The sequence below is a fragment of the Kribbella sp. CA-294648 genome, from assembly GCF_050943845.1.
Classification (GTDB): Bacteria; Actinomycetota; Actinomycetes; order Propionibacteriales; family Kribbellaceae; genus Kribbella.
This window is the reverse complement of record NZ_CP191981.1, coordinates 57672-170409: the sequence shown is the minus strand read 5'-3', so window position 1 is coordinate 170409 and position 112738 is coordinate 57672. Positions and strand designations below refer to the sequence as shown.

Annotated in this window: 105 protein-coding genes and 1 tRNA gene (2 of these 106 only partly in view); 45 read left to right on the top strand and 61 right to left on the bottom strand. The window is 68.1% G+C overall.

The features are described from left to right. Positions 1-908: the 5' portion of a gamma-aminobutyraldehyde dehydrogenase gene (locus ACQPYM_RS00825; protein ID WP_433013178.1), read on the bottom strand. The gene continues 517 nt to the left of window position 1, outside the view; 908 of the gene's 1425 nt are visible here — the first part of the coding sequence; it begins with the start codon at positions 906-908; its stop codon lies beyond the left edge, outside the window. A gap of 62 nt (positions 909-970) precedes the next feature. After that, the gene (locus ACQPYM_RS00820; protein WP_433013176.1) at positions 971-2599 is read right to left on the bottom strand and encodes an amidohydrolase; all 1629 of its coding nucleotides are present in this window, start codon (positions 2597-2599) and stop codon (positions 971-973) included. 143 nt (positions 2600-2742) lie between these two features. Here ACQPYM_RS00820 and ACQPYM_RS00815 point away from each other — a divergent pair, with 143 nt between their 5' ends. Next, the gene (locus ACQPYM_RS00815) at positions 2743-4146 is read left to right on the top strand and encodes an aspartate aminotransferase family protein (RefSeq protein WP_433013174.1); all 1404 of its coding nucleotides are present in this window, start codon (positions 2743-2745) and stop codon (positions 4144-4146) included. A 66-nt stretch (positions 4147-4212) separates the two neighbouring features. Here ACQPYM_RS00815 and ACQPYM_RS00810 read toward each other — a convergent pair whose 3' ends face one another. Genes ACQPYM_RS00810 through ACQPYM_RS00790 form a run of 5 tightly spaced genes read right to left on the bottom strand, consistent with a single transcriptional unit; the run spans position 4213 to position 9614 of the window. Next, the gene (locus tag ACQPYM_RS00810) at positions 4213-5580 is read right to left on the bottom strand and encodes an NAD(P)/FAD-dependent oxidoreductase (protein WP_433013172.1); all 1368 of its coding nucleotides are present in this window, start codon (positions 5578-5580) and stop codon (positions 4213-4215) included. After that, positions 5570-6379 carry an ABC transporter permease gene (locus tag ACQPYM_RS00805; RefSeq protein WP_433013170.1) on the bottom strand — a complete coding sequence of 270 codons (810 nt, stop codon included), beginning with the start codon at positions 6377-6379 and terminating at the stop codon, positions 5570-5572. Before ACQPYM_RS00805 ends, ACQPYM_RS00810 begins: the two co-directional genes overlap by 11 nt. Beyond that, positions 6376-7296, bottom strand: coding sequence for an ABC transporter permease (locus ACQPYM_RS00800; RefSeq protein WP_433013168.1), 921 nt, complete (start codon positions 7294-7296; stop codon positions 6376-6378). The genes ACQPYM_RS00805 and ACQPYM_RS00800 overlap by 4 nt, the downstream gene beginning before the upstream one ends. Beyond that, positions 7293-8420, bottom strand: a complete 1128-nt coding sequence (locus ACQPYM_RS00795; protein ID WP_433013166.1) for an ABC transporter ATP-binding protein — start codon at positions 8418-8420, stop codon at positions 7293-7295. Before ACQPYM_RS00795 ends, ACQPYM_RS00800 begins: the two co-directional genes overlap by 4 nt. A 6-nt stretch (positions 8421-8426) precedes the next feature. Then, positions 8427-9614, bottom strand: coding sequence for a polyamine ABC transporter substrate-binding protein (locus tag ACQPYM_RS00790; protein ID WP_433013164.1), 1188 nt, complete (start codon positions 9612-9614; stop codon positions 8427-8429). Between the two features lie 157 nt (positions 9615-9771). Between ACQPYM_RS00790 and ACQPYM_RS00785 the strand changes: the two genes are divergently transcribed. The 3 genes from ACQPYM_RS00785 to ACQPYM_RS00775 are packed head-to-tail and all read left to right on the top strand — an operon-like array spanning position 9772 to position 12159. Further along, positions 9772-10257, top strand: a complete 486-nt coding sequence (locus ACQPYM_RS00785) for an Lrp/AsnC family transcriptional regulator (protein ID WP_433013162.1) — start codon at positions 9772-9774, stop codon at positions 10255-10257. Continuing rightward, positions 10242-11717, top strand: coding sequence for an NAD(P)/FAD-dependent oxidoreductase (locus ACQPYM_RS00780; RefSeq protein WP_433013160.1), 1476 nt, complete (start codon positions 10242-10244; stop codon positions 11715-11717). The genes ACQPYM_RS00785 and ACQPYM_RS00780 overlap by 16 nt, the downstream gene beginning before the upstream one ends. 1 nt (position 11718) lies before the next feature. Further along, positions 11719-12159, top strand: a complete 441-nt coding sequence (locus tag ACQPYM_RS00775) for an SRPBCC family protein (RefSeq protein ID WP_433013158.1) — start codon at positions 11719-11721, stop codon at positions 12157-12159. A 108-nt stretch (positions 12160-12267) separates the two neighbouring features. Here ACQPYM_RS00775 and ACQPYM_RS00770 read toward each other — a convergent pair whose 3' ends face one another. Further along, complete coding sequence (locus ACQPYM_RS00770; protein WP_433013156.1) at positions 12268-12972, bottom strand: hypothetical protein; 705 nt, start codon at positions 12970-12972, stop codon at positions 12268-12270. A 79-nt stretch (positions 12973-13051) separates the two neighbouring features. Next, positions 13052-13792 (bottom strand): GntR family transcriptional regulator, encoded by a 741-nt coding sequence (locus ACQPYM_RS00765; RefSeq protein ID WP_433013154.1) that lies wholly within the window; start codon positions 13790-13792, stop codon positions 13052-13054. Between the two features lie 265 nt (positions 13793-14057). Here ACQPYM_RS00765 and ACQPYM_RS00760 point away from each other — a divergent pair, with 265 nt between their 5' ends. From ACQPYM_RS00760 to ACQPYM_RS00725, 8 genes are read left to right on the top strand one after another with little or no spacing between them, the layout of a single operon-like run. After that, on the top strand, positions 14058-14843 hold the full coding sequence (locus ACQPYM_RS00760) for a TIGR03084 family metal-binding protein (protein ID WP_433013152.1): 786 nt from the start codon (positions 14058-14060) through the stop codon (positions 14841-14843). A gap of 34 nt (positions 14844-14877) precedes the next feature. After that, a complete protein-coding gene (locus ACQPYM_RS00755) occupies positions 14878-16605 on the top strand; it encodes an acyclic terpene utilization AtuA family protein (protein ID WP_433013150.1) in 1728 nt (575 codons plus the stop codon). Next, the gene (locus ACQPYM_RS00750; protein ID WP_433013148.1) at positions 16602-17723 is read left to right on the top strand and encodes an acyl-CoA dehydrogenase family protein; all 1122 of its coding nucleotides are present in this window, start codon (positions 16602-16604) and stop codon (positions 17721-17723) included. The genes ACQPYM_RS00755 and ACQPYM_RS00750 overlap by 4 nt, the downstream gene beginning before the upstream one ends. Next, the gene (locus ACQPYM_RS00745; protein WP_433013146.1) at positions 17720-19285 is read left to right on the top strand and encodes an acyl-CoA carboxylase subunit beta; all 1566 of its coding nucleotides are present in this window, start codon (positions 17720-17722) and stop codon (positions 19283-19285) included. Before ACQPYM_RS00750 ends, ACQPYM_RS00745 begins: the two co-directional genes overlap by 4 nt. Positions 19286-19290: 5 nt before the next feature. Continuing rightward, positions 19291-21237 (top strand): biotin carboxylase N-terminal domain-containing protein, encoded by a 1947-nt coding sequence (locus tag ACQPYM_RS00740; RefSeq protein ID WP_433013144.1) that lies wholly within the window; start codon positions 19291-19293, stop codon positions 21235-21237. Further along, complete coding sequence (locus tag ACQPYM_RS00735; protein ID WP_433013142.1) at positions 21234-22391, top strand: acyl-CoA dehydrogenase family protein; 1158 nt, start codon at positions 21234-21236, stop codon at positions 22389-22391. The genes ACQPYM_RS00740 and ACQPYM_RS00735 overlap by 4 nt, the downstream gene beginning before the upstream one ends. A gap of 51 nt (positions 22392-22442) precedes the next feature. Further along, the gene (locus ACQPYM_RS00730; RefSeq protein WP_433013140.1) at positions 22443-24008 is read left to right on the top strand and encodes an AMP-binding protein; all 1566 of its coding nucleotides are present in this window, start codon (positions 22443-22445) and stop codon (positions 24006-24008) included. 15 nt (positions 24009-24023) lie between these two features. Next, complete coding sequence (locus ACQPYM_RS00725) at positions 24024-24632, top strand: TetR family transcriptional regulator (protein WP_433013138.1); 609 nt, start codon at positions 24024-24026, stop codon at positions 24630-24632. 52 nt (positions 24633-24684) lie between these two features. Here the strand turns inward: ACQPYM_RS00725 and ACQPYM_RS00720 are convergent, their stop codons facing one another. Continuing rightward, on the bottom strand, positions 24685-26958 hold the full coding sequence (locus ACQPYM_RS00720; protein WP_433023511.1) for an NACHT domain-containing protein: 2274 nt from the start codon (positions 26956-26958) through the stop codon (positions 24685-24687). Positions 26959-27131: 173 nt separating this feature from the next. On the opposite strand from ACQPYM_RS00720, the gene ACQPYM_RS00715 reads away from it, so the two are divergent. Next, the gene (locus ACQPYM_RS00715; RefSeq protein ID WP_433013136.1) at positions 27132-27632 is read left to right on the top strand and encodes a hypothetical protein; all 501 of its coding nucleotides are present in this window, start codon (positions 27132-27134) and stop codon (positions 27630-27632) included. 170 nt (positions 27633-27802) lie between these two features. Continuing rightward, a complete protein-coding gene (locus ACQPYM_RS00710) occupies positions 27803-29251 on the top strand; it encodes an MDR family MFS transporter (RefSeq protein ID WP_433013134.1) in 1449 nt (482 codons plus the stop codon). On the opposite strand, the gene ACQPYM_RS00705 is transcribed toward ACQPYM_RS00710, so the two are convergent. Continuing rightward, a complete protein-coding gene (locus ACQPYM_RS00705) occupies positions 29248-30123 on the bottom strand; it encodes a proline dehydrogenase family protein (RefSeq protein ID WP_433013132.1) in 876 nt (291 codons plus the stop codon). The genes ACQPYM_RS00710 and ACQPYM_RS00705 overlap by 4 nt on opposite strands. A 22-nt stretch (positions 30124-30145) precedes the next feature. Next, positions 30146-30709, bottom strand: a complete 564-nt coding sequence (locus ACQPYM_RS00700) for a hypothetical protein (RefSeq protein WP_433013130.1) — start codon at positions 30707-30709, stop codon at positions 30146-30148. A gap of 52 nt (positions 30710-30761) precedes the next feature. On the opposite strand from ACQPYM_RS00700, the gene ACQPYM_RS00695 reads away from it, so the two are divergent. After that, positions 30762-31790 (top strand): GNAT family N-acetyltransferase, encoded by a 1029-nt coding sequence (locus ACQPYM_RS00695; RefSeq protein ID WP_433013128.1) that lies wholly within the window; start codon positions 30762-30764, stop codon positions 31788-31790. Here the strand turns inward: ACQPYM_RS00695 and ACQPYM_RS00690 are convergent. Then, the gene (locus ACQPYM_RS00690) at positions 31768-32199 is read right to left on the bottom strand and encodes a MarR family winged helix-turn-helix transcriptional regulator (protein WP_433013126.1); all 432 of its coding nucleotides are present in this window, start codon (positions 32197-32199) and stop codon (positions 31768-31770) included. The two genes, ACQPYM_RS00695 and ACQPYM_RS00690, sit on opposite strands and share 23 nt — an antisense overlap. 28 nt (positions 32200-32227) lie before the next feature. Between ACQPYM_RS00690 and ACQPYM_RS00685 the strand changes: the two genes are divergently transcribed. Beyond that, complete coding sequence (locus ACQPYM_RS00685; protein ID WP_433013124.1) at positions 32228-32647, top strand: MarR family winged helix-turn-helix transcriptional regulator; 420 nt, start codon at positions 32228-32230, stop codon at positions 32645-32647. Between the two features lie 320 nt (positions 32648-32967). On the opposite strand, the gene ACQPYM_RS00680 is transcribed toward ACQPYM_RS00685, so the two are convergent. Continuing rightward, entirely contained in the window at positions 32968-33144 is a 177-nt protein-coding gene (locus ACQPYM_RS00680; RefSeq protein ID WP_360276567.1) for a hypothetical protein, read from the bottom strand. Positions 33145-33373: 229 nt separating this feature from the next. On the opposite strand from ACQPYM_RS00680, the gene ACQPYM_RS00675 reads away from it, so the two are divergent. Then, positions 33374-34669 carry an XRE family transcriptional regulator gene (locus tag ACQPYM_RS00675; RefSeq protein WP_433013122.1) on the top strand — a complete coding sequence of 432 codons (1296 nt, stop codon included), beginning with the start codon at positions 33374-33376 and terminating at the stop codon, positions 34667-34669. An 8-nt stretch (positions 34670-34677) separates the two neighbouring features. Next, entirely contained in the window at positions 34678-35217 is a 540-nt protein-coding gene (locus ACQPYM_RS00670; RefSeq protein ID WP_433013120.1) for a GNAT family N-acetyltransferase, read from the top strand. On the opposite strand, the gene ACQPYM_RS00665 is transcribed toward ACQPYM_RS00670, so the two are convergent. Both ACQPYM_RS00665 and ACQPYM_RS00660 read right to left on the bottom strand, forming a co-directional pair. Continuing rightward, complete coding sequence (locus tag ACQPYM_RS00665; RefSeq protein ID WP_433013118.1) at positions 35178-36149, bottom strand: hypothetical protein; 972 nt, start codon at positions 36147-36149, stop codon at positions 35178-35180. The genes ACQPYM_RS00670 and ACQPYM_RS00665 overlap by 40 nt on opposite strands. After that, a complete protein-coding gene (locus tag ACQPYM_RS00660) occupies positions 36146-36487 on the bottom strand; it encodes a PadR family transcriptional regulator (protein WP_433013116.1) in 342 nt (113 codons plus the stop codon). The genes ACQPYM_RS00665 and ACQPYM_RS00660 overlap by 4 nt, the downstream gene beginning before the upstream one ends. A gap of 140 nt (positions 36488-36627) precedes the next feature. On the opposite strand from ACQPYM_RS00660, the gene ACQPYM_RS00655 reads away from it, so the two are divergent. The 3 genes from ACQPYM_RS00655 to ACQPYM_RS00645 are packed head-to-tail and all read left to right on the top strand — an operon-like array spanning position 36628 to position 40478. Continuing rightward, a complete protein-coding gene (locus ACQPYM_RS00655) occupies positions 36628-38280 on the top strand; it encodes a PHP domain-containing protein (protein WP_433013114.1) in 1653 nt (550 codons plus the stop codon). 33 nt (positions 38281-38313) lie between these two features. Next, positions 38314-39204 (top strand): oxygenase MpaB family protein, encoded by an 891-nt coding sequence (locus ACQPYM_RS00650; RefSeq protein ID WP_433013112.1) that lies wholly within the window; start codon positions 38314-38316, stop codon positions 39202-39204. A 56-nt stretch (positions 39205-39260) separates the two neighbouring features. After that, the gene (locus tag ACQPYM_RS00645; protein WP_433013110.1) at positions 39261-40478 is read left to right on the top strand and encodes an ROK family transcriptional regulator; all 1218 of its coding nucleotides are present in this window, start codon (positions 39261-39263) and stop codon (positions 40476-40478) included. A gap of 58 nt (positions 40479-40536) precedes the next feature. On the opposite strand, the gene ACQPYM_RS00640 is transcribed toward ACQPYM_RS00645, so the two are convergent. Both ACQPYM_RS00640 and ACQPYM_RS00635 read right to left on the bottom strand, forming a co-directional pair. Further along, positions 40537-41133: a ParA family protein gene (locus ACQPYM_RS00640; protein WP_433013108.1), complete on the bottom strand. Its 597-nt coding sequence runs from the start codon at positions 41131-41133 to the stop codon at positions 40537-40539. Between the two features lie 138 nt (positions 41134-41271). After that, positions 41272-42159: an NAD(P)-dependent oxidoreductase gene (locus ACQPYM_RS00635; RefSeq protein WP_433013106.1), complete on the bottom strand. Its 888-nt coding sequence runs from the start codon at positions 42157-42159 to the stop codon at positions 41272-41274. A gap of 71 nt (positions 42160-42230) precedes the next feature. Here ACQPYM_RS00635 and ACQPYM_RS00630 point away from each other — a divergent pair, with 71 nt between their 5' ends. Together ACQPYM_RS00630 and ACQPYM_RS00625 are read left to right on the top strand one after the other, a co-directional pair. Next, positions 42231-45416, top strand: coding sequence for a BTAD domain-containing putative transcriptional regulator (locus ACQPYM_RS00630; RefSeq protein ID WP_433013104.1), 3186 nt, complete (start codon positions 42231-42233; stop codon positions 45414-45416). A gap of 62 nt (positions 45417-45478) precedes the next feature. Then, positions 45479-46777 carry an FAD-binding protein gene (locus tag ACQPYM_RS00625; RefSeq protein ID WP_433013102.1) on the top strand — a complete coding sequence of 433 codons (1299 nt, stop codon included), beginning with the start codon at positions 45479-45481 and terminating at the stop codon, positions 46775-46777. 20 nt (positions 46778-46797) lie between these two features. Here ACQPYM_RS00625 and ACQPYM_RS00620 read toward each other — a convergent pair whose 3' ends face one another. The 5 genes from ACQPYM_RS00620 to ACQPYM_RS00600 form a co-directional block, all read right to left on the bottom strand. Continuing rightward, complete coding sequence (locus ACQPYM_RS00620; RefSeq protein WP_433013100.1) at positions 46798-47763, bottom strand: ABC transporter substrate-binding protein; 966 nt, start codon at positions 47761-47763, stop codon at positions 46798-46800. Next, on the bottom strand, positions 47760-49721 hold the full coding sequence (locus ACQPYM_RS00615) for an ABC transporter permease subunit (RefSeq protein ID WP_433013098.1): 1962 nt from the start codon (positions 49719-49721) through the stop codon (positions 47760-47762). Before ACQPYM_RS00615 ends, ACQPYM_RS00620 begins: the two co-directional genes overlap by 4 nt. Beyond that, positions 49721-50812, bottom strand: a complete 1092-nt coding sequence (locus ACQPYM_RS00610; protein WP_433013096.1) for a quaternary amine ABC transporter ATP-binding protein — start codon at positions 50810-50812, stop codon at positions 49721-49723. The genes ACQPYM_RS00615 and ACQPYM_RS00610 overlap by 1 nt, the downstream gene beginning before the upstream one ends. Positions 50813-51111: 299 nt before the next feature. Further along, positions 51112-51570 carry a group II truncated hemoglobin gene (locus tag ACQPYM_RS00605; protein WP_433013094.1) on the bottom strand — a complete coding sequence of 153 codons (459 nt, stop codon included), beginning with the start codon at positions 51568-51570 and terminating at the stop codon, positions 51112-51114. A gap of 26 nt (positions 51571-51596) precedes the next feature. Further along, positions 51597-52505 (bottom strand): aminoglycoside phosphotransferase family protein, encoded by a 909-nt coding sequence (locus tag ACQPYM_RS00600; RefSeq protein ID WP_433023509.1) that lies wholly within the window; start codon positions 52503-52505, stop codon positions 51597-51599. Between the two features lie 36 nt (positions 52506-52541). Here ACQPYM_RS00600 and ACQPYM_RS00595 point away from each other — a divergent pair, with 36 nt between their 5' ends. Beyond that, a complete protein-coding gene (locus ACQPYM_RS00595; RefSeq protein ID WP_433013092.1) occupies positions 52542-53291 on the top strand; it encodes a hypothetical protein in 750 nt (249 codons plus the stop codon). Positions 53292-53406: 115 nt separating this feature from the next. Here ACQPYM_RS00595 and ACQPYM_RS00590 read toward each other — a convergent pair whose 3' ends face one another. The 5 genes from ACQPYM_RS00590 to ACQPYM_RS00570 form a co-directional block, all read right to left on the bottom strand. After that, positions 53407-54237: a siderophore-interacting protein gene (locus tag ACQPYM_RS00590; RefSeq protein ID WP_433013090.1), complete on the bottom strand. Its 831-nt coding sequence runs from the start codon at positions 54235-54237 to the stop codon at positions 53407-53409. Between the two features lie 84 nt (positions 54238-54321). Beyond that, the gene (locus ACQPYM_RS00585) at positions 54322-54870 is read right to left on the bottom strand and encodes a hypothetical protein (protein ID WP_433013088.1); all 549 of its coding nucleotides are present in this window, start codon (positions 54868-54870) and stop codon (positions 54322-54324) included. 135 nt (positions 54871-55005) lie between these two features. Beyond that, positions 55006-56040 carry a hypothetical protein gene (locus ACQPYM_RS00580; RefSeq protein WP_433013086.1) on the bottom strand — a complete coding sequence of 345 codons (1035 nt, stop codon included), beginning with the start codon at positions 56038-56040 and terminating at the stop codon, positions 55006-55008. A gap of 156 nt (positions 56041-56196) precedes the next feature. Then, on the bottom strand, positions 56197-56538 hold the full coding sequence (locus ACQPYM_RS00575) for a hypothetical protein (RefSeq protein WP_433013084.1): 342 nt from the start codon (positions 56536-56538) through the stop codon (positions 56197-56199). Positions 56539-56583: 45 nt separating this feature from the next. Next, positions 56584-57252 carry a hypothetical protein gene (locus tag ACQPYM_RS00570; RefSeq protein ID WP_433013082.1) on the bottom strand — a complete coding sequence of 223 codons (669 nt, stop codon included), beginning with the start codon at positions 57250-57252 and terminating at the stop codon, positions 56584-56586. Positions 57253-57510: 258 nt separating this feature from the next. Here ACQPYM_RS00570 and ACQPYM_RS00565 point away from each other — a divergent pair, with 258 nt between their 5' ends. Continuing rightward, complete coding sequence (locus ACQPYM_RS00565; protein ID WP_433013080.1) at positions 57511-58866, top strand: AAA family ATPase; 1356 nt, start codon at positions 57511-57513, stop codon at positions 58864-58866. Positions 58867-59005: 139 nt separating this feature from the next. Here the strand turns inward: ACQPYM_RS00565 and ACQPYM_RS00560 are convergent, their stop codons facing one another. From ACQPYM_RS00560 to ACQPYM_RS00525, 8 genes are all read right to left on the bottom strand, one after another. Further along, positions 59006-59335 carry an ArsR/SmtB family transcription factor gene (locus ACQPYM_RS00560; protein WP_433013078.1) on the bottom strand — a complete coding sequence of 110 codons (330 nt, stop codon included), beginning with the start codon at positions 59333-59335 and terminating at the stop codon, positions 59006-59008. Positions 59336-59376: 41 nt separating this feature from the next. After that, positions 59377-60618: an MFS transporter gene (locus ACQPYM_RS00555; protein WP_433013076.1), complete on the bottom strand. Its 1242-nt coding sequence runs from the start codon at positions 60616-60618 to the stop codon at positions 59377-59379. Between the two features lie 167 nt (positions 60619-60785). Further along, positions 60786-61226 (bottom strand): type II toxin-antitoxin system VapC family toxin, encoded by a 441-nt coding sequence (locus ACQPYM_RS00550; protein WP_433013074.1) that lies wholly within the window; start codon positions 61224-61226, stop codon positions 60786-60788. Beyond that, positions 61223-61495: a type II toxin-antitoxin system Phd/YefM family antitoxin gene (locus tag ACQPYM_RS00545; RefSeq protein ID WP_433013072.1), complete on the bottom strand. Its 273-nt coding sequence runs from the start codon at positions 61493-61495 to the stop codon at positions 61223-61225. Before ACQPYM_RS00545 ends, ACQPYM_RS00550 begins: the two co-directional genes overlap by 4 nt. Before the next feature lie 132 nt (positions 61496-61627). Further along, positions 61628-62764 (bottom strand): endonuclease, encoded by a 1137-nt coding sequence (locus ACQPYM_RS00540; RefSeq protein WP_433013070.1) that lies wholly within the window; start codon positions 62762-62764, stop codon positions 61628-61630. 152 nt (positions 62765-62916) lie between these two features. Beyond that, positions 62917-63651, bottom strand: a complete 735-nt coding sequence (locus tag ACQPYM_RS00535) for a hypothetical protein (RefSeq protein ID WP_433013068.1) — start codon at positions 63649-63651, stop codon at positions 62917-62919. Beyond that, positions 63648-64145, bottom strand: coding sequence for an RNA polymerase sigma factor (locus tag ACQPYM_RS00530; RefSeq protein ID WP_433013066.1), 498 nt, complete (start codon positions 64143-64145; stop codon positions 63648-63650). The genes ACQPYM_RS00535 and ACQPYM_RS00530 overlap by 4 nt, the downstream gene beginning before the upstream one ends. Positions 64146-64487: 342 nt before the next feature. Beyond that, positions 64488-65432, bottom strand: coding sequence for a glycoside hydrolase family 16 protein (locus ACQPYM_RS00525; protein ID WP_433013065.1), 945 nt, complete (start codon positions 65430-65432; stop codon positions 64488-64490). A 140-nt stretch (positions 65433-65572) separates the two neighbouring features. On the opposite strand from ACQPYM_RS00525, the gene ACQPYM_RS00520 reads away from it, so the two are divergent. Further along, on the top strand, positions 65573-66283 hold the full coding sequence (locus ACQPYM_RS00520) for a GntR family transcriptional regulator (RefSeq protein WP_433013064.1): 711 nt from the start codon (positions 65573-65575) through the stop codon (positions 66281-66283). On the opposite strand, the gene ACQPYM_RS00515 is transcribed toward ACQPYM_RS00520, so the two are convergent. The 5 genes from ACQPYM_RS00515 to ACQPYM_RS00495 form a co-directional block, all read right to left on the bottom strand. Then, entirely contained in the window at positions 66280-67113 is an 834-nt protein-coding gene (locus ACQPYM_RS00515; RefSeq protein ID WP_433013062.1) for a carbohydrate ABC transporter permease, read from the bottom strand. The two genes, ACQPYM_RS00520 and ACQPYM_RS00515, sit on opposite strands and share 4 nt — an antisense overlap. Then, positions 67110-68078 (bottom strand): carbohydrate ABC transporter permease, encoded by a 969-nt coding sequence (locus ACQPYM_RS00510; protein ID WP_433013060.1) that lies wholly within the window; start codon positions 68076-68078, stop codon positions 67110-67112. The genes ACQPYM_RS00515 and ACQPYM_RS00510 overlap by 4 nt, the downstream gene beginning before the upstream one ends. 4 nt (positions 68079-68082) lie before the next feature. After that, complete coding sequence (locus ACQPYM_RS00505; protein ID WP_433013058.1) at positions 68083-69345, bottom strand: extracellular solute-binding protein; 1263 nt, start codon at positions 69343-69345, stop codon at positions 68083-68085. Positions 69346-69580: 235 nt separating this feature from the next. Next, positions 69581-70726, bottom strand: coding sequence for an aminotransferase class I/II-fold pyridoxal phosphate-dependent enzyme (locus tag ACQPYM_RS00500; RefSeq protein ID WP_433013056.1), 1146 nt, complete (start codon positions 70724-70726; stop codon positions 69581-69583). Positions 70727-70746: 20 nt separating this feature from the next. Continuing rightward, a complete protein-coding gene (locus ACQPYM_RS00495; RefSeq protein WP_433013054.1) occupies positions 70747-71532 on the bottom strand; it encodes a PrsW family intramembrane metalloprotease in 786 nt (261 codons plus the stop codon). 119 nt (positions 71533-71651) lie between these two features. Here ACQPYM_RS00495 and ACQPYM_RS00490 point away from each other — a divergent pair, with 119 nt between their 5' ends. Then, a complete protein-coding gene (locus ACQPYM_RS00490; RefSeq protein ID WP_433013052.1) occupies positions 71652-72101 on the top strand; it encodes a PASTA domain-containing protein in 450 nt (149 codons plus the stop codon). Between the two features lie 150 nt (positions 72102-72251). Continuing rightward, entirely contained in the window at positions 72252-75944 is a 3693-nt protein-coding gene (locus tag ACQPYM_RS00485) for a S8 family peptidase (protein ID WP_433013050.1), read from the top strand. Positions 75945-75981: 37 nt separating this feature from the next. Here ACQPYM_RS00485 and ACQPYM_RS00480 read toward each other — a convergent pair whose 3' ends face one another. Further along, a complete protein-coding gene (locus tag ACQPYM_RS00480) occupies positions 75982-76983 on the bottom strand; it encodes a helix-turn-helix domain-containing protein (protein WP_433013048.1) in 1002 nt (333 codons plus the stop codon). A gap of 109 nt (positions 76984-77092) precedes the next feature. Here ACQPYM_RS00480 and ACQPYM_RS00475 point away from each other — a divergent pair, with 109 nt between their 5' ends. Continuing rightward, positions 77093-77293 (top strand): hypothetical protein, encoded by a 201-nt coding sequence (locus tag ACQPYM_RS00475; protein ID WP_433013046.1) that lies wholly within the window; start codon positions 77093-77095, stop codon positions 77291-77293. A 17-nt stretch (positions 77294-77310) separates the two neighbouring features. On the opposite strand, the gene ACQPYM_RS00470 is transcribed toward ACQPYM_RS00475, so the two are convergent. After that, a complete protein-coding gene (locus ACQPYM_RS00470) occupies positions 77311-77808 on the bottom strand; it encodes a YbaK/EbsC family protein (protein WP_433013044.1) in 498 nt (165 codons plus the stop codon). A 124-nt stretch (positions 77809-77932) separates the two neighbouring features. Between ACQPYM_RS00470 and ACQPYM_RS00465 the strand changes: the two genes are divergently transcribed. Continuing rightward, the gene (locus ACQPYM_RS00465; protein WP_433013042.1) at positions 77933-78538 is read left to right on the top strand and encodes an N-acetyltransferase family protein; all 606 of its coding nucleotides are present in this window, start codon (positions 77933-77935) and stop codon (positions 78536-78538) included. A 13-nt stretch (positions 78539-78551) separates the two neighbouring features. On the opposite strand, the gene ACQPYM_RS00460 is transcribed toward ACQPYM_RS00465, so the two are convergent. Continuing rightward, a complete protein-coding gene (locus tag ACQPYM_RS00460) occupies positions 78552-79070 on the bottom strand; it encodes a hypothetical protein (protein ID WP_433013040.1) in 519 nt (172 codons plus the stop codon). Between the two features lie 58 nt (positions 79071-79128). On the opposite strand from ACQPYM_RS00460, the gene ACQPYM_RS00455 reads away from it, so the two are divergent. After that, complete coding sequence (locus tag ACQPYM_RS00455) at positions 79129-79815, top strand: hypothetical protein (RefSeq protein ID WP_433013038.1); 687 nt, start codon at positions 79129-79131, stop codon at positions 79813-79815. 3 nt (positions 79816-79818) lie between these two features. On the opposite strand, the gene ACQPYM_RS00450 is transcribed toward ACQPYM_RS00455, so the two are convergent. The 3 genes from ACQPYM_RS00450 to ACQPYM_RS00440 form a co-directional block, all read right to left on the bottom strand. Then, on the bottom strand, positions 79819-80622 hold the full coding sequence (locus tag ACQPYM_RS00450) for a phosphotransferase enzyme family protein (protein WP_433023507.1): 804 nt from the start codon (positions 80620-80622) through the stop codon (positions 79819-79821). Between the two features lie 132 nt (positions 80623-80754). Continuing rightward, positions 80755-81588 (bottom strand): carbon-nitrogen hydrolase family protein, encoded by an 834-nt coding sequence (locus ACQPYM_RS00445; protein WP_433013036.1) that lies wholly within the window; start codon positions 81586-81588, stop codon positions 80755-80757. Between the two features lie 96 nt (positions 81589-81684). Beyond that, positions 81685-83085, bottom strand: coding sequence for a serine hydrolase domain-containing protein (locus ACQPYM_RS00440; protein WP_433013034.1), 1401 nt, complete (start codon positions 83083-83085; stop codon positions 81685-81687). 36 nt (positions 83086-83121) lie between these two features. Between ACQPYM_RS00440 and ACQPYM_RS00435 the strand changes: the two genes are divergently transcribed. Both ACQPYM_RS00435 and ACQPYM_RS00430 read left to right on the top strand, forming a co-directional pair. Continuing rightward, positions 83122-83745 (top strand): TetR/AcrR family transcriptional regulator, encoded by a 624-nt coding sequence (locus tag ACQPYM_RS00435; protein WP_433013032.1) that lies wholly within the window; start codon positions 83122-83124, stop codon positions 83743-83745. A gap of 43 nt (positions 83746-83788) precedes the next feature. Then, the gene (locus tag ACQPYM_RS00430; protein ID WP_433013030.1) at positions 83789-84283 is read left to right on the top strand and encodes a hypothetical protein; all 495 of its coding nucleotides are present in this window, start codon (positions 83789-83791) and stop codon (positions 84281-84283) included. A 95-nt stretch (positions 84284-84378) separates the two neighbouring features. Here ACQPYM_RS00430 and ACQPYM_RS00425 read toward each other — a convergent pair. Next, a tRNA-Leu gene (locus ACQPYM_RS00425) sits at positions 84379-84462 on the bottom strand. Positions 84463-84697: 235 nt separating this feature from the next. On the opposite strand from ACQPYM_RS00425, the gene ACQPYM_RS00420 reads away from it, so the two are divergent. From ACQPYM_RS00420 to pknB, 6 genes are all read left to right on the top strand, one after another. Beyond that, positions 84698-85525: an FhaA domain-containing protein gene (locus tag ACQPYM_RS00420; RefSeq protein WP_433013028.1), complete on the top strand. Its 828-nt coding sequence runs from the start codon at positions 84698-84700 to the stop codon at positions 85523-85525. Between the two features lie 10 nt (positions 85526-85535). Next, positions 85536-86024: an FHA domain-containing protein FhaB/FipA gene (locus tag ACQPYM_RS00415; RefSeq protein ID WP_433013026.1), complete on the top strand. Its 489-nt coding sequence runs from the start codon at positions 85536-85538 to the stop codon at positions 86022-86024. Between the two features lie 73 nt (positions 86025-86097). Continuing rightward, a complete protein-coding gene (locus tag ACQPYM_RS00410; RefSeq protein ID WP_433013024.1) occupies positions 86098-87483 on the top strand; it encodes a PP2C family protein-serine/threonine phosphatase in 1386 nt (461 codons plus the stop codon). Further along, complete coding sequence (locus tag ACQPYM_RS00405; protein ID WP_433013022.1) at positions 87480-88877, top strand: FtsW/RodA/SpoVE family cell cycle protein; 1398 nt, start codon at positions 87480-87482, stop codon at positions 88875-88877. Before ACQPYM_RS00410 ends, ACQPYM_RS00405 begins: the two co-directional genes overlap by 4 nt. Next, on the top strand, positions 88874-90325 hold the full coding sequence (locus ACQPYM_RS00400; protein WP_433013020.1) for a peptidoglycan D,D-transpeptidase FtsI family protein: 1452 nt from the start codon (positions 88874-88876) through the stop codon (positions 90323-90325). Before ACQPYM_RS00405 ends, ACQPYM_RS00400 begins: the two co-directional genes overlap by 4 nt. A gap of 127 nt (positions 90326-90452) precedes the next feature. After that, a complete protein-coding gene (pknB, locus tag ACQPYM_RS00395) occupies positions 90453-92321 on the top strand; it encodes a Stk1 family PASTA domain-containing Ser/Thr kinase (protein ID WP_433013018.1) in 1869 nt (622 codons plus the stop codon). 69 nt (positions 92322-92390) lie between these two features. Here the strand turns inward: pknB and ACQPYM_RS00390 are convergent, their stop codons facing one another. Together ACQPYM_RS00390 and ACQPYM_RS00385 are read right to left on the bottom strand one after the other, a co-directional pair. Then, positions 92391-93008 (bottom strand): aminodeoxychorismate/anthranilate synthase component II, encoded by a 618-nt coding sequence (locus ACQPYM_RS00390; protein WP_433013016.1) that lies wholly within the window; start codon positions 93006-93008, stop codon positions 92391-92393. Positions 93009-93036: 28 nt separating this feature from the next. After that, positions 93037-93804: a DUF881 domain-containing protein gene (locus tag ACQPYM_RS00385; RefSeq protein WP_433013014.1), complete on the bottom strand. Its 768-nt coding sequence runs from the start codon at positions 93802-93804 to the stop codon at positions 93037-93039. Positions 93805-93892: 88 nt separating this feature from the next. On the opposite strand from ACQPYM_RS00385, the gene ACQPYM_RS00380 reads away from it, so the two are divergent. Then, positions 93893-94159 (top strand): cell division protein CrgA, encoded by a 267-nt coding sequence (locus ACQPYM_RS00380; RefSeq protein WP_360276720.1) that lies wholly within the window; start codon positions 93893-93895, stop codon positions 94157-94159. A 22-nt stretch (positions 94160-94181) separates the two neighbouring features. Here ACQPYM_RS00380 and ACQPYM_RS00375 read toward each other — a convergent pair whose 3' ends face one another. Both ACQPYM_RS00375 and ACQPYM_RS00370 read right to left on the bottom strand, forming a co-directional pair. Then, positions 94182-95201, bottom strand: a complete 1020-nt coding sequence (locus tag ACQPYM_RS00375) for an ABC transporter substrate-binding protein (RefSeq protein WP_433013012.1) — start codon at positions 95199-95201, stop codon at positions 94182-94184. 199 nt (positions 95202-95400) lie between these two features. Then, positions 95401-96369 (bottom strand): alpha/beta hydrolase, encoded by a 969-nt coding sequence (locus ACQPYM_RS00370; protein ID WP_433013010.1) that lies wholly within the window; start codon positions 96367-96369, stop codon positions 95401-95403. Positions 96370-96463: 94 nt separating this feature from the next. On the opposite strand from ACQPYM_RS00370, the gene ACQPYM_RS00365 reads away from it, so the two are divergent. From ACQPYM_RS00365 to ACQPYM_RS00355, 3 genes are all read left to right on the top strand, one after another. Continuing rightward, complete coding sequence (locus ACQPYM_RS00365) at positions 96464-96997, top strand: EXLDI protein (protein WP_433013008.1); 534 nt, start codon at positions 96464-96466, stop codon at positions 96995-96997. A 194-nt stretch (positions 96998-97191) separates the two neighbouring features. Beyond that, entirely contained in the window at positions 97192-98160 is a 969-nt protein-coding gene (locus ACQPYM_RS00360) for an ATP-binding cassette domain-containing protein (RefSeq protein ID WP_433013006.1), read from the top strand. Then, positions 98157-98951 (top strand): ABC transporter permease, encoded by a 795-nt coding sequence (locus ACQPYM_RS00355; RefSeq protein ID WP_433013004.1) that lies wholly within the window; start codon positions 98157-98159, stop codon positions 98949-98951. The genes ACQPYM_RS00360 and ACQPYM_RS00355 overlap by 4 nt, the downstream gene beginning before the upstream one ends. A 951-nt stretch (positions 98952-99902) precedes the next feature. Here ACQPYM_RS00355 and ACQPYM_RS00350 read toward each other — a convergent pair. Further along, complete coding sequence (locus ACQPYM_RS00350; RefSeq protein WP_433013002.1) at positions 99903-100595, bottom strand: pyridoxamine 5'-phosphate oxidase family protein; 693 nt, start codon at positions 100593-100595, stop codon at positions 99903-99905. 66 nt (positions 100596-100661) lie between these two features. Between ACQPYM_RS00350 and ACQPYM_RS00345 the strand changes: the two genes are divergently transcribed. Beyond that, a complete protein-coding gene (locus ACQPYM_RS00345; RefSeq protein ID WP_433013000.1) occupies positions 100662-102029 on the top strand; it encodes a PLP-dependent aminotransferase family protein in 1368 nt (455 codons plus the stop codon). Here the strand turns inward: ACQPYM_RS00345 and ACQPYM_RS00340 are convergent. The 7 genes from ACQPYM_RS00340 to ACQPYM_RS00310 all read right to left on the bottom strand — a co-directional run bounded on the left by ACQPYM_RS00340 (position 102016) and on the right by ACQPYM_RS00310 (position 110855). Continuing rightward, a complete protein-coding gene (locus ACQPYM_RS00340) occupies positions 102016-102957 on the bottom strand; it encodes a hypothetical protein (protein WP_433012998.1) in 942 nt (313 codons plus the stop codon). The two genes, ACQPYM_RS00345 and ACQPYM_RS00340, sit on opposite strands and share 14 nt — an antisense overlap. 31 nt (positions 102958-102988) lie before the next feature. Then, positions 102989-103888 (bottom strand): glycoside hydrolase family 43 protein, encoded by a 900-nt coding sequence (locus tag ACQPYM_RS00335; protein ID WP_433012996.1) that lies wholly within the window; start codon positions 103886-103888, stop codon positions 102989-102991. A 98-nt stretch (positions 103889-103986) separates the two neighbouring features. Next, positions 103987-106233, bottom strand: a complete 2247-nt coding sequence (locus ACQPYM_RS00330) for a family 43 glycosylhydrolase (RefSeq protein WP_433012994.1) — start codon at positions 106231-106233, stop codon at positions 103987-103989. A 25-nt stretch (positions 106234-106258) separates the two neighbouring features. Then, the gene (locus tag ACQPYM_RS00325) at positions 106259-107086 is read right to left on the bottom strand and encodes a carbohydrate ABC transporter permease (protein WP_433012992.1); all 828 of its coding nucleotides are present in this window, start codon (positions 107084-107086) and stop codon (positions 106259-106261) included. Further along, positions 107083-108024 (bottom strand): carbohydrate ABC transporter permease, encoded by a 942-nt coding sequence (locus ACQPYM_RS00320; protein WP_433012990.1) that lies wholly within the window; start codon positions 108022-108024, stop codon positions 107083-107085. Before ACQPYM_RS00320 ends, ACQPYM_RS00325 begins: the two co-directional genes overlap by 4 nt. Positions 108025-108027: 3 nt before the next feature. Next, on the bottom strand, positions 108028-109356 hold the full coding sequence (locus tag ACQPYM_RS00315; protein WP_433012988.1) for an ABC transporter substrate-binding protein: 1329 nt from the start codon (positions 109354-109356) through the stop codon (positions 108028-108030). Beyond that, complete coding sequence (locus tag ACQPYM_RS00310; protein WP_433012986.1) at positions 109353-110855, bottom strand: alpha-N-arabinofuranosidase; 1503 nt, start codon at positions 110853-110855, stop codon at positions 109353-109355. The genes ACQPYM_RS00315 and ACQPYM_RS00310 overlap by 4 nt, the downstream gene beginning before the upstream one ends. A gap of 170 nt (positions 110856-111025) precedes the next feature. Here ACQPYM_RS00310 and ACQPYM_RS00305 point away from each other — a divergent pair, with 170 nt between their 5' ends. Continuing rightward, positions 111026-112027 carry a LacI family DNA-binding transcriptional regulator gene (locus ACQPYM_RS00305; protein ID WP_433012984.1) on the top strand — a complete coding sequence of 334 codons (1002 nt, stop codon included), beginning with the start codon at positions 111026-111028 and terminating at the stop codon, positions 112025-112027. A gap of 6 nt (positions 112028-112033) precedes the next feature. On the opposite strand, the gene ACQPYM_RS00300 is transcribed toward ACQPYM_RS00305, so the two are convergent. After that, a protein-coding gene (locus ACQPYM_RS00300) for a M14 family metallopeptidase (RefSeq protein WP_433023505.1) crosses the window boundary here: on the bottom strand, positions 112034-112738 show its 3' portion. 906 nt of this gene lie beyond the right edge of the window; only the last 705 of its 1611 coding nucleotides appear in the window; its start codon lies off the right edge, out of view; the stop codon is at positions 112034-112036.

The window sequence follows — 112738 nt, the reverse complement described above, 5'->3', positions numbered from 1 at the left end:
TCGGTGAGGGCTGCGACGAAGTCGTCGTGGATGCGTGGACCCGCAAGCACTCGCGTTGCGGCTGTGCAGTCCTGGCCGGCGTTGAAGTAGCCTGCGCCGGCGATCGCTTCCGCCGCGGCCTCCAGGTCGGCGTCGTCGAAGACGACCACCGGAGCCTTGCCGCCCAGCTCGAGATGCGTGCGCTTCAACTGTCGCGCCGCGGCCGACGCGACCTCCATGCCTGCCCGAACCGATCCGGTGATCGCGACCAACTGCGGGATCTCGTGATCGACCAGCGCGCGACCGGTGTCGCGATCTCCGCACACCACGTTGAAGACACCCGGCGGCAGAAGCTCGTTGCACAGCTCGGCCAGCAGCACCGTCGACGCCGGTGTGGTGTCGCTCGGTTTCAGCACGACCGTGTTCCCGGCCGCGAGCGCAGGCGCGATCTTCCAGATCGCCATCATCAACGGGTAGTTCCACGGCGTCACCTGACCGACGACCCCGATCGGCTCGCGCCGGATCCAGGACGTGTGACCGGCCAGGTACTCGCCGGCCGACCGCCCCTCCAGGACCCGCGCGGCGCCGGCGAAGAAGCGCAACTGGTCCACACAGGGCGGCAACTCCTCGCTCGCGGTCAGCGCGAGCGGCTTGCCGGTGTTCTCGCTCTCCACCCGGGTGAACTCGTCCGACCGTGTCTCCAGCGCATCCGCGATCTTCAGCAGCATCCGCTGCCGGTCCGCCGGCGTCGTGTCCCGCCAGGTCTCGAACGCCCGGGCCGCTGCCCGCATCGCCTGGTCGACATCCTCCGTCCCGGACTTCGGCGCCTGCGCATAGACCTCACCGGTCGCCGGATCGATCACGTCGTACGTCGCACCGCCGAGCGCGCCGGCCGGCTTGCCGTCCACAACATTCGAGAGCGTCTGCATGGCCGCGAGCCTAATCGCAGTCGCAACGAATTCGGTAGGCCTTCCGGCGATCCGCAACGGATTCACGCGCCGAAGACACGTTCTCCTTCGACATAGGTCGCCACTACCCGCGCCGCACCGATCTCGTCGAGAGGTCGGGTGAACGGGTCGCGGTCGAGCACGGCCAGGTCCGCGAGCATGCCCGGCGCGATCCGCCCGGTCTCGTCGGCATGGTTCACCCATGCACTCCCAGACGTGTACGCCGCCAGCGCCGTCGCCAGGTCAAGCGCCTGCTCCGGCAGGAACGGCTCGTACTCGCCATCGCCGGTCTGCCGATTCACAGCAACCTGTACTGCGGCCAGCGGGTCCGGGCTCGACACCGGCCAGTCCGAGCCGGCCGCGAGCCGGGCACCCGAGCGGGCCAGATCGCCGAAGGGGTACTGCCATCCCGTTCGCTCCGGGCCGAGGAACGGGATCGTCAGCTCGTTCATCTGCGGCTCGTAGACCGCCCAGAGAGCCTGCATGTTCGCAGCGACGCCCAGCTCGGCGAAGCGGGCGATGTCGTCGGGATGGATGATCTGCAGGTGAGCGATGTGATGCCTTCGATCGCTCTCGCCATTTGCTGATCGCGCCTTTTCAAAGGCATCCAGCGCCTCACGGACCGCTCGGTCTCCGATCGCGTGCACGTGGACTTGGAAGCCCGCGGCGTCCAGCGCGGTGACATGGTCACGGAGGGCCTCAGGATCGACGAAGGAGAGGCCGGTGTTCGTGGTGCGGCAGCCGCAACCGTCGTAGTACGGGTCGAGCATGCCGGCGGTGAAGTTTTCGGCTACGCCGTCTTGCATGATCTTGACGCTGCGCGCTTGCAGGCGTGGGAATTGCAGCGCTGCCCGGCGCTCCAGCAAGGCAGGGATTTGCTCGGCGCCGAGGTCGCGGCGCCACCAGAAGGCGCCGTTGACGCGGGCGGTGAGGCGGCCGTCGCGGGCGAGTTCGACGTACGCCGGGGTCGAGTCGGAGAGGTTGGCGTAGTCGCCGAGGATCGCGTCTTGCCAGCCGGTGATGCCGAGGGAGTGGAGGTACGCCTGGGCGTCGAGGAGGGCGGCGACCTGCTCCTCGTGGGTGGTTGGTGGGACGAGGCGGCCGACCAGGTCCATCGCGCCCTCGTGGAGAGTGCCGGTTGGGGTGCCGTCGGGGGCGCGTTCGATCCGGCCGTCGGACGGGTCCGGCGTACGGGAGTCGATGCCGGCGAGGCTGAGGGCGCGCGAGTTGACCCAGGCGCCGTGGTGGTCGGCGTTGGCGAGGAAGGCTGGGCGGTCGGGGAGGACCGCGTCGAGGTCGGCCGCAGTGGGGGCGCCGCCGGGGTAGTCGGGTTGGTGCCAGCCGCCGCCGAGGATCCAGTCGAGCTCGGGGTGCGCTTCGGCGTACGCCGCGATGGTGCGGAGCGTGGCCTCGCGGCCGGAGATGTGGGAGAGGTCGCAGCGGGCGCGCTCGAGGCCGCCTTGCACCGGGTGCACGTGGGCGTCGACGAAGCCCGGCAGCAGTAATCCGCCATCCAGATCAACCACTTCGGTATCCGGACCGCGGAACGCGGCCCAGACATTGCTGACGGTGGGGCCCGCACTGAGGATGCGGCCCGAGCGGACGGCTATCGACCAGTCGGGGTGGTGGGCGTGGCCGTCGAAGACTGAGCCGTTGGTGAAGAAGGTGTCCACCAGAGCATCTAACCTCAGTGCGGAATCCGCACAAGATTTCCTCTGCCACAGCGGTTATCGATAGGAGATCGGGCACATCAGAACGGAATCACTTGCCAGGTTCGCGGTCAGGCGGGCAGGATGGCGGCAACGGCCAGCTCGAGATGAGGAAAAAGATGATGCCGTCCGATGCCCTAGACGACACCGACTTCGCCCGTCTGCAGCAGTCCGCGCGGGACCACCTGTGGATGCACTTCACCAGGATGGGGAGCTACCAGACCGCCGAGGTGCCCGTCATCGTGCGCGGTGACGGCGCGTACATCTACGACGCGCGCGGCAAGCGGTACCTGGATGGCTTGGCGGGGTTGTTCGTCAGCCAACTGGGGCACGGCCGCACCGAGTTGGCCGAGGCCGCCGCGAAGCAGGCTTCCGAGTTGGCGTTCTTCCCGCTCTGGTCGTACGCGCATCCGAAGTCCATCGAGCTCGCCGAGCGGGTGGCCGGCTACGCGCCAGGCGACCTCAACCGGGTCTTCTTCACCAGCGGTGGCGGCGAGGCCGTCGAGACCGCCTGGAAGCTGGCCAAGAACTACTTCAAACTGACCGGCAAGCCGATGAAGCACAAGGTGATCAGCCGGGCGATCGCGTACCACGGCACCACCCACGGCGCGCTCTCGATCACCGGCCTGCCGGACCTCAAGGCGCAGTTCGAGCCGCTGGTCCCGAGCACCTTCCGGGTGCCGAACACGAACCTGTACCGCGCCCCGATCCACGGTGACGACCCGGTCGCCTTCGGCCGCTGGGCCGCCGACCAGATCGCCGTCGCGATCGAGAACGAGGGCCCCGACACCGTCGCCGCCGTCTTCCTCGAGCCGGTCCAGAACGCGGGCGGCTGCTTCCCACCCCCACCCGGGTACTTCGAGCGCGTCCGCGAGATCTGCGACCAGTACGACGTATTGCTGGTCAGCGACGAGGTGATCTGCGCCTTCGGGCGGCTCGGCCACATGTTCGGTGCCGAGCGGTACGGCTATCACCCGGACATGATCACCTGTGCGAAGGGACTCACCTCCGGCTATGCCCCGTTGGGCGCGATGATCGCCACGGACCGGCTGATGGAGCCGTTCCTGCAGGGCAACGCGTCGTTCGCCCACGGCTACACCTTCGGGGGCCATCCGGTCTCCGCGGCCGTCGCACTCGCGAACCTCGACATCTTCGAGCGCGAGCGCATCAACGAGCATGTCCGGGACACCGAGGGGGAGTTCCGTGCGACGCTCGAGAAGCTGCTCGACCTGCCACTGGTCGGCGACGTCCGCGGTGACGGGTACTTCTACGGGATCGAACTGGTCAAGGACAAGGCGACCAAGGAGACCTTCGACGACGCCGAGTCCGAGCGGCTGCTCCGCGGCTTCCTGTCCAAGGCCCTCTTCGACGCCGGCCTCTACTGCCGCGCCGACGACCGCGGCGACCCCGTCATCCAGCTGTCCCCACCGCTGATCTGCGACCAGACCCACTTCGACGAGATCGAACAGATCCTCCGCGCGGTCCTCACCGAGGCCGAGACCAAGCTCTGAGGCCGACTTTGTGCACCGGCTGAGCGGTTCGGTCGCTCCGAAACGCTCAGGTCGTGCACAGAGTGGTCAGAAGTCGAAGCCGAGGCCGAGGCGGTCGAGGGTTCGGAGCCAGGGGTTGCGGTAGCCGGCCTGGGAGTCCGCGCGGGCCATCGACCAGCGGGTGAGGTGGATGCCTGCGGCACGCAACGGCTCCGGCGGAAACGGGAGGGGCCGCTCGCGGACCATCCGGAGTTCGGTGCGCTCAGTGGTCTCGCCGTACAGGAGGTCGAGCATGACGTCGGCGCCGAAGCGGGTCGCGGCGACTCCGAGGCCGGTGTAGCCGAGGGCGTACGCGATGCGGCCGGCGGACGCCGTACCGAAGAAGGCGCAGAAGCGGGTGCTGGTGTCGATCACGCCGCCCCAGCGGTGGGTGAAACGCAGGCCTTCGAGCTGCGGGAAGGTCGCGAAGAAGTGCTGGGCGAGCATCGAGTGGATGCTGTCGCGTTGCTCGTACGCCGGGTCGATGCGGCTGCCGAAATGGTAGAGCGGGGTGTAGCCGCCCCATACGATCCGGTTGTCGCGGGTGAGTCGGTAGTAGTGGAACAGGTTCGACGCGTCGCCGATGCCTTGGCGGTGACGCCAGCCGATCGCGGTCAGTTGCTCGGCCGACAACGGCTCGGTGACCAGCACGAGGTCGTAGACCGGCACGGTGTAGAGGCTCAGTCGACGAAGCAACGGTGGGAAAGCGTTGGTGGCAAGGGCAATCCGGTCGGCGCGCAGGCTTCCCGTTGCTGTGTGCAACAGATTGTTCTGCAGGCTGGTGACCGGTGAGTGCTCGTGGATTCGTACGCCGAGGTCGAGACAGGCCCGTCGGAGGCCCCACGCAAGTTTGGCCGGCTCGACCAGCGCAGTACCGGAGTCGTCGGCGAGCGCGCCCAGGTACGTCGGTGAGTCGATATCAGCTCGTACTTCGGCGGCGTCGAGCAGCCTGACCTTGTGGCCGAACGCCTGCCGAGCCGCCACCTCCTCGGCAAGCTCGCCCAGGTGATGCGGTGCCGTCGCAACCGTCAGCTCACCCGTCCGCTCCCACCCACAGTCGATCCCGTACTGCGCGATGGCGGCACCGATCGCGGCCAGGTTCTCCGCACCGAGCCGGTCGATCGTCGCCAACTCGTCCGGCCAGCGGGCCAGGCCGTTGCCGAAACCGTGCGTCAGACTCGCCGCGCAGAAACCGCCGTTGCGACCGCTCGCCGCACTCCCGCAAGTCGACGCCTCCAAGACGACGACATCGAGCGATGGATAGCGCTCCTTGGCTCGAAGCGCTGTCCACAGGCCGGTGTAACCGCCACCGACGATCGCAAGGTCGGCCGTCTGCTCCCCGATGAGTTGGTCGGTCGGTTCCGGCGCTGCCGGGTCGTCCAGCCAGAAGACCTTTCGTTCTGCGTCAGCGAGCACTGGGGTTCCGGCGGCGGCGGGCCAGTTCTCCGCCCAGTACTAGGACCAGGGCCAGCAGGAACATCGCAGTACCGATGACGTTGATCTGGGGTGGGATGTCACGTTGGGCCGAGCCCCAGACGAACATCGGGAAGGTGACCGTCGTCCCGGCGTTCAGGTTGGTGATGATGAAGTCGTCGAAGGACAGCGAGAAGCTGAGCAGCGCGGCCGCCAGGATGCCCGGGAAGACCAGCGGGAAGGTGATCCGCCAGAACGTCTGCCACTCATTGGCGTACAGGTCCATCGCCGCCTGTTCGAGCCGGGAGTCCATCCCGGTCAACCGCGCCTTCACCGTGACCACCACGAACGACAGGCAGAACATCACGTGCGCGATCAGGATCGTCCAGAAGCCGAGCCGGCCGCCGAAACCGGACGAGACGAACAGCGCCAGCAGGGACGAGCCGAGCACGATCTCCGGTGAGGCCATCGGCAGGAAGATGAACAGGTTCGTCGCCGACCGGCCGCGGAACCGTTGCCGCACCATCGCAAACGCCATCAACGTGCCGAGCGCGGTGGCGATGACGGTCGCGACCAGACCGATCCGCAAGCTGACGCTGACCGCCTCGCACAGCCCGGACGGCCGGCACGGATGCTGCCAGTTCTCCCAGGTGAAGCCGTCGAACGTGTAGGAGAGCTTGTTCGTCGGCGCGTTGAACGACATCAGCATCACGACGAAGATCGGCGCGAACAAGTAGAGCAGCACCAGCAACCCGATGAAGAGGATCAGATACCGCCCGATCCAGCGACCGACTCTGGTCATACCAGCTCCTCCGTCCCGGACCGGCGTACGTAGAGAAGCACCAGTACGACGATTGCCGCCATCAGCGTCACCGACAGGGCAGCCGCCGTCGGGTAGGAGCCGGCCGCGAACAGGCGCTGGATGTCGTTGCCGATCATCCGTTGCTTCGGCGTACCGAGCAGCTGGGCATTGATGTAGTCACCGGCCGCCGGGATGAAGGTCAGCAGCGTTCCCGCGACGACACCCGGCATCGACAGCGGCAACGTCACCGTGCGGAAGGTGGTGAACGGTCCGGCGAAGAGATCACCGCCGGCCTCGATCAGCCGATGGTCGATCTTCTCCAGGCTGGCGTAGAGCGGCAGCACCATGAACGGCAGGAAGTTGTAGGTCAGGCCGGTCACCACCGCCGCCGTCGTGGCGAGCAACCGGCCGTCCGAGCCGAGAATGTGCACGGCCTTCAAGGCATCCACGACGAACCCGTTGTCGCTGAGCAGCGTCTTCCAGGACAGCGTGCGGATCAGGAAACTGGTGAAGAACGGTGCGATCACCAGCGCCAGCATCACGTTCTTCCACCGGCCGGCCTTGAACGCGATCGCGTAGGCCAGCGGATAGCCGAGCAGCAGGCAGAAGGCCGTTGTCAGCAAGGCGTACCACAGCGACCGCCCGAACGGGCGCGCGTAGTCGGCCAGCGCATCCACGTAGTTGTGCCAGCTCCACGTCATCGAGAACCCGGCCTCGATCGACCCGTCCGGGTCGTAGAGGCTGGCCGCGAGCAGAGTCACGATCGGTACGACGAAGAACAACAGCAACCACAACCCACCGGGAAGCAGCAGCAGGTACGCCGTCAGCCGGCGCCCCGGTCGCTCCGCCTTCCCAGCAGCTCCAGGTCGCTCTGCCTTCCCAGCTGTCGGCGCGGGAAGCTGCCCGAGCGCGGTCATCCCGCGTCGCCCGTGACGTCCTCGACGCCGGCCAGGGCGTCCTGCGCCGCATCGAGCACGAACGTGTGCGACGGCTGCCACTGCAGATCGACCGCGTCGCCGACCTTCAGCGCTTCCCGCGCCCCAGTGTTCTGCTCGAACACCGTCAGCTCCTGTCCCCAGGGCAGTTTGGCCAGGTACTGCGTACTCACGCCGACGTAGCTGACATCGGTCACCACCGCGGAGCGCAGTACGTTGGAGCCGTTGTTGTGCTCGGTGTCCGCCGGGGCGAGGAACACCTTCTCCGGTCTGATCCCCATCCAGATGTCGCCCTCGGTGACCCGGCAGCGCGCCACGGGCACGAGCACCTTGCTGCCGTGTACGTCGATCACCAGGTTGCCGTCCGTCTGACCGGTGATGGTGGCGCGGACCAGGTTGGACTGGCCGAGGAAGTTCGCGACGAAGGTGGTCGCGGGCAGGTCGTAGAGGTCGGCCGGCGAACCGAGCTGCTCGATCACGCCCGCGTTCATCACCGCGATCGTGTCGGCCATTGTCATCGCTTCTTCTTGGTCGTGCGTGACGTGCACGAAGGTGATGCCGACCTCGGTCTGGATCCGCTTCAGCTCGAGCTGCATCTGCCGGCGCAGTTTGAGGTCGAGCGCGCCGAGCGGTTCGTCCAGCAGCAGCACCTGCGGCCGGTTGATCAGCGCACGAGCCAGCGCCACTCGTTGCTGTTGGCCACCGGACAATTGCGATGGCTTTCGTTTGCCATAGGCACCGAGCTCGACCAGGTCGAGCATCTCCCCGACCTTCTGCTTGACCTCCTTCACGCCGCGTCGCCGCAGCCCGAAGGCGACGTTCTCGAAGGTGTCGAGGTGCGGGAAGAGCGCGTAGTTCTGGAAGACGGTGTTGACCGGGCGTTTGTACGGCCGCAGCCCGGCGATGTCCTGACCGGCCAGACTGATCGTGCCGCTGGTCGGCGCCTCCAGCCCCGCGACCATCCTCAGCGTGGTCGTCTTGCCGCAGCCGGACGGACCGAGCAGCGCGAAGAACTCGCCCTGCGGCACGGTCAGGTCCAGCTCGTGCACGGCGCGGTGGCCTCCGAACTGCTTGCTGATGCCGCTGAGCACAAGATCACCGGTCATGGCGGGTCAGCCCCCGATCGCGAGGTTGAAGTCGGTTTCGTAGAGCTTCGCCTTGGCCGTGTCCAGCGGCATGAACGCGAAGGTCTTGTCCAGCACGGTCTTGTCCGGGAAGATCAGCGGGCTGTCGACCAGCTCGGGATCGACCTTCTCCATCGCCGCACGGGCGCCGTCGACCGGACAGATGTAGTTCACCCAGGCCGCCAGCGTGGCCGCGACCTCCGGGTCGTAGTAGTAGTTCATCAGCGCCTCGGCATTCGCCTTGTGGGCGGCCTTGTTCGGCACCAGCAGGTTGTCCGACCAGAGCGCGAGCCCCTCTTCGGGGACGACGAACTTGATGTCCGGGTTGTCCGCCTGCAGCGCGAGCACGTCGCCCGACCAGGCCTGACAGGCGACGATGTTGCCCGCGTTGAGGTCCTGCACGTAGTCGTTGCCGGTGAAGCGGCGGATCTGCCCGGAGGCGACGTACCGGCTGAGTCGTTCCAGGGCCTTGTTCCAGGCCGCGTCGTCGAACTTGTTCGGGTCGGCGCCTTCCAGCCGGAGCATGAACGACATCGTGTCGGGCATCTCGGACAGCATGGTGACCTTGCCCTTGAGATCGCCGCGGCTGAGCAGATCGGCGAAGCTGCCGACCTCCTTGGTGAACTTCGCGTTGTAGGCGATCCCGGTCAGGCCGGTCTGCCAGGGCACGCTGTGGTCGCGGTTCGGGTCCCAGCGCGGTGCCTTCAGCTGTTGGAGCAGGTTCTTGTCGACGTTCGGGAGGTTGGCGTGGTCGAGCTTCTGGATCCAGCCGAGGCCGACCGTGCGGGCGGCCATCCAGTCGGTCAGCACGAAGATGTCGCGGCCGCAGGGCTGGCAGGCGCCGAGCTGGTCGCGCACCTTGGCGTAGAACTCGGCGTTGTCGTTGACGTCCGCGGTATAGGTGACCTTGATGCCGGTCTGCTTCTCGAAGGCGGCCAGCGTCGGCAGCACGGTCTGGCCGTTGACCTTCTCCTTCGACTCGTCCATGTAGCTCGGCCAGTTGGAGAAGATCAGCGTCTTCTCGGTCGCCGACAGGTCGGTACTCAGGCAGCTGTCGGCGCTCTGTTTCGCGGCCGGGATGCCGCACGCACTGAGCAGCCCACCCGCCCCCAAACCGAGCGCAGCCCCACGGAGGACGGCCCGGCGCCCGATCACCGGCTGCGGACGAGAGCTCATCCGACCTCCTAGCAGAGTCATTCTGAGGGTCTTTCGCGGGCGATACTGTCAAACGAATTTCGCCAAGACAAGGGATTCCGTAGTTGAATCGTCATTTGGCAACGGATTCCGGTACTGCGGGTTGCCGGTGGCGCGGTGACGCTGAAAGGATCTGCTGGTGACCGGACGTACGGGGACTCCCGACAAGAACAGCGCGGTACTGCTCGACGACATCGCCAAGGCCATCATCCGCGAGCTCCAACTGGACGGCCGCAAGTCCTACGCCGCGATCGGCAAGGCAGTCGGGTTGTCCGAGGCCGCGGTCCGGCAACGGGTGCAGCGGCTCACCGACGCCGGCGTCATGCAGGTGGTCGCCGTCACCGATCCGCTGGAGATGGGCTTCGCCCGGCAGGCGATGATCGGGATCAAGGCCGAGGGCGCGCTCGAGCCGATCGCCGAGGAACTCGCGGCGATGGACGAGATCGAGTACGTCGTGATCACGGCCGGCTCCTTCGACCTGCTCGCCGAGGTGCTCTGCGAGAGTGACGAGCAGTTGCTCAAGGTGCTGTCCGAACGGGTCCGGTCGATCAAGGGCGTGAAGGTGACCGAGACGTTCGTCTACCTGAAGCTGGTCAAGCAGACCTACTCGTGGGGTGTCCGCTGATCCTCTGGGCCGAGACCGCGGATCCTGCGAAGCCGGAGCAGTCCGCAGACTCGGCCGGTTCGGCGGGGTCGGCGGGGTCGGCCGGGGTCGCGGGATCGGCCGGGGTCGCGGGGTCGGCCGGAGTCGCGGGGTCGGGGGCGGAGCGGTTGCCGCTCGCGGGTGAGCGGGATGCCGACGTGGCGATCGTCGGTGCCGGGTACACCGGGCTGTGGACGGCGTACTACCTGGCGAAGGCCGACCCGAGTCTGCGGATCGTGGTGCTCGAGGCGGAGACCGTCGGGTTCGGTGCCTCCGGGCGCAACGGTGGCTGGTGTTCCGCATTGTTCCCGGTCTCGTCGCGCCGGCTCGCCTCCCTGCCTGGCTCGAGTCGCGAGTCGGCGATCGCGATGCACCTGGCTATGCAGGGATCGGTAAACGAGGTCGGGCGGGTCAGTGCGCTCGAAGGCATCGACTGCGACTACCACAAGGGCGGCACGATCGTGCTCGCCCGAACCGCCGCCCAGCTCGCACGCGCACGAGCCGAGGTGGCCGAGGCCGCGGAGTGGGGCCCGGGCGATCTGCGTTTCCTGGAACCCGACGAGGTGGCTACTCGAGTGCGGGCGAGAAAGGTGCTGGGGGCAACATTCACGCCGCACTGCGCCGCGATCCATCCGGGCAAGCTGGTGCGTGGGCTGGCCGCCGTGGTCGAGCGGCTCGGCGTGACGATCCACGAGCACACGCGGGTGCTGGCGATCGAGGCCGGCCGGGCCGTCACGCAGTACGGCGTACTGCGGGCTGAGGTCGTCGTCCGGGCGACCGAGGGGTTCACGCCTTCGCTGGCCGGGGAGTCGCGGACGCTGGCACCGGTATACTCGTTGATGGTGGCAACGGAGCCGTTGTCCGCGGCAACGTGGGAGCGGATCGGGCTGGCGGATCGCCCGACGTTCAGCGATCACCGGCATCTGGTGATCTACGGGCAGCGGACGGCCGACGGGCGGCTGGCCTTCGGCGGGCGGGGTGCGCCGTACCACTTCGGCTCCCGGATCAAGTCATCGTTCGACACTGAGCCACGGGTCTTCGCCGCATTGCAGGCGACGTTGCGCGGGCTCTTCGACGGGTTGGACGATGTTGCGTTCACGCATGCGTGGGGTGGTGCGCTCGGCGTACCGCGGGACTGGTGCGCGTCGGTCGGGATCGACCACGGGACCGGCCTGGCCTGGGCCGGCGGTTACGTCGGCGACGGCGTCAGTACGACGAACCTGGCCGGCCGGACGTGGACCGACCTCATCCTTCGCCGGGACACTCGACTCATCCACCTCCCCTGGGTCGACCACCGCTCACCGCGCTGGGAACCCGAGCCGTTGCGCTGGCTCGGCATCAACGCCGGCCTCCGGGTGATGACCGCGGCCGATACCGAGGAGAGGCTGACGCGACGCGACAGTCGCATCGCGCGCTGGATGGCACCCCTGCTCGGAGGTTGAGATGGCCGTCGACGTACTGACCGAGATCGTGATCGAGCGGCCGGTGGCCGAGGTGGCGGCGTACGCCGGGGATCCGGGCAACGCGCCGGAATGGTACGCGAACATCGAGTCGGTCGAGTGGCTGACCGAGCCGCCGGTCGCGGTGGGGTCGCGGATGAACTTCGTCGCGCACTTCCTGGGGCGGCGTCTCGCGTACACGTACGAGGTGGTCGAGCTGGTGCCGCTCGAACGGTTGGTGATGCGGACGGCGCAGGGGCCGTTTCCGATGGAGACGAGCTACCAGTGGTCTGCCGAGGGTGACGCGACGCGGATGACGTTGCGCAATCGCGGCGAGCCCTCCGGGTTCGCCGGCGTCGCCGGCCCGCTGATGGCGGCGGCGATGCGTCGCGCGAACCGGAAGGACCTCGCCAAGGTGAAGGCGCTGCTGGAGTCTCGGGGGTGAGGGCGGACCGTCATCCCATCAAACCGTCGCCCGCACCTTGAGCGGACCCGCCGGGTGAGCGGGGAGCCTCGTGTTGCCCTCGGCCATTGATGGGCTGGGGCTCCGCGGTCACCCCAGCAAGGCCGGCAGCGCTGGGAAGTTCGCCAGATCCGGAAGCGACGGCAGGTCGGCGAGGGTTGGGCGTTCGACGCTGGCTCGGCCGGCCAGGAGGACCTGGAGTGGGGCGCCGTGCAGGATCGTGGGGTCGCGGAGCCACTCCTCGACGACGGGTACTGCGGCGCGCTGGTGGTTGGAGAGGTCTCGCAGGCACAGCTCGTCGACATCGACCGGGTTGCCGGTGAGCTCGACGATGTCGCTCATCAGGCCGCCGACCTGTTCCTCCCAGAGACGGTTGTCGGGGGCGACTTCGTCGGAGCGGATCAGCAGCAGCGTGACGTCGCTGGTGAGGTCACCCTCGCCACGGGCGGCAGCGCCGTACAGGCTGGCGTGGAGTGGTGGGATGCGCCAGGAGGCGATGTTGGCCGCGAGGGTGTCGGCGAAGGTCGCGCGGAGGTTGGCGAGCAGCTCGACGGCTTGGGCCGCGAGGTGGGAGCGGTTGAGCCGGTAGAGCAGCGAACTGCCCGCCTCGTCGACGTGGACCAGCCCGGTCGAGGCCAGTCGCTGGAGGACCAGCCGGACACCGGCCACGCTCCCGGTCCCTGCCTCGGCATGGACCTGCCGACCCGAGAGCATCCGGTCGGCTCGGGCGAGAACTTGCAGCACCGGACCGTCGAGCGAAGGGATGACGGTGCTGATCGGAGTACTGAAATCCACCGGCTACCGCGCCCACAATTCCGCACACGTGATCACTATTGTGATCATAGTGACCGCCTGCTCACGCTCAGTCAGTGGGCTAGAGGCCCTTGGCGTCGGCTCGCATCGTGGGGGTCATGCGGAGTTCGGCGGTGAAGGCGTAGCGGTCGCCGCGGTAGACAGCTGAGGTGTACTCGAAGACGCGCTCGCGGCGGTCGAAGCTGACGCCGTGCAGGGCCAGGCACGGCTGGGTGCCGGGGATGTTGAGCCACTCGGCCGTCTTGGCGTCGGGCATCACGGGCTCGAGCTTCGACGTACCGCTGACCAGTTCGATGCCGTACCGGTTGGTCAGCAACTCGTAGAGGGAGCCGCTCAGATCTTCGGCTTCCAGACCCGGGACGTAGCTGCCGGGGAGTGTGGTGCGCTCGACCACCATGGGCATATCGTCGGCGAGCCGGAGCCGGGTGAAGGTGAGCACCGGGTCGGCGACCGGGATGCGGAGCCGGCGCGCGGCCGCACGCTCGGCCTTCGCCCGCCGGAACTCCAGCATGTGGCTGCCCGGCTGCATGCCCCGGCGGCGGATGTCCTCGGAGAAGCCCATCATGCCGAGCCACTTCGCCACCTTCGGGCGGGCGGTATAGGTGCCGCTGCCGTGCCGGCGGACGAGCAACTCCTCGATCACCAGCTCGTCGACGGCGCGGCGCAACGTCATCCGCGCGACGTTCCAGCGCGCGGAGAGTTCGCGCTCAGGCGGCAGTGCGGCACCCTCAGGCAGGGTGTCGATCAGGTTGAGCAACAGCGCCCGGATCTCAGCGGCCTTACCGGGCAACGAACTGTGCATCTGCCCTGCCTAACACCCCGACGGTCTTCCCGGAAAGCCTTTCGAACCTCATCGAACAACACTCAACTAGACCAACCTCCCGGACCGCCCCCACTCACAAACCCCAGCCGGGCGGTCCCGGTCAGGCGTAACCGGAGACGCCAGGGCCTGCGGAGGGCAGGTTTGTGAGTGGGGGCGGTCCGGACGCCCAAAACAAGCACGTGTGCTTGATTCTTCCGGGTGGGGGTGGGAGGCTCGGGGGACTGGTCTAGGGCGGGAGTGGCGCGTGCTGGATGTGGTGCTGGACGATCTGAGTGCGGAGAGTGTCGAGCTCGACCTGCTGGTCGGCGGGCTGGCGGCCGACGGGTGGAGTACGCCGACGCCTGCCGAAGGGTGGACGATCGCGCATCAGATCGCGCACCTGGCCTGGACGGACGAGGCGGCGCGGTTGGCCGCGGTAGAGCCTGACGAGTTCCAGGCGGAGCTGCGGAAGGCCGCGGAGAACCCGACCGGATTCGTGGACGACGGCGCTGCCGAGGGTGCCGCGCTGACGCCGGGCGAGCTGCTGACGTACTGGCGGCAGACGCGAGGTGAGTTGCAGGAGGCGTTGCGGGCGGTGCCTGCCGGGCAGAAGATCGCCTGGTTCGGGCCGCCGATGAGTCCGGCCTCGATGGCGACGGCGCGGTTGATGGAGACGTGGGCGCACGGGCAGGACGTCGCGGACGCGCTCGGGATCACGCGGCAGCCGAGCAACCGGTTGAAGCACGTCGCGCACCTCGCAGTACGGACTCGGGACTTCGCTTATCTGCTGAACGATCGGCAGCCGCCGGCCGCGCCGTTCCACGTGGAGCTGACCGGGCCGGATGGCGACCGATGGACCTGGGGGCCTGAGGACGCCGAGCAACGGGTAAGCGGCAAGGCGTTGGACTTCTGCCTGCTGGCGACGCAGCGGCGGCATCGCGACGACCTCGATGTCCGGGCAGTCGGAGCGGAGGCTGACGAGTGGCTGGGCATCATCCAGGCGTTCGCCGGCTTGCCGGGCACTGGTCGCGAGCGCGGGCAGTTCGCATGAGCGCCCAGGCGGGCGCGATGAGCGGGTGGACGCGATGACCGAGCGGGCGCCGATTCGGATCGGGAATGCTTCGGGGTTCTACGGTGACCGGTTCAGCGCCTTCCAGGAGATGGTGACCGGCGGGCCGCTCGACGTGCTGACCGGCGACTATCTGGCTGAGCTGACCATGCTGATCCTCGGCCGGGACCGGTTGAAGGACCCGTCCCTCGGCTACGCGAAGACCTTCCTCAAGCAACTCGAGACCGGGCTCGGCGAAGCGCTGGACCGGGGCGTCAAGGTGGTCAGCAATGCCGGCGGGCTCAACCCCGCGGGTCTCGCGCAAGCCATCCAGGAGCTCGCGGACAAGCTCGGCCTGCACCCGAAGATCGCGTACGTCGAAGGTGACGACCTGCTCGCCCGGGCCAAGGATCTCGACCTCGGCCAGCCGCTGACCGCCAACGCGTACCTCGGCGCCTGGGGTATCGCCGAGGCGCTCAACGCCGGTGCCGATGTGGTCGTCACCGGCCGCGTCACCGACGCCTCGGTGATCGTCGGACCGGCCGCCGCGCACCACGGCTGGCGACGCGACCAGTACGACGCACTCGCGGGCGCCGTCGTCGCCGGGCACGTGATCGAGTGCGGCTGCCAGGCGACCGGCGGCAACTACGCGTTCTTCCACGAGCTCCGCAACTTCGGCCGGCCAGGTTTCCCGATCGCGGAGATCCACGCCGACGGCAGCAGCGTGATCACCAAACACGACGGCACCGGCGGCGCGGTCACCATCGACACGGTCAAGGCGCAACTGCTCTACGAGATCACCGGCGCCCGGTACGCCGGTCCGGACGTGACCGCGCGGCTGGACACGATCGAGCTGTCCGAGGACGGCCCGGACCGGATCCGGATCAGCGGCGTCGAAGGCGAGCCACCGCCCCCGACGTACAAGGTGTCGCTGAACAGCATCGGGGGCTTCCGCAACGAGGTCACGTTCGTGCTCACCGGGTTGGAGCTGGAGGCGAAAGCGGAACTGGTGCAGCGGCAGCTCGAGCAAGAGCTACAGACGAAGCCTGCCGAGCTCAAATGGCACCTGGTCTGGACAGAGCAGCCGAACGCGGAGTCCGAGGAAGAGGCGAGCGTCCTGCTCAAGTGCACGGTCAAGGACCCCGATCCGAAGGTGGTCGGTCGCGCCTTCTCCAACGCTGCGATCGAGCTGGCCTTGGCGAGCTACCCCGGCTTCCACGTGACGGCTCCGCCGGGTGACGCCTCGCCGTACGGCGTGTTCACGGCCGGGTATGTCGATGCGCGCAAGGTCGACCATGTTGTCGTCCTTCCCGACGGCAGTCGGGTGACCATCGAGCCGTCGGAACAGACCCAGGAGCTGGAGATCGCGGAAGGCGGCGCGTTGCCGATGCCGTTGCCGCAACTGGTTGCGGCGGGACGGCCGGCCCGGTCGCTCACCCGCGAGGTCCCGCTGGGCCGGATCGCCGGCGCGCGGAGTGGCGACAAGGGCGGCGACGCGAACGTCGGGGTGTGGGTGCGGAACGAGACGGCGTGGCGATGGTTCGCGCACACGTTGACGGTCGAGAAGTTCCGGGAGCTGTTGCCGGAGACCGAGAACCTGCCGGTGACCAGACATGTCCTCCCGAATCTGTGGGCGCTGAACTTCGTCGTCGGCGGGATGCTGGGCGAGGGAGTCGCCTCGCAAGCGCGCTTTGATCCTCAGGCGAAGGCGGTCGGGGAATGGCTGCGCTCGCGGTACGTCGATGTACCTGAGGTGTTGTTGTGACCACCTTCCGGGACAGCGTGCGGCGGTTCATGGCCGCGGAGGTGCTGCCGAATCTGGACCAGTGGGAGCGGGACGGGGAGCTGCCGCGCGAGCTGCACAAGAAGGCCGGACAGCTCGGGTTGCTCGGGGTCGCGTTTCCCGAGGCAGTCGGGGGTGGCGGCGGATCGCTCGCCGACGCGATCACGGTGGTCCAGGAGATGCACTACGCCGGCGGGTCCGGCGGACTGGTCGCATCCCTGCTCACCTGCGGAATCGCCCTTCCCCATATCGTTGCTGCGGGCAACCACGAGCAGATCGAGCGATGGGTCCGGCCGACGCTCGAAGGAGCACTGATCGGTTCGCTCGCGATCACCGAACCGGACGGCGGCTCCGACGTCGCCTCGCTCCGTACTACGGCCCGCCGCGACGGTGACCACTTCATCGTCAACGGCGCCAAGACCTACATCACCTCGGGCTGCCGCGCCGACTTCGTCACCACCGCGGTTCGCACCGGCGGTCAGGGTGCGCACGGCATCTCGCTGCTCGTGATCGAGCGCGGTACGCCGGGCTTCGAGGTCTCGCGCAAGCTGGAGAAGATGGGCTGGCTCTGCTCGGACACGGCCGAGTTGTCCTTCACCGACGTCCGGGTGCCGGCGGCCAACCTGGTCGGCGCGGTCGACACGGGTTTCGTCCAACTGGCGGTCAACTTCGTCGCCGAGCGGCTGACCCTCGCAGTACAGGCCTATGCGGGTGCGCAGCGCGCGCTCGACCTGACTGTGGCGTGGTGCCGGGACCGCGAGACCTTCGGGCGGCCGCTGATCTCGCGGCAGAGCGTGCAGCACACGCTGACCGAGATGGCACGACGGATCGACGTCGCCCGGGTCTACACCCACGAGGTGGTCCGCCGTGCCGAAGCAGGTGAGGACGTGATCGCCGAGACCTGCTTCGCCAAGAACACCGCGGTCGAGGCGGGTCAATGGGTGTGCGACCAGGCGCTGCAACTGCACGGCGGGTTCGGCTACATGCGCGAGGCAGAGGTCGAGCGGCAGTACCGCGACCAGAAGATCCTCGCCATCGGCGGCGGCACCACCGAGATCATGACCGGCCTGGCGGCCAAAAGACTGGGGTTCACCGGATGAGCAATCGCGAGGCGATGCTGGAGAAACTGACCGCGCTGGAGGCCGAGCATGCCAAAGCGCTGGCCGGCGGCGGTCCGAAGTACGTGGAAAGGCATCACCACCGCGGCAAGCTGCTCGCACGGGAGCGGATCGAGTTGCTGCTCGATCCGGACACCGCGTTCCTGGAGCTGTCGCCGCTCGCGGGATGGGGCAGTGACTTCACCGTCGGCGCGAGCCTGATCACCGGGATCGGGGTGGTGGAAGGCGTCGAGTGCCTGATCACCGCGAACGACCCGACGGTCAAGGGGGGCGCGAGCAACCCGTGGACGCTGCGGAAGGCACTGCGCTCGGACGAGATCGCCCGGGCGAACCGGTTGCCGGTGATCAGCCTGGTCGAGTCGGGCGGCGCTGACCTGCCGACGCAGAAGGAGATCTTCATCCCCGGCGGCGCGATGTTCCGCAACCTGACCCGGTTGTCGGCCGAGGGCATCCCGACGATCGCGCTGGTGTTCGGCAACTCGACCGCCGGTGGCGCGTACATCCCGGGCATGAGCGACTACGTGGTGATGGTCGACGGTGGCGCCAAGGTGTTCCTGGCCGGGCCGCCGCTGGTGAAGATGGCGACCGGTGAGGACGCCGACGACGAGTCGCTCGGCGGCGCCGCGATGCACGCCCGGGTCTCCGGGCTGGCCGACTACTTCGCCGTCGACGAGCGGGACGCGATCCGGCTCGGCCGGCAGATCGTTTCGCGGCTGAACTGGAAGAAGCTCGGCCCGCCACCGGCACCGGAGTACGAGGAGCCCTTGTACTCCGAGGACGAGCTGCTGGACATCGTGCCGGGTGACCTGAAGATTCCGTTCGACCCGCGCGACGTGATCGCCCGGGTGGTGGACGGGTCGGTGTTCGACGAGTTCAAGCCGCAGTACGGGTCGTCGCTGGCGACCGGGTGGGCGTCGGTGCACGGCTATCCGGTCGGAATCCTGGCCAATGCGCGCGGGGTGCTGTTCAGCGAGGAGGCGCAGAAGGCGGCGCAGTTCATCCAACTGGCGAACCGGGCCGACACGCCGTTGATCTTCCTGCACAACACGACCGGGTACATGGTCGGGCAGGAGTACGAGCAAGGCGGGATCATCAAGCACGGCGCGCAGATGATCAACGCGGTCTCCAACTCTCGTGTTCCGCATATCTCGATCCTGATGGGGGCGTCCTACGGGGCCGGGCACTACGGGATGTGCGGACGGGCCTTCGATCCGCGGTTCCTGTTCGCCTGGCCGTCGGCGAAGTCGGCGGTGATGGGACCGCAGCAACTCGCCGGGGTGCTGTCGATCGTCGCCCGCGCCGCCGCGGCCGCCAAGAACCAGCCGTACGACGAGGACGGGGACGCCGCGATGCGGGCTTATGTGGAAGGCCAGATCGAGGCGGAGTCACTCCCGATGTTCCTGTCGGGCCGGCTGTACGACGACGGCGTGATCGACCCGCGCGACACCCGGACCGTCCTGGGCATCTGCCTGTCGGCCATCCACTCGGCCTCGGTCGAGGGCACCCGCTTCGACGGCGCCAACTTCGGCGTCTTCCGGATGTGATGGCGATGATCACGTCGGTGCTGGTGGCGAATCGTGGGGAGATCGCGCGGCGGGTGTTCCGGACCGCGCGGGATCTGGGCGTGTCGACGGTCGCGGTGCACTCGACGGCTGACGCGTCGGCGCCGTACGTCGGGGAGGCGGATGCCGCGGTGCATCTGCCCGGTACTGCGCCTGGTGACACCTATCTGCGCGGGGAGTTGGTGATCGAGGCGGCGCTGAAGGCCGGCGCGGATGCGGTGCATCCTGGCTATGGGTTCCTGTCGGAGAACGCCGGGTTTGCGGCGGCCGTGATGGATGCGGGGCTGACCTGGATCGGGCCGCCGGTCGAGGCGATCTTGTCGATGGGGTCGAAGATCGAGGCGAAGAAGCTGATGGACGCGGCGGGGGTGCCGGTACTGCGGCAGCTCGCGGCTGGTGATGTCACCGATGCGGACCTGCCGGTCCTGGTGAAAGCCTCGGCGGGTGGCGGTGGCCGGGGTATGCGGGTAGTCGAGCGGCTGGCAGATCTCCAGGCGGAGATCGCGTCCGCCGAGGCCGAGGCGTTGTCCGCGTTCGGGGACGGGACGGTCTTCTGCGAGCCGTATCTGGCGACCGGGCGGCACATCGAAGTACAGGTGCTGGCGGATCAGCACGGGACGGTGTGGGCGGTCGGCGAGCGCGAGTGCTCGATCCAGCGGCGGCATCAGAAGGTCGTCGAGGAGGCGCCTTCGCCTTTGGTGGAACGGCTTCCGTGGATGCGGGAGCAGCTGTTCGAGGCGGCGCGGAAGGCGGCGCAGGCGATCGGGTACGTCGGCGCGGGGACGGTTGAGTTCCTGGCCGATGAGAAGGGCGGCTTCTACTTCCTGGAGATGAACACGCGGCTGCAGGTGGAGCACCCGGTCACCGAGTCGACGACCGGTTTGGATCTGGTGGCACTGCAGTTTGCCGTCGCGTCGGGCGAGGCGCTACCGGCCGAACCACCTGCTGCTGTTGGGCATTCCATCGAGGTGCGGTTGTATGCGGAGGACCCGGGGAACGATTGGCAGCCCCAGACCGGCACCCTCCACCGCTTCGAACTTCCTGGTTCTTCCTTTGGTCCAGGTGGTCCTCGGGAAGGCACGCCCTGGATCCGCGTGGACTCGGGCGTGGTGAGCGGGTCGGAGGTTTCGCCGTACTACGACGCGATGTTGGCGAAGGTGATCGTCTGGGGCGCGACGCGGGCGCAGGCGGCGGCTCGGTTGGCGGCGGAGCTGGAGCGCGCCGAGATCCACGGCGTCCGGACGAACCGTGAGCTACTGGTGTGGATTCTCCGGCATCCCGCCTTTCTGGCCGGCGATACCGATACGGCGTTCTTCGAGCAGCACGGGATTGGTGAGCCGGCGGATGCGGCTGCCGAGCGACTTGCTGCGGTGGCGGCGGCGCTGGCTGATGCTGCTTCGCGGCGGGAGCGGACTGCGGTCCAGCGCCGGGTGCCTTCCGGCTGGCGGAATCTCCCCTCGCAGGCTCAGCGGAAGAGCTATCGGGTCGGGGAGACGCAGTACGACGTCGACTATTGGGTGACTCGTGACGGGGTTGTTGTCGAAGGCGGTCCGACGGTGGTTGACGCCGCGCCTGAGCGAGTGGTGCTTGAGGTTGACGGGGTGCGGCGGGCGTTGACGGTGGCGGCGTACCCGGGGCTGGTGTGTGTGGGGTCGGTGGCGTTGGTGCCGGTTGAGCGGTTTCCTGATCCTTCGCAGCAGCTTGCGGAGGGGGCGTTGGTGGCGCCGATGCCGGGGAGTGTGGTGCGGGTCGGGGTTGCGGTGGGTGACAGGGTGACGCGTGGGCAGGGGCTGGTGTGGTTGGAGGCGATGAAGATGGAGCACACCATCTCCGCGCCGGCCGATGGGGTGGTGACCGAACTCGCCGTTGCCGCTGGGCAGCAGGTCGAGGTCGGGGTGGTCCTGGCCGTAGTACAAGTGGAGGAGGACGCATGAGCTTCGTCGAGTCCGAGGAACGTCGCGCGCTGCGGGCGGCGGTGAGCGAGCTGGGGAAGAAGTACGGTTACGCCTACTTCAACGAGCGAGCGCGCTCCGGCGGGCAGACCACCGAGCTCTGGCAGGAGGCCGGCAAGCTCGGCTACCTCGGCGTCAACCTCCCCGAGCAGTACGGCGGCGGTGGCGGCGGCATGGCCGACCTGTCGATCGTGCTGGAGGAGCTCGGCGCGGCTGGCTGCCCACTGCTGATGATGGTCGTGTCGCCGGCAATCTGCGGCACGGTGATCACCCGGTTCGGTACCGACGGGCAGAAGGAGCAGTGGCTGCCTTCGCTCGCCGACGGGACCACCACGATGGCCTTCGCGATCACCGAGCCCGACGCCGGCTCCAACTCCCATGGGATCATCACGACGGCCCGGCGTGCCGGTGACGGCTGGGCGTTGTCCGGGCGGAAGGTCTACATCTCCGGGCTCGACGTCGCCAAGGCCGTCCTGGTGGTCGGCCGGACCGAGGACGCGAAGACGGGCAAGCTCAAGCCGGCCCTGTTCATCGTGCCGACCGATGCGCCCGGCGTGGAATTCCGGCAGATCGAGATGGACCTGATCAGCCCGGACAAGCAGTTCTCGCTCTTCCTCGACGATGTCCAGCTGCCCGCCGACGCGCTGGTCGGCTCCGAGGACGCCGGCCTGATGCAGCTCTTCGCCGGCCTCAACCCCGAACGCATCATGGCCTCGGCGTTCGCGATCGGGATCGGCCGGCACGCGCTCGGCAAAGCCGTTGCCTACGTCAAGGAACGCCAGGTCTGGAAGACCCCGATCGGCGCCCACCAGGGGATCGCGCACCCGCTCGCGCAGAACAAGATCGAGCTCGAACTCGCCCGGCTGATGATGCAGAAGGCCGCCGCCCTGTACGACGCCGGCGACGACCTCGGCGCCGGCGAGGCGGCGAACATGGCCAAGTACGCCGCCGGCGAGGCGACCGTGCGCGCCACCGACCAGGCCGTCCAGTCCCTCGGCGGCAACGGCATGACCGTCGAGTACGGCGTGGCCTCGCTGGTCGCGGCCGCCCGGGCCAGCCGGATCGCGCCGGTCAGCCGGGAGATGATCCTCAACTTCGTCGCGCAGCACAGTTTGGGCCTACCGAAGTCGTACTGATTCCGCCATCGTCATCCTCCAAGGCCGTCGTCGTGAAGAGAGGACCCCGCCATGGTCATTCAGAGTGAGTACCCGCCCGTCGAGATCTTGGACGTGCCGATCCACGACGCCGTGCTCGGCCGTGCGCAGGAGTACGGCGACCGGCCGGCCATGATCGACGGCGTCACCGGGCAGCAGATCAGCTACGCGCAGCTCGACGGGATGAGCCGGCGGATGGCAGCCGGGTTCGCCGAGCTGGGCATCGTGCACGGTGACACGGTCGCGCTCTACAGCCCGAACACGATCATCTACCCGGCGGTCTTCTACGGCGCCACCCGCGCCGGCGCCACGGTGACGACGGTCAACGCGCTCTACACCGCGAACGAGCTGCACAAGCAACTGGTGGACTCGAAGGCGAAATTGCTGGTGACGATTTCGCTGTTCCTGCCGGTCGCGACCGCCGCCGTGGAAGGCACCGGCGTACAGGAGATCCTCGTTTGCGACACGGCCGAGGGCTATCGGTCGGTGATGGAGTTGCTCGCGTCGACTGCGCCCGAGCCGGTGGTCGACATCGATCCGGCCAACGACGTCGCGGTGCTGCCGTACTCGAGTGGGACCACCGGCGCGGCCAAGGGCGTGATGCTGACACATCGCAACATCGCCACGAACATCACCCAGGCCGAGCCGATGATCAACCTCGGGGACGGCGAGCGGCTGATCGCGATCCTGCCGTTCTTCCACATCTACGGGCTGACCGTGCTGATGAACCTGCCGCTGCGGCTCGGGGTGACCGTGGTGGTGCTGCCGAAGTTCGAGTTGCAGCAGTTCCTGACCGTGCTCGACGAGCAGAAGATCACTCGCGCGTTCGTCGCACCGCCGATCGTGCTGGCGCTGGCGAAGCACCCGGCGGTCGATGGGGTGGACCTGTCCTCGCTGAAGTACGTGACATCGGCGGCGGCACCGCTCGACGCTGACCTGGCCGAAGCGTGCGCCAAGCGGCTTGGGCTGCACGCAGTACTGCAGGCGTACGGGATGACCGAGTTGTCGCCGGGAACGCACTCTGTGCCGCAGGACGACATCGATCCGCCGCGCGGTGCCGTGGGCAAGCTCTTCCCGTCCACCGAGATGCGGCTGGTCGGTGCGGATGGCAACGACGTACCGGCGGGTGAGGTCGGCGAGGTCTGGATTCGCGGCCCGCAGGTGATGAAGGGGTACCTGGGCCGGCCCGAGGAGACGGCCGCGACCATCGATCCGGACGGCTGGCTGCACACCGGCGATCTCGGACATGTGGACGAACGCGGGTATCTGTACATCGTCGATCGGGTCAAGGAGCTGATCAAGTACCACGGGTACCAGGTGCCGCCGGCCGAGTTGGAGGCCGTGCTGCTGACGGACACCCGGATCGCGGATGCCGCTGTGATCGGGGTCGAGGTGGAGGGCAACGAGGTGCCGAAGGCGTTCGTCGTCCCGATGCCCGGAGTGGAGCTGACCGAGGCCGATGTGATCGAGTACGTCGCGGAGCGGGTCGCGCCGTACAAGAAGATCCGGCAGGTGGAGTTCATCGACGCCGTTCCGAAGGCTGCCTCGGGCAAGATCCTGCGGCGTGAGCTGCGAGCTCGGGAGGCTACGCGTGAGTGATTCCCTGGACTCGTTGTGAGTGAGGTGCTGCGGGAGCCGCAGCAGGACCGGAGCCGGGCGACTCGGCAGAAGCTGCTGGAGGCGTCGCTCGAGTCGCTGGCCGAGGTGGGCTACTCGGCGACCACTGTCGCGGTGGTGGCGGCTCGGGCGGGTGTGTCTCGGGGTGCGGCGCAGCACCACTTCCCGACGCGGGCTGATCTGTTTGCGGCGGCAGTGGAGTACATGACCGAGGTGCGGCTGGCGGAGATCCGGCAGCAGGCTGCGGGGCTGCCCAGCGGTAAAGGGCGGACCGAGGCGATCGTGGGGATGCTTGCTGACGTCTACACGGGTCCGCTGTTCCGTGCTGCGCTGCACCTGTGGGTTGCGGCGTCTACTGAGGAGCCGCTGCGCCAGCAGATCGTGCGGCTGGAGGCGCATGTCGGGCGGCAGGCGCACCGGGCTCTGCTGGAGGTGCTCGAGGTGGAGGAGCGCACGCCGGGGGTGCGGGAGACGGTCCAGGGAGTGCTCGACATGGCACGCGGTCTGGGGCTTGCCGACCTCCTGACCGACGACGCCGCCCGGCGCCGCGGGATCGTCCGGCAGTGGTCACTCATCCTTGACCAGGTGCTCGCGGCTGCACGCTAGCAAGCGCTGGGGCGTGGAGGGTGTGGGCAGCCGGGCAGCCGGTGCCTGCGGCTCAGCGGCTGCGGGCTAGGCCGCGGTGTGCGGTTCTGGCGGCTATGCGCTCGTCTACCTTGGCTGCCAGCGTGTCTGGGTCGCACTCGGCCAGGTGGTCGCGTACCAGGAGGTGGATGAAGGCGTATTCGCCTCGGCCAGTCCTGGACAGGACGTAGCGTTCGGCCGCGTAGCGCAGGAAGGCGCCGCGTCGCCAGGGCAGGTAGCCGCTCCACCGGAGCAGGAAGCCATGCAGTCCACGCGACAGAGCACCAGCGAAGAACGGGGCACGCCGCCGCCACGCCTTGGCGGCAACCGTGCCCGCCACGATGCCCATGACCGCCTCTGGCCCGTTGGTCCACCACAGGCTCGCGCCCAGCGCGGCAGCGACGAGCAGACCGGCCAGCGCGCCGGCACCGGTCCACTTGTCCATCCGCCACCGATCGCCGCCGTGCTCGTCCTCGCTGTGCGGGTAGACCAGATGATCCATTGGCAGCGCCTTCACGAAACGGATGCCTTGGGCAACCATCAGCGCGATCGCCGAGCCGGCCACGAAGTCGGTCGGGTCATCGACCCTGGTGAAGACCAGCCAGCTCGCGGTGGTGACGCCGAGCAGGCGGACGGTGAGCCAGAGGCGACGGCGGTTGTGGCCCGACAGGACGTACTCGAGGCCGTACGACACCCACACCACCGCGCCTTGCACTGCCAGGCCGAGCCAAGGAGGCAGACTCTCAACCAGAGCAGTGGCGATGAGGGCCGACGCCAGACCGGCGACGGCGCCCCCGCAGACCATGACCGCGATCAGTCGTCCGCGTGGTTGGTCACTGCCTTGGCGGAGCGTCCACCAAGTGCGCGGTCGCACATGGACCAGCACCAGTGCGATTGCGGCGACTGCGAGTCCGGACGATACGCCGTACAGGGCGGTGGCGGCTGCGGCGGATCCGGCGGCCAGGCCTGCGAAGAGGGCCGGCAGGCAGACCATGTGGGCCAGGTAGCCGACTGCGGGGAGGACCAGGCCGTACCAGCCGTTCGGCGTCAGGCGACGCGGTACTTCGATGCGGTCGCCGGCCCTGGTCCGTGTCCACCAGGCAAGGCACCAGAGCGAGCGGACGGCCGCGCGGGACTCGAAGTGCGGGCTGCTCGGGCGATAGCGAGCCAGCACCTCGGAGATGAACGTGTCGAACAGGTCTCTGCGATGATCGGCCAGCACTCCGGCGGCGACCTCGCGGGCGTCCCGGCCTTGGTAGGCGAGCGCCATGACATTGAGCATCAGTGGCGAGTTGACCAGGTCCCACAGGTCCTCGTCCCGCTCGATGGCAGCCAGCGCACCAGCTAGCTCTTCGCCGCCGGAGGCGAAGTAGTCGAGCACCTGGCGCCGGCTCAGCGGGCGGATGCGCACAGCGCCGTACAGCTTGAGGCGATGCTGCAGTTGCTCGTACTCCTGGATGCGGCAGGTGACGGCTATCTGGCCGACCAGGTAGCGCTGGCCCAGCTCGGCCAGTACAGGAGCGAGCTTCTCCTGGTGGGCAAGGGCTACTTCGTCCAAGCCGTCCAGCAGCAGGCCGAGACGGCCCTTGCTCAACCAGACCCGGCCGACTGCGGCGGGGATCTGGTACCGGTTGTTCAGCTCGGTCAGCAACCAGCGGATGAAGCCGGCGAGCAGCGGGCTGTCCGCCGGGTCGTCGTCCTCCTCGCGTGCAGTGGACGCGGTCCAGCTGGCCAGGTCGACAACGACCGGAATGGGGTTGTCGGGATTGCTGTGCGCCTGCGCGGCCAGGGAGCGGGCCAGCTCCAGCAGCAGCGTGGTCTTGCCGGCGCCGGGTGCTCCGAGGATCAGCATGGAGTCCTGGAGGTCGTCGAAGGCCGCGGCGATGTTGGCGTCCTCGCGGACCTCGGTGGTGTTGCCGTCGAGCGGCTGGACGAGCAGGTCGTACGGGCGGATCACCGCCTCGGGACTGACGTCGAGCGCCAGCGCGAGGTTGGTCTGCGAGGCGAGCGAACCGGCGAACCGGTCGGCCAGATAGCGATCGACCCGGGCCAGCGCATTCGGCCGGTTGCGCGGCTGGTCGGCCGAACGCGCCGAGAGCCCGACCGTCCGCCGACTCCGGTACTCCGCCAGCCCGGTGCCGATCGCGACCAGCCACAACACCCCGATCGCGGGCCACGTCCACCCGACGTACGGCGCCAGGAAGTCCGGCGCGGTCCCGCCGGTGCCGACGTTGATCGCGATCGGCAGCAACACCAACGTCAGCGAGATGGTCACCACGAGCACGACCACCCTGATCAGCCCGCGCATCCTCACCCACGGAGCGTACCCAGCCACCAGACCGCTCGCCGCCGATCCCGTGTCCCCGACCCCGCCGTCGTGGCCGCCGTCCGGATTCGTCCGGACTTCCCCCACGGCCGGCTGGGCGCCACCACAGTGGTCGCAGACCGAGTTGGACTCGCTACACCAGGGGAGAAACTTCGATGAACAAGATCCGGATCGGCCAGACAGCCGCCGCCGTACTGGCCGTCGCCGCCGGCAGCCTCACCCTAGGCGCCGCGGGCACCGCCACCGCCGTGCCCGCGGCAACCGACATCTGTACCGGCTACGGCACCAACCACCGCCTCGACGTGGCCGACATCAAGGCGTTGAAATACCCCCGGACCACCGTCGGCTACGTCGAGCTGTGCCAGCGCTGGGACGACAGCCGGTTGATCCGGTGGACCAACGTCCGGCTGGGCTACACGATGAACCCGGGCGAGCACGCCAACGGCCACGTCCGGAACCGGCATGTTGACAACCTGCCCGTCGAGGCCATCATGTCGACCTGCTACCACGGGACCGGCATCATCGTGGCCCCCGACCGGCTCTGCTCGACCGGCGGGGTCGAGTGGGTCGAGGGATGGCAGGACCGAGCCGACGCCTACATCTACAACGTCAACAACGTAGCCATCGCGGCGGGCGCGACGGACTGGACCAACTGACTTAGCCAGCCCGGGGCGGTGCCCCCAGCACAACCAGCTGGGCAGGCACCGCCACCGCAGTACCCGCTGCCCCAACTCACCTGCACTTTCCTTCACCCGCCGCAGGCGGGGTCCAGTGGGTGAAGGTGGGTCGGGAATCGTTGGTGCGGTGGCTTAAGTTGGACTTTGTCATGACTACTGAGCGGATCGATCGGGCCGGGGTGGGGCTGCGGTCGGAGCGTGGGCCGATTCTGCTCGCGGTGATGCTGAGTGTCGGGCTGGTGGCGATCGACGCGACCATTCTGGCGACCGCGGTGCCGTCGGTGGTCGAGGATCTCGGCGGGTTCACCCAGTTCCCGTGGCTGTTCTCCATCTACCTGCTCGCCCAGGCCGTCTCGGTACCGATCTACGGCAAGCTCGCCGACCTGCGCGGCCGCAAGCCGATGATGCTGCTCGGCGTGGTGCTGTTCGTGCTCGGCTCGGTGCTCTGCGGGTTCGCCTGGAGCATGCCCGCGCTGATCGCCTTCCGGCTGATCCAGGGCCTCGGCGCCGGTGCGATCCAGCCGATCGCGATGACGATCGTCGGCGACATCTACTCGGTCGCCGAGCGGGCCAAGGTGCAGGGCTACATCGCCAGCGTCTGGGGGATCGCGTCCTTCGTCGGCCCAACCCTCGGCGGCGTGTTCTCCGACTACGTCTCCTGGCGCTGGATCTTCTTCGTCAACGTCCCGCTCGGGCTGGCCGCAGGTCTCGTCTTCTACCGCCGGTTCAAGGAGAACGTAGTCCGGACGGCCAAGCCACAGATCGACTACGCCGGCACCATCCTGCTCGCGGTCGGCGGCTCGCTGCTGCTGCTCGGCCTGCTCGAGGGCGGCGTGATGTGGGCCTGGGACTCGGTCACCAGCATCGCGATCCTCGCCGTCGCCGCCTTGCTGCTCGTCGCCTTCGGGTTCGTGGAGCGACGCGCCGCCGAGCCCGTCCTGCCGCTGTGGGTGCTCGGACACCGCGTCCTCAATTCGGCCAACTCCTCGGCCCTACTCATCGGCGTCCTGATGATCGGCTTGTCGACGTACGTGCCGCTGTACGCCCAAGGCGTGCTCGGTACGTCGGCGCTGGTGGCCGGCTTCGCGCTTGCCGCGATGACGCTGGGCTGGCCGATCGCCGCCTCGCTCGCCGGCCGGCTGTACCTGCGCCTCGGGTTCCGGACCACGATGGTGATCGGCTCGGCCTTCGTGGTGGTCGGCGCGGGTCTGCTGCTGACGGTCAAGCCGTCGAGCTCGGTCGTCTACCTCGCGTTCGCCTGTTTTGTGATCGGGATCGGCCTCGGCTTCTCCGCGTCACCGGCGGTGGTGGCGGCGCAGTCGTCGGTCGACTGGAAGAGCCGCGGAGTCGTGACCGGCGCCAACATGTTCGCCCGCTCGGTCGGCAGCGCGGTCGGCGTGGCCATCTTCGGTGCGGTCGCGAACGGAGTGGTGGCCAGCCGGCTCGGTAACAGCCACGCCGACCTGGAGCATCTCCCCGGCGAGATCCTCGCCCCAGCCATCCACAACGTGTACTACGGCGCCGCCGCGGCCGCGGTACTCCTGGTCGTAGCAGTCATGTTCATGCCCAACCGAGTCACCGAGGCACCCCGAGACTAGGCGCCGCGGGACTCTGCGATGCGGCGGAGCCAGTAGCGGAACCAGTCGGGGCCGTAGGGGATGTAGACGCGAGTTGGGATGTCTCTGGCGTGCAGGTCATCCAGTACTTCGGGCCGGACGCCCAGTAGTTGCTCCACGGGGACTGGCCCGACAGCGAGCAGTACCGCCTCGCGTAGGCGGCCGTCGTGCGTGGCCAGGGACCAGTTGCCGCCGCTGGCTGCCAGTTGGTGAGCGAGGCGGAGATACGCGATGTCCGTCGGTTCGCCGTACGGGTGGGCGCCGACTGGTTCGACGTACGCGCCCTTGACGAGCCGGACGTGTACTCCGGCCTCTGTCAGCGCATCGATGTCTCCAGGGGAGCGCTGGAGGTTGGCCTGGACAGTGGCGCCGAGGTGGTCGGCCAGACCGCGACCGGCGACCTCCAGGACGCACTGCAGGATCTTGTCGGTCCGGGCGACATCCTCCGCGCCGATCTGCAGCCGTCGGCCCGGTGGGAGGGCTTCGGCGATCCGGGCGACCTGGTCGGCGGCACCGCCCGGGTCTGCGTCCAGTGCGAGGTGCGAGAGGTCCAGGGAGAGCCAGGCGTCAGCGGGCGGCTCGGGTAGGAGCTTGGCGAGCTCCAGGTATTCGTCGGCCACCCGCACCGCGTCTGCCGGGTCAGTGGACAGCTCACCGAACAGGTCGACGCTGATGCCGTGTCCCTTGGCGACCTGCGCCTCCGCTACCTGCAGTGCCTCGTCGCGGGTCCGGCCGGCGACGTACCGGGAGGCGGCCCGCCAGGCGTTCTCCTCGCCGCCTGGGATGCCCTTCACCAGTTGCTCGAGTCGCTCGTTGGTCGCCAGCTTGAACAGAATCGCCCGGTCCGCACGCATGCCGGCAAGTCTGCCAGCACCGTCAGGGCATTGGGGCGAGCAGAGCCGCTATCAGGCCGCCGACTGTGAACAGGACCAAGAAGATGGTGAAGCCCCGGTTGAGGGTGACCACTGACTGCTTGGTGACGGTGCCGGTGAGCTTGCGCCAGACAATGGCCAGGAGAGCGGTCGCCAGAAACGTGGCGAACAGTGCCATGAAGCCCGCGGCCCAGCCGAACCCGAGTGGCCGGGCGTCGAGATAGGCCTCGCCGAACCTCTCCTCCGCACTGCTGTGCCGACCGGGCATGAGGAGGGCGCCGCTGGCGGTCCAGGCCGTCACGGCGTAGGTGAGTCCTCGCTTGATGCGCTGCGACAGGCGGTGGCGCTGGGTGTACGCCAGGACCAGTACGACGAACGGCAGGCCTCCCCAGCACCAGCCGAGCACCCGCAGGGCGAACTCGTCGTGGTTGACGAGGCGTCCTAGTCCGCCGACCACGTCATCTGCCACGAAGGCGCCGCCCACTCCGCAGAGCAACGCAACGGCAAAGCCAACGCCGACTGCCCGGTTGATGTACCGGCGTACTGGAGGTGCGGTGGCTTTGGACATGAGAGGTGACTCTGCCACGGTCACAGAGCACTCACGCTACTAGGTTGGCGGTATGCGGCCAGTGGACTGTGTCGGGGCTTTGATCCGGGACGAGCGGCAGCGGGTGTATGTGCACCGGCGTACTGCGGAGCGGCGGTTGTTTCCGGGTATCTGGGACATCGTCGGCGGGCACCTGGAGGTCGGGGAGACGCCGGAGCAGGCGCTGGCGCGTGAGGTCGAAGAAGAGACCGGCTGGCGGGTCCGGAAGATCGTCGCGACTGTGGCCGACTGGGAGTGGGAGTGGCAGGGCCGGGTACGCCGGGAGCTCGACTACCTGATCACTGTCGACGGCGACCTGACCCGGCCCCGGCTGGAAGCGGGTAAGCACGACCAGAGCGCTTGGGTCGGACCGGACGACCTGGAGCTCCTCATGGTGAACCGGACCGACGGCGACCGGCGGCTCCGCGACATCGTGGCGCACACCGTCCGGACGCGATTCACCGAGCGCCTCCGGCTCGTGCCGATCACCGGACCGGGTGAGGTCCTCCCCGGACATGCAGCGGACCTGGAGCGGCTGCACGCCGACCCGTGGGTCGCCAAGTGGTACGCCGGAGCCTGGTCGACGCAGGAGTCGGTACGCCGGGCAGCGGAGTACCAGTCGCGCTGGGAAGCCAACGGGGTCAGCAAGTGGATGGCGTACGAACGCACGACCGGTGTACTCGTCGGACGCGGCGGGCTGGACCGCCTGGGACCTGACGACGATGCCACCCGCCAGATCGCGGACCTGCTCGCCGACGACGGCCGGTGGATGTCCGACCGGTTGGAGTTGGGCTGGGCGCTGGCGGGCTCGGCCCGCGGCAACGGCTACGCCACCGAGCTCGGCCGCTGCGCGCTCGACCACGCCTTCGACGCGTTGGCCGCTCGCTCCGTGATCGCGTTCACCGAGCGGCACAACCTGGCCTCCCGCGCGGTGATGGAACGGCTCGGGATGCAGTACGCCGGCGAGATCCTGACGGACGGGCTGATCGAAGGGCAGGAAGGAGTGCGTCCCGGCGCGCCGTTCGCGGTGTACGTCGCGGTCAGCGGTGGTCGAGGCCTTTGACGAAGCGGGTCAGCAGAGTCGCGAAGGCTTGACGGTCCGCGTCGGACCAGTCGTGCATCGCGGTGGCGAAGCGTTGCCGGCGGAAGCGATGGACGGCGGCCAGGCGTTCGTGGCCCGCTTCGGTGAGGACCAGATTGATGCGCCGGCCGTCGAGCTGGTCGGCTTCCCGCCGGACCAGGCCGGCGCCGACGGCGGCCGCGACAAGTTTGCTGGCCCGGGGCTGGTCGACGCCGAGCGCCTCGGCGATGCCGCTCACGCTGATCGGGGTGGCCCCGGCCGCCTCGATCGCGTCCACCACCTGCTGCGCCGAGTCCTCCGGTACGCCGGCCGCCTGGGCGAGGATCCGCCGGGTCTGACGGCGGCGGATCACCACCATCGCCGCCTCGACCTCGGCCACGGGGTCGACCATCTGCCCTCCCGAATATATGCTCATTGACATGTATATGTCAGATGACAACAAGCCTATCGGATGGTGGCTGAAGGAAGTGGACCGGCTGCTCGAGCAGTCCTTCGAGCAGGTGCTCTCCGCGGACGGGCTGAACCGGCGCCAGTGGCAGCTCCTCAACGCCGCCCGCGGGGACGTCCCGATCGCGACGGCACTCGCGCCGTTTCTGTCCGGCGGACCGGCCGAGCTGGAATCGTTCGCAGCTCCGCTCGCGGAGCGCGGCTGGCTCGACGGTGACCGGCTGACGCCGGAGGGAGCGGCCGCCCTGGAGCAACTGACCGGCAAGGTCGAGGCGCAGCGCCGGCGGGTCACGAACGGGATCGTCGACGCGGAGTACCTGCAGACGGTCGACGTCCTGCGCCGGATGGCGGCGAATCTCGGCCACGAGGCCGGAAATGGCTCCGCTGTGTGACCGCCCAGGCGCGGCGGTCACACAGCGGAGTCGGCCACCTCGGAGTGCGGCTTCTGGTGAGGTGTCAGAAGCCACTGCCCCGCCCGGCCCGAGGTGTCGGCCAGGAGGTGGTTTGGAACGGCTGGGCGGCGGCGATACAGGGACTCAGCCGCCGGCCCAGCCGGGCCGGTGGGCGGTGCGGTCCGGAGCTGAGGAGGCCCCGGACCGCACCTCGGGTTTCGTCCGGGACTGAGGAGTGCCCCGGACCTTCGAGCGCTGCTTCCTGGACGTGAGGAGTCCCCAGGAGCAGCTCCGGGTCTGAGGAGGACCCGGAAGCTTGGTCAGATATCGCTGTCCTGCTGTGGGCCGAGCAGGTCGTTGGTGACCCGGAGGCCGGCGAAACGGCGCCGCATCGCCTGCTCGTACCGCGCCGCCAGCGGTGCTTCCGCGACGTACTGCGCGATCACGTGCTCGCCGAACCAGACCCGCACTCTGCGCCGGTGCTGCCTCGACGTCATTTCTGCAACAGTCACTGCTTGCTCACCCCGTAACTCTCAGCCCTTGCAACCAGTTGGACTTACTGGTTGTCATGGCAGTAATGGTGCACAAGCCGACCGTGACCGCTCTAGGACCTGGACCGGACCTTTGCCGGACCTCTTCAGGACCTCTGGCGGACATCTGGAGGACTGCACCTTGTCGTGGGGCATGAGTCGAGACAACGTCTACTTGACGTGAACGGGAGGAACGATGGCGGGTAGGTATACGCCAAGAACGGTCCTGGCGCACTTGATCCAGCGCCGGAACCAGACCTACTCCGAGATCGTCGCCGAGTTCGTCGAGCTGGGTGGAACCATCACCGAGCGGCACCTGCGGCGCCTCGCATCGGGCGAGCGCGCAGGGACCACTCCACAGACCCGGCGCACCCTGCAACGCATGTTCGGCAAGCCGGTCGAGGAGCTCCTCGCCCCGTACGTCCCCGAGCAGGCCGCCCAGGTGGTGCCGGCGCCTGCATCGAGTGGACGGATCACGACAGGTAATGAGATGGAGGTACTCGACATGGCTGCCAGCCGTGCGCGGGCTTTTGCCCTCGCGGCCCAGACCGGTCTCGGAAGCGAGGCCATGGAACAGGTGTACGACGACGTGAGACACGTCGCGAAGGCCTATCCGCAGCGCCCGCTGCCGGAAATCCTCGGCCAGCTGGTCGAGACGCAGGACCTGGTCTTCGCGTTGCTGGAGAGCCGGCAGCGTCCGGAACACCTGCGGCAGCTGTACTTCCTCGGTGGCGTGACCGGCGGTCTGCTCGCCAAGGCATCGCACGACCTCGGTAACCCGCACGCCGCCCTGACCCAGGCCAGGACGGCCTTCCTGTGCGCCGACAACGCCGACCACCACGGCCTGCGCGCGTGGGTCCGCGGGCTGCAGTCGCTGGTCTCCTACTGGGCCGGCAACCCGCACGACTCGGTCCGGTACGCCCAGCTGGGCGCCGGCTACGCCGAGCAGGCCAACAGCACCACCGGGGTCTGGCTCCCGGTCAGCGAGGCCCGCGCCTGGGCCGCCCTGGGCAACGCCGACGCCGCCCGCGCCGCGCTGGTCCGCGCGGAGAACGCGTGGGGCTCGGTCCGGGACGACGACCTCGACGAGATGGGCGGCCTGTGCACCTTCGGCCGCAACCGCCAGCTGTACTACGCGGCCGACGCGCTCGCCTGGCTCCCGGGCGAAGTGGAGACCGCCGAGCAGTACTCCCGGCAGGCAGTGGACGCCTACACCGACCAATCGCACCCCGAGTGGGCCTTCGGCGACGCCGCCGGCAGCCACGCCGCCATGGCCATCACCCGGATCGCGAACGGTGAGCTGGACGGCGCCGCCGACGCGATCGCGCCGGTCCTGGGCCTGCCCGCCGAGCGCCGGATCAACGGCGTCGTGCACTCGGCCCGCCGGGTGCACCAGGCGCTGCGTCAGTCAGGCCGCGCGGACGACGCCCGCGAACTGCAGGAAGAGATCGAGATGTTCACCCGTACGCCGATGCAGACCTTCCCGCGGTAGCAGGCGGGATGGATCCGCTCACCGGCGATGGCATCAGGCTGCGCGAGTTGCGGCCGGAGGATCTGGAGGACTTCTTCGCCATCGTCGGTGACGATCGGGTGACCAGCTGGATGGCGTTCGACAGCCACACTCGTGAATCGGCGGAGAAGATGCTGACCGGGATCGTCACCCGGTCCGCTCAGGAGGACCGGCCCGATTACATGCTCGCCGTCACCCGCCTTGACGACGACCAGGTGATCGGCTTCGGACGCATCGCGCCGAGCGGCACGCAGGCCGGCAAGCTCGGCTATGCAATCGGCGCGGACCATTGGGGCCGCGGTTACGCGACCGACGCGGCCCGGACGCTGGTGAAGTTCGGGTTCGGGACGCTCGACCTGCACCGGATCAGCGCGGCGATCGGCCCGGAGAATCTGGCCTCCGTAGCCGTCGTCAAACGCCTCGGCTTCAGCTACGAAGGCCGTCTCCGCCACCACGTCTTCACCAACGGCGCCTGGCGGGACTCCCTGCTCTACTCACTCCTGGAGACCGAGGTCCGGGTCGGCAGCTGACGCCGGCCGATCGTCACCGCGGTGATCCCGGCCGCCAGCGCGGCCCCGATCACGGCGGCCAGCAGCCCAGCCCCGCCCACCAGAGCGTCGACGCCACCCAGGGTCGGCGTGTAGTAGGTGAGCAGCAACCACGGCACGGAGTTCACGGCGAGTGCCGTCGCCCAGACCCGGCTTCCACCGATCAGCAGCACGATGGCGATCACCAGCAGGCCGATACCCAGCAGGATTCCACCGCTGACCCGCACGGAGATCTGTTCGGGTGACCGGTAGTAGAACCACGGCTCGGTCTGGAGCGAGGACGCGCTCACGAGCACCACGCCGACGGTCGGGATCGCCCCCAGCAGGAGGACCGCACCGCGGTGACCATCAGGTCGTCGTGGCTCACCGGCGACCACGAGCACGCAGATCGCGGCCAGGAAGCCGAGGATCGCGCCGGGTGGCCGGGTGAAGCCGAAGGTTTCGGCGAACTGCTCGATCGGCGGCAGGATCATCGCCAAGGCGCTCAACCCGCTGAAGGCCGCGAGCCATCGCGCGGCCTGGGCACGGCCGACGGCCACCGCGATCGCGGCGAGCAGTCCTGCGACGTAGCAGATCAAGCCGGTGGTGAGATTGCCGATCGGCGACACCACCATGCTGGTTCCCGGGTCCCAGGGAGCCCACTCGCCGAAGATGAGGAAGTTGACGCTGATCGCCGCGACCAGAGTCACCGCGATCACCGAGACGCGGTTGCGGATCCCTTGCACCAGAGTCGGCGGACCTGACGAGTTGAGCCGCAGCCGGACCGCATGAGCGACCAGATTGAGCAGGTCCCCGAGGTCTGTCCGGCCTCGCGCATCGGCGGAGTCGAGCAGGACTCCGAGGACCTCGTCGCCGTGTTGGTCGCGCCACCAGCGTGGGTAGCACTTGAGCACTGCGCGGTAGACGGCGCTCACGCGACACCACCCCCGGCCGGGCGAAGGCGGAGCCGGCTGATGGCCTGGTCCGCGTTGGACTGGAGCCGGGCGGCCTCGGTGGCCAGCGCCTCCGCGCCGGAGTCGGTGAGTTCGTAGTACCGGCGGAGGCGTCCTTCGACGATCTCCTCGCCGGCCGGCCTGACGAGGCCTTCGGCGCGGAGGCGGTCGAGGGCGGCGTACAGGGTGCCGGGCCGCAGGGTGACCCGGCCGCTGGAGAGGCCTGCGACTTCGGTGATCACCGCGTAGCCGTGTTTGCGGCCGTCGGCCAGTGCGGCCAGGACGAGGAACGTCGGCTCGCGCATCTCGGAGGTGGACATGCCCGCCACCATAGTCAGTTCATCGGTATATGACAATGATCGACCGGTGAGGTGGTTCGTTCATGCTGCGCACATCTTTGCGTCATCAAGGACCTTGACAGTGACTTGACTTGGCATGTCAGCACAAGAAAGGTTCCGCCATGACCGCGCAGCAAGTTCCCGCCTGGGCCGATCCGGACGTTCCCGAAGAGTCGCTGGATCCGCAGGGGGTGTCGCGACGCGGGCTGATCCGGGGAGCCGGGCTGCTCGGTGCGGGTTTCGCGGTAGCCGGGATCGGTGCCGGTGAAGCGGCGGCCAGCCCCGGTACGCAGTACGGGGATCCTGAGCTGGTTTATCTGGTCGGCGATCACCATGTGCACACCCGGTACAGCCACGATGCGAAGTACGACTTCACGCAGCTCGCGCAGCGCGGGGCGCAGTTCGGGCTGGACTGGATGGCGTTCACCGAGCACAGCAACTTCGGGCACGCCGACAAGGGCGCGCAGGCGGAGCATGCGGAGGTGCTGAAGGCGCGGGCGGAGAACCCGCGGATGCTGATCTTCCAGGGACTCGAGTGGTACATCCCGGCCGCCGAGCACGGCACGGTGCTGGTCCCACCCGGGCCGAACGACGTCGCGCTGCTCCAGCAGTTCGAGCGCGAGTACGACGGCAAGCTGACCAACCGGGCCGACGACACCGCGGCGAACGAGCTGCACGCCGTCAAGGCGCTGCAGTGGCTGGCTGCGCAGAAGCAGAGCGGGTACGTCGACGACGTGCTCGTCCTGGCGAACCACCCGCTGCGGCTGGGGATCGACTCGCCCCACGAGATCCGGGGCTGGCGCGACACCGGGGTCTGCATCGGCATGGAGGGTGCGCCCGGTTCGCAGGGTGACGCCGACCCGGCCTGGGTTGCCTTCCGTGGCGCGACCAATGCGCAGCGCGGCGAGTACGTGAACAACCCTGGCACGGGCAGCTTCCCGGGGTACCCGAAGGACGCCTACCGCACGTACGGCGGCTTCGACTGGGCTACGGCGACAGTGGGTGGACTCTGGGATGCCATGCTCGCCGAGGGCAAGCTCTTCACGATCACGTCCAACAGCGACAACCACCGGACGATCTGGGACACCTGGAAGGACGGGGTGTTTCCGGCCGGGCAGAACTTCGACTCGCTCGGGTGGAAGCCGTCGCCGACCGACTCGGGTGTCCCGCAGCCTGGGAGTGACTTCTGGCCGGGTCAGTTCAGCAGGACGCACGTGGGCGTGACGAAGTACGGCTACCGGGAAGTGATGGCCGGTCTGCGTGCCGGACGGGTCTGGGTGGATCACGGGCAACTGGTGGACGGCATCGACGTACGGGTGGCTCCGGCCGGCTCTGCTCATCGTGGCGTCACACTGGGCGGGCGGCTGAAGGTACGCCGGAGTGAGCGGCTCGAGCTGCGAGTCACCGTGACCAGTGCGACCCGTCCGAACTTCCACGGAGTACTTCCTCGTCTGGCGCACTTGGACGTCATCCGGGGAGCAGTGACCGGTACTGCGGCCGACAGGGACAGCTGGCGCGCTCCGGACACTCGGGTGGTCGAGCAGATCGACGTACGGCGGAAGACGGGGACTTACACGCTTCGCATCCCGCTTGGGCGGGCTGACCGGTCGCACTACGTACGCCTGCGGGGCAGCGACGGCAGGCGGAACGGGCCCGGTTACCTGGGCAGTGCGATCGATCCGGCTGGGCCGATCCAGCATCCGACCAACGACGGTGACCCGTGGCTGGACACCTGGCTCTACACGAACCCGGTGTTCGTGGAGGTCAGCAGGTGACTGGCGGCTTGGAGTGGTGGGCAGACTGGACATATGTCCGCCACTGCCCAGGAGAGCCTGCTCGACCCGCTGAGGGACGGGCTGGCCCGGATGATCATGACGAAGGTGGCCGGCCCGGATCCGCGGGCTGCGCGAGCACAGGTTCACAACACAGTCGGCCCTAGGTGGTTCGCGCCGGACCGGCCGATCCGGCGCGTGCACGGGGACGCCTCGATGTTCGCCGGCGGGTTGCGGGCGCTGCTGCTGCAGTCGTTGCATCCACTCGCCATGGCGGCGGTGTCGGCGCACTCGGGCTACCGCGGCGACCCGTGGGGACGGCTGCAGCGGACCAGCTTCTTCCTGGCCATCACGACGTACGGCGCTGCTGCGGATGCCGAAGAGGCGGTCGCTCGCGTACGGGCGGTGCATGAGCGGGTGCGGGGTATCAGTCCTGACGGCGTTCACTACCGGGCTTCTGACCCGCATCTGTTGAAGTGGGTGCATCTGGCCGAAGTGGACAGCTTCCTGGCGGCGCACCAGCGGTACGGGGCCGCGCCTCTCGACGCACTGGAGTGCGACGGGTATGTCGAGGACACGGCTCGGGTGGCTCGGGCACTGGGTGTCGTGGACCCACCGACCACGCAACTGGAGCTGCGGCAGATGCTGGCGGAGTACAGGCCAGAACTACGCGGCACGACGGAGGCGAGGCAGGCGGCGCGGTTCATCCTCGTGCACCCGCCAGTACCACTGGCCGCCCGCCCCGCGTACGCCGTACTGACCGCTGCGGCAGTAGGACTGTTGCCCTGGTGGACCCGTTGGCCGCTGCGGCTCCCGCTGCTGCCACTGGCCGAGGGCACCGTGGTCCGAGCAGCCGGCGACGGCCTGACCCGAACCATCCGCTGGGCCCTGGCCTCGCCCACCCTGGGCGAAACCAACACCGAGTAACCCCGCCCCGAGCGGCGCGCGGTGGGAAGTGCACCTGGCGCCGGTAGTTTGGGGGTGTGCCGCTGCGCCCGAACCGCCCGCTGCCACTCGCTACTCCGGCGGGGGTCGAGGTGCTGACCCGCATCCTGACCCAGGGACCGATTCCGCGGGTGGAGATCGCGCGGCGGACCGGGTTGTCGCAGGCGGCCGTCACCAAGGCCGTCGCGCCGTTGATCGAGGCTGGGTTCGTGACCGACCAGCCGGTCGCAGTACCGGGTGATGACGTCGGCGAGAATCGCGCCGAGTTGGGGATCGGGCGGCCGGTGAGCCCGCTGACCGTGGTCCCGGACAGCATCTCGGTGATCGGGCTGAAGGTGACACCGACCGACCTGATCGGGGTGACGACCGACTTCCGGGCCGGGATTCGCGCGGTCCGGCACCAGCCGGTGACCGACACCTCCGCCGAGGCCGTACTCAAACGGCTGGTCGATCTCGCCAAGGAACTCATCGAGACGCTCGACGATCCGCTCGACCCGGCCGGGCCGCTGATCGGGATCGGTGTGGCGGTTTCCGGTGATGTCGACGCGCGCGGCGGCGTCGTACGGGACTCGCCGTTCATGGGCTGGCGGGACGTGCCGGTCGCTGCGCTGCTGACCGAGCAGTTGGACGTCCCGGTCGTGGTGACGAACGATGTCCGCGCGCTGACGGTGGCGGAGCACTGGTTCGGAGTCGGGGTCGACGCGGACTCGTTCGCGGTGGTGACGATCGGGTCCGGCGTCGGGTGCGGTCTCTACATCAACGGCGAGGTCGTGTCCGGCGCGTACGGGGTGTCGGGCGAGCTCGGGCATCTCCCGCTCGCGCCTGGCGATCTCGTCTGCACCTGCGGACGCCGGGGCTGTGTCGAGACGGTCGCTTCGTCGGACGCGATCCTGGCGCGGGTGCGCGAGACGACCGGCCGACGGGAGCTCGACCTGTCGGGTGCGATCGAGTTGGCGCACAGTGGCGACGAGCACGCGCGGGAGGCGTTCGACCGCGCGGGCGAGGTGATCGGCTCGGCGCTCGCCGCGATGGTCAACCTGGTCGGCCCGGACCTGGTGGTGATCGCCGGCGAGGGAGTCGCCGACTACGACCTGTACGACCAGCGGATGCGCCAAACCTTCAGCGAACACGCCTTCGGCGCCGCCGGCGACTGCCGCCTGATGCTCCGCTCCCACACCTTCGACGACTGGGCCCGAGGCGCAGCAGCCACCGTCATCCGCTCCTACGTAAGAGCCGAACCACCCCTCACCCGCTGACTCAGAAGGGCAGGAGCTGCGTGGGTGCTGTTGTGGTGCACCCACGCATGCTCTGGGGTCAACTGCGGGCGGCGGCGAGAATCTTTCGCCAGACCTTGCGGTAGGACTCCAGGCCGTCTTCGGCCAGAGGGCCGGTGGGGCCGGCAGTGATGGAGACTCGTTCGGGGATGGTGCCCCAGACCGGGATGTTCTCGTCGGCGTACTGCTTCATGGCTTCCTGGTAGCTGCGCGTGTAGGTGCGCGCCGAGCAGATCACCAGGCCGACCGGCACCTCCTTGGGTACCAGCTCCAGCACCGCCTTCACCCGTGGGGTTTCGACGCCGCCGACCCGGGTCGGGATGATGACGATGCGGGCCCGCTCGAGCGCCTTGTTCAGCAGGCGTTCGTGCGACGGGGGCATGTCCACCACCCCGATGCCCTCCGGTGGCACCTTGTCCAGTGCCTTGGTGAGGAGCCGCTCGGTCGGCGCCTCGGCGATCTCGATCCTGGCCAGGTGGTCGTCGTCGGAATCGGCGACCCAGTCTGCGGCGCTTCCCTGCGGATCGGCGTCGACGAGGGTGGCGGTGCGACGGTTGGAAGATGCCAGCGCGGCCAAGTACACCGACGTGGTTGTCTTGCCTACCCCGCCCTTCAGTGCAGCTGTCACGATGATCATGGAACCGACGCTACCCGGTTCCGTCCGATTTCCGGCGTGTCGTCGGCGTTGCTCGCGCGCCGCGTGATAGTTGCTCCGGGCTTCGACAAGCTCAACCACCCTTCAACCTGTACGCCGGGCCGCCGGCCGGGGTGACCGTCAGGCGGCGGGCTTCCGGATCGTCTCGATCATCGAGCTGAACCCTTCGAGGCCGTGCCCGTCGGCGTCCGACCGGGCGAACAGCGCGGCCACCGCGCCGGGCAGGGTGCCATCCAGACCCGCCTGGGTGAAGGCCTGTGCGATGTGTTCGCTGCCGACCGCCATCATGTGCAGGTTGTTCTCGGCACCGGGGTAGTTGGCTGCGTCGATCTCCTTGGCGAGGATCTTGAGGTAGCCCATCGGACCTTCGTCGGCGAGCTCGAGCATCATCTGCGCGGCGTACGGCCGGTACTGTTCGGCGCTGATCCCGACCGAGCCGAGCAGGGCCGTCGAGTACATGTAGCTGATCAGCGTCGTGCAGAACAGGTTGAGCATGGCCTGGTAGTAGACCATCGACAGCCCCGGGTCGGACCCGACGTAGTCGACCCGGCCCAGCGCCTCCAGCGTGGCCCGGTGGGTCTCCAGTACCTCCCGCTGGCCGCTGAAGAAGGAGTAGGCGCCGGGCTGGCCGATTCCTGGCGGCGGGACCATGATGCCGGCGGTGATGAGGGTGGCACCGCGCTCTGTCGCCCAGCGGGCAGCCTGGCGGAGCCGGTCGGGGCTGTCGGAGCTCAGGTTCACCAGTACTCGACCGGTGAGGTCGACACCCTGCAGGGAGTTGTCCATGGCCGCGTAGTCGACCTGGCTGATCACAACGAGGGTGCTGGCGGCGACGGCCTCTGCCGCCGTGCTTGCTTCAGTGGCCCCGGCTGCAACGAGCTGCGTGGCGCGGCCCGGCGTACGGTTCCAGACGGTGGTCGGGTGGCCGGCGGCGAGGAAGGTCTCGGCCATCTTGGAGCCCATGGCGCCGAGGCCGATGACTGTGACTGCTTCGTGGTTGTTGGTCATGCCTTGATCCTGCGGAAGCCCGCTACGGATTCTCTACGGGTGCTGTCCGTAGCGGTGGCTACTGTTGCAGCGTGTACTTCGGGGTGCTGGGGCCGCTGCTGGTGCGGACAGACGCGGGCGAGCCGGTCGTCGTGCCTGACACCAAAGTGCGGGCGTTGCTGCTGGACCTCCTGGTCAACCTCGGCAAGCCCGTCTCGGCCGACCGGCTGATCGATGACCTGTGGGGCGACCGACCGCCTCGCAACGCCTCCGGCACCCTGCAAGCCCGCGTGTCTCAGCTCCGTACTGCGCTCGCGCGGGCCGAGCCGGGCGGTCGGGCTCTTGTCACGCACGGGCCGGGCGGCTACACGCTGGAGGTGCCGCAGGAGGTTGTCGATAGCAACAACTTCGAGCGGTTGGTGAGCGGGGCGGCTGGGCGTGTCGAGGTGCTGCAGGAGGCACTCGGGTTGTGGCGGGGGGCGGCGTACGCGGAGGTCGCTGATCGCGAGTTCGCGCGGGCGGCGCGGGATCGGCTGGAGGAGTTGCGGCTGACCGCTACCGAGGATCTTCTCGAGGCTCGGTTGAAGGCTGATCTCTTGCGGGGGGATGAGGCCGGGCGGGGGACGCTGCTGGGTGAGGTCGCGCAGCTTGTGGTGGAGCATCCGTTGCGGGAGCGGGTGCGGGGGATTCAGTTGCGGGCGCTGTATCGGGCCGGGCGGCAGGACGAGGCGCTGAAGGCGTTCGCGGAGTACCGGGAGTTGCTGGCTGAGGAGCTGGGCGCTGACCCAGGGCCGGAGCTGGCCGCGTTGCATCAGGCGATCCTGCGGCACGATCCCGCGTTGACCGCGGGCGCTGCGGTGGCCGTGAGCCCGGGAAGTCGACTGCCGGCGCCGGTGAACGAGCTGATCGGGCGGGAGGATCTGCTGACGGAGGCTCGGGCACTGCTGGAGCAGACACGCCTGCTGACGCTCATCGGATCAGGTGGAGTGGGGAAGACCCGGCTGGCCTTGGAACTGGCCCGCGACACCGCAGCAACAGGCACTGGGGGCGGAGACGCAGCGCGGGCGGGGGCTGCGGCTGAGGCGGGCGGGGTTGCCGCTGGAGCGGCCCTGGCTGCAGCTGGAACGGGCCGGGCCGTCGGTGAAGCGGGCGGGGTTGCCACTGCGGCGGGCCGGGGTGTGGGGCAGGTGGTTTTGGTGGAGTTGGCTGCTGTTCGGGATGTGGATGTGCTGGACGCGGTGGCTGCTGCGGTGGGGTTGCGGGATGACGTGGTGGGGGTGCCGGCTCCGGCGGTAGGGGTGGCGCTGTGCCAGCGGTTGGTCGAGGCGTTGGAGGCTCGGCCGACTCTGCTGGTGCTGGACAACTGTGAGCACCTTGTCGATGCCGTAGCCGACTTCGTGGGGATTTTGCTGGCGGAGACGCCGGGACTGCGCGTGCTGACGACCAGCCGCGAGCCGCTGGGTCTTGCAGGCGAGCACCTGTTGGAGGTGAACCCGCTGGAACCTGAAGCTGCCGCCCGCCTGTTCCGCGACCGAGCGGCCGCCGCCGGCGCACCTCTCCAGCCACTCACCACAGACGGAGCTGCTGTTGGGGTTATCTGCCGACGGTTGGATGGGATTCCGTTGGCGTTGGAGTTGGCGGCTACTCGGGTCCGGGCGCTGGGGGTGCAGGGGCTGGCTACGAAGCTGGACGACCGGTTCCGGTTGCTGGCGGGTGGACGTGGAGTGCCGGAGCGGCAGCGGACTCTGCGGGCGACCATCGACTGGAGTTGGGAGCTGCTGAGCGAGGAGGAGCAGACGCTGCTCCGGCGGCTCGCAGTACACGCGGACAGCTTCAGCCTGGAGGCTGCGGAGGAGGTCGGCGAGCTGCCGGCCGAAGTACTGGCTCGGCTGGTCGACCGGTCGTTGGTTGTCTCCACGGGAGGCCGGTATCGACTGCTGGAGACTGTCGCCGCCTACAGCATCGAGCGGCTGGTCGAGTCCGGTGAGGAGCCACGGTTGCGGCGCCGCCATTCGGCGTACTACGTGTCGCTGGCTGAGCAGGCGGAGCCGCATCTGCGTGGCGCCAACCAGCGGCTGTGGTTGAGCCGGCTGGACCTGGAGAGTGCCAACCTGCGGCTGGCGCTCCAGCACGCGTCGCCGGCGACTGCGCTGCGGCTGGTGAACGCCATGGCCTGGTACTGGTACCTCCGCGGACGCCTGGGCGAGGGGAGGCGCGCCTTGGCCGCTGCGCTCGCAGTACCGGGTCCTGCGAGTGCTGCGCGCGCTGCGGCGACTGTGTGGAGTGTGGGGTTCTCTGCGACGGCAGCGGACGGGAACAACCTGACGGCGGCCAGTGAGGCGGCGCTGGCTCTGTTTGAGTCGGTCGATGATGCGCAGGGTCGGGCGCGAGCTGAGTGGTTCCTGACGGCGACGCAGTGGGCGTACGGCGATGGTCGTGAGCTGATGGAGCGGGTTGACCGGGCTATTGCGACCTTCGAGCGGCTCGGGGACCGGTGGGGGTTGGCTGCTGCGCTCAGCACTCGGGCGCAGTTGTCGTTGACGCACGCTGACCTGCCTGCGCTGATGAAGGACGGCCTGCGGAGTGCAGAGTTGTTCGAGGAGCTTGGCGACGGGTGGGGGTTGTTGCAGGCGAACTACTCGCTGATCGTGGCTGCGGAGATCTCTGGCGACTACCCCACGGCTACCCAGCGGCTGCAAGACGCACTGCGGCTGGCGGAGGAGCTGGGGATGTGGACGGAGGTGTCGTTCCGTACGTCGGGGCTGGGGCGGATCGCGATGCTCACCGGGGACTACGACCGGGCCGACGAGTTGCACGAGCGGGCGCGGCGACTGGCGATCGAACAGTCGAACAAGTCGGCGGAGGAGTATGCCGAGGTCGGCCTCGGGATGACGGCGCGCCGGCGGGGTGAGCTGGACAAGGCGGAGCAGCACCTGGCGAAGTGGCTCGGGTGGTTGCGGCAGATCGGCGGGACGGCGGGGGTGTCGTTCATCCTCACCCAACTCGGTTTCATCGCAGACCAACGGGGAGACCACGCCACAGCCCTCCAACTACAGGCCGAAGCCCACACCACAGCCCTGACCACAGGAGACGAACGAGCCATCGCCCTGGCACTGGAAGGTCTGGCGAGCGCGCACGCCTGTGCCGGTCAAACAGGAAAAGCAAGAGAACTTTTGAAAGAAGCGGAGGAGTTGCGGTTGCGGGTGGGGGTGCCTTTGGGGGTGGGGGAAGGGTTTGATGTGGAGCGGGTTCGGCGGCGGATTGGAGGGTGGGCTTGATGGTTGAGTGGGTTGGGTTGGGGTCTGGGTTGGATGGGGACTTGGTGGTTGATGAAGCCGGCGTGGGCGAGGTTTCTCGGGATGCTGGGCGGTATCTGAGGACGACGCCGCGGGCGGTCTTGCGGCCGGGGTCTGTGCGTGACATCCAGGTGATGGTGGAGTTCTGTGCGCGGCGTGGGGTTTCGGTGGCGGCTCGGGGGTTGGCTAACACGACGCACGGGCAGGGGCTGGTCGACGGGTTGTTGGTCGACATGCGGTCGCTGAACACGATCCATGAGATCCGGGACGATCGTGCGGTGGTTGATGCGGGAGTCGACTGGCTGACGCTGACCAACGCGGCGCATGAGCGTGGCCTGACGCCGCCCGCACTCACGGGATTCCTCGGCCTCAGCCTCGGCGGCACCCTGTCGCTCGGCGGGATTCCACCCGCGATCCAGTCCGGTGGTCAGGTGGACAGCGTGATCGAGCTCGAGGTGGTCACCGGTACCGGCGAGCTGCGCCAGTGCTCGGCAACGCAAGACCGCGAACTCTTCGAAGCCGTTCTCGCGGGACTAGGGCAGTACGGAATCATCACCAAGGCGACGGTCGGCCTCGGACCGGCGCCCGACCAGGTCCGCGGGCACGAACTCACCTACCCCTACATCAGCGACTTCTTCAAAGACTTCCGGACGCTGCTAGGACGCGCGGAGATCAGCGAGATCTACGGCGACTGGTGGCGGCCGGGTGAGCACGGCGAGATCCAGCACCTCAACGCCTTCACCTTCCACTCACGGGCCGAGCCGCCCGACGACGCCCACCTGCTCCGCGGTCTCACCCCGAGCGCCACGGAGGTCAGCCAGACCGACTTCCTCCCGCACGTGACCCGCATCGACGTCGCTGTCGAGCAACTGCGCGAGCTGCTCGACTGGGACAACCTGGCCAAGCCGTGGCTTACCGTTTGGTTGCCGGAAGCAACCGTCGAGCAGTACGTCACCGAGGTGGTCGGCAACCTGACCCCGCGGGACATCGGCACCGGCGGATTCGTCCTGCTCTACGCCCACCGCCGCTCCCGCCTGACCAGGCCGTCGCTCAGCCTGCCGCAGGACGACGGGGAATGGGTCTACCTCTTCACCGTGATGACGGCCGGCCAACCCAGCACGGAGTTCGCCCACGAGATGCTGGCCCGGAACCGCCGCCTGTACGACCGGGCCCGCGCGCTCGGCGGCACGCGGTACCCGATCGAGTCGGTCCCGTTCAGCCAGGACGACTGGGCGGACCACTACGGCGCCCGCTGGCCAGGACTTCAGGCACTGAAGCAAAAGCACGACCCGGCCGGCATCCTCACTCCCGGCCCGGGCATCTTCCACCAGCCAACCGGCTAGCTACTACCAAACCAAGCGGCTTACTTACCCAGCCAGGCGTCGACCTTCGCCTGGTTGTCCTTGACCCACTTCTCGGCGGCCGCGTCCGGCGTCAGCTTGTCCTCGGCGATGTACTTCGCCACCACGTTCTGGTCGTCGTTGGTCCAGTTGAACTTCTTCACCAGCTCGTACGCCGGGCTGCCCGAGTCGGCGAACTTCTTCGAGACGATCTTGTCCAGCTCGTACGCCGGGTAGTCGCAGGCCACCTTCGCCGGCACCGCGTCGCAACCGGCCGTGTAGGGCGGCAGGTCGACCTTGACCAGCTTCAGCTCGTTGAAGAACCACTGCGGCTCGTAGAAGTACCCGATCACCGGCTTCTTGTTCTTCTCCGCGTCCCGGAACGCCTGGATCAGTGCCGTCTCCGAGCCTGCGTAGACGACCTTGAAGTCCAGCTTGAGGTTCTTCACCAGCGCCTCGTCGTTGGTGACGAAGGACGGGTCACCGTCCAGCAGCTGCCCCTTGCCGCCCGACTCGGAGGTCTTGAACAGGGCCGCGTTCTTGTTGAGGTTCTTCCAGTCCTTCAGCTCCGGCTTCTCGGCCGCGAGCCACGGCGGCAGGTACCAGCCGATGACGCCCTTGTTGCCGGACAGCCCGGCCTCGACGGCGACCTTCTGCTCGGTGATGTACTTCTTCTTCAGGTCCTCGTGACCCCAGTTCTCCAGGATCGCGTCGACCTCGCCGGTGCTGAAACCCTGCCAGGAGATCTCCTCCTTGAGGTTCTTCTTCACCACCTTGCAGCCGAGCTCCTTGGTCGCCACGTACCCGACCACGGCCGCGTTCGCCTCGTACCCGACCCACGGGCTGACGGCCAGGTTGAAGGTGCCGCACTCCTTGCCACTGTTGCCGGCGGCCGGCTTGTCGGACTCCCCGACCTTCGCACCCCCACAGGCGGTCAGCGCCAGCGCCAGCGCGGTCAGCACTCCAGCAGTTCGGAGCTTCTTGGTCACCACAGGTTGTCTCCTCTAACTATTCCTTTGAACTTCCGGGTACGCCGGGCCGCGGCCTGGGTGATCCGGTCGAGCATCACGCCGAGCAGCACGATGGCCAGCCCGGCAGCGAGTCCCTTGCCGTACAGCTCGCTCTGCGCGAAGCCGGCGGCGACGTCGTACCCGAGGGCGCCGGCCCCGACCAGGCCGCCGACGACGACCATCGAGAGGACGTAGATCAGGCCCTGGTTGACCGCCAGCGTGATCGCCCGCCGGGCCACCGGGAGCTGCACCTTGCTGATCACCTGCCAGGTGCTGGAGCCGACCGAGTTCGCCGCCTCGACGGTCGCGACGGGTACCGCCCTGATGCCGTCGGCAACGATCTTGGTGGTCACCGGTACGGCGAAGACGACGGCGGCCGCGATCGCGGTGAACCGGCTGGTCCCGAACAGCGCCAGGAACGGTACGAGGTACACGAACGGCGGCATCGTCTGGCCGGCGTCGAGCACCGGCCGGAGCCAACTGTCGGCGCGATGGTTGCGACCGGTCCACACGCCGAGCACGATCCCGACGGCGACCACCACGACGGTGGCGAGCAGGGTCGAGGCGAGCGTGACCATGCTGTCGTGCCAGACCCCGGTCGCGACCAGGAGACCAAGACAAACAGCAGCCGGTACTGCGCCTCGCCAGCTGCCCAGCAACGCGGCCAGCGCCACGACCACCACGGAAACCAGCCACCACGGCGACTCTGTGAGCAGCGCTTCGAGCGGGTTGAGAACGCCGTTCGTCACCACGTCGCGGACGCCGAACGTGAAGCCGCCGAAGACGTCCTGCACCCAGGTCGTCACGTCAGCCGCCGCGACGGCGATCTTCGAGCCGATATTGGCACCGGTCGGGAACTCGGCCGCCCACAGATAGGTCCGCGAGAACCACACCGCCACGAGTGCGCCGATCGCCCCGACGCCGAGCAGCACCTTGCGCCGCAGGCTCGCAGTACGCCACGGGCGGTCGCCGGCCGCGGTGGTGACCCGGTCGAGCACGATGGCCAGGACGACGATCGCCAGGCCGGCGTTGAACGCGACCCCGACATCAAGCGTCTGCAGCGCCTTGAGCACGGTCTGGCCGAGGCCGGGCGCATCGATCAGGGCGGCGACGGTCACCATCGACAGCGCGGCCATGATCGTCTGGTTGATGCCGACGACGACCGTACTGCGCGACATCGGCAGCAGCACCTTGAACAGGGTCTGGCCACCCGACGAGCCCAGAGAACGCGCCGCCTCGACACTCTCCCGCGGCACCGAGCGGATCGCGTGCGCGGTCAGCCGGACCACCGGGGGCGCCGCGTAGATCAGGGTCGCGATCGTCGCCGCGGCCGGGCCGATCGCGAAGAACAAGGTGAGCGGCGCGAGGTACACGAAGGTCGGCAGCGTCTGCATCAGGTCGAGGATCAGCGTCGCGACCTTGAAGGCGCGATCCGACAACCCGGCCCAGATGCCGAGTGGCATGCCCACGAGCAGCGCCAGCAACACCGCCGCGATGGTCAGTGAGAGCGTATCCATGCTCTCCTGCCACAACCCCTGCAGCCCGAGGAAGGTCAGCCCCGCCGCGGTCAGCACCGCGACCTTCCAGTTCCCGAAGGCCCAGGCCAGGTACGCCGCGACCGCGACGACCCCGAGCCACCCGATCACCGGCACCGGCCGCCCGTACGACGGTTGCGCGATGACCGCCTGCAGCAGGATGACGAGCTGGTCCACGCCGGTCCGGATCGCGTCGAGGAACGCGTTGCCGCTGCCCAGGAAGTCGCGGTGGTCGGTCAGCCAGCGATGCAGCCCGGTGGTCTCCTGACCGCCGAGCGCGAGCGTGTTGACGCCCTTCAGCAGGAACCAGGCGGCGACCCAGGCGACCAGCAGGACGCCGACGATCACCCCACGGCGCGGCCGTCGGACCTCGAGCTCGAGCGAGTTGGTGATGGAAGCCATCAGGAGGAGTGCCGGGCGGCACGCTCGGGGGCAGTATCCCGGTCCGCGACGACGGCGAGGATCTCCTCGTCGCCGATCACGCCGAGCAGTTGCCCGTCGGCAACGACCTTCACCGGCCGGTCCGCCTCGAGGACCAGCCGGGTCGCCTCGCGGACCAGGACGTCGGGGCCGAGCTCGGGGCCGTCCAGCGGTTCACCGTCGCGCGGCGGGCGGACGATCCAGCGCAGGGTGAGGACGTCGGCCCGCGGTACGTCGCGGACGAAGTCGCGGACGTAGTCGTCGGCCGGAGCCCCGACGAGTTCGTCGCCGGTGCCGAGCTGGACCGCTTCGCCGTCGCGCATCAGCAGGATCCGGTCGCCGAGCTTGAGCGCCTCGGACAGGTCGTGGGTGATGAAGACCATCGTCTTGCCGACCTCCTGGTGCAGCCGGACGACCTCCGTCTGCATCTCCCGGCGGATCAGCGGATCGAGCGCGGAGAACGGCTCGTCGAACAGCAGTACGTCGGGGTCGCCCGCGAGCGCGCGAGCCAGGCCGACCCGCTGCTGCATGCCGCCCGAGAGCTGCTCGGGGTACAGGTTCTCGTTGCCGCTCAGGCCGACCAAGTCGATCACTTCCTGGGCGCGGCGGCGGCGATCCGGCTTGCTCTCGCCGCGCACCTCGAGGCCGTAGGAGACGTTGTCGATCACCTTGCGGTGCGGGAGCAGGCCGAAGTGCTGGAACACCATCGAGAACTTGCTCCGGCGCAGCGTCCGGAGCCGCTTCTCGTCGGCGGCGCGCAGGTCCTCGCCCTCGAAGATGATGCTGCCGGCGGTGGGCTCGATCAGCCGGGTCAGGCAGCGGACGAGCGTCGACTTACCGGATCCGGACAGGCCCATCACCACGAAGACCTCGCCGGGGGCGACGTCGAAACTGAGGTCGCGGACGGCCGCCGTACAGCCGGTCTGGTGGAGCAGCTGGGAGCGGGTCAGCCCCGCGAGCTCGGGCCGGCGGGGGACCCGGGCGGCCTTCGGTCCGAAGACCTTCCACAGGCCTTGGATCGACAGCAGCGCCTCGCTGTCGTCCAAGTCGGGGTACTCGAGCTGAGCGGTCACAATGGTTCACCCTCGCATCCCGGCCACCGGGTTCGTCGTGAACCGCCGACACTATCGAAACGATAGGTCCGGAGTTCCCCCGCGGGTATCTGACTCCACAAGCTTTACCCGCTCTTACCGCGCCTCACGCGGGCCGCCAGTGTCTTGAGCCGGGGGTTCCTGCAGCAGCTCCGGTGTCCAGGTGCGTGCATCGCAAGGCGGAGGAGCGTCCTCGATGCGGAGCATCGTGGACGTTTCTCCAACGCCGCGAGGTGCGTGCCTGGGCACCGGAGCTGCGCAGGAACCCCCGGCTCAAGACACTAGGGAGTGTACGGCGGAGCCTCGCCCCAGCCCCAATGCGGGACTGGCGCCTTCGGGGGTGGGGTGGCACCGGGCTGCGAGTTCGCCAGCGCGAGCCGGGTGCCCCATTCGACGTACGCGACGAAGGCCGAGCGGAACTCGGGGTCGTCGGGCAGGCCGGCCGGGCCGGCGCTGGCGGCGATCAGCGCGGCCCAGCGGGACCGCTGCTCCTCGGTCAGGCCGAGGTTCAGGTGATGCCCGAGCATCGCCGGGTAGCCGCCGAGCTCGTCGGTGTAGCGGCTCGGGCCGCCGAACACCTCGCCGAGCCAGAGCGCCACGTGCTCGCGGTGCTTGTCACTCATGTGCGCGAAGACCGGCGCGAGGATCGGATCCTCGAGCACCTTGTCGTAGAACACCTCGGTCAGCCGGAGAAACGCCTCCGCACCGCCCGCCCATTCGTACACCGTCGGCGTCGTCATGTAATCAGGTAATCAGATCGAGGGGTTCAGGCAAGCGCCCGCGCGATTTCGAGCTGGTTCGGCTCGATCTCGTCGTCTTCGCCGCCGTCGAGGTCCCAGAGCACGTTCTGCAGGATCCGGACCATCGTCCAGCCGATCGCCCGGTCGCGCTCCAGCCCGGTCACGGCGAGCATCAGGTCGAACCGACGCCGGATCGCACCGTGCAGGTTGCCCGTCGCGACCAGGTCGTCCCAGCGGTTGCCCAGCGCCGGGAGCAGCTCGAAACACGGGTCACCGGCCAGCGGCTTCGGGTCGATGACCAGCCACGGCTCGCGCTGCGCCGCCATCACGTTGCCGTAGTGCAGGTCCCAGTGCAGCAGGCGATCGCCGGGCTCCTGCGCCAATTCGGCTGCCTGCGCGACGTACCGGCGTACGAGGGACTGTTGAGCGGGGTCAGCCAGCAGCGGGATCAGCGCTGGGGCGTCAGCCAGCATCTCCGCCACCACATCGGCGAGCGTACGCAGGCCAGGAGGAGCCGGTACTACGGTGAGCCGGGCGAGCAACTCGGCCAGGATGCGGGTCGCCTCGGTGTCGTCGGGGACGTCGTTGAGCGTCCGGGGCTCCAGTCGCTCCAGCAGGAGGGTGGAGTTCGCCGGGTCGTCCTCGAACACCTCCACGACAGCGTCGGCCGGCCAGTTCCGCAAACCGAGCGCCTCACCCTCGCTCTCCTCGTTGAACGGCTGCAGCTTCAGCATCGCGGGAGTCCCGTCGGCCCGCTCGACCGGCAGGATGATCGAGGCCATGCCGTGCAGCGGCTTGCCGTCGAGCCGCAGCTTCCAGCGATCCAGGTACTCCGCGGCCAGTGCGGGCGCGGACTCGAGCCACGGCAACTCGTCGGAGAGCGTCTCGAAGAGCGGAGCCGGTACTTCGAACAGTGGGGTCATCGTCGGCAACATTAGAGCCTGGGGCACTAGGTGTGCTTGGGTTTTGCGGTGAGCTCACTGGAGGCAAGGCATCGGCAGGCCCAGCTGGTCGTGTCGATCGTCTATCTCGGCATCCCGCTGGTCTTCCTCGGACTGACGCTGTGGATCAGCGCGAAGGCCGACACCTTCAACTGGCAAGCCGCGCTGATCCCGCTTGCGCTGCTGGCCGCCGGTTGGTGGCGGCGCGGGAAGAGTCGCTACAAACCGGTCAGCTGGAGGTGGGCCGGTTACGCGATGGGTGGCGTGACGGCGATGTTCACCTCCTTCTACACCATCGTGCTCGACTCGTCCTCGCTGTCGATGTGGTTCCTGCCGATCGGACTTGGCGGCGCAATCATCGGTGGGGCGTTGGCGGGTTACGGCTTCCGCCAGCTGATGTCTCCCGCGATCCCGGAGCTGGCCGATTCGCCGTACGAGCTGAGCTTCCGGATGCGCGGCCTGACCCGGCTGCGGCTCTCGATCGGCGCCGACCAGGTCGCGCTGCACGAGCTGATGGTGGTGCAGTCGGCCGAGGGCGGTCAGACAACCGAGCGGGACAAGGCCTACCCGTTGACGGCTGTCACCGGGGTGCACGCCGTCGAGCTGTCGGGGCACGAGCGGCTCAAATACCCCGTGACCATGAAGCTTGCGCCAGCCAGCAGCCCCGGCCCGGGCCTCATCCTGCAGGCGCAGGGCCAGGACTGGGTCCTCCCAGTCAACGACGCACCGGTCATCGCGGAAATCCTCAACCGCCGCATCGCAGCCGCCCGCGTTCGGTAGGGCCGGACCGCCACCACTCACAAAGCTGCTCTCCGCAGCCCGAGTCATACCCGCTCACGCCTGAGCAGGACCGGCCAGGTGGGTTTTGTGAGTGGTGGCGGTCCGCCCGCTGCGGCTAGTTGCCGGCGGCGGCACGTTCCTTGCGGGCCGTGTCGGCCTTTTCGGCCTGCCAGCCGTCCTCGTTCTTGCCGAGTCGCCAGTAGCCGGACAGGGAGACCTGCTCGCGCGCGAGACCGCGGTCAGCGAAGAGGTGGCGGCGCAAGCGCAGTACGAAACCGGCCTCGCCGTGGACGAACGCCTGGACCTCGCCGGGTGGGAACTCCAGCGCCTCGACCGCCTCGACCAGGCCGTCACCGCGCTCGCCACCGCGACCGGCCCGGTGCAGCCAGGTCAGCTCGACGTCGCCGGAGCCGCTGAACTTCTGCTCCTCGGTCTCGTCCTCGACCTCGAGGAACACCTTGGCCAGCGCGCCCGGCGGCAGCGCCTCGATCGCGGCACCGATCGCCGGCAGCGCGCTCTCGTCCCCGACCAGCAGATGCCAGCCGGCGGACTCCTGCGGGGAGTAGGCGCCGCCGGGACCGTTGAACCAGAGCTTGTCGCCGGGCTGCGCCTTCGCGGCCCACGGACCGGCAATGCCCTCGTCGCCGTGGTGCACGAAGTCGATGGTCAGCTCCTTGGCGGCGTCGTCCCAGGAGCGGACGGTGTAGGTCCGCATCGTGGGCCAGTGTTCGGACGGGAGCTGCTCGCGGACGGCGCCCATGTCGAGCGGGTCCGGGTACTCGACGCCGGGCTGCAGGAACAGCAGCTTCACGTAGTGGTCAGTGGTGTCGTTGTCGACGAACTCGTCGCAACTCAGCACCACCCTGATCATGTGCGGGGTGACGCGCTCGGTGCGGCGGACAACCGCCAGCTTCGCGCGGCGGCTACGGGGTGCGGGCGTGCTCACGCGACCACGGTCCTCTCGACCTTCAGGCTTGGGCGGAATTTGGTTAGGCATACCTAACTAGCCTAACCCACCCCGCCCAACCGGTCAGACGCCTGCTGTGTCGGTGAGCCGCGACCCGGCGTCGTACTCGGCGCACAGGTTGTCGTTCACGACCTGCAGCGGGAGCCGGACGCCGTAAGGCTTTCCTGTCGCGGAGTCGTAGATCACCGCCTTCACCTGGTACGCCGAACCGAACGGAACCGCCCTCGGGATCACCTGGACGGCGAGCTTCGGCAGGTGCATACCGGTGACCGCGATGCTCGACCCGTCGACAGGTGTCTCGCTGATCATGTCTCCGCCCATGTCGAGGACGTAGCCCGGCAGGACGCCGTACACCTTGCAGGTGCCGTTCGCCGTCGAGGGAACCTCGGCCGTGCCCGTCCAGGTGCCGTTCTTCAACGTGCCGGCGGTCCGTCGCAAGTGGCCGCCGATCATCGACTGGATCGGACCAGTGCCACCGGTGCGCTTGAGGAGCACAGCGAGCGATGTGTCGTTGTCGTCCAGGTTGTCAGAGTTGTATCCCGCCTTGATCGTGACCCCCACCGCGACCCGCTTGAGACCCGAGACGAGCACCGTCGAACGGCCGAGCGTCACGCTCGTGACGGTCAGTTTCGGATCCGGCGACTGCGCCGTACCGGACGCCGCCACCGCGGACGGTGCCTGCCACCAGCAGCGCCGCCATTGCCACCAACGCCGACCCGATGGCGGCCGGCACGCGTCCGGTCTTCATCAGGTGCCCTGAATCGCGAACATCCGGCTGTAGCCGGCCTGGAAGCGGTTGCAGGTCGGGAAGTAGACGCGGTAACTGTTGTTGCCGAGGTTCGGCGGCTGGGCCACCACTGTGAAGCGGCCGCTCTGGCGGACGGTGCTTTGGTTGGCTAGGCGCCAAGCAGTCCTGCCGTGAAGGCGTTGCAGCAGCACCGGGCAGCGATAGGGCGCGCCCGCGACACTGCCGTTGACTGGAACGTACGTGCTGACCGGCGCGCTGGTCTTCGACGGGATCGCCGCGACGATGCCCGGCCGGAGCGGGAAAAAACCGTGGCTGATGGTGTCGAAGAAGCGACCGCGCACGCGGACGCAGTTGAGCCAATCAGCCGCAGCGGCCGGGAACGAGGTGTACAGGACGCCCGCTGTGTCGGTGAGCCGGGTCACGGCGTCGTGCTCGACGCACAGGTTGTCGAACGTGACCTGCAGCGGGAGCCGGACGCCGTACGGCTTGCCGGTCGCGGAGTCGTAGATGACCGCCTTCACCTGGTACGGCGAACCGAAGGGGACCACCCTGGGGATCACCTGAACGGCGAGCTTTGGCAGGTGCACACCGGTGACCGCGATGCTCGGCCCGTCGAACGGCGTCTCGGTCGTCATGTCTCCGGGCTGCAGGTAGCCCGGCAGGACGCCGTACACCTTGAAGGTGCCGTTGGCCGTCGAGGGGATGTCGACGGTGCCGGTCCAGGTGCCGTCTTTCAGCGTGCCGCCGGTTCGCTTCAACTGGCCGGCGATCATGTACTTCAGCGGGCCGACGCCGCCGGTGCGCTGGAAGAACACGTTAAGCGGCGTCTCGACAGTTGAGTTGTAGCCCGCCTTGACCGTCACTCCCACCACGAACCGGTTGAGCCCCGAGACGAGCACCGACGAACGGCCGAGTGTCACGCTGGTGACGGTCAGGTTCGGGTCCGGTGATTGCGCCGCAGTTGGCGCAGCCGCCGCCGAGGGTGCCGTCACCAGCGCCGCCGCCAAGGACACTGTCCCCACCAGTGCCGTCACCTTCGTCAGTTTCGCTCGTAAGCGCCCCACCCCTTTGTCCATTTTCGCAGGATGGCACGGTGCGGGGCGATTTCCTAGGGCTTCATTGCGAAAGTCCGTTACGCGGAAATTCTTCATTCTTATGACAACTTTTCCGCTCGCGCCCGCATCAAGTCTTCAGGTGCCCTGAATCGCGAAGGTCCGGCTGTAGCCGGCCTGGTAGCGGTTGCAGGTCGGGAAGTAGACCCGGTAGCTGTTGTTCCCGAGGTTCGGCGGCTGGGCCATGACGGTGAAGCGGCCGCTCGCCCGGACGGCACCCTTGTTGGCCAGGCGCCACGCCGTCCTGCCGTGAAGCCGTTGCAGCAGCACCGGGCACAGCTCAGGAGCACCCGCGACCGATCCATTGACCGGTACGACGGTGCTGACCGGCACCCTGGTCTTCGACGGCGTCACCCCGACGATGCCCGGCCGCAGCGGCAAGAAGAACCGGTTGATGGTGTCGAAGGCGGGACCCAGCACGCGGATGCAGTTGGAGGAATTCGCCGAGGCGGCCGGGAACGAGGTTTACAGGATGCCGGCCGTGGTGGTGCGCCCGGAGTGGATGGCGCTGAGGTGGCAGAGGATGTCGTCAGCCGCAAGCCCCACCGGGATCTTGGTGCCGTACGGCTTGCCGGTCGCAGTGTCGTAGATCGCCGTCTTCACCTGGTACGGCGAGCCGAACGGAACCACCCTGGGGATCACCTGAGCGACGAGCTTGGGCACGTGGACACCGGTGACCGCGATGCTCGGCCCGGCGAACAGCGCGTAGCTCTGGGGCATGTCGATGTGGAGGTTGCCCCGCATGACCCACTCCACCGTGAAGGTCCCGTTCGCCGTCGAGGGCACGGAGAGCGTTCCCGTGTAGGTGCCGTCCCGCACGGTGCCGGCCGTCAACTCCAGATACCTGGCGACCATGTACCCGAGCGGACCGACGCCGCCGGTGCGCTTCAGGTACACGTTGAGCTGCAATGGGTCCTGCGGACCGTCCACGCGGTACTCCGCCTTGACCGTGACCCCGACCGCGACCCGGTTGAGCCCTGAGACGAGGACCGTCGAACGGCCCAGCGTCACGCTCTTGATGATCAGGTCCGGGTCCGGCGTCTGTGCCGCACTCGGCGCTGCCACCGCCGACGGTGCCGTCAACAGCACCGCCGCCATCGACACTGTCCCCACCAATGCCGTCCATTTCGTCATTCTTGCTCGTAAGCGCCCCACCTTGGTCTCCATTCGCGCAGGATGACAGTCGGCGTGGGTATTTCCCAGGGCTGCCTCGGTATAGGCTGCGGAAAAGAGCGTTCCGGAGAATTCAGCACGATATCCAGGGGAGCTTTGCCTTTTTCGCAACTTTTACGGCCTCCTCCGCATCAGGTCTTCTGAGGGGTTCAGCGCCCGTTCATCTGCCGGTCAACTGGTTCCCGCGTCCCGGCCCGGCGGGGCGCCAAAGATTGCGGGATGAGTCAGGTTTTCGGCACGCCCCGGCGGCCGGCGTACGCGGTCACCCGGACGGATCAGCTGGGCCGGCCGATCTCGCTCGACCGGCGTGCGCCCGAGGGCAACTCGGTGCTGTTCACCGGTGGGCCGGGGATGGGCAAGAGCCTCGAGCTGGACCGGGCCCAGGAGCTGGCCCGGCAGAACGGCTGGACCGCCATCCGGGTCGACGCCTCACCCCGCGAGCCACTGGAGAACCGCTTCGTCCGGGCGGTCAGCGAGGACCTCGGCGGGTTACGCAAGCGGCACGGGTACTTCGCGCTGCGCAAGCTGAAGAAGACCTTGCGGGACCTGACCCAGAGCAGCCGCAACCAGCAGAACGGCGCGGAACTCCGCTTCGGCGTCATGCCGGTCCAGGCCGTGGTCAAGAAGCAGTGGGATGCGCCGGGCAAGGACGGCATCGGCAGCACGCTGAACCAGCTGGCCGACAACCTGGGCGAGCTGGCCGCCAAGAAGCGGCAGCCGGTGATGCTGATGGTCGACAATCTCGATGTCGCGTCCGAGCGGGATCTCGCCGCGTTGACCGAGCTTTCCGCGCATCTGGAGCGGCAGGGCCGGCCGGTGTACCTCGTCGGCGCGGGCGGCGAGCTGGCGGCGACGCGGCTGATGGCCGCGTCCGGCGGGATGTCCGGGATCGCGACCGGCGTGACGGCGCGGTTCGACGTACGGGAGTGTGGGCCGTTGAGTGCCGACGAGCTGCGGCCGACGGTGACCGAGCCGTTGCGGCAGGCGGGAATTCCGTACCAGCCCGAGGCCGTCGAGAGCCTGCTCAAATCGGCCAATGGCAACCCGAGCCGGTTGCGGGATCTGTCGGAGACGGCGCTGCAGGTCGCGCGGCCGCCGTACGGGATCACTGCCGATGTGGCGAAACAGGCGACGGCTCAGGTGAACGCTCGGGCTCGGGTGTTCTATCAGGCTGCCTGGAACAACTGCTCAGCTGCCGAGAAGGATTTGCTGGCGAAGGTCGCAGTACGCGGGCCGCGCGGGTTGGCGATGGCGAGTGAGACTCAGGCGGCTGGGCCGGGCAAGTGGCAGGAGGTGGATGCTGCCAGGCAGGGGTTGGTCGCGCGCGGGATGTTGCGCGAGAGCCCGAGCGGTCAGCGGGTGTCGCTTGCGGATCCTGGGCTGGAGGAGTGGGTTCAGACGCGAGTGGGTCAGTCTGCCGCTCATGCTGGGGTCGCACTACCCGGTACGCCGGCGCCGGCGATCACCCAGCCGGATCCGCGGAGTCCGGCGGTAGGTGCTGCAGGCAACCATCATCGCGGTCCGAACACCACCACCCGCCAGGTCGGCAACACCGCTTTCACCATCAACAGTTAGCAGCAGCCGTCGTTGCAGGCTGTTTCTGTAGCACCTGGTTTTAGAGCGAGGTACCGCGGCCCCTGCCCACCGTGCTCTGCAGAAGCACCATCTACCCGCCGGTCGGAGGCGAGCGGAAGCTCCTGACCCCTTGGCGTGCTCACTTGCACTCGACTGCGGTGTCTGGCGGGCAACAGGCTGGGTCTACCGCGAGGGCGATGGCGAGGAGTTGTTTGAGGGCTGTGCCGAGGGTGGGGTCGGTCAGTTCGTAGCGGGTTCGGCGGCCTTCTGGTTCTGCTACCACCAGGCCGCAGCCGCGGAGGCAGGCGAGGTGGTTGGACAGCGACTGGCGGCTGACGCCGATGCGATCCGCCAGGTCGGCCGGGTAGCTCGGGCCTTCGGTGAGGACGAGCATCACCTGGGTCCGGGTCGGGTCCGACAACGCATGCCCGAAACGGGCCAGCACTTCACTCCGGCTGATCGTGTCCACGCCACGCGGTACATCAAAAGCTGTATTCACCGAAAGCTGTATCAATCGGCGACCGCCGCCGGCGCCTCCCGTTGAGCCCGCTGCCACATCACCGCGAGCACGACCGCCGCCAGTACGCCGGCCGCGCCGAACCAGCCGACCGCCTCGACCGCGTCCGTCTTGTCCGCGAGCAGACCGGCAAAAAGCGGGCTGACGCCGGTCGCGGTGGTCAGCCCGGAGTTGGACATCCCGATTGCCTGGCCGCGCCGCGCGTCCGGCAGCATGAACGTCATCGTCGTCGTCACCTGCATCACCACGATCGTCCCGAACGCCCCGGCCAGCACGAAGAGCACGATCGACACCACCAGCCCGGGCCGGAGCAGGCAAAGCGCGACCGGCGCCGCCGCAAGGATCGCCAACGGCCCGAGCAGCTTCGGCCGGAACTCCTCCGGCACGAGTTTGCTGAACACGAACGCACCGACCACACTCCCGAACGGATCAGCCGCCAGGATCAACCCGACCACCACCGAGCTGCCACCGAACACCGCGGCGTACGGCGCAGCCATCCCCTCGTAGACGGCGACGAGCGCCATCAGCCAGAGCATCAGGACCAGCGCCCGCATCCCACGATCCGCGAAGAGCAGGCCGCACGACTCTCCCGCCGATCCCCGCCAGGACCGCCGTACGCCGGTGTCTCCTGCCGCGCCGGCGCGGTCGGCCGCGGGTCGCGCCTTCAGGCAGGTGCGGATGAGCAACGCGGAGCCGAAGAAGGTGAGCGCGTCGAGCAACAGGACGATGTACGGGTTGAACACGGCGATCAGCAGACCGCCGCCCGCGAAGCCGGCCATCTGCGCGGACTGGATGGTGATACTGCGAATCGCCATCCCGGTCGCGAAGCGCTCTTCGCCGAGCACATCCGGCAGCAACGCGAGCTGGGCCGACTTGAAGACCGGCTGCAGCAGCGACACGATCCCGACCAGCACACACAACGACCAGAACGGCATCGCCGGAATCGCCACCAGCAGGATCAGGCAGCCGCGCACCCCGTCGACCCACATGATCAGCTCACGCCGCGGGAACCGATCGGCCAGCCCGGTCAAGAAGATCCCACCGAGCAGGGACGGCACAAACGTCAACGCATAGGTCAGCCCAGTAAGCGCAGCCGACCCCGTATCGGCAAACACCAGAACCGACAACGCCACCCGAGCCAGCTGATCCCCAGCCACCGACTGAAGCTCAGCCCACCACATCGCCCGAAACTCCGGAACGCGAAACACTTCCTTGTAGCTCGTGCGACTCACCATGCGCCGGAGCGTAAAACGCCCCCGGCCCGCAACCCCCCACCATTCGACCCTACTGAAAACCCTTGACCGGATCAGTGAGGTTCAAACGCAAACTACTGGCCGGCGAACCCAGGAGGCAGAAAGTTGCCTAGAGCAACTTACCTACCGAGCCGCCGACTCAGTTCCCGTTACAACTCGTCAGGGTTGTTGATGTCGGCAGTAGGAACTCCCAGCTCACGCCATACCGCCAAGAGAGTCTTGTCGCCGGACGCGGCGACCAGATCTCCGTCGCCGAACAGCTGCTCGGCAGCCGCGCAGTGGACGGCGTCATACCCTCGAAGGGAGCTCTTCAGTGCCAGCTCAGCCGCTCGCCGGCTCAGCTCGCCGTCCAGTTCGACCACGTCGAACTCCTGCCAGAGCTCGGTCAGACCTTCCTGCGCCGTCCGGAGCTTTGCTGAACTGACCCGGCCTGACCTCTGGGCGCGGGCCAGCGCCGCCGAGGCTTCGACGTACAGGAGTCTCGTCGTCACCACGTCATGAGCGGTGTTCCACAGCTCCGAGCAGGAGGACGACGAGGACTCGTCGATCAGGATGGGGACGAACGCGGAGGTGTCGAAGTAGCAGATCACCGGCGCTGCTCATCAATGAGATCACTGACCGGCCCGTCCGTCTTGATCGGTACGGGTGCGGGCCGCTTACGTCGCTCGGCGGGCGTCACCTTGCCCTCGGCGATCAAACGCTCGAGCGTGGTCCGTTCGGTGACCGGCACGATGCGGGCGATCGGTTTGCCGTGGTCGGTGACGGTGATGGTTCGTCCGCCGCGTACTTCGGCGAGGTGGCGGCTGAGGCCGTCCCGGAGTTCTCGGATGCCGACGTCCATCAGTCCTCCTGTGGTCACTTTATCTCTCCCTATTGTAGCCACATCAATCATTCTTCGAGTGTTGTCGGCTACGACGCCGCTGCGAAGGGCTGATCGGGGGCAGATGGGAGGGCAGCGTGGGGCTTTCAGGTGCTGGGGACGGTGTGGGGGTTACGGCCAGATGGAGGCAATCCATTCGGGGTGGTCTATGAAGGGGTTGCGGTTGTGTTGCCAGGTTTCGTAGATGACCTGGTTGCGGCGTTTTTCGAAGGTGTCCGGTGGGTCGGCGGCGCTCCAGGCCTTCAGGACTGAGAGTTTGCCGATGTAGGGCGTGCTGCCGTTGTTGACCGCGTTGTTAGGTTCGAGGTTCGGCCAGCCGTCGTTGCCTTCGTAGCGGACCGCCATGTACAGGATCATTCGGGCGACATCACCCCGTACTGCGGCTCGCGGGGAGAACGAGTCGCTGTCCGCGGCGCAACCCGGGCACTCGGCCACGGTCGAGCCGCCGTTGTCGAAGTCGAGGTTGCCGCGGGCACCGTTCACCGAGACGTCCTCGGGGCGCAGGTGGTGCACATCCGTGCCGGGGCCGGTCGCCGTACCGAAGTCGCCGTGGGACTTGGCCCAGACGTGTTCGCGGTTCCAGTCGTTCACGCCGCCGCCGTTGGTGCTCTTGCTCTGCGAGCGGCCCGAGTACAGCAGGATCACGTTGTTGGTGTTGGCCGGGTCCTGGTCGGTGTCCTTGAGCGCGTTCCAGACCTGGTCGTAGCTCAGCTTGGTCTGGTTCGAGATGATCCTGTGCAGCGCGGCCTTCAGCGCTGCCCCCGTCTTGCCGGCGGCCGGTGCGTAGTAGTCACCCGGATCCGACGGACCTGGACCCGTCCCGCCGCCACCACTGAACGCGGTCGGATTCTTCAGCCCGGCATGGGGAGTGAAGTACGGCGTCAGCGTCCCGGTCACGCTGATCTTGGTGCCGATCAGCCCCGGATTCGACTGCAGCCCGTACTGCGCCCGGAAGCTGGTCGGGATCTGGACGTACAGCATCGCCGACGTGCTCGTCTGCGCGGCCGAGTCCGCCAGCGCCAGCGCGGTGTCACCGGTGAAGTTGCTCCGGATCACCGTGTTCGCGGCCGTCGGCTGGCCGACCACGTACCCCTCGACGGTGGCGACCGACCCGTTCTGTTGCTGGATCGCCGCACTCACGGTCAGGTTCGCCGTGGTCGCGGCGGTCGACGGATTGACGCCGAAGGCAAGTAATGCCAGCAGGACGCCGAAGATCAGCGCCGGACGGAAAGCACGATGAGCAGGCACGGCATCTCCCAGGGGCGGTTGGGAATCACGGCGACGCTGATCAGTCTGCCCGCATCGGCACCGTATCGAACGTCAAACCCCGGCAAAGGTTGTCCGACGATCCGGCAAACCACGGATGACCGCACGTGCCGAAGAACGTCGGACGCAGGGCGCTAGCTCACCTGGATCGTCCACGGACCGCCGGCCGCCTGCAGCTGGACGAAGGGATAGCCGGGGCGGTTCTCGTTGAAGGTCTTCAGTGCGTAGATCTGGTAGCTGCCCGGATCCAGGCCCCGACCGGTGCCGCACGGCCGGACGGACAGCGCGGTCACGACGGTGGCCGTTTGCCGCGGCAAGAACAGCCAGCGACGACCGGCCATCGGCTCACGCGGAGTCAACGCGACGACCCCGCCATCCTTGACTACGACGAATCGCGGTCCATCGGTGGCGCTGGCCAGGTCCAGCGTTCTGCCGGTGGTGTTACTGATGTGGACGGGGACCCACCCACTGGCCCCATCGGCGGACAGCTTCACTTTCCGCGTCGTCACCATGATCCGCAGCGACGGATCGCCCGTGATGGTCGCGGTGAGACGCGCCCCACAGGTGTCCCACGCCTTCTTCTCAGTGCTGACGGTCATCGTCGGAGCCGCAGGTCGAGCCAGAGTCGGAGCCGAAGTCGGCGGCCCTCCGGCGACGGGCCACTGCTCCGGCCCACTGCCCGGCAGTACTGCGTACGCTCCCGCCGCGAGCATCACCGCTGTCGACGCGGCGACCGTCGCCATCAGCGCGGCGCGGCGGCGCCGGCGCGAGCGGATGCGGGGCACCAACTGCTCCTTGTCCACCTCGACCAGCTCTGCCCCGTCATCGGCCAGGCCTTGCAGAAGGTACTTCAAGTCTCCGGAGGTCATCGCAGGCTCTCTTTGGTCGCGCCGAGCTGAGCGGCCAACTTGACCCTCGCATCGGCCAGATGACGTTTCACCGTGCCCTCGGCGCAGCTGAGTTGCTCGGCGATCTCGAGGACAGTGCGGTCCTCGTAGTACCGCAGGACGATGCAAGCGCGCTGTTTGGGCGACAGGGTCGACAACGCCTGCCGCACCTCGTCGGCGATGGTGACGTCGACGTCCTCGTGCACGGGCGGGTAGACGAGCAGGTGGCGGGCCTGCCGCCAGAGCGTGGCCCGGCGCCGGCCGTCGACGTACTGGTTGAGTATGGCGCGCCGGACGTAGCTCTCGAGTTCTACTACGTCGCCGCCGACCCGCAGGCGGCTGAACACTCGCAGCAGTGCGTCCTGGACGAGATCACTCGCCGCAGCCGCGTCACCGGTGAGCAGATAGGCGTAGGAGCGCAGTGCGCCGCCACGAGCCGTCAGCAGCTCGCCGAACGCGGCTTCCCAGTCAGCCATCCGCACCGCCTTCCCTGTCACCTACCAAGACGAGCAGGAGCGGTGCGGGGTTGGGGGCAGCAGCGAGCAAGATTGAGTCGGTGGGGCGGGAGCGCTGTGCGCTCGGCCGCCCCACCTAGGTGTACGGGCCCCCATCAGTCCGTAGCTGCTGCCACGAGCTGCTCGCCCATCCACCAGTGAGGTGCTACTGGCGGGCAGCACCTCACCGTCTGGTGAAAGCAGGGCCCGGAAGCCCTGCTCCGACGGTGGCGTGGTGCGGACGCCGTTACGGACCGTACTCAGTCCGGAACCGAATGTCCATGGGTCGCGAAGGCCGTCTCACGCTACTGACGGGTCACTGTTTCAGCAGCTGATTGTGTCCGCATGCGTGGCGCCTGCGGAGCGGTACGAGTTCACTCGAGCGACGGCCGCAGCAGGGGTCAGTACTTCGTTCTTCGCGTAGTACACCCAGTCCGCCGCCTGCACGTAGGCGCTGGTCCCGCCCGTGTGGCCGGTCAGGTCAATGAACCACTGGTTGTAGTTGAGTGTCATCGGCCGCCGCGGGTAGACCGAGCGGCCGGCCGCGTCGGTGGTGTGGTCGGCGGCGAGCGCGCCGTCGATGTAGTACTTCACATGCCCACCGCCGACGGTGGCGACCAGGGTGTGCCAGCCCGCGTGACTCCAGCGCCGGGCCTCGCTGATCCGCCAGCCGTCGAACGGGTCGGCCTGGTAGGTGTTCCAGCTGGTGATGAAGTTGACCGGCCCGGTCTCACCCCAGCCACCGTTCGGCAGGTACTCCGAGATGTCGAGCTCGCTGTACGTCGGCTCCCAGTCGTAGTCGAGCGGCGAGATCGTGTAGAAGGTCTGGTTGACGGTATCGCCGTCGGCACCGCTGATCGGGGTGTCGCTGAACTTGAACCGGGTCGCGTAGGTGCCTTCGAAGAAGCGCAGGTCCCGTTGCTGGACCTGCGCGTGGGTGGTGCCGGCCGGCGTGCCGTTGGTGGTGGCGCGCAACTGCAACGCCTTCCGGCCGTCCACGACCGGGAAGGTCACGTTGTTCGCGGCCCAGGTCGCGCCGCCGACGCCGGGCCCGCCGGCGTTGGTCCGGACCTGCCACTTGTGGCCGGTGAAGTTGGGGTCGGTCCGGGAGCTGTAGTTGAAGTCGTCGAAGAACGCGCCACACGCGGCGGGCTTGCGCGGCTTCTCGGGTCCGGGGCGAGCGCTGGCCGTAGTACTGGCGCCGGCGGCAGCAAGCGCAGCCAGTACTACGGCTGTCGCGGTGATCCGGAGTTTGCGTGATCGAGCCATGGTTTTCACCTTCGTCTCGGGGCGGAGAACGCGGGACTCTCTGTAAAATGGTCTATCCAACTGGTCAAGTCAACCCTTCGACACGGAGTGAATGCGCTCTCAGAGGTCCGACCATTGGTAAAGATTGCTAGGATCGCCAGATGAGGCGGACCGAGGCGCGCGATCGCCTGCTGCGGCTGATCGAGGTCCGCAGCCCGGGTGAGGCGCTGCCCTCCGAACGCAGCCTGAGCGAATCCCTCGGTGTCTCCCGGCCGACCCTTCGCGCCGCCCTCGACGACCTGGCCCGCGACGGCCTGGTGGTCCGCGAGCACGGCCGCGGCACCTTCACGAGTTCGCGCAAGATCCACCAGGAGCTCGAGCCGACACCGACGGGCGATTTCCAGGTGCCACCGGCCGAGGGGACGCCCTGGCAGAGCAAGCTGGTCAGCTTCGACATCGAGCCGGCCGGGGCCAGACTCGGCCAGCGACTGGAGATCTCACCGGGCGATCAGCTGGTCTCGGTGGTCCGGCTGCGGCTCGTCGACGGCGCGCCGATGTGCATCGAGCGGATCCGGATCCCGTCCGCCTTCGTTCCCGGCATCACCGGTCGCGATTTCGAGATCGGCTCGCTGTACGGGTTGCTGCGGTCGAGGTATCACGTCGCGGCGAAGGACGCGGTACAGACGACTGAGCCGACCGTGACCGATGCGCAGGAGGCGGCGCTGCTCGGCGTACCGCTGCATTCGCCGGCGTTGCTGTTCGAGCGGACCACGCGGAACGCGGACCGCGCCGTGATCGAGTACACCCGCTCCCTCTATCGGGGCGACCGGTACCGGATCACGACGCGGTTGACCTTCCCTGACGCTGACTAACCCTTTACGGCGCCCGCGGCCACGCCGGTCGTCACGCGGCCCTGCAGAACAAGGAAGATCAGCAAAACAGGCAGCATGAACAGCGTCGCGGCGGCCATCGTCGCGCCCCAGTCCGTGCCGAACGTGTTGCTGAACGAGGAGAGCCAGACCGGCAGCGTGCGCTGGTCCTGGTTCTTGATGATCAGCAGGTTCGCGAAGGCGAACTCGTTCCACGCGGTGATGAAGCCGAACAGCGAGGTGGACAGCAGCCCCGGCGCCAGCAGCGGGAACACCACCCGCCGGAACGCCTCGAACTGGTTACAGCCGTCGACCTGGGCGGCCTCCTCGAGTTCGACCGGGATGCCCTTCAGGAAGCCGCGCAGCGTCACGATCGTGAACGGCAACGTCATCATGAAGTAGATCAGCGTCAGCATCGGCAGCTTGTCCAGCATGTCGGTGTCGCGCGCGATCACGTACATCGGGATCAGCAACGCCTCCCACGGCGTCATCTGCGCGATGAAGACCATCAGGATGAACGCCTGCCGGCCCTTCCACCGCATCCGGCCGACGGCGTACGCCGCCAGGCAGGCGACCACCAGCGACATCAGTACTGCGCTGACGGCGACCAGTCCGCTGTTGCGCCAGAAGATCCAGAAGCCATCGGCGTTCACGGCGGTACCGAAATGCGTGAACGTGACGTGCGTCGGGAAGAACGACGGCGTCTCGGCCTGGATCTCCTTGGTCGGCTTGAACGCGGTCAGCACCATCCAGTAGACGGGGAAGACCGAGAAGGCGAAGACGCCGAGAGCCAGCACGTTCAGCGTGAGCCTGCGACTGAGCCGGGTCCTCACAGTTCACCTTCTTCCTTGAACATCTGCCGGAAGTAGGCCAGCAGCACCACGGCCAGGATCAGTACGGTGACCATCGAGATCGCCGCCCCGAGGTCGTAGCGGTTCAGCGCCTGGGCGATCTGGTAGGCGTAGACGGGCAGGGTCAGCGTCGCGTCGCCCGGACCGCCCTGGCTGATCGCCCAGATCTGGACGAAGCACTTGAACACCCAGATCACCTCCAGGCACAGGATCAGCCCGAACATCGGCCGCAGGATCGGGAACGTGATCAGCCGGAAGATCTTCACCGCACCGGCCCCGTCGATCTGGGCCGACTCGTGCAGCTCCCTGGGCACCGTCGTCATCGCGGCGTACAGGGTCAGCGCCGCGAACGGGACCGACTGCCAGACGATCAGCATCACGATGATCGCGAACGTCGAGTTGCCGTCCGCGAACCAGGCCTTGCCGTCGTACTGCTCGAAGCCGAGTGCGACGAGGACCCAGTTGACGACCCCGAGCTGGGACTGGAAGAGCCACTGGAAGACGGTCGTCGCGGCGATCACCGGGATCGCCCAGGCCACCACCAGGCCACCCATCACGGCGAACCGCATCCACTTGCCCAGGGCACCGATCAGCAGCGCGACCAGGGTGCCGAGCACCATGATCAGGCTGACGTTGATCGCCGTGAAGACGAAGGTCCGGGCGACCACGCTCCAGAACTTGTCGTCGGACAGGATCGTCGCGTAGTTGTCGAGGCCGACGAACTCGGCGCCACCGCGGATCAGCTGCCCGATGCCGAACTTCTGCACCGAGATCAGCAGGTTACGAACCAGCGGATAGACCAGCAGGTACGCCGTACCGACGACCGTCGGCGCCACCAGCAGGTATGGGAGAACCCGTGCCCACAGGGGTCGCCCCCGCCGGGCCGGGACCGGCGTACCGGTCTCGGGGGCGGGGGCCGCTGTGGTTTGTGCTTCAGCCACAGCCATGGCGCTACTTGGCGTTCAGGGCCTGGGTGATGATCTCGTCGGCCGCCTTCGCCGCGACGGCGGGGTCACCGCCGGTCAGCACCTTGGTCTGGTACTCCTTGATCGGGTTCTTCGCCTCGACCGCGGCCCAGTTCGGCGAGTTCGGCGTCGCCTTGCCGTTGGCCGCACCGGCCGCCATCGCCGCGGTGCCCTCGTCCGCCCCGACGGAGGAGGCCAGGCTCTTCCGGTTCGGCACGTACTTCATCGTCTTGGCGAGGTCGATCTGCCACTTCTCGCCGGCCAGCTCCTTGATGAAGGTGTACGCCGCGTCCTGGCCGTCCGAGGCCTCCGGGATGATCAGGTCGGAGCCACCGGTGAAGACGGCACCCGGCTTGTCGGCGGTCTTGCCGGGGATCGGGAAGAAGCCCAGCTTGTCCTTGAGCGCCGGGTTCGCCTGGGCGATCAGCTCGGCCGCGCCCGGTACCGCGATCATCTGCGCGACCTTGCCCTGCGCGAAGACATCGGTCTGGGTCGGCTTGGCCTCGTCGGAGTCCTTCGGACCCTTGCCAAGGGCCTGGATCTGCTTGTAGAAGTCCATGCCCTTCAGCGCCTCGGGCGTCGACAGCGCGCCCTTCCACTGGTCGCCTTCCTTCACCGCGAGGTCGCCGCCCTCGTCCCAGATGAAGCCGGACAGCACGTAGAAGTTCTGGCCGGGCAGGTAGATGCCCTGGTTGCCGCCGGTGTTCAGCTTGGCGGTCGTGGCCAGCCACTCCTCGCGCGTCTTCGGCGGCGTGACGCCCGCCGCCTGGAACAGATCCTTGCGGTACACGACGACGCGGTTCGCGGCGTAGTACGGGATGCCGTACTGCTTGCCCTCGTACAGGCCCGGGCCGGCCAGGCCCTCGATCCAGTCCTCGCCCTTGAGATCGGCCTTCTTGTCGGTCAGGTCCTTGACGCCACCGCTGGCCGAGTACTGCGCGACCTGGGTGTTGCCGACCTCGATCACGTCCGGCGCGTCCTTGCTGGCCAGGGCGCCGATGATCTTGGTGCCGATCCCGTTCCACTCCTGGATCTGGACGTTGGCCTTGATGTCGGGGTGGCCGGCGGCGAAGTCCGCCTCGAACCGCTTCAGGAAGTCGTCGGAGACGCTGCCCTTCATCAGCCAGACGTCGATCGTGGTGGGGCCTGAGCCGGCGGCGTCTTTCTTGTCGTCCGAGCCGCCACAGGCGGCCACAGCGGTGAGGGATAGTGCCGCGACTGCGGCGACGGCTAGCGAGCGGAGCTTCATCGGATCACCTCGGGCGAAGTAGCCGGATCGGCCTCCGGCTGACTGGTATGAACCTGTCGTTCAGTGGCGTAGAGAATTGCCCAGCCCGACTGACCAGTCAATAGTTCAGGAGCCTCCGTTACTAAGTCGTGAGAGCGCACTCGTGCGGCGGCTTGCGGTTCAAGCCGCCGTTTGAGAGCAGACTCCGCACCTGGCGTTGCGCAGGGCGCAATAGACCACTTAGGGAAGTGGTCAGTTATTTATCGGACCACCCGGTCCGTTTGTCGAGCCATGCCGCCCACTGCTCGAGAGCTTCCTCGGGCCCGCGGCGGCCGAGGCCGACACGGAACCGGTCGGTCGGCGTCTCGGTCAACTCGGAGCTGTAGATGCTCGACGGCAACAGCAGGATGCCGGCCTCCTCGACCAGGCTGGCGCACATCGCCTCGACCCCGTCGGCGCCGAGATACCGCGGGTAGCAGACGCAACCACCTTGCGGCCGGGCGAAGTCGAACAGCTCCGGATAGCGGCCGAAGAACTCCTCGAACAGCGGCAGGTTGGTCCGGACGATGGCCCGGTTGCGCTCCAGCAACTGATCGCGAGCGCGAAGCCCAATCAGGGCAAGGATCTCACTCGGCGCGGAGTTGCAGATCGACGTGTAGTGCTTGGCCCGTTCCAGCTTGTCGAGCAGCGCCCGGTCGCGGCAGCCGATCCAGCCGATCCGCAGCCCGGGCAGGCCGTACGCCTTCGACATCACGTTCAGCGACAGGGCCGTCGGCGACAAGTCGGTTGCCTGAGGCAACGAGGGCTGCTCCAACTCCAGGCCGCGGTATACCTCGTCACTGAACAACGTGATGCCCCGCTCCTCGCACAACTCCACCAAACGCTGCCAGGTGACGAGATCCGGTACGGCGCCGGTCGGGTTGTTCGGGAAGTTGACCGACACCAGCCGGGTGTTCGGCCGGAGCGCGCGTTCGACCGCGTCCAGGTCGACCGACCAGTTGCTCTCAGCAACCAATGGGACGCCGGTGACCGCGCAGATGGACAACGGGATCGTCTCGGCCGCCTGGTAGTTCGGCGTCAGCACCACGGCGTGGTCGCCCGGCTCCAGCAACGCGTGCATCGCCAAGTAAATCGCTTCCTCGGCGCCGGCGAAACACAGCACGTCCTCCGGCGCGACCACGTCGTACGTGCGGGCGATCTCCTCGCGCAATGCCGGTAGCCCGCGCGTCTCGGTGTAGCCGAGCGTGAGCGTGTCCCAGCGCCGGCGGCCGTCCTCGTCGGCGAGCTCGAGCAGCTCGGACACCGCCATCGTCTGCGCGTCGGACGCGGTCAGGTGGTAGCGGGCGCTGAACTCCCAGCGGGAGAAGTACGTCTCCAGCTTGAAGTCGGGAAGGCTGGGCATCGGTGCGCTCCTTTCAATGGTCAGGCGGCAATCCTCGCGTCCTGGCGCTGGGCGTGCCGGAGGCCGGTGAGGAGGATGCCGATGCTGATGACGCCGACGATCGCATAGGTGACGCGGCCGCCGATGCCGTCCCAGGTGGTGTGCAGGGCAACCGCAACGGCGTACGCGCCGAGGAAGCCGAGGAATCGCTTGCCGGTCGGCGCGACGACGAAGCGCCACAGGCCCCAGCAGGTGATGCCGGTCCAGGCGGCGTGTCCGGCAGGCGACAGCAGTCCGCGGATGAAGAGCGTCTGCTCGGCCGCACCGACATTGCCACCGGACTGCAGCAACGCGACGAACGCGTAACCCATCGTCTCCAGTACTGCGAACCCGGTGCCGACGGCAACTCCGATCACGATGCCGCCGCCGATCGAGTGGCGGTACCGATGGCCGAAGAACAGCACCAGAATCGCCGGCACCACCAGCTTGGCCGCCTCCTCGATCAGACCGACCCCGAGCATCGGGAGCGCGCCGAGCTTGCGCATCGCGTCGTACTCGAGCAGACCGGCGACCACCACGCCGACGACGCCACCGAACAACAGGGCACCACCCAGCGTCGGGCCGTCGATCAGCCAGCGACCGGAGCGGCCGGCGGCGAACGTGACGAAGGTGAGCGGTACGACGAGCGCGCCGAGCAGGATCATCGTGGGGAAGAGGTTCGGGTTCCCGGTGTCGGTCAGGACGGCCAGGACGAGCAGATAGAGCCCGCTGCCGATCAGGAACGTTCCGACCCACGCCCACCGGCGTACCTGCTGCTGTGCCGTCATAGGCAGATCTTCCACCCCGTGAACCGTCGCGCTAGCTGCCGTCTCAGGGCGTGTCCCGATAACACTCGGTTGCCATCCGCTACGCACTGAGTAGCCTCGGGGGAGGAGAGGGGTCGCAGATGAAGCTCGTGTGGTGCGCACCGCTGCTGCTGTTCGTCGTCGGCTGCGCCGGCGACCAGTCTGGCCAGCAACCCACGGTCACTGTCACCGCCCCGGCGGCCGACCCGACAACACCCCAGCAAACCAGCCCGACGCCGCCGGAGCCCCCTGAGCCCACTGTGGCTCCGCCGCCAACCACCGCTCTGCCTACCAAGTCCAGGCCGCCCAGCGCGCCTGGCACCGCGCGGAGCGCCGTAGTACCGGCGGTGGTCGGCGTGAACCACCAACTGGCCCAGGACACCATGCAGGCGGCCGGGTTCTACTACCTGCTGGAAGAGGACGCCACAGGTCAGGGCCGGCTGCTGATCAACGACCGGAACTGGGTAGTAGTCAGCCAGTCACCGGCAGGCGGCACCACCGCCCCAGTCGACGCCAAGATCGTCCTGCGGTCGAAGAAGATCGGCGAGTAGCCAGCTGTTCTCCCGGAATTCGCGGGGTGGCGCGGTTGCGCCATGTCGCAGGGACGGCAGTGGTGGACAGGGCACGGACGCGGATTCCGGTTGCAGACTCACTCGGAAGAGGTGGCCCTGCCCACTACGCCTCTCGAAGGAGACCTGCCCATGTCCTCCCCCGTCCCTGTGCCGTCTGGAGTGAAGGCGGCCGCCACCCTTGCGTCCGTCCTGGCGCTCAGCGTCGCCGCGGTGATCCCCGCAGGCGCTGCCCCACCACCCGCCGCCCCGCGCGCGACCGGCGTACCGGCGAAGTCCTCTGTCGTCACCCTGATCACCGGTGACGTCGTCGAGGTCACCGATGCCGGCGCCGGGAAGAAGGCCGCGACCGTCCGCCCGGCCGCCGGTCGCGAGCGGATCGCCTTCCACACCCTCGAGGTCGACGGCGGCCTGCGGGTGCTGCCGAGCGATGCCGTGCCGTACATCTCGACCGGCGTACTCGACGCCGACCTGTTCGACGTCGACGAACTGATCGCCGACGGCTTCGGCGACTCGGCCGCGACCACCCTGCCGCTGATCGTCCGGTACGCCGACCCGTCCGCCGCCCGCACCCAGTCCCTGGCCGGTACGACGACCACGCGCAACCTCGACTCGATCGGCGCGGCGGCGGTCACGGCGACCAAGAACGAACTGCCCGAGCTGTGGAAGTCGCTCGAGCCGTCCGGGAACGCCCGGGCGCTCAGTCGGGGGATCGCGAAGATCTGGCTGGACGGCAAGGTCCGTCCGGTGCTCGACAAGAGCGTGGCGCAGATCGGCGCCCCGGCCGCTTGGCAGGCCGGGTACGAAGGGGCCGGCGTCGAGGTCGCAGTACTGGACACCGGGGTCGATGCCGCTCACCCGGACCTGCAGGGCAAGGTCCAGCAGACTCAGGACTTCTCCGGCAGCCCGACGGGTTCGGCCGACCACTTCGGCCATGGCACCCACGTGGCTGCCACGATCGCCGGTACGGGCGCGGGCTCGGGCGGTACCCGCAAGGGCGTCGCCCCGAAGGCCGACCTGCTGATCGGCAAGGTGCTCGGCGATGACGGCTACGGCCTCGAGTCCTGGATCATCTCCGGGATGGAGTGGGCCGCGGCCGAGGGCGCCAAGGTCGTCAACATGAGCCTCGGCGGCGGCCCCACCGACGGCTCTGACCCAATGAGCCAGGCCGTCGACCGGATCACCGCCTCCTCCGGAACGCTGTTCGTGGTGTCCGCGGGCAACGACGGCGCTGACGAGTCGATCGGCACCCCCGGTACTTCGCCGTCCGCGCTCACCGTCGGCGCTGTCGACCGTAACGACGCGCTGGCCGACTTCTCCAGCCGCGGTCCGCGGCTCGGCGACAACGGTCTGAAGCCCGAGATCACCGCCCCCGGCGTCGACATCGTCGCCGCCCGCGCGGCCGGTACTGCGATGGGCCAGCCGCTTGACGAGCTGTACACGGCAGCCTCCGGTACGTCGATGGCGGCGCCGCACGTGGCTGGGGCAGCCGTGCTGCTCGCGCAGGCGCACCCGGACTGGAAGGCCGACCGGCTCAAGAACGCGCTGGTCAGCACCGCAAAGACGAACCAGGATCTGACCGTCTACGAACAGGGTTCGGGCCGGGTCGATGTGGCTCGCGCGGTCGCGCAGAAGGTCTATGCGTCCGCGACGGCGGACTTCGGGCTGGTCAGCGCCGGCTCGACGAAGACGATCACCTACCGCAACGACACCGCCGCGCCCGTGACGCTCACGCTCGCGGTGGACGTCGACAACCTGGACACGCGCAAGCCCGAGACCGACGCGCTGACCCTGCCGGGCACCGTCACCGTGCCGGCCGGTGGCAGCATCGACGTACCGCTCACGCTCGACCCGGCCAAGCTGGACCGGGGGATGCACAGCGGCTGGATCGTTGCCACCGGCCCCAATGGTCTGGTGACCCACACCGCGGTCGGGACCTTGAAGGCCGGCCCGAAGCACAAGGTCACCCTGCGCGCCGTCGACCGAGATGGCCGGCCGACCGGCGTACCGGTGGTCAGCCTGTTCGGTGACAACTCGCGGTCGGACGTGCTGGCGTGGATCCGCGACGGGGAGGAGTACACGGCCGAGGTTGAGGAGGGGACGTACCTGGTCCACTCGCTGGTCGAGGACTACAACGTCGAGAACGAGAACGTCAGCCTCTTCACCGACCCGAACATCTCCGTCACCAAGGACACCGAGATCGTCATCGACGCGCGCAAGGCGGTGCCGATCACGATCACGACGCCGAAGCCGTCGGAGCAGAACGCGGTACTGAGCTACTACGTGAACCGGGTCTACGGCAACGGCCGGAGCATCAGTCACGGCGTCATGCACTTCAGCACGGTCAAGCAGGTGCTGGTGACCGCTACGAAGCCGGTGGCTGACGGCAGCTTCGAATTCTCGTCCCGCTGGCAGCTGGTCGCGCCGATCGTGCAGGCGTCGATCTCTGGGATCACCGGGCCGCTGGACATCAACCTGCTGCACCGGTCCCCGTCGTACGAGGGCAAGAAGCGGTTCCCGCTCGTCACGGCCGGTCCTGACCTGGCCGGTGTCAAGGGAGCGATCGCGGTCCTCCCCTCCAGCGAGGACGGTACGGGCGAGGGCAGTGAGCAGGACCAGATCGCTGCAGCCGCCAAGGCGGGTGCAGCCGGCGTCATCCTGGTCCGGCCGCCCGGCTGGTCGGCATGGACCGTGTGGACGCCGATCGGTGACCGTGAGCCGATCCCCGCGATGGCGACCGGCAGCACGGACGGCAAGAAGCTGCTGGACCGGGCCCGGTCCGGCCGCGCCACCATCGACCTGACCCTCACCACCTCGAGCCCCTACCTGTACGACGTACAGCAGGTGTCGAGCGGCTTCATCCCGGCGAAGATCGACTACAAGGTGACGACCGCGAACAGCGCGCGAGTGACCACGTCGTACGCCGACAACGGTGGCTTCAACTGGGCCAAGGAGCAGCGGTTCGGGTGGCGGCCGTGGCAGACCTACGCCTGGAACGACGCCCAGCGGGTCGTCCAGACGCCGAAGGTGCGGGAGGAGTGGGTGACCAGCGGTGACTCGCTCTGGCAGCACCGGGTGCACCACCTCTACACCTGGAACGAGATGGGTCCGCTGCTGGGCGGGATGGCGTCGCTGCCGCGCAGCTACAAGACCGGGTTGTCCAAGGAGACCTGGTTCGGACCGGTAGTGCGACCGGCGGCTGCTCCTGGGATCGTCTCGACTCGGACCAGCGACCGGCTGTCGCTGCGAGTGCCGGCGTTCGTGGACGCCCACGGGCACTACACCGTCGGGGAGACCACCTCTGCGTCGGCGGTGCTCTCCCGGAACGGTGCCGTGGTAGCCGAGCTGCCGGATGCGTGGGAGGACGTCGTCACGAGCAGCGGCGACGCGGCGTACAGGCTGGACCTCTCGACTGCTCGGGAGGACGAGGAGGGCGAGTGGAACTGGGGCACCAGCACTCGCACCATCTGGGACTTCCGCTCGAAGCAGGCTCCTGCTGACAAGGCGGTTGCGTTGCCGCTGCTGCAGGTCGGGTACGACGTACCGGTTGATCTGACTGGGCGGGTTGCCGCTCGGCCGCATGTGATCGGGTTCAACGTCCGTCAGCAGGCCGGTGCGGCTGCTGCTCGGTCCACGTCGCTGCAGGCGTCGGTGTCCTTCGATGAGGGCAAGACGTGGCGTCGGATCATCACCGTCGGCGTGCAGGGTCGCTACGTGGCCGTAGTACCGGCGGGCCACGGGACTGTGTCGCTGAAGGTTGTTGCTGGTGACAACGCCGGCAACAAGGTGACTCAGACCGTCATCCGGGCCTACGGGCTCAAGTAGTTGTCAGCCGGGGACCCCTCAGGTGGGGGGTCCCCGGCTACAGCCATTTGCGGCGGGCTGCCTGGAACGCCAAACCGGTGCGGGTGTCCACGCCGGCGAGCGCCATCATGCGGTCGAGGCGGCGCTGGACAGTACGACGGCTGATGCCGAGCTGGGAAGCGATCGACTTGTCGGGGACGCCGGCAACGAGCAGTGACAGCAGGAAGCGCTCGCTCTCGTCCAGGCCTTCCGGATCTGGGTCGCCGTCGCCCTGCAGCCTGACCGGAGTCGCCGCCTCCCAGTGGCTCTCGAACAGAGCGAGCAGGGCGTCCAGTAGCTGACCCCTGCCGATCACTGCGGCCGTAGGTTCGCCGATGCCCGCCTCCTCGTCCCGTACGAGCGGGCAGATCGCGGTAGCGCGGTCGACGATGGCCAGCCGGACAGGGAGCGTCGGGAGTGCCCGGGCCTCCTCACCCCAACTGATGCCCTCAGCAATGCTGTCGAGCTCCCCGGGAGTCTCCAGCAGGGCGCGCTCGTAGATAGCCCGGTAGCGGACGCCGCGGCTGAGGGCGCCGTACTCCTCCGTGTTCTCCGCGCCCTGCATGGCTAGCGGGTTGGCGCGGCAGAACCAGAGGATCTCCGTGCGAGCGGACTGCTGCAGGTCGCGCAGGCGATCTCGCAGCGCGGTGGCCCCGACCAGCACCTCGACCAGGTGGTGGGCGTCGCGGCGGCTGGCACTGGCGCGGAACTCCTCGCTCAGCGACGCCACTGTCTGCCGAGCCGACTCGAGCGACTCCTGGCGCCGTAACAACGTTGTACCGAGGGCCACGTCAGGGGGCAGTGGGCGAAAGACAGGGTCCTCGCCAGGCTGGACCGCGACCAGGCCCTTCGCCTGCAGCCGCTGCAGCACCTCGACCGCCTCCTGTTGCGTCAACCGGGCGACCTCGGCCAGGTCCCCCGACCGCGCGACGGACAGTCCGACCAGCAGCCGATACGCCTGCTCCTCGTCGGCGTCCAGCAACGATCCGTCGTGCATCGTGCCCACCTCCTCGAAACTCATCTGATCGCGACACCCGAAGTGCCGTCACGAAACCTCGATCACGCCGTCACTACCGGTGAAAGACGCAATCGCGGACCTCCCGCCCGAGCCGCCATCGAGAAAGAACACCATGAACTGGACGGACTACGCCGGTCTCGCCGGCCTCGTTGCTGCCGCGGCACTGGCCTGCTGGACGTTGCTGAGCACCAACACCACCACGCCTCACCGCGGCACGCCACGGCATTCCGGGAATCCGCCGCAAGGCCGCCCGGCTCCGGGGCGGCACCGGGCGCCGGCCCAGCGCATGCTCACCCGCCTCCGGGCGCGCTGAGGGCAGCACTGTCCGGCTCAGCTGGTGATCGTCTCGATCCTGGGCTGAGCCAAGCGGACGTAGTCCTCCGTCACCAGCGCCAGCGACCGGTCCAGCCGGGCGGCGTTGAAGAAAAGCTCCGGTACTTCGAGGAGCTTCGGATCCACGATCAGCTCGAGCTGCTCGTGGTAGCTCACCGGCAGAACGGTCCCACTCACACTGCCCGCGAGCTCTTCGGCGCGCGCCTTGTCGGCGAACGCGACATAGCTGCCGCCGAGCAGTTCCTTGATGCCGTTCAGATCCACCCGGGCGTCACCAGGGACGACGGCCAGCACGTAGTGGCTCTTCTTCTTGCCGAGCTTGACCATCACCACGATGCACTTGGCCGCGGCCTTCAACTCGTTGCCGCGCAACGCGCTGACCAGCTCGGTCTGCCCCTCCGGCTCGTGCTCGATCACCCGGTACCTCGCCCCGAGCGTCTCGAGATCGGCCATCAGCCGCTCGTACGCCGGATACGTCGCAGTCTCCGCACTCACACCCTGCTCCTCCACCTCGGCAACCCCTCCACCCCAGCACGTGCCCCACTGAACCGGTATAGCGGGGGTACGAGCCTACCGATCTGCGCTAGCGTGGGAGCGCTTCCACCCGCTTGGAGAATCCATGCCCGAGATCCGCCCGTACCGGCCGAGCGACCGTGCCGCGGTCGCCGACATCTGCGTCCGCACCGCCGACAACGGCGGCGACTCCCGCGCGCTCTACCCCGACCTGGAGCTGATGCCGAGCATCTTCGCCCTCCCGTACGTCGACCTGGAGCCGGAACTCGCCTTCGTCCTCACCGACGACGACCACCCGGTCGGCTACATCCTCGGCACCGCCGACACCCCCACCTTCGCCACCCGCTTCCGCACCGACTGGCTCCCACGCCTGGCCGACCGCTACCCACCACCAACCCACCCGCCCAGCACCCCCACCGAGCACATGATCAAACTGATGCACGACCCCGAGCGCCTCGTCATCCCCGAGGTAGCCGCCTACCCGGCCCACCTCCACATCGACCTACTCCCGGCGTACCAACGATCCGGCCACGGCCGAGCCCTGATGACCACCCTCCTCAACGCCCTGGCCACCGCCAACATCCCAGCGGTCCACCTGACGATGCTGACCTCCAACACCAAAGCCCGAGCCTTCTACAACCGCCTCGGCTTCCACCACATCCCAGTCCCGAACGCCGACGCAGTCACCTACCTCGGCCGCAGTACGAGCTAAGTGCGGGTCGGCTTCAGAGTTCAGGCAGGCGCCAAAGATCCGGAGCGTCGGCAAAGCCGACGAACTGGTGTTCCGGCGTTACGGTGACCTTGAATTCCTCAATCCCAGGCGACCCGGCATCGCGCCACGCCTGCACCCCACGCTCGATCGCGTCCCAAATCCGAACAGGCCCGCCTTGTACGACGGTGCCACCTGCGGACGAGACCACGGCGTACGAGCCGGTCACCACATCAACGAGGTATGACAAGGGCAGCCCGTGTTCGTCGGTGCCAGTCGCATGCTGGGAGTTGGGGACGGCGAGTTGCACCAGCAAGCGACCTGGATGGTTCGTGAGAACCGAGTCGGACACAGAGATCTCGGACTCGACTTCGTCTGAGACTCCAGTCCTGATGTCCGTGATTCCCGGAGGTGCATGTCGTCTGGCCGGCATGAAGGACGCGAGATCGTCCAGCAGCCAGCCCTCCGCCCGTCCGTCGTCGCTGACCTCAAGCCGGGCCAGCGCGGAGGCACTCAGCCACCCTGACAGCGTCACCAGGATCTTCCCGCCGCGTCTCGTCGACGCGATCCACGGGCGCGGCACGGCTTACGACGTGGGCCTCCACGGCCTCGCCCGGCGGTACTTCGTACAGGCCCTGAACTTGTCCCACGTGTCTGGCGACCGTCCGCTGGGCGGGAAGGTTCTGGCCTTGATGAGCCATCAGGCCAACTTCCTTGGCGAGTACCAAGAGGCTGTCGACCTCGCCAGGGCTGCTGCGCTGGGTGCCGGTACTGCGGCTACTCCACGGGTCAGGGCCATGTACGCCGCGATGGAGGCACGCGGTCTGGCCAGTATGGGAGACAAGCGGGGCTGTCTTCGAACCATGAAAGCGGCCGAGACCAGCTTCTCGCAGGGAACCGAGACCGAGGAGCCCGACTGGATCGGATACTTCGACCAGGCCGAACTTCACGACGAGCTGGCCCACTGCTTCACCGCTCTACGAGCGCCGAGGGAAGCCGAGCGCCACGCGAACCTCGCGCTCGGCGAGGACCCCGACATGCATCCCAGAAGCCGTACCTTCTGCCGGGTCTCGCTTGCTACGTCCTACCTCGACGCCGGAGAGATCCCAAGGGCCTGCGAAGTCGCCGGCGAGGCGCTCGTCGCGGCGGGCAGGATCAAGTCGGCCCGGGTACGCAAGTACATCCGCGTCTTCGACCGACGGTTGGACGCCTTGGGAAGTCAGCGCGCGATCAGCGAGTTTCGCGAACGAGCGCGTCCTATCGTCGCGGAGGCTTCCTAGCGATCAGGTTCCTGGAGTCCAGGACCTTGGGGTATCGGGGTGGCGGAGTGATTCGATCCGGCGAGCTGCTTCGGCTCGCAGGCGAGGTTCGCGGGGCAGCCGGCTGAGCAGCCAGGCCGTCATGCGGAGTTCCCGTAGCGCCGCGAAGACCTCGAAACCGCTCCAGTCCCGGACATCCCGGCCGTAGGCGCTGACAAACGCGTCGTACTCGGATTCGGAGTACCAATCGAGACGTCGGTAGACGGCGGGCACGGTGAGATCCCACTCCCGTGGCCCGACGCTGAAGCGTTCGAGGTCGAGCAGGACAGCGACCCCGTCGGCGCCGCGGATCGCGTTCTTCCGGTTGGCGTCTCCGTGGATCACGCAGTTCGTCAACCCCGCGCTCACCTCGGCGTACTGGCCACGCAACTGGTCCAGACGATCGGCGAGGAACCTGCTGTCGTCCTCGGTCAGTTCGGTGGCGGCCGACGCCAGGTGCTCATCCAGCCGAACGAACGGGTCCAGCGGCGGGATCTCGAAGTCTGATGGAACACGCAACTGATGAAGTTGTCTGAGCAGGGACCCGAGTTCCGCAGTGCTCGCCATCTCCGCGCCGGGCACCTCATGCCAGAAGGTCACCACGTGCCCGTCAGCCACCACTGGCTGCTCGAGCGACTCCAACGGCCTGACTGCAGGAACACGCTGCTCTGCCAACCACCGGCCTGCCTGAACCTCACGCAGCGCCCGCCCCAGCGCCTCATACGCCGAGACCCGAGCAACCACCCGACCAGGTAGCCGAAAAACCGCATTGTCAGCAATCGGCCCCATTCGTTCGATCTCTGCGCCGTCTGTGCCCAAGCCCGCTACAACCGCCTTGAGGGTCGCGAGAGCCGATGCGTCATCGAGCAGCCGTTCACCCATGCTGGCAGTCTCCCAGGCCGTCCTCGGCCGCAGTACGAGCTAGATGCAGGTGTGGTTGGTGGAGCGGGGGTCGTTGGTGATTCGGCGGGTGCGGTAGATGGCTCGCTTGCGGGCCGTTGTGCGCCAAGGGCGGGCGTGGTTGAGGGGGATGTTGTAGGCCGGGTCGTTGCGGTTGATGGTGGCGATGGTGAGTTCGGCTGGGGCGGTGACCGTGGAGACGTAGGTGCCGTCGGGGGCGATCAGGCCCGAGGGCATCAGGTCGGCGGTTTGGGCGGGGAGGGACATCGCGACCCAGTAGTTGTTGATCGCGGCGTACGCGCGGGCCTTGACCTCGAAGATCTTGTCGACCGGGTACGCCGACAGCAGCAGGCACTCGACGCCGAGGCGCTCGTACTCGCTGAACACCTGCGGGAAGTTGATCTCGACGCAGATCGCGCAGCCGAACCGGTACCCGTCGACGTCGAAGACGATCGGTTCGAAGCCGGGACTGAAGAACCGGGTGATCTCGGTGTTGGAGCAGAAGCGCTTGTCGTACCGGTCGACCACCTGGCCGGTGTCGGAGATGACGTAGAGGCTGTTGTGCGGCCGGTTCGGCGGGGTGAGCGGATGCGCGGAGCCGAGCACCACCCAGAGCTTCAGCCGCGCGGCGAGCTGCTTGATCTTCTCCAGCTCGTCACGGACCACCCGCCAGTCGACCTCGGCCCAGTCCTGGAGCTGCTCCTTCGGGTACCCCGACAGCTGCCCTTCCGGAAACTGGATCAGCCGCGCCTTCCCGGCCGCGGCCGCTTTCATCAGCTCGCGGACCTTGGCCCCGTTCTCCGCGGCGTCCTTGGTGATCACCGGCTCGGCAACAGCAATGCGAATCCCCGTCATCACCCCACGGTCCCACCTCGGACCGACAATCCCGCCCGGACTCGGCGACCTTCACGAAGCTGTCAGGATTGCCGGAACCGCATTGCAGGATGCACTTCACGTGCTGTTCCTCGAGACCGTCGCCCGCGCGGCCGCCAGGATGCGCAGTACGGCGAGTACTACGGCCAGGGCCAGGCCGGCGTGAACCAGCCAGGACAGGTCGGGTGCCCACAGGGCCAGTTGACCGCGACTCACGCCGGCGAAGCCCGGGAGGCTGGCCAGGGCGAAGGCGACTGCCCCGAGGGCCAGCAGGGTCAGGCCGAGCCAGATGAGACGCCGCTTGCGTGGGCCGGGCTTCGGGCCTCGGAACAGTCGGATCGTCGTACCGATGGTGAAGGCGAACAGAAGCGCCGTCACCAAGCCGAGGCCGGCGAGAGCAGCTGGGTAGACCGGGTCGACGTCGTGGTGCTCAGGCGTGCTGCCTGCGAGGTGCGAGGCGATCCCACGGGCGGTGTCGAGCAAGAGGGCGTCATGGAACGGGCCGTAGGCGTTCTGAAGCACGACGACAGCCTGGCCACGCTGGGGGAGCAGGAGGATGGCAGCCTGGTAGCCGGGGGCGGCCCCGGCATGCCAGAGCATGGGTTCGTTGGTGCCCGGGACTTGTGAGGTCCGCCAGCCGAGTGCGTAGTTGTCGGTTCGCGGGGTGTGAAGCAGGGTGCGTTCCTGGTCGGTGAGTACCGGGCCGCCTGCCAGTTGGGTTCGTGCGTAGGCCGCCAAGTCGGTCACCGAGCCGGCCAGGTAGCCGGCCGGGACCGTGGCCGGGTCGATCCGCGTCGTGAAGGGGCGGGCGGTACCGAAAACGAAGCGATGGCCGGGCGGTAGCGTCTGGCCGGGGTCGGCGAGCGTCCTGCTCATCTCTGCCGGCTGGAGAAGCCGCTCGGAGAGCACTAGGGCGAACGGCTGCCCGGTGACTGCTTCGACGACCGCGCCGAGCACGACGTAGTTGAGGCTCGAGTAGGAGTGCCTGCTCCCTGGCTCCGCGACCGGTTCGAGGTCAGCGATCCGCGGAATCACTGACGCGATGCTCCGGCCCTCGTCGTACCGGTCGGTGAGTTGGAGCCCCTCGGGTAGTCCGCTGGTGTGATCGAGAAGCTGGCGCACGCTCGTCGGAGCGGTCGGGTACGACGGGAGCAGCTTCGCCACCGGAGAGTCGAGATCGAGGACGCCGTCCCGGGCGAGCAGGACCGCCAAGGTCGCGGTGACCGGCTTGGACACCGAGCCCCAGAGGAACGGCGTCCGCGGACCCACGTCCTGCCCGTCACCGTCGACGCCGAACGCGCCTTGCCGGCGGATGCCGTCGGGTCCGACGACGGCGTACGCGACCCCTGGTACGCCGGCCGCGCGACTCTGCTCCCGGACGTACTTGTCCAGTGGGTCAGCGTCGGCCTGGCCGGCCGGCAGTGGCGCGACCGGCACGCTGAGGCCAAGTACTGCGAGCAGTTTTAGCCATACAGTCATATGGCCATCTTTACCATATGGCTATATGATTTACGAGTGCCGAAGATCGTTGATCACGAAGGCCGTCGGCGGTTGATCGCCCGCGCCTTCCAGGAGCAGGTGGCCGAGCTGGGCTTCGCGACCACGACGTACGCGCGGGTTGCCGCGAGCGCGAACATCTCGGTCGGTCTCATCCAGCACTACTTCGCCGATCGGCACGCGTTGGTCGAGTTCGCGTACGACGACCTCATCCGCTGCCGCGACGAGCGGATCGAGGCGGGCGTGGCGGCCGGTGAGAAGAAGCGGTGGCCGATCCGGCGGATCATCGACAGCGTGGTCCGCGAGCTGCTGCCGCTCGACGAGCAGCGCCGTCGCGAGCACCGGGTTGCGCGCCAGCTCCAACTCGCTGCCGTCCAGGATCCGGAGCTGGCCGTCCTCGCGATGGGCGCCCATGAGGCGCTGCGGCAGCGCGTGGCGACCGCAGTACGCAACGGCAAGGAGTGCGGGGAGGTCGAACCGGCTGTGGATGCGGACGTTGCCGCCGTACGGATCATCAGTGCCGTCTATGGTCTGGCCGACATCCTCTCCTTGCGGACCGATCGTCAGGAGGACCGGAGTCACCACCAGGTGCTCGATCCCGTCGTCGCCACCGTCTTCACCGGCGAGTGCCGTCGACCTTGACGGAGCTGTCGGGATTGTCGGAACCGCACTGCAGGATGTCGGTATGAGTTGGTCCACCGTCCACGACTATGTGCTGCGCGAGCGGTACGCCGAAGTGCACGAGCTGGCCGAGTGGTCGCCCTGGATGCCTTTCGAATCAGCCATTCCCAGCGCGCCCCGAGAACCCGGCGTCTACCTCCTGCGCGAACCGTTGACCGGCATCATCCGGTACGTCGGAATGGCGGGCGAGCGCGCTGCCGGCGGCCGGCCGCAAGGCCTGTACGGACGCTTGAAGATCTACCGCAACGGCAGAGGAGCCATCAGCGGCTTCGGCGAGGAAGCCCTCGACCGCGCCTTGGCCGACCCTGTCTGGCTGGAGCAACAACTCCAAGACCTCCGCGAGCACGGCCCCAAACGCGCCCAGGACTGGGCCCGCGAAGCAGTACTGCGCCTCGACCTGGAGGTCAGCTGGTCAGTGACCCCGGACACCAACGACGCCCGCTACCTGGAAACCCAGACCCTCACCCTGCTCCGAACATCGGGCCTGTGGAACCGCTGACCGTGCGCCCATTGTGATCCGCACCGCACCGGACCATGCTGGAACCACCGGAAAGCAAAAACTCCCGGCCAGTGAAGACTGACCAGGAGTTGCTGTGCGCGAGGGGGGAGTTGAACCCCCACGCCCTTTCGGGCACACGGACCTGAACCGTGCGCGTCTGCCTATTCCGCCACCCGCGCGCATGGTTGCTGTCCGGCCTCGAAAACTGCCATCTGCAACCGAGGAGAAACACTAGCACGGCCTGCGGCAGACTCTGACATTGCGGGTTCGGTCGAACCTGCCGATACGATCGATCGTCGTACCAGTGTGTTCACCACGCACCGGTGGACACGGGGTACGGCGAGCCTCTTGAAGGTGCCGTACGGCAAGCACGATCGTTGGGTCCACCCGACGACCGACCGTGGAGGAGGACGCGTGCGACCGCTGCAGCGCTTCGAGCGACGCCTCGAAGGCATCGTGAGTGGTGTCTTCGCGCGCGCGTTCAAGGGAGACGTCGAGCCGATCGAACTGGCCGCGGCGCTCAAGCGTGAGATCGACAACACTGCCCGGATCCTGTCCAGGGACCGCCGGCTGGTGCCGAACCACTTCACCATCGAGCTGGGCCCGGGTGACTTCGAGCGGCTGAACGCCTACGGCCGGACCCTGAACCACGAGCTCGCGAACGAACTGCGTGACCACGCGGACATCCAGCGCTACACCTTCTCCGGACCGATCGAGATCGAGTTGACCCAGGAAGACGAGCTGCCGACCGGCAAGTTCCGCGTCGTCAGCGCCACTGTCGGCAACCAGCGGCCGCAGCAACCGCCGCCGCCCCCGCCGCCGACGTACCAGCCGGCCCCCGACCCGAACGCGACCGTGCTGCAGAGCGCGCCCGTGCAACCGCCGCCCGGCCCCCCGCCGGTACGCCGCGGCCACCCGCAGGTGATGCTCGAGGTGAACGGCCGGCGCCGGCCGATCAACCCGCCGGGTGTGGTGCTCGGCCGGGGGACCGACGCCGACATCCAGATCAACGATCCGGGCGTGTCCCGGCGGCATGCGGAGATCCGGTTGATGCCCGAGGGACCCGGAGGTGTCAGGGTGGTCCTGGTCGACCTGGGGTCCACCAACGGCACCCTGGTCAACGGACGCCGGGCCGCCGAGGCCGAACTGACCGACGGATCGACCGTGAGGATCGGGAACACCACCATGACGCTGCGCCTTGCGGACGAGCCGATCGCCCAGCCGCCGAGCAGCGGGTGGTGATTGAGCTTCCATGTCGGAACTGACGCTGACCCTGATCAAACTGGGGTTCCTGGCCCTGTTGTGGATGTTCGTACTCGCGGTGCTGTCCGTGATCAGGTCCGACCTGTTCGGCGCCAAGGTCGATGCGCGGGCGATCGCGCCGGCCGCGTCGCCGCAACCCAACGGCCGCACCCCCAAGCCGGCCAAACCCGCCAAGAAGCGCAAGGGCCTGCCGGGCTCGGTGACGATCGCCGACGGCCCGCAGGCCGGGGTCGGGGCGACGCTGGGCGACGCGCCGGTCGTGATCGGCCGCGGCTCGGACTGCCAGATCCGCCTCGACGACGACTACTCGTCGACCCGGCACGCCCGGGTGTTCCCGTCGGAGGGCGAGTGGTGGGTCGAGGACCTGGGCTCGACCAACGGCACCTACCTGGACGGCCAGCGGGTCACCCGCCCCGTCCCGGCCGAGATCGGCGGTTCCATCCGGATCGGTCGCACGACGCTGAACATCGCGAAGTAGGGCGGCCAGAAATGACTACGCCGCCACATAAGGCCGCCTTCTCCAGTCCACGTCCCGAAGTAGGGCGCCGGTCATGACGCTTTCGCTGGACTACGCCGCACTGTCCGATGTCGGGCGGGTGCGCCGCAACAACGAGGACTCGGCGTACGCCGGTCCGAACCTGCTGCTGCTTGCCGACGGCATGGGTGGTGCCGCCGCGGGTGAGGTCGCCAGTGCCGCGGCCGTCCAGGTGATCCGCCGGCTGGACAAGCCCGGGATCACCGGCGAGGACATGATCGAGGCGCTTGCGGGCGCAGTACACCGCGCGAACGAGCGGCTGGCCGAGCTGGTCGAGGAGGACCCTGAGCGCGAAGGCATGGGCTCGACCGTCACCGCGCTGCTGTTCGACGGCCAGCAGCTCGGCCTCGCCCATCTCGGCGACTCGCGGGCCTACCGGATGCGCGACGGGCTGCTCTACCAGCTCAGCCACGACCACACGTTCGTCCAGTCACTCGTGGACGAAGGCCGGATCTCCAAGGAAGAGGCCTTCACCCATCCGCACCGCAACCTGATCCTCCGCGTCCTCGACGGCCGGCCCGACTCGGATCCGGACCTGGAGATCCTGGACGTCCAGGCCGGCGACCGCCTGCTGCTGTGCAGCGACGGCCTGCCCGACTACGTGAGCGACCAGGTGATCGCCACCTCGATGGCCGAAGGTACGCCGGACTCCGTGGTGGTCGAGCTGATCACCCACGCGCTCGAGGCGGGCTCCAACGACAACGTCACCTGCGTGGTGGCCGACGTGATCGAGACGGAGCCCAGCAGCGGGGTGCAGCCCCAGCTGGTCGGAGCCGCGGCCGAGCTGGCCCAGGGCAGCACCGGCCCGGCCACCACGACCATGCGCGCCACCCCCGGCGACGGGAGCAGCGGCGGTCACGGTCACGCCGACATCGACCCCGAGGAGCTCCGGTACGCGCCGCGGCCGCCCAAGCGCTTCCTGTGGCTGCGGCGACTCGCAGTACTGGTAGTAGTGCTCGGGCTGATCGGCGGAGGCGCGTGGTTCGCCTACAGCTGGAGCCAGAAGCAGTACTACGTCGGCACGGACGGCGACTATGTCGCCATCTACAAGGGTGTCGACCAGGCGATCCCCGGGCTCACCCTGTCCTCCCTGTACGAGAAGCAGGAGCTGCAGGTCGACAAGCTGCCGACGTACAGCCGGGAGCAGGTCGAGGGCACGATCCAGGCCGACGACCTGGCCGCAGCACGGCAGATCGTCAGTGAGCTGCAGCGGACCGCCCAGGAGTGCGCGGCCAAGGCGACGCCCAAGCCGAGCCCGAAGCCCAGCACCCCGCCCGCCACCGTCACACCGCCGGTGAGCAAGCCGCCGGTGAGCACCCCTGCCTCCACGCCGGTGTCGGCACCGGCTTCGACCCCGGGCAACGGCACTGTCAACCCGGGCGACTGCGACGGCGTCAGATGAGTATCGCCTCTACCTCCGTCATCCAGATCATCCCGCGCACCCGGCGCGGGGTGGAGCTGATGCTGCTCATCCTGGCCGTCGGCGTCTCGGTCGCGGCGTACGTCAACATCGGCCTGACCGTCCAGGGCAAGGTCCCCGCCAGCACCGGGTACTACGCGGCCGGCATCGCGCTGCTGGCCCTGATCGCCCACCTGGCCCTGCGCTACCGCGCCCCGTATGCCGATCCGGTGCTGCTGCCTTGCGCGGTGCTCCTCAACGGCCTCGGCGTCGCCATGATCCACCGCCTCGACCTGGGCATTGCGGCGGCCAGAGAGGCTGCCGGCCGCACACCAAGGTCTCCGGCGGCACCGCAGCAGATCACCTGGACAGCCGTCGGCGTGGTCCTCTTCCTGGTCGTCATCCTGCTGGTCCGGGACCATCGCCGGCTGCAGGCGCTGACCTACACGGCAGGCCTGGCCGGTCTGGTCCTGCTGGTTCTGCCGCTGGTCCCCGGCCTCGGTGTCGACCTGAACGGCGCCCGGATCTGGATCCACCTGGCCGGCATGTCCTTCCAGCCGGGCGAGTTCGCCAAGCTGTGCCTGGTGATCTTCTTCGCCGGCTACCTGGTGGTCAAGCGCGACGTACTGACCCTGGCCGGTCACCGCTTCCTCGGCCTCGACCTGCCGCGGGCCCGCGACCTGGGGCCGATCGGGATCGCCTGGGCGGTCAGCCTGGGCGTGCTGGTCTTCGAGAAGGACCTCGGCTCCTCGCTGCTGTTCTTCGGTCTCTTCCTCTTCCTGCTGTACGTCGCGACCGAGCGGGCCGGCTGGCTGATCATCGGTGGCCTGCTGTTCGCCGGTGGCGCCTTCTTCGCCTCCCAGACCTTCGGCCACGTGCAGAAGCGGGTCGACGGCTGGCTGAATCCGTTCGCGGAGGACCGCGGCCAGGTCGCGACCGGGCTGATGGGTCAGGCCTGGGGCGGCATCCTGGGCCGCGGTCTCGGTCAGGGCCGGCCGGACCTGACCCTGTACTCGCAGAGCGACTTCATCATCTCGTCGTTCGGTGAGGAGCTCGGACTGACCGGGATCATCGCGATCATCCTGGTCTACACGCTCATCATCGAGCGCGGTCTGCGGACCGCCCTGGGCTGCCGCGACATCTTCGGCAAGCTGATGGCCACCGGCCTGGCGATGTCCTTCGCCCTGCAGGTGTTCGTGATCATCGGCGGCGTGACCGGCCTGATCCCGCTGACCGGTCTGGCCACCCCGTTCATGGCACTGGGCGGTACGTCGCTGGTCGCCAACTGGGCGATCATCGCGCTGCTGCTCCGGATCAGTGACCAGGCCCGCCGGCCGCAGACCCCCGCGGCGCCGGTCTCCGACGACACGATCGCGATGGCGGTGCAGAAGCAGTGAACTCAGCAATCCGGCGGCTCGCCGTCGGCGCGATCGTCCTGATGCTCGCGCTGATGGCGAACTCGACCTATCTGCAGGCCTTCCGCTCCAACGAGCTGAACGGCCGCAACGACAACACCCGGGTGCGCGACCAGCAGTTCTCGGTGAACCGTGGCCCGATCCTGATCGGCAGCACGCCGATCGCGCAGAGCAAGGAAATCAACGACAAGTACAAGTACCAGCGCACCTACTCCAGCGGTCCGCTGTACGCGCCGGTGACCGGGTTCTACTCCTTCCAGTTCGGCCGCGGCGGCATCGAACTCAACCAGAACAGCGAGCTCAACGGCTCCGACCCATCGCTGGCGTTCCGGCGCGTGGTCGACGTACTGACCAACCAGCGGCAGCAGGGTGCGAGCGTGAGCCTGACCCTGAACGCGGCGGCCCAGCAGGCGGCGTACCAGGCGCTCGGGACCAAGAAGGGCGCGGTCGTCGCGCTCGACCCGAAGACCGGCAAGGTGCTCGCCCTGGTCAGCAAGCCGTCGTACGACCCGAACCTGCTCGCCTCGCACGACCTGGCCAAGGCCAGTGCGGCCTGGAAGCAGCTGAACGCGAGCGACGAGAAGCCGATGTCCAACCGGGCGATCAAAGAGCTCTACCCGCCTGGTTCGACCTTCAAGCTGGTTACCGCGGCGGCAGCGCTGTCCAGCGGCAAGTACAAGCCGGACACTGCGGTGCACTCACCGGCCGAGCTGCCGCTGCCGCAGACCACCGTCCCGCTGGTGAACGAGAACCGCCAGAACTGCGGTGGCAGCAACAACGCGACACTGACCATCGCCCTGCGGTACTCGTGCAACACCGCCTTCGGCTCGATCGCACTGGATCTGAAGGCGGACGCGCTGCGCGAGCAGGCGGAGAAGTTCGGTTTCGGCGAGCGGCAGCTGCCCGAGCTCGGCGCGGTCGCGAGCCAGTTCCCCGGCGACCCGAACGAGCCGCAGACCGCGCAGTCCGCGATCGGCCAGTTCGACGTCCGGGCGACCCCGCTGCAGATGGCGATGGTGGCGGCCGGGATCGCCAACAAGGGCGAAGTGATGAAGCCGTACCTGGTCCAGAGCGTCCGGACGATGGACCTGAAGACGATCTCGGAGACCAAGCCGGAGTCGCTGCACCAGGCGGTCAGCTCCGACGTCGCCGCCCAGTTGACCGGCATGATGGTCGATGTGGTCAACAACGGCACCGGCAAGCCGGGCCGGATCGACGGCGTCCAGGTGGCCGGCAAGACCGGGACCGCGCAGACGTCGAAGGAGCGGCCGCCGTTCGCGTGGTTCACCGCCTTCGCGCCGGCCGACAACCCGCAGGTCGCGGTGGCGGTGATGATCGAGGACGCCGGTGTGGAGCGGAACGAGATCGCCGGCGGAACCTTGGCGGCACCGGTCGCCAAGAAGGTGATGGAAGCGGTGCTCGGCCGGTGATGACGATGCGAGTCCGTCCGGTGACCGAGTGTCCCGTCGGCGGTGGGTCCCGGGAGGTCCGGGCTACCGTGGGCGTTTTGAGTGTGATTTGGCCGAGTTCGATCCGCGCAGGTTGGAAGGCAGAGTAATGACATCGCAGGCACGTCTCGTCGGCGGGCGCTACGAAGAGGGCGAACCGCTCGGTCGAGGGGGGATGGCAGACGTCCGCAAGGGCATCGACAACCGTCTGGGCCGGGCCGTGGCGATCAAGCGGCTGCGGGTCGACCTGGCCAGTGACTCGACCTTCCAGGCCCGGTTCCGGCGGGAGGCCCAGTCGGCCGCCTCGCTGAACCACCCGACGATCGTGTCGGTCTACGACACCGGCGAGGAGCCGGACCCGAACGGCTCCGGCATCACCATTCCGTACATCGTGATGGAACTGGTCACCGGTAAGACGCTGCGGGACCTGATCCGCGAGGGCCGCAAGATCATGCCCGAGCGCGCGCTGGAGATCACCTCCGGCGTCCTCGAGGCGCTCGACTACAGCCACCGGGCCGGCATCGTGCACCGCGACATCAAGCCCGGCAATGTGATGCTGACCCCGCAGGGCCAGGTCAAGGTGATGGACTTCGGCATCGCCCGGGCCGTCGCGGACACCTCGTCCACGATGACCCAGACGGCGGCCGTGATCGGCACCGCGCAGTACCTGTCGCCGGAGCAGGCGCGCGGCGAGACCGTGGACGCCCGTTCCGACCTGTACTCGACCGGCTGCCTGCTGTACGAACTGCTCGTCGGCCGGCCGCCGTTCGTCGGTGAGTCGCCGGTGTCGGTGGCCTACCAGCACGTCCGGGAAGAGCCGCTGCCGCCGTCCTCGTTCGATCCGGACATCCCGCCGGAGGTCGACGCGGTCGTGCTGAAGGCGCTGACCAAGAACCGCGAGCACCGGTACCAGAGCGCCAACGAGATGCGCCAGGACATCCACCGGGTGCTGGCCGGCCAGCAGGTGACCGCACCGATGGCGGCCGTCGCCGAGACCCGGTCGATGGCACCGACCCAGGTCGCGCCGGCCGCGGCCACGGTGCCGTACCAGCCGCAGTCCAACGACCTGCTGCCGCCCGACGACGGGGGCGACGAGGCCGAGACCGCGCGGGCCCGGCGCAACCGCGGGCTCGCCTACTTCCTGCTCGGCCTGGCGATCGTGGCGATCGCGGTCGGCGCCTACGCGCTGATCACGAACATGGGCGACAAGGACAAGGCCAACCCGGGTGGCGGCCAGACCACTTCCACCACCACCAGCCAGCCGGCCGAGCAGGTCGAGGTGCCGACGGTGGAAGGGCTTGCCCTCACGGCGGCGACCGAACTGCTGACTGCCGAGGGGCTGACGGTCAAGCCGACCTACCAGGCCAGCGACACGGTCGGGAAGAGCACGGTCATCAGCCAGAACCCGCCGTCGGGCACCAAGGTGGCCAAGAACTCGGCCGTGGCCCTGGTGGTCTCCTCCGGCCAGGCCGAGCCGAGCACCTTCCCGGTCCCGGATGTGCTGGGCAAGCCGGAGTCCGAGGCGAAGAAGCTGCTGCAGGACTCGCCCGGTGACTTCAAGGTGTCGTCGAACACCAAGGAGGTCGACAACGAGGCCCCCAAGGGCACCGTGATCAAGATCGATCCGGGCCCGGACCAGCAGTACCCGAAGGGTCAGCGGTTCACCCTGACCGTCTCGACCGGGCAGACCGAGGTGACCGTGCCGGACGTCGTGACGCTAACCAGGGCCGACGCCGAGAAGGAGCTCAAGGCGCTGGGGCTGACCGTCGGCATCCTCAACGACGACACGAACCCGAACGCCGTCGAGGACACCGTGACGAAGCAAAGCGTCAAGGCCGAGACGAAGGTCAAGCAGGGCACCAAGGTGACTCTGTACATCGCCGTCAAGCCCACCCCAACGAACACGCCGTCGCCGACCGAGACACCGATCACGCCGCCGATCACCATCGGTGGCGGTGGCGGCGAGAGCGAGAACTGACCGGGCACTGACCGAACGACGAAGGCCGCGGGAGTGGTTGCTCCCGCGGCCTTTTCGTCTGCTCGGTGGCTAGCTGACGACCGGGGCCATGCCGGCGGAGCGGTCGACGGCGCCGAGGTCGCCGCAGATCTGCAGCCAGTTGGCGAGCATCCGGTGGCCGCCCTCGGTCAGCACGGACTCGGGGTGGAACTGCACGCCCTCGACCGGCAGGTCCCGGTGCCGCGCGGCCATGATCACGCCGGCCTCGGTCCGGGCGGTCACCTGCAGCACGTCCGGCACGCTGTCCTGGGCGATCGCGAGCGAGTGGTACCGGGTCGCCGTGAACGGCGACGGCAACCCAGCCAGGACGCCGGCGCCCTCGTGGAAGACCTGACTGGTCTTGCCGTGCAGCAACTCGTCCGCGCGGCCGACCACACCGCCGTACGCGACTCCGATCGCCTGCAGGCCGAGGCAGACGCCGAAGATCGGGACCCGGCCGCCCATCTCCTTGACGATGTCCACGCACGCGCCCGCCTCTTCCGGCGTACCGGGGCCGGGGGAGAGCAGGACGCCGTCGTACTCCGCGACCTGGTCCGGGGTGACCTCGTCGTTGCGCAGCACGGTCGTGTCGGCCTGCAACTGCTGCAGGTACTGCACGAGGTTGTAGACGAAGGAGTCGTAGTTGTCGACAACGAGGATCCGCGGCATGCGGACCATTGTCACAGACCGCTCCGAATCAGCGCGTGGCCGTGGGGCTGACGGTCGGGGTCTTCTCGAAACCCGGCACCGTCGCGCTCTGCAGCTCCAGCGTGCCCTCGTAGGCGGGCATCGCGATCGAGGACTCGTTCTTCACCTCGTAGCCGAGCTGGAACCGGACCACGTAGTCCTGGAAGTTCTCGATGTACTTCGAGTCGTCCAGCGCCTGCTGCAGCTTCTGCCGGTCCCCGATCGCGGTGATCTTGTACGGCGGCAGGTAGGGCACACCGTGCAGCACGACCGAGTTGCCGACGCACTTGATCCCGGTGGTGGAGATCACCCGGTGGTTCTGGATCGAGATCGCGTCGGCGCCGCCGACCCACAGCGCGTTCACCACCGCCTGGATGTCCTGCTGGTGGATCACCAACCAGTCGGCGTCCACGTCCGGGTTGTCCTTGACCACCTGGGGCGGGGCGTCCTTGAGCGTGACGGTCAGGCCCGGCCCGGTGACCGGCGTCGTCCCGACCTGGGCGGACAGCTCCTTCAGCCGCCGGGCCAGTTTGGGCTCGATCGAGCCCTGCTGGGTCTGCAGCTTCTCGATGTCCTGGCTCAGGGCGGCGTGCTGGCGGGTCAGGCTGGCGCTGCGCCGGCTCTGTTCCTCGACGAGACCCGCGAGCGTAGTGTTGCGACTGGGACGCAGATCGGTACCGCGGGCGTTCGTCGCGCTGGTCGCGAACAGCAGCCCGGCGCACAGCAGCGCCACCGGCGCGCTCGCGCGCCAGAGTGAAAAACGCCGCAGCTTGCTCAACCCGTGATCCCCTTGCTCTCGTCTGCACTACGCTAACCGAGGCCAGAGCTAGCTTATGTGTCCGCTGTCCGTTACGAGGAGTCGAGTCGTGCCCGAGTCGAGCAGTCGCAAAACCAAGAAGTCCGCCACCGACAAGGTCAAGGTGGAGAAGACTCCGAAGAAGCCGCGTACCACCAGCCGGGTGTGGGTTGCCCCGCTGATGCTGGGTTGCTGGCTGCTCGGGCTGATCTGGCTGGTCGTCTTCTACGTGGCCGGCCAGGACATTCCGGTGATGCGCGACCTGAACAACTGGAACCTGCTGATCGGGATGGGCCTGATCGCCGTCGGTTTCGTCGTCTCCACCCAGTGGATCTAGTGTCCTGAGTCGGACCACGGATCTAGCCGGAGACCGGGCGCAACCGGCTCAGGTCCGTGGTCAACTGCCGCAGCGCGGGCGCGAAGGCGGCCCAGCTCGTCGGTGTCTCGGGGTTCCACGCAAGCGCCTGCCCGGCCTTGACGGCCGGCAGCCGCGCGTACGTCGGATACTTGGCCCGATCGGTGGTGAACATGGCGGCCGAGCGGGAGTCGAACAGGATCACGTCGGCCGGATACTTGTCGGCCAGCTCCCAGGAGACCTCCTCCCAGTGCGGCTCCGCCGGGTTGATCTTCGGGGTGATCAGCTCCAGACCGAGGTTCTTCAGCAGCGCGATGTCCGAGAAAGCGTCCGGATTGCCGAAGTAGAGCTTGTCCGGGGTGGCGGACAAGAAGAGCACGCGCAGGTCCTTCTTCGCCGCCGTCACCTCGCTCAGCCCTTTCGAGGCTGCGGCGAACTCCGCCTTGGCGGTGAGTACGGGCGCGGCTTTCAGATCCGCGCCCAGCGCGGTCGCGAGCTCGGCGTACCGGTCGATCACTTTGTCCACCGACAGCTTCAGGTAGTTGACGCCCAGCGTGGGCGCGACCGCCTCGATCGCCGCTACGGACTCCTTCGGGACGTACCAGAGTTCGTTCGCGATCTGCATCGGCGCGATCAGCAGGTCCGGCTGCAGCGCCGCGAACTTCTCCACCGCGAACTCACCGTAGGTCTCGCTGATCGAGGTGACGGCGTTCAGGTCGACGGACCCGGCCAGGTTGTTCGGCTTGCCGTCGGCGCCCTTGGTCGCTCCGAAGATGCCGATCGGCCGGACGCCGAGATCCCAGAGCGCGGCGGCGGCCGAGACCTGCGCGACCACCTTGGCGGGGCGGGCCGGGCGGGTGATCTTCACGCCGCGATCGTCGGTGAACTCCCACGGTCCGGTGCTCTGATCTGTCGATCCGGCTGGGTTCTGGTCGTTCGAGCAGGCGGCCAACAGGGCGGCTGCTCCGGCCGACGCGGCTCCGAGCAGGACTGACCTTCTCGACGGGCGGGCAGGAAAGAACACGGCGGGCCTCCCTGAGGGTGCTGGATAGGTGAGGCTTACCTTATCTGCCGCGCTGAATTACAGGGCTGTGGTTATCCACATGGGTATCCCCAGCTGTGCACAGTTTGCGGCGGACTTTTCCCCAGGTTGTCCCCGGCTTTGGCGCCGTTTGTGGCTAAAACAGGCGAAATCTGTGGATAAAGGAGGTTTGACCACCGCCTTATCCACAGCTGGGGAGCAAATCGGCCAGTCGGGCCGCGAAGTCCTGAGGAATCTCGTGACCGAGCCCTGGCACCCGCTCGACGGTGAAGCCCAGCTTGGTCAGCCGCTGCTCCGCGCCGTCCACAACCTCCAGCAGGTCGTCCTCCGTGCCGATCACAATGCTCGCCGGTGACAGCGTTCCTTGCGCCTGCTCTGGCAACTCCCGCAACGCAGGAGCCAGTACTACGGCTCCGCCCACCGGCACCGGGTCGGCGGACACGGCCCAGTTGATCGCCACCCGCCCACCGGCCGAGAACCCGGCCGCGATCATTGGCAGCGCCGTGAGTTCCGCCGGCAACTGCTCAAGTGCCCGCGCGATGTCAGCCGCCGCCTCCGCCGGGTCCGGCCAGGTCCGGTACATCGGCGACATCAACCGCGACGACTCCACCCCTACCAGCACATAACCAAGCTCAAGCACCCCGGCCCAATCCCGCATCGCATGAGCCGCTCGCTGCCCAGCCCCATGCAGGGCGACCACCACCCCCGGCCCGGCGGCTACGCCGCCTTGCTCTGAAGCGGAGGGGCGGGCAACTGTGCCGCCTTGCGCGGCGGGGGCGGCGGGCTTGCCGCCTGGCAGCTGGATCAGTGGGGGATCGTGGCGAGTCACTCGGCGGGTGCGGGAGAGGTCGACTATTGCTTGGAAAGCTGGGAGGTGTTGGAGGCCGATCAGGTCGTCGTCTTCGGTGAGGATGCCTTCGTCCCACCAGCCGCCGGCGTCGCTGGCCCGTTGCAAGGCGGCCAGCGCCTCCGTGCTTTCGCCGAGCGAGCCGAGCAGGCAGGCCCGGAGGTGAGCCAACTCCGCGGCCCACGGGGCGAGATCGGGCTCGGCGGTGTCCAGTAGATCCAGCGCGACCTGCTGCAGGCCCTCGTCGTACAGGGCAGCGATGCGGTCGGTCAGCTGGTCGTAGCGGTTCTCAGCAGTCTCCACCGGACGATCTTGGCAGGCGACGCGGAACTTCGCTGGAAATATATGTAGACGTCTACGTAGAGCCATGCGTATAGTTCTACGTAGGAGGAGATGCATGCCGAACAAGACGATCTATGTGTCCGACGACGACCTGGCGCTGTACAAACGAGCCCAGGAACTCGCCGGCAACCTGTCCCAAGCGATCTCGACCGCACTACGCCGGTACGTCGAGATGGAGGAAGGCCGGCTCGAGGGTTTCGACGAGATCACCGTCCGGGTCGGTCGCGGAACGGGCCGCAAGCAACGGTTCTCCGGGGTCCTGCTCGCCGAGGGCGGCCGGTCGAACAAGAACGGCTACGAGGCGTTCAAGGTCTACCGGAGCCGGACCGGCAAGTTCGTCCTGCACGCCGACCGGCGCAACCAGTACAACTCGAGCGCCACGGTCGACGGTGAGGAGCACAACCCCACCGGCTGGCGCAGCTGGGTCGGCAGTTTCAGTACCAACCAGACCTGGAGCATGGCCCAGGGCGAGGCGACGCTGCACGTCGTCGAAACGGTGGAGGAGCTCCGGGAGCTGATCCCGGAGGACCTCTACGCCCTGGTCGAGGAAGCGGCCGACCAGCCGGCCGTGGAGGACCTCGACATCTGATCCCCACCCGCTGACCAACTGAACAACCGATCCACCGTACGGCGGCTCGCACGGAGCCGGCCGACTGGATCAGCACGCCCTCGGCACCACCGGCCATCGCCGCGGCGACCGGCTGAATCTCCTCTCCGCATCTCCTCCGGAATCTCCCCAACCACCTGGGCCGGTTCACCCTGCCCGAAAACAAGCGAGGACCCATGAACAGCTCAACCCCGGCGATCGACGTCCGCGGCCTGCGGAAGTCCTACGGCGACCATCTGGTGCTCGACGGCATCGACCTGAACGTTGCCGAAGGCACCATCTTTGCCCTGCTCGGCCCGAACGGCGCCGGCAAGACCACGGTGGTCCAGATCCTGTCCACCCTGATCACCGCCGACGCCGGCGACCTGCACGTCGCCGGCCACGACCTGAGCAGCGACCCCGAAGCAGTCCGCGCCGCGATCGGCGTCACCGGCCAGTTCTCCGCGGTCGACGGCCTGCTGACCGGCCAGGAGAACCTGATCATGATGGCCGACCTGCACCACCTCGGCCGCCAGGAGGGCCGCCGCCGGGCCGCCGAACTGCTCGAGCGGTTCGACCTGGTCGAGGCCGGCAAGAAGCTCGCGATGACGTACTCCGGCGGGATGAAGCGCCGGCTCGACCTGGCGATGACGCTGGTCGGCGATCCGCGGATCATCTTCCTCGACGAACCGACGACCGGGCTCGACCCACGCAGCCGGCACACCATGTGGCAGCTCATCCGCGAACTGGTCTCCACCGGCGTCACGGTGCTGCTGACCACGCAGTACCTGGAAGAAGCCGACCAGCTCGCCGACAGGATCGCAGTACTGGATCACGGGAAGCTGGTTGCTCAGGGCACCCCGCAGCAGTTGAAGCGGCTGGCGCCGGGTGGACATGTGCGGCTGCGGTTCACTGCACCGGAGGAGTTCGCTCTGGCTGCGCAGGTCCTGCCGCAGGCCGCTCAGGACGAGGAGGCGCTGGTCCTCCAGGTGCCGAACGACGGCAGCGTGCACTCGCTGCGCGACCTGCTGTCCCGGATCGACGACGCCTCCCTGGAAGTGGACGAGCTGACCGTCCACACCCCCGACCTGGACGACGTGTTCTTCGCCGTCACCGGTCAGCCCGCCACCAACGCCACCACCGACGAGAAAGTGACCAGCAAATGAGCACCACGTCCTACCCGATGGCAGACACCGCCACGATGCTGCGCCGCAACCTGCGGCACGCCCTGCGCTACCCCGGCCTGTCCCTCGGCGCGATCGGAATGCCGGTCGTCATGCTGCTGCTGTTCGGCCTGGTCTTCGGCGACACCTTCTCGGCCGGCCTCGGCGGCGCCAGCACCGGCTTCGACTACATCGACTTCCTCACCCCCGGCATCCTGCTGATGGGCATCGCCTCCGGAATCATGTCCCCGGCGGTCGCCGCCAGCACCGACATGACCGAGGGCATCGTCGCAAGATTCCGCACGATGGCAATCTTCCGCCCAGCCGTCCTGACCGGCCACGTCATCGGCGCAACGATCCTGACCGTCCTCAGCCTGGTCCTGGTGGTCTGCTTCGCCATGCTGCTCGGCTTCCGCCCGAACGCTTCGTTCACCGACTGGCTGCTCGCCAGTGGGCTGCTGATCGGACTGACCGTCGCCTTCACCTGGTTCGGTATCGCACTAGGTCTGACCAGCAAGACACCGGAGGGCGCGAGCAACATCGTCCTACCCATCAGCTTCGTCCTCCCGTTCCTGAGCACCACCTTCATCCCCCTGGAGTCACTCCCCAGCGGCATCCGCTGGTTCGCCGAGTACCAGCCCTTCACCCCCATCATCGAAACCCTCCGCCACCTTCTCCTAGGCACCCCCAACGCCTCCGGCAACGGCTGGCTCTCAATCGCCTGGTGCGTAGCCATCGCCGTAGTCGGCTACTTCTGGTCCCAAAAGACCTACAACAAGGGCACCGCAGCCTGAAGGGTGCGGGAAAGCCGCTCCCGCTCAGCAAAGCAGGCATCGTCAGTTCCATCACGTACCGCCGGTGGCTCATCCAGCACCGGCGGTGCGTTTCGTTTGGGCCGGCGCCACACTCCAGACGTCCCCGCTCCACCACCGCGCCAGCATCACGCATTCGCTTCACCACCGCGGGGTCACGCGCGACAGCGCCAGTACTCGCAAGCGATGCAGCCGGCTTAGCGCAGCGGAGCAGGCGTCGCGAGCCCACCAACCCGCGGACTGTCTGCGACCCATCCAGCGTCAGCAGCACGTACGCCGCTCGGCGGCCTCCGACGCGCCCGCTCCACACCACCGCGGGGTCACGCGCGCCAACGCCAGTACTCGCAAGCGAAGCAGCCGGCGCAGCGAACCGAAGCAGGCCTCGCGAGCCCACCAACCTGCGCGCCGCCCGGCTCGTCCAGCGCCAGCGGTTCGTACGCCGCTCGGCGTCGCCTCCGATGCACCTGCTCCACCACGGGGGCAAGGTCGTGCGCGTGAGCGCCAGCACGGTGGGCTCGCACCCCCACTGGCGAGCTTGAACAAGATATGCATTGTCCGGCCCCGCCATTTGGGGTCCAAACCCACCGCTTGTTCACCCGCGATGCAGCCGGCGTAGCGAAGCGGAGCAGGCGTCGCGAGCCCACCCCGCGCCAGCATCACGCACTCGCCTCACCGCAGCGGGGGTCGCGCGCGCCAGCGCCAGTACTCACAGGCGATGCAGCCGGCGCAGCGCAGCGAAGCAGGCGCCGCGAGCCCACCCGATGCGCGTGCCGCCCGTGGCTCGTTCGGCGCCAAGCGGTTCGCCCGTCGGCCCGGCGTCGCACCATTCGCGCTCGCCTAACCCGCCGCGCGGGGTCGTGCGCGGCAGCGCCAGTTCTCGCTGGCGAAGCAGCCGGCGGAGCGAAGCGGAGCAGGCGTCGCGAGCCCGACGCGTCAGGTTCTGGCGGGTACTGCGCCTAGTTGGTTGGCTCGGGTGCGGATGTGGGCTGGGACCAAGAGGTCGCAGTCTGGGTTGGTGATCGGCTCCTCCGCGACGACGCGGAGGGGGATTACGCCGGTCCAGTAGGGGAGGTCGAGGTCTGCTTCGTCGTCGTTGGCGGCGCCGGCTCGGGTTTTGACCGAGGCTTCGGTGAGCGGCAGCGCCAGGACGGACGTCTTGGCCAGCTCCTTGCGGCTCGGCGGCCGGACTGCGCCGGAGCGGCCCGGGACGAGGTGGTCGACGATTCGGTTGAGGCCGTGGAGCTTTTCGGCTGGGTCGGTGAGGAGGGTTGGTACGCCGAAGATCACCGCCGAGCGGTAGTTGACCGAGTGGTGGAAGGCGGAGCGGGCGAGCACCAGGCCGTCGGCGTGGGTGACGGTGACGCAGATCGTCTGGTCCGGCGACGCGACCACGCTCCGGGCGGCGACCGAGCCGTGCAGATAGAGCACCCCGTCTTCGCCCGCGTCCAGGTCCACCCCGTACGCCGTGGGCAGCACCAGCGGGGCTCCGTCGACGACTACTCCGAGGTGGCAGAACATGCCGTCGCGGAGGACGTCGTGCAGGGCGGCGCGGTCGGTGGCGGCGCGGTCCTTCTCCCTGCGGAGTCTGGTCCGATCGGTCGGCGAGAGCGGCGTGGTGATGGTCATGGTCCCATCGTGGCGACTCAATGGCATGCTGGCACGGTCCATTCCCGAACGAATCAGGTAGTCCACTTGGACAGCTCGTTCCCACTCGTCCTGAGCCGCGCCGGCAGCGGCCCGCTGCATCTGCAGCTGGCCGAGCAGTTCCGCGCGGCCATTCGCGACGGCCGCCTGCAGGCTGGGCACCGCCTGCCGTCCACCCGCGACCTGGCCAAGGAGCTCTCCGTGTCGCGCTCGGTGGCGCAAGCGGCGTACGACCAGCTGCATGCCGAGGGCTGGATCGCAGGACGGACCGGCTCGGGCACCTACGTAGCGGACGTAGTACCCCTGCAGCCGGTACTGCGGACACCCGCGCGCAGTCCCGAGCCTGCTGGGCCGCCGTTGCTGACACTGCGTCCGGGGATCCCGTACATCAGCCCTGTAGCCGACGCCGGCTGGAAGCGGGCCTGGCGAGAGGTGTCGACCCAGGCTCCGGCCAGCGGCTACGACCATCCCGCTGGCCTACCGGAACTACGCGCTGCTCTGGCTGGGCATGTAGGACGCGTCCGCGGCATCGCCTGCGGCCCGGAGAACCTGTTGATCACAGACGGCACCTCACACGGCCTGCGACTACTGCTGTCCGTGACCCGACAGCCGGGCGACCGGATCGCCATCGAGGACCCCGGTTTCGCTACCGCGGTCTCAGCCGCTCGCCAGCACGAACTCAAGGTTGTGGACATCGGTGTGGACGAAGACGGCCTGAGAGTTTCCGATCTCCGCGAGGACCTGTCGGCGGTCTACGTGACGCCCTCACACCAGTACCCGCTCGGCGGCCGCCTCCCCGTCGCCAGGCGCAACGAGCTGATCCGCTGGGCAAGGCGCACGGGAGCGACACTGATCGAGGACGACTACGACAGCGAGTTCCGGTACGACGTCGCGCCACTACCCGCGCTGGCGCAGCTGGACCTCGACCGCGTGGTCCACCTGGGCACCCTGTCGAAGGTGCTCAGCCCTGCCCTGCGACTGGGCTGGCTGGTCGCGTCCCCCGACGTGGTCGACCGGCTGGCGGCGTACCGGGAGGAGGTCGGCGACTGGCCCGGCTGGCCGATGCAGGCGGCGTTCCTGGCCATGCTTCGGGATGGCTACCTTGACCAGGTCATCCGCAGATCCAAACGCCTGTACTCCGAACGCCGCAACCGCACCTGCGCCGCACTCGCCCCCTACGGCCAGATCGTCGGCCAGGACGCAGGACTCCACATCACCCTGCTGCTACCCGGCACAGACGACCGGGCCCTCTCGGCCGAGGCAAGAGCGGCTGGAGTCGTGGTTGCCCCACTCTCGGACTACCAGCGCTCTGTCCCCGGACCTCCGGGCCTGGTGATCGGCTACGCCACCCCTCCTGACGACGTAGCCTTCCACCAGGCCCTGGACGTGCTCTGCGAAGTGCTCAGTCGCCGTTGAGCGGGTCAAGGAACCAGACCGGGCCCCAGCGGAAGTTGACCGCGTCCGGGTAGCGGCCAGTGGTCTTGCCGAGACTGTTGATGACAGTGGACGCACCGTTCGCGTGACCGACGGCGTACAGGAAGCCGGACTTGGTCTCCTTGTCGATGGCGAGCAGCAGGGTGCCGTACTGGCCACACTTGTTGGCGATCAGCTTGTCGAGGCTGCCCCAGCCGGAAGCGCGAACCTTGGTCACGACCGGCTTCATCGGTGACGTCGCCGGGATCCGGATGGTGTAGAGCGCTCCGCTGCGGGTGTTCGCCAGGAAGGTGTCGTAGGTGGCCGTCTTGCTGATCAGTGCCATCGACTTGACCGCGCTGAAGCCGGCGGCGGATCCCTTAGCGCGCCAGGCAGCCGGGGCCCTGGTGTCCCACCGGAACAGTGTCCCGTCGCTGCGCAGCCCGTACGCCGAGTGGCGGGCCCGGGAACTGTCCTCCCACGACGACGTCTCCAGTCCAACGAAGTTGGTCCAGCCGCCGCCGATCCGCTGGAACGCGTTCGGCACGCTCGGGTCTATGCCGCCGGCGCCGGTCCGCCAGTAGGTGTGCCAGTAGAGGCTGTCGCCCTGGATGACGAAGCCGGCCACGTCCGCGCCCGAGATGTTCGGTTCGTTCGTGTACATCGACGTGATGCGTGCCTTGCCCGGCTGGAACACCCCGGCGACCGCGGGTTGATCCTTCTTGGTCGGCGGCGTAGCGGCGGTGACGATGCTGCTGGCATGACTACCGGCAGCCGTCACCGAGCCGGGGTTCATAGAGCAGGCCGCAGTGGTGCTCTGCGCGCTCGTGGGGGTGGCATGAGCGGGTGCCACCAGCGCTGCGGCTCCCAGCACGGCCGCGCCGGCCAGAGTGAGGCCGGCGCGGAAGAGGTTCTGTCGTGTCGAGGTCATACATCAAGTGATGCGGCGTGGCCCGGAAAAGTTAGGGCTTCTCCGGGTTGTCTTTCCTCGGCGGCTGGACGACGGGGACGTCGCCGTTCCAGGTGAGCTCGGACAGCCACATCGTGCGGCCGGGTGGATCGGCACCGACCAGGGCCGGATCCCAGGCGTGGTAGACGAACCAGTAGCGGTCGTCCTTCATCAGCACCATGTTGTGGCCGGGACCGGCGGCGTCCGCCGAGGTCGTCAGGATGGGATCGCCTGACTTCGTGCACGGCCCCGCTGGAGAAGTGCAGAGCACGTGCCCGACGGCGTACTCGGCCTTGTCGTAGGCGTTGGCCGAGTAGAAGAGATGGAACTTTCCGTTGCGTTCGACAACGTACGGCGCCTCGACCAGGTCGCCTTCCCACGGCAGCGTCTGCTTGATCAGGCGGGTGGTCTCGCCGGTCAGCGTCAGCCCGTCATCGGACAGCCGGGACACGTAGATCCAGGTGTCGGCGCCGACCGCGTTGCCGTCGTTCTTCCAGTACAGCCAGCGCCGACCGCTCGAGTCCTGGAACGGGCTGGCGTCGATCGAACCACCCTCGGCTACCTGACAGATCAGGGGATTACTCGATTTGTCGACAAAGGGACCTTTAGCCGAGGATGCCACCGCGACACCCACGCACTGACGCCCGGACTTGTCGTCGGAAGTCGTGTAGTACATGACAAAACGATCAGGTCCGTGGACTGCGACCTCTGGCGCCCACACCTTGCCCGCTGAGGTCCAGTCGGGGAGCGCGGGCAGTGCGTCGCCGACTTGTTCCCACGAAACCAGGTCCGTGGACTTCAGCGTCTGGATGTTGCCGAGCGGCCCGTTGGTCGCATAGGCGTAGTACTCCGAGGCCGCGATCACGTGCGGGTCGGCGAAGTTGTTGTCGTACACCGGGTTCGTGAAGCCCATTGAGGTCCCTTCAGCACCGCCGGGGTTGTCGCTGCTGCTATTGCTGCTGCACGCAACCGCGAGCAAGCACAGCAACAACAACCCCGGCCGGCGCAGCATCACTTGCTCGTGTAGAACCGCAGGTAGTCGAACGTGGCCACCGGCGGCGGGTTGGACCCAGTCTGGTCGCCATGCGCGTACAGACCGAGCTTCGGCGTAGTACCGGCCGGGAGCACCCAGGACGCACCCCAGGTCCACTTCTTGCCGTCGACACTCGTTCCGGCGCGGTAGACGTGCTCCCCAGCCGCATTGCGGTGGTACGCGAGCCGCATCCACATGGTCGGCGCCGGCCGTCCGATGGCTGCCCCGCCGTAGCTGGTCGCACCGTCGGCCCGCGCCACCAACTCCCGGCCGAACTCCGTCTGCCGCGTCCGCCAGATCGCCACGTCGCCGAGCCGGGCGAAGTCGTCGTCGTTCAGGTACGCGATCATCCCGGCCTGCTGGTAGTTGCGGATATCGCCCTCACCGAGATCGAGGTGCAGCTTCGTCTCCGCGATCCAACTGTCGGACGCCGGCGTCTGGTGGAACAACAGGCTCGCGTTGTTGCCCGAGCCAACCAGATCGGTATTCTGCAACGGCCACGATAACTTGCCATCGGCAACTACTGCGCGCGAGTCAGGACGCACCCACGACCATTGATCGCCAAGCCCGCCGGAGAACTCGTCACCGGCCAGCAACTTCCCAGCAACCGGTACTGCGGCGGCGCGGCGTACCGGCTCCGCCACTGGCCGCACCGTCAGGTTGTCCAGCTCAGCAGTCCCAAGCCACCGCACCGGCGCGGACCGAACCTTCAGCCCCGGTACTACGAGTCGCGCCTCGGCGTACAGATCTCCGAGCCCGGCGTCGTTCACCCGAGCCGTCACGGTGTTACCCGCGACCTGGACGATGAGGTTGTTCCACTGCGACCGGTCGAAGCCAGCCGGCAAAGCGGCACTCGTGGTCCGGCCGCCCGCCACGATGGTGATCTTGTTGCTGCCAACGCTGACCACCACCGCGCCACCACCGACCACAGTGGTGAAACGGTTGCCGAGCTTCACGTCGGCCTCTACCCGCAGAGACCCACCGGGCGCGGACTGCCTGGTCGCAGCGACTCCACGGATCGAAGCAGTGGGTCCGCCAAGCGAGTCACCAGCCAGCCTGGTCGCGCCCCACAGTCCACTCGCGGGATCGGCAGCGTCGATGCCTGCGCCCGAGCCTGTGGTCGGGGCGGGCTGAGGCGTGTCCGACGGACCGGCGCCGGCCCGAGTCCGCGGCCAGCCGTCGATCCAGTCGATCCGGTCGATCAGCATCGGCCGCCGGTTGATCCCGAACGGGTCGGTCAGCCACGGCGTCGCGCGGTCGAGCGCGTGGTAGACGATGTGGTCCTGCCCGGCCGCGTCGGTGATGAACGCGTGGTGGCCGGGTCCGATCCACTTGTTGCCGTTCTGCGTGATGACCGTCGTACCGCCGACCCGGGACTCGTTCATCGACGCGCCGTCGGCGTCCAGGAACGGGCCGCGGGGCGACTTGGAGCGGCCGGCGAACACGGAGTACCCGGTGGTCGGGCCCGCGCAGCAGTTCATCGACGAGCCCATCAGGTAGTACCAGCCGTCGCGGTAGACGACGTACGAGCCCTCGTAGCGATCGCCGATGGTCACCTGGGTCGGCGTACCGACTGAGGTCAGGCCGTCGGGCGAGAGTTCCGTGACGGAGATGCCGCCGTAGTAGCCGCCGGCGTACAGGTAGCGCTTGCCGTCGGCGGCGGTGAGCATCGCCGGGTCGATGGTGCCGAAGTACCCGCCGTTGCCGTCGGGCTTCGGCGCGACGACCGGGCCGTCGGTGGCCGTCCACGGGCCGGTGGGAGTCGGTGCGGTGGCGACGCCGATCGCCGGATCGCCACCAGGGTTGGCGAGGGTGTCGGTGACGGTGAAGTACATGACGTACCGGCCGCCGAAGTAGCGGATGTCCGGTGCCCAGAAGAACGAGCCGGGCGCGGCCCACTTCGGCTTGGTCTCGTCGTTGAAGACCGTGCCGAGGTACTCCCAGGAGCCGAAGTCCTTGGTCCTGGCCATGTGCATGAGGCCGAACGGGCCTCCGGCAACCAGTGGGTCGGAGGTGGCGTAGGCGTACCAGTAGCCGTCGCGGCCCTGGATGACCGCCGGGTCGGCGAAGGTGTCGGCGAAGGAGGACGAGATCGCGTTCTGGGTGGTCACTGGTGCCGGCGGGGGCGCGGCAGCAGCGGCGGTGGCGGCGGCGGTGGCGGCCGTGAGGCCGGCCGCCATCGTGGCCACAGCGAGCGCTGCGGCCATCAGTCGTCTGGGAGGCACGGGCGGGTTCCTCTCGAAAGTCGGATCAACCTTTGATGCCGCTGCGCGCGACACCTTCGATGACGTAACGCTGGACGAACACGTAGAGGATCAGGACCGGTACGGCGGCCACGGTGGCGCCGGCCATGATCACCGGGTAGTCGGTCGTGTAGGCACCCTGCAGCAGGGTCAGACCGGCCGGCAGCGTCAGCCGCTCCGGACTGAACAGCACGAACAGTGGCCAGATGAAGTCGTTCCAGTTGGTCAGGAACGACAGCACGGTCAGCGTGGCCAAGGCGGGTTTGGCGTTCGGCAGGATGATCCGGGTGAAGACGGTCCAGGCGTTCGCGCCGTCGATCAGCGCGACCTCCTCGAGCTCCTTCGGAATGGCCAGGAAGAACTGCCGCATGAAGAACACCCCGAACGCACCGGCCGCGCCGGGGACGATCAACGCCAGCAGCGTGTCCAGCCAGCCGAGGTTGTCCATCAGCAGGTAGTTCGGCATCAGGAAGACGAAGCCGGGCACGAACAGGGTCAGCAGGATCACCGAGAAGATGGCGTTCTTGAACCGGAACTCCATCCGGGCCAGGGCGTAGCCGGCCATCGACGAGACCACAACCACCAGCAACGCGTGGAACGCTGCCGCGCCGAAGCTGTTCAGCGCCCAGCGCAGTACCGGGTTCTGGCCGCCGGTGGTGAGGATCTCGCCGTACGCGCGGGTGGTCGGGTCCTGCGGGACGAGGGTCGGCGGGTCGGCCTGCGACTCACCGATCGTCTTGAAGGAGGTGATCACCATCCACAGCAGCGGAACGATCACCAGCACGGTCAGCAGGATCACCAGGATCCAGAACGCGGCAGACGGTCGGCGCCTCATGACTTGCGCTCCCTCAGCAGGGCGAAGTTGATCAGCGAGACGACCGCGAGGCAGAGCGCCAGCAGGTAGCTCATCGCGGTGGCCTGGCCCATCCGGAACTGGCTGAAGCCGGTGTCGGTGATCACCATCAGCGCGGTCGCGGTGGAGTCACCGGGCCCGCCCTGGGTGATCAGCACCGACTGGCCGAACATGTTGGCACTGGCCAGCAAGGTGATCGTGATGATGAAGACGGTGACCGGCCGCAGCCCGGGCAACGTGACGTTGCGGAACTGCTGCCAGGTGTTCGCCCCGTCCAGCTCGGCCGCCTCGTACTGCTCGGCCGGGATGTCCTGCAGCCCGGCCAGGTAGATGATCGCGTTGAAGCCGGCCGTCCACCACACTGTCACCGCGACCAGCGAGACGAACGCCCAGGGCTGGTCGTTCGTCCAACCGATCTCGGAGACACCGAACAGCCCGAGGAAGGCGTTCAGCAGACCGAAGCTGGTGTCCAGGATGTAGCGGAACATCAGGCCGATCACGGCCACGCCGAGCACGAACGGCGCGAAGTACACGGCCCGGAAGAAGGTCCGGCCCGGGAACTTGCGGTTCAGCAGCACGGCCAGGCCGAGCGGCAACGCCACCAGGAACGGCACCGACGCGACCGTGAAGATCCCGGTCGCCCGCATGCCGTGCCAGAACGGCTCGGCCGTCGCCGACAGCGGGTCGAACAGGTCCTTGTAGTTCTGCAGTCCGACGAACGGTTTGCCCGGCAACTGGAAGTCCCAGTCGTGCAGACTCATCCAGAAGCCGAAGATGGCCGGCCCGATCACGAACATCAGGAACAGCAGCAGGTACGGCGCCAGGAACAGGTACGGCGTCGCGCGGCCGTACCCGCGGACGGCGGAGGAGGCGCGGGCACGGCGCTTCCGGAGCGTGCCCGCGCTGGCCTGGACCGTCATCGCTTACGCGCCGTACTTCTTGCGGTTGGCCTCCAGGATCTTGTCCGCCCGCGCGGCCGCGTCGGACAAGGCCTTGGCGGGCTCCGCCTTCAGCAGCACAGCCTCGTTGACGGCCTTGTTCAGCTCGTTCAGCGCGTCCCCGATGCCGGGCACCGCCGGCGGGAAGTGCAGGTCGTCGATCTGGGTCGCCAGTGCGGCCTGCTCCGGCAGGGCCTTGAACTCGGCCGACTCGCGGACCTGCTTGCGGGCCGGGACCTGACCGCCCTTGGCCCACTCGAGCGACTTCTGGCTGACGTAGTTGAGGAACACGCGCGCGGCGGTGGACTTGTTCTGGTCCGGGGTCTTCAGCTTCGGCAGGCAGAACTGGTGCGAACCGGCCCAGGCGGCCTTGGTGCCGCCGATGTTCGGCAGCGGGGCCACGCCCCACTCCAGGCCCTTCTTCTCCTTGAACGTGTTGATGTTCCAGATGCCGTTCCAGACGAACGCGTTCTTGCCGTTCATCACCGCGATGTTGTCGGCGTCCTGGGCGACGTTCTTCGGGCTGTGGCCGTTCTTCACCAGGTCGGTGAACCAGCCCAGCGCCTTCACACCGGCCTCCTCGTGCCAGGTCGCCTTCGACGCGTCGTCGTTGAACAGGTCGCCGCCGTACTGCCAGAGCAACGCCTGGACAGTCAGCACGCCGGTGAACGTGAACGGTGTGGCCCAGTGGCCCTGGATCCCCTTGCTCTTGAAGGCGTCCAGCGCGGCGGCGTACTCGTCGGCGTTCGTCGGCGGCTTGGCCGGGTCGAGGCCGGCCGTGGTCATCAGCGTCTTGTTGTAGAAGAAGCCGAGCGGGTGCACGTCGAGCGGGATGCCGTACCGCTTGCCCTCGTACTCGCCGGCCTTCCAGACCACCTCGGAGAAGTCGTCCTGCTTGAGGTCGAGCGCCTTGGCCACGTCGTCGAGCGGTTCGATCACGTTCCGTGCCGCATTGGTGGCCAGCGAGTCGACGTGCATGATCGCGACCGCGGGACCGCGTCCGCTGCTGACCGCGGTGGGCAGCTTCGTGTAGTAGTCGGCCCACTGCATCACGGTCATCTTGATCTTGATGTTCTGGTTCTCGGAGTTGAACTGGTCGACGATCTTGCGCATGAACGGGCCGTCACCGCCGGTGAAGCCGTTCCAGAAGTCGAGTTCGACGGGCGGGCCGTCGTACCCCTTCGCGCCGCCGTCGCCGGTCGCGGGGCCCGCGCCGGGCTTACCTGCCGAGCCTGAGCCGCAGCCGGCCAGGACGCCGGCCGCCCCCAGAGCGCCGAGTCCGCCCAGCACCAAACGCCGGTTGATGGTGTTCACCGTGTACCTCCAGGGGAGAGCCTGATCATGTGCCACGAAGCAGGGGGCAACGTGGCCGTACAGCTGTCGTTGCGGACCTCGGTTCCGTCGATCCGGCGAGGGACCACCCGGTCGGGATCTTCCGCGGTGTTGACCGCGGTGCGGTCGTCGTCGTACAGGGCGAGGTGCTCCACCACCCGCAGTCCGGGCCGCAGTGGGACCTCCAGGTCGACCTTGTCGGTCTCGCTTCGATTCACCACGAAGAGCGTCACCTCGCCGGTGGCTTCCTCGTAGGTCGCGGTACTCCACAGTGCCGGTACCCGCCCGTACTCAGCGGTCTCGATCTCGGGGCCGGCCACCTCGGTGCGCAGTACGGTCGAGCCCGCGTACTGCGCGGTCAGCGCGAACGGGTGGAAGATCGTCTGCCGCCAGGCCCGCCCGTCGGGCTCGGTGCGGATCGGGCCGATCACGTTCACCAGTTGCGCCAGGCAAGCGATCTTCACCCGGTCGGCGTGCCGGAGCAGGGTGATCAGCAGGCTGCCCACCACGACCGCGTCGTCGACGGTGTAGGTGTCCTCGATCAGCGGGCTCACCTCGCGGAGGTCCAGGCCGAGCTCGCCGGGGAAGCGCTGCTGGTACCAGACGTTCCACTCGTCGAACGAGAGGGTGATCTCCTTGTCGCTGCGCTTGAGCGCCTTCACGTGGTCGGCGGTGGCGACCACCTCGGAGATCATCCGGTCCATCTGCTCGGCGGCCGCGAGGAAGCTCTGCTGGTCGCCGTTCTTCGGTTCGTAGTACGCGTGCAGACTGATGTGGTCGACCAGGTCGTAGGTGCGCTCGAGCACGGTGCGCTCCCAGTCGCCGAAGGTCGGCATGTACCGGTTGCTCGAGCCGCAGGCGACGAACTCGACCCCGGGATCGACCCGGCGCATCGCGTTCGCGGTCTCCTCGGCCAGCCGGGCGTACTCCTCGGCGGTCTTGTGACCGATCTGCCAGGGCCCGTCCATCTCGTTGCCCAGGCACCACACCTTGATCCCGTACGGCTCCTTGTTGCCGTTGGCCACTCGGCGGTCGGGCAGCTCAGTGCCGGCCGGGAGGTTGGTGTACTCGAGCAGCTCGACGGCTTCCTTGATCCCGCGGGTGCCGAGGTTGACCGCCCAGATCGGCTCGACGCCGGCCTTGCGCGACCAGCTCATGAACTCGTCGGTGCCGAACTGGTTCGGCTCGATCGACCGCCAGGCCAGGTCGAGCTTGCGCGGCCGCTGGTCCTTCGGGCCGACGCCGTCCTCCCAGTCGTAGTTGGAGACGAAGTTGCCGCCCGGGTAGCGGACCGCCGTCACGCCCAGCTCGCGGACCAGCGCCAGCACGTCCTCGCGGAACCCTTCCGGGTCGGCGGTGGCATGTCCCGGCTCGTAGATGCCGGTGTAGACGCAGCGGCCCATGTGCTCGACGAACGAGCCGAACACGCGCCGGTCCAGGGCACCGACGACGAACGCGGGATCGACCGCAAGACGTGCCACAGATCCTCCACAGAAATCTTTACAACGATTAACCTGAGTTTTTACAACGATTGACATCGGCTGTAAAGAGCTGACCATTGGATCTACTGGTCCTGTCGCCGTCTTGTGACCGCACGAAGCGCCGCAGCGGCATGACAGACTGCGATCGAACGGGGCGGAGGGAGGACCGGATGGTGACCAGGCTGAGCGACGTGGCAGCTCGCGCCGGAGTATCGGTGAAGACGGTCTCCAACGTGATCAACGACTATCCGCACATCACCGCCCGGACCCGGGCCAAGGTCCAGGCCGCGATCGAGGCCCTCGACTACACGCCCAACGTGAGCGCCCGGTCACTGCGCAAGGGCCGGTCGGACTTCATCGCACTGGCCATCCCCGAGATGGCATCGCCGTACTTCGCTGAGCTCGGCGCCGCGATCAGCCGGGCCGCGAAGAAACGCGGCATCACCGTCCTGATCGACCAGACCGAAGGCGAGGCCGCCGCCGAGAAGCTCGTCCTCGGCGGGATGCGGGGCCAGCTGATCGACGGCATCATCTTCTCCCCGATCACCACCGCGCCCACCAAGATCGCCCTGACCGACACGGCGAAACCGCTGGTCCTGCTCGGCGAACGGCACGCGGGCGGCACCCTCGACCACGTCGCGGTCGACTCGGTCCAGGCGTCCTTCGATGCGACCACGCACCTGATCTCGATCGGCCGGCGCCGGATCGCGGCCATCGGAGTCGGCGGAGGCGCGGGCACGGGCGCAGTACGGCGGAAGGGGTATCGCAAGGCACTGAAGGCCGCTGGGCTGCCGCATGATCCGACGCTGGAGCTGGCCGGGACGGGGTATCACCGCGAGGACGGTGCCTCCTCGATGCGGGAGCTGCTCGCGTTGCCGGAGCCGCCGGATGCAGTCTTCTGCTTCAACGATCTGCTGGCGATCGGTGCGCTGCGGACTCTTGCCGAGGCGGGGCTTTCGGTGCCGCGGGATGTCGCGGTGGTCGGGTTCGACGACATCGAGGACGGCCGCTATCACTCACCGTCGCTGACCACGATCTCCCCGGACATGGAGTGGCTGGCGGAGCACGCCGTCGGGCTGTTGCTGGACCGGATCGCCGGAACCGGTGAGGTCGACCGCCGCGACCTCACCGTCCCGTACACGTTGCAGATTCGGGAGTCCTCGGCTGGTTAGAACGCCTTAGAACGTTGCCGCGCAAGTGGTGAGGTTAGCCGTGACCGACGCACCGCGAGCCACGGTGACCTGGCGAGTTTCCAGGACCTGGCCGGTTGGGCGCTCACAGGTCAGTGTCCATGACTCGGTCCCGCCTTGCTGGACGACGATCGGGCGGGTCGACGGGTTCGCGTGGTACGTGTAGGAGCCACCCGCCGGTACGGTCATCTTGGTTTCCAGGACATCGGGGATGTTGGTGCCGTTCCACGTCTTGGTGTTGAACGACTTCTTCAGGCGCAGTACGGCGCCGGCCGGGCCCGTGCCGGTGATGACCGAGTGGCGGGCCGGGTTGATCGTGCTCTCCGCCGCGATCAGGTAGGCCTCGCGATTTCCCTTGCCCGCGGTACTTCCCGAGCCGAAGTAGTAGTTGGGGATGTTCGAGAACGCCGGGTGGAAACTGCTGCCGTGCTCGAACGTGAAGCCGAGACCGCCGGTCGCGTAGTACGACCAGTCCTCGGTGGTGCCGGTGGTGTCGTAGAGCTCGTAGCCGAACTGGCTGCGGTAGCCGTTCTGCGCGGCCATCTGGTCACCGAGCGACTTGTAGAGCGGCTCGTCGGGGGTCTTGCCCGCGCTGGCGTAGCCGGGCTCACGCAGTACGAGGTTGGAATAGGTGTGGTTCGTGATCAGCGTGGTCGCCTGGTGCGACGAGACGAGCGCCTGGATGTTGCGCGT

Excerpts from the sequence above, each read along its gene's own strand:
- ACQPYM_RS00480 (WP_433013048.1), bottom strand. The coding sequence starts at position 76,983 with ATGAGTTTCGAGGAGGTGGGCACGATGCACGACGGATCGTTGCTGGAC.
- ACQPYM_RS00445 (WP_433013036.1), bottom strand. The coding sequence starts at position 81,588 with ATGACGGGGATTCGCATTGCTGTTGCCGAGCCGGTGATCACCAAGGAC.
- ACQPYM_RS00790 (WP_433013164.1), bottom strand. The coding sequence starts at position 9,614 with ATGAGCTCTCGTCCGCAGCCGGTGATCGGGCGCCGGGCCGTCCTCCGT.
- ACQPYM_RS00720 (WP_433023511.1), bottom strand. The coding sequence starts at position 26,958 with ATGCGCGGGCTGATCAGGGTGGTCGTGCTCGTGGTGACCATCTCGCTG.
- ACQPYM_RS00675 (WP_433013122.1), top strand. The coding sequence starts at position 33,374 with ATGGCGGGTAGGTATACGCCAAGAACGGTCCTGGCGCACTTGATCCAG.
- ACQPYM_RS00605 (WP_433013094.1), bottom strand. The coding sequence starts at position 51,570 with ATGACGACGCCGACGGTGTACGAATGGGCGGGCGGTGCGGAGGCGTTT.
- ACQPYM_RS00360 (WP_433013006.1), top strand. The coding sequence starts at position 97,192 with ATGAACAGCTCAACCCCGGCGATCGACGTCCGCGGCCTGCGGAAGTCC.
- ACQPYM_RS00415 (WP_433013026.1), top strand. The coding sequence starts at position 85,536 with ATGTCGGAACTGACGCTGACCCTGATCAAACTGGGGTTCCTGGCCCTG.
- ACQPYM_RS00700 (WP_433013130.1), bottom strand. The coding sequence starts at position 30,709 with ATGTCCAAAGCCACCGCACCTCCAGTACGCCGGTACATCAACCGGGCA.
- ACQPYM_RS00805 (WP_433013170.1), bottom strand. The coding sequence starts at position 6,379 with ATGACCAGAGTCGGTCGCTGGATCGGGCGGTATCTGATCCTCTTCATC.
- ACQPYM_RS00485 (WP_433013050.1), top strand. The coding sequence starts at position 72,252 with ATGTCCTCCCCCGTCCCTGTGCCGTCTGGAGTGAAGGCGGCCGCCACC.
- ACQPYM_RS00670 (WP_433013120.1), top strand. The coding sequence starts at position 34,678 with ATGGATCCGCTCACCGGCGATGGCATCAGGCTGCGCGAGTTGCGGCCG.
- ACQPYM_RS00710 (WP_433013134.1), top strand. The coding sequence starts at position 27,803 with ATGACTACTGAGCGGATCGATCGGGCCGGGGTGGGGCTGCGGTCGGAG.
- ACQPYM_RS00450 (WP_433023507.1), bottom strand. The coding sequence starts at position 80,622 with ATGGGGCCGATTGCTGACAATGCGGTTTTTCGGCTACCTGGTCGGGTG.
- ACQPYM_RS00365 (WP_433013008.1), top strand. The coding sequence starts at position 96,464 with ATGCCGAACAAGACGATCTATGTGTCCGACGACGACCTGGCGCTGTAC.
- ACQPYM_RS00555 (WP_433013076.1), bottom strand. The coding sequence starts at position 60,618 with ATGGTGAGTCGCACGAGCTACAAGGAAGTGTTTCGCGTTCCGGAGTTT.
- ACQPYM_RS00615 (WP_433013098.1), bottom strand. The coding sequence starts at position 49,721 with ATGGCTTCCATCACCAACTCGCTCGAGCTCGAGGTCCGACGGCCGCGC.
- ACQPYM_RS00505 (WP_433013058.1), bottom strand. The coding sequence starts at position 69,345 with ATGAAGCTCCGCTCGCTAGCCGTCGCCGCAGTCGCGGCACTATCCCTC.
- ACQPYM_RS00745 (WP_433013146.1), top strand. The coding sequence starts at position 17,720 with ATGAGCAATCGCGAGGCGATGCTGGAGAAACTGACCGCGCTGGAGGCC.
- ACQPYM_RS00690 (WP_433013126.1), bottom strand. The coding sequence starts at position 32,199 with ATGGTCGACCCCGTGGCCGAGGTCGAGGCGGCGATGGTGGTGATCCGC.
- ACQPYM_RS00655 (WP_433013114.1), top strand. The coding sequence starts at position 36,628 with ATGACCGCGCAGCAAGTTCCCGCCTGGGCCGATCCGGACGTTCCCGAA.
- ACQPYM_RS00755 (WP_433013150.1), top strand. The coding sequence starts at position 14,878 with ATGACCGAGCGGGCGCCGATTCGGATCGGGAATGCTTCGGGGTTCTAC.
- ACQPYM_RS00660 (WP_433013116.1), bottom strand. The coding sequence starts at position 36,487 with ATGTCCACCTCCGAGATGCGCGAGCCGACGTTCCTCGTCCTGGCCGCA.
- ACQPYM_RS00340 (WP_433012998.1), bottom strand. The coding sequence starts at position 102,957 with ATGACCTCGACACGACAGAACCTCTTCCGCGCCGGCCTCACTCTGGCC.
- ACQPYM_RS00795 (WP_433013166.1), bottom strand. The coding sequence starts at position 8,420 with ATGACCGGTGATCTTGTGCTCAGCGGCATCAGCAAGCAGTTCGGAGGC.
- ACQPYM_RS00465 (WP_433013042.1), top strand. The coding sequence starts at position 77,933 with ATGCCCGAGATCCGCCCGTACCGGCCGAGCGACCGTGCCGCGGTCGCC.
- ACQPYM_RS00510 (WP_433013060.1), bottom strand. The coding sequence starts at position 68,078 with ATGGCTGTGGCTGAAGCACAAACCACAGCGGCCCCCGCCCCCGAGACC.
- ACQPYM_RS00600 (WP_433023509.1), bottom strand. The coding sequence starts at position 52,505 with ATGTTGCCGACGATGACCCCACTGTTCGAAGTACCGGCTCCGCTCTTC.
- ACQPYM_RS00765 (WP_433013154.1), bottom strand. The coding sequence starts at position 13,792 with ATGCACAGTTCGTTGCCCGGTAAGGCCGCTGAGATCCGGGCGCTGTTG.
- ACQPYM_RS00695 (WP_433013128.1), top strand. The coding sequence starts at position 30,762 with ATGCGGCCAGTGGACTGTGTCGGGGCTTTGATCCGGGACGAGCGGCAG.
- ACQPYM_RS00680 (WP_360276567.1), bottom strand. The coding sequence starts at position 33,144 with ATGACGTCGAGGCAGCACCGGCGCAGAGTGCGGGTCTGGTTCGGCGAG.
- ACQPYM_RS00490 (WP_433013052.1), top strand. The coding sequence starts at position 71,652 with ATGAAGCTCGTGTGGTGCGCACCGCTGCTGCTGTTCGTCGTCGGCTGC.
- ACQPYM_RS00440 (WP_433013034.1), bottom strand. The coding sequence starts at position 83,085 with ATGACTGTATGGCTAAAACTGCTCGCAGTACTTGGCCTCAGCGTGCCG.
- ACQPYM_RS00730 (WP_433013140.1), top strand. The coding sequence starts at position 22,443 with ATGGTCATTCAGAGTGAGTACCCGCCCGTCGAGATCTTGGACGTGCCG.
- ACQPYM_RS00350 (WP_433013002.1), bottom strand. The coding sequence starts at position 100,595 with ATGACCATCACCACGCCGCTCTCGCCGACCGATCGGACCAGACTCCGC.
- ACQPYM_RS00775 (WP_433013158.1), top strand. The coding sequence starts at position 11,719 with ATGGCCGTCGACGTACTGACCGAGATCGTGATCGAGCGGCCGGTGGCC.
- pknB (WP_433013018.1), top strand. The coding sequence starts at position 90,453 with ATGACATCGCAGGCACGTCTCGTCGGCGGGCGCTACGAAGAGGGCGAA.
- ACQPYM_RS00520 (WP_433013064.1), top strand. The coding sequence starts at position 65,573 with ATGAGGCGGACCGAGGCGCGCGATCGCCTGCTGCGGCTGATCGAGGTC.
- ACQPYM_RS00705 (WP_433013132.1), bottom strand. The coding sequence starts at position 30,123 with ATGCGTGCGGACCGGGCGATTCTGTTCAAGCTGGCGACCAACGAGCGA.
- ACQPYM_RS00635 (WP_433013106.1), bottom strand. The coding sequence starts at position 42,159 with ATGACCAACAACCACGAAGCAGTCACAGTCATCGGCCTCGGCGCCATG.
- ACQPYM_RS00740 (WP_433013144.1), top strand. The coding sequence starts at position 19,291 with ATGATCACGTCGGTGCTGGTGGCGAATCGTGGGGAGATCGCGCGGCGG.
- ACQPYM_RS00475 (WP_433013046.1), top strand. The coding sequence starts at position 77,093 with ATGAACTGGACGGACTACGCCGGTCTCGCCGGCCTCGTTGCTGCCGCG.
- ACQPYM_RS00800 (WP_433013168.1), bottom strand. The coding sequence starts at position 7,296 with ATGACCGCGCTCGGGCAGCTTCCCGCGCCGACAGCTGGGAAGGCAGAG.
- ACQPYM_RS00405 (WP_433013022.1), top strand. The coding sequence starts at position 87,480 with ATGAGTATCGCCTCTACCTCCGTCATCCAGATCATCCCGCGCACCCGG.
- ACQPYM_RS00650 (WP_433013112.1), top strand. The coding sequence starts at position 38,314 with ATGTCCGCCACTGCCCAGGAGAGCCTGCTCGACCCGCTGAGGGACGGG.
- ACQPYM_RS00500 (WP_433013056.1), bottom strand. The coding sequence starts at position 70,726 with ATGCCCAGCCTTCCCGACTTCAAGCTGGAGACGTACTTCTCCCGCTGG.
- ACQPYM_RS00390 (WP_433013016.1), bottom strand. The coding sequence starts at position 93,008 with ATGCCGCGGATCCTCGTTGTCGACAACTACGACTCCTTCGTCTACAAC.
- ACQPYM_RS00685 (WP_433013124.1), top strand. The coding sequence starts at position 32,228 with ATGTATATGTCAGATGACAACAAGCCTATCGGATGGTGGCTGAAGGAA.
- ACQPYM_RS00325 (WP_433012992.1), bottom strand. The coding sequence starts at position 107,086 with ATGAGGCGCCGACCGTCTGCCGCGTTCTGGATCCTGGTGATCCTGCTG.
- ACQPYM_RS00335 (WP_433012996.1), bottom strand. The coding sequence starts at position 103,888 with ATGGGCTTCACGAACCCGGTGTACGACAACAACTTCGCCGACCCGCAC.
- ACQPYM_RS00530 (WP_433013066.1), bottom strand. The coding sequence starts at position 64,145 with ATGGCTGACTGGGAAGCCGCGTTCGGCGAGCTGCTGACGGCTCGTGGC.
- ACQPYM_RS00320 (WP_433012990.1), bottom strand. The coding sequence starts at position 108,024 with ATGACGGTCCAGGCCAGCGCGGGCACGCTCCGGAAGCGCCGTGCCCGC.
- ACQPYM_RS00815 (WP_433013174.1), top strand. The coding sequence starts at position 2,743 with ATGAGGAAAAAGATGATGCCGTCCGATGCCCTAGACGACACCGACTTC.
- ACQPYM_RS00565 (WP_433013080.1), top strand. The coding sequence starts at position 57,511 with ATGAGTCAGGTTTTCGGCACGCCCCGGCGGCCGGCGTACGCGGTCACC.
- ACQPYM_RS00430 (WP_433013030.1), top strand. The coding sequence starts at position 83,789 with ATGAGTTGGTCCACCGTCCACGACTATGTGCTGCGCGAGCGGTACGCC.
- ACQPYM_RS00355 (WP_433013004.1), top strand. The coding sequence starts at position 98,157 with ATGAGCACCACGTCCTACCCGATGGCAGACACCGCCACGATGCTGCGC.
- ACQPYM_RS00305 (WP_433012984.1), top strand. The coding sequence starts at position 111,026 with ATGGTGACCAGGCTGAGCGACGTGGCAGCTCGCGCCGGAGTATCGGTG.
- ACQPYM_RS00570 (WP_433013082.1), bottom strand. The coding sequence starts at position 57,252 with ATGACGAAATGGACGGCATTGGTGGGGACAGTGTCGATGGCGGCGGTG.
- ACQPYM_RS00410 (WP_433013024.1), top strand. The coding sequence starts at position 86,098 with ATGACGCTTTCGCTGGACTACGCCGCACTGTCCGATGTCGGGCGGGTG.
- ACQPYM_RS00525 (WP_433013065.1), bottom strand. The coding sequence starts at position 65,432 with ATGGCTCGATCACGCAAACTCCGGATCACCGCGACAGCCGTAGTACTG.
- ACQPYM_RS00715 (WP_433013136.1), top strand. The coding sequence starts at position 27,132 with ATGAACAAGATCCGGATCGGCCAGACAGCCGCCGCCGTACTGGCCGTC.
- ACQPYM_RS00640 (WP_433013108.1), bottom strand. The coding sequence starts at position 41,133 with ATGATCATCGTGACAGCTGCACTGAAGGGCGGGGTAGGCAAGACAACC.
- ACQPYM_RS00735 (WP_433013142.1), top strand. The coding sequence starts at position 21,234 with ATGAGCTTCGTCGAGTCCGAGGAACGTCGCGCGCTGCGGGCGGCGGTG.
- ACQPYM_RS00495 (WP_433013054.1), bottom strand. The coding sequence starts at position 71,532 with ATGACGGCACAGCAGCAGGTACGCCGGTGGGCGTGGGTCGGAACGTTC.
- ACQPYM_RS00535 (WP_433013068.1), bottom strand. The coding sequence starts at position 63,651 with ATGACCTCCGGAGACTTGAAGTACCTTCTGCAAGGCCTGGCCGATGAC.